General features: G+C 61.6%; 114 protein-coding genes, 2 tRNA genes and 2 pseudogenes. 61 read left to right on the plus strand and 57 right to left on the minus strand.

Going from position 1 to position 111,993, the window contains the following annotated elements:
• The 3 genes from JQ624_RS15550 to JQ624_RS15560 form a co-directional block, all read left to right on the plus strand.
• A partial coding sequence (locus tag JQ624_RS15550; RefSeq protein WP_212419779.1) for a hypothetical protein occupies window positions 1–581 on the plus strand: 581 nt, incomplete at its 5' end.
• A 133-nt stretch (window positions 582–714) separates the two neighbouring features.
• Entirely contained in the window at window positions 715–954 is a 240-nt protein-coding gene (locus JQ624_RS15555) for a hypothetical protein (protein ID WP_212419780.1), read from the plus strand.
• Window positions 955–987: 33 nt separating this feature from the next.
• On the plus strand, window positions 988–1,281 hold the full coding sequence (locus tag JQ624_RS15560; protein ID WP_212419781.1) for a hypothetical protein: 294 nt from the start codon (window positions 988–990) through the stop codon (window positions 1,279–1,281).
• A 235-nt stretch (window positions 1,282–1,516) separates the two neighbouring features.
• Here the strand turns inward: JQ624_RS15560 and JQ624_RS15565 are convergent, their stop codons facing one another.
• The 16 genes from JQ624_RS15565 to JQ624_RS39715 all read right to left on the minus strand — a co-directional run bounded on the left by JQ624_RS15565 (window position 1,517) and on the right by JQ624_RS39715 (window position 12,793).
• Entirely contained in the window at window positions 1,517–2,008 is a 492-nt protein-coding gene (locus tag JQ624_RS15565) for a hypothetical protein (protein WP_212419782.1), read from the minus strand.
• A 594-nt stretch (window positions 2,009–2,602) separates the two neighbouring features.
• Complete coding sequence (locus tag JQ624_RS15570; protein WP_212419783.1) at window positions 2,603–3,241, minus strand: hypothetical protein; 639 nt, start codon at window positions 3,239–3,241, stop codon at window positions 2,603–2,605.
• 143 nt (window positions 3,242–3,384) lie between these two features.
• On the minus strand, window positions 3,385–3,795 hold the full coding sequence (locus JQ624_RS15575) for a hypothetical protein (RefSeq protein WP_212419784.1): 411 nt from the start codon (window positions 3,793–3,795) through the stop codon (window positions 3,385–3,387).
• Window positions 3,796–4,779: 984 nt separating this feature from the next.
• Window positions 4,780–4,998 (minus strand): hypothetical protein, encoded by a 219-nt coding sequence (locus JQ624_RS15580; RefSeq protein ID WP_212419785.1) that lies wholly within the window; start codon window positions 4,996–4,998, stop codon window positions 4,780–4,782.
• Complete coding sequence (locus JQ624_RS15585; RefSeq protein ID WP_212419786.1) at window positions 4,988–5,353, minus strand: hypothetical protein; 366 nt, start codon at window positions 5,351–5,353, stop codon at window positions 4,988–4,990. Before JQ624_RS15585 ends, JQ624_RS15580 begins: the two co-directional genes overlap by 11 nt.
• Before the next feature lie 698 nt (window positions 5,354–6,051).
• Window positions 6,052–6,258: a hypothetical protein gene (locus JQ624_RS15590; RefSeq protein ID WP_212419787.1), complete on the minus strand. Its 207-nt coding sequence runs from the start codon at window positions 6,256–6,258 to the stop codon at window positions 6,052–6,054.
• A 5-nt stretch (window positions 6,259–6,263) separates the two neighbouring features.
• Window positions 6,264–6,572 carry a hypothetical protein gene (locus JQ624_RS15595; RefSeq protein ID WP_212419788.1) on the minus strand — a complete coding sequence of 103 codons (309 nt, stop codon included), beginning with the start codon at window positions 6,570–6,572 and terminating at the stop codon, window positions 6,264–6,266.
• On the minus strand, window positions 6,572–6,775 hold the full coding sequence (locus JQ624_RS15600) for a hypothetical protein (RefSeq protein ID WP_212419789.1): 204 nt from the start codon (window positions 6,773–6,775) through the stop codon (window positions 6,572–6,574). The genes JQ624_RS15595 and JQ624_RS15600 overlap by 1 nt, the downstream gene beginning before the upstream one ends.
• Before the next feature lies 1 nt (window position 6,776).
• Window positions 6,777–7,553 (minus strand): HK97 family phage prohead protease, encoded by a 777-nt coding sequence (locus JQ624_RS15605; protein WP_212419790.1) that lies wholly within the window; start codon window positions 7,551–7,553, stop codon window positions 6,777–6,779.
• A gap of 83 nt (window positions 7,554–7,636) precedes the next feature.
• Window positions 7,637–8,056 (minus strand): hypothetical protein, encoded by a 420-nt coding sequence (locus tag JQ624_RS15610; protein WP_212419791.1) that lies wholly within the window; start codon window positions 8,054–8,056, stop codon window positions 7,637–7,639.
• 117 nt (window positions 8,057–8,173) lie between these two features.
• Window positions 8,174–8,332, minus strand: a complete 159-nt coding sequence (locus JQ624_RS15615; RefSeq protein ID WP_212419792.1) for a hypothetical protein — start codon at window positions 8,330–8,332, stop codon at window positions 8,174–8,176.
• A 386-nt stretch (window positions 8,333–8,718) separates the two neighbouring features.
• Complete coding sequence (locus tag JQ624_RS15620) at window positions 8,719–10,047, minus strand: virulence-associated E family protein (protein ID WP_212419793.1); 1,329 nt, start codon at window positions 10,045–10,047, stop codon at window positions 8,719–8,721.
• A 407-nt stretch (window positions 10,048–10,454) separates the two neighbouring features.
• A complete protein-coding gene (locus tag JQ624_RS15625; protein WP_212419794.1) occupies window positions 10,455–10,733 on the minus strand; it encodes a hypothetical protein in 279 nt (92 codons plus the stop codon).
• Between the two features lie 598 nt (window positions 10,734–11,331).
• Window positions 11,332–11,826, minus strand: a complete 495-nt coding sequence (locus JQ624_RS15630) for a hypothetical protein (RefSeq protein WP_212419795.1) — start codon at window positions 11,824–11,826, stop codon at window positions 11,332–11,334.
• Window positions 11,823–12,506: a site-specific integrase gene (locus JQ624_RS15635; protein WP_212419796.1), complete on the minus strand. Its 684-nt coding sequence runs from the start codon at window positions 12,504–12,506 to the stop codon at window positions 11,823–11,825. The genes JQ624_RS15630 and JQ624_RS15635 overlap by 4 nt, the downstream gene beginning before the upstream one ends.
• On the minus strand, window positions 12,485–12,793 hold the full coding sequence (locus JQ624_RS39715) for an integrase arm-type DNA-binding domain-containing protein (protein WP_409334334.1): 309 nt from the start codon (window positions 12,791–12,793) through the stop codon (window positions 12,485–12,487). The genes JQ624_RS15635 and JQ624_RS39715 overlap by 22 nt, the downstream gene beginning before the upstream one ends.
• A 423-nt stretch (window positions 12,794–13,216) precedes the next feature.
• On the opposite strand from JQ624_RS39715, the gene JQ624_RS15645 reads away from it, so the two are divergent.
• The 3 genes from JQ624_RS15645 (at window position 13,217) to JQ624_RS15655 (ending at window position 14,887) form a co-directional block, all read left to right on the plus strand.
• Window positions 13,217–13,573, plus strand: coding sequence for a hypothetical protein (locus JQ624_RS15645; RefSeq protein ID WP_212419798.1), 357 nt, complete (start codon window positions 13,217–13,219; stop codon window positions 13,571–13,573).
• A gap of 125 nt (window positions 13,574–13,698) precedes the next feature.
• Complete coding sequence (locus tag JQ624_RS15650) at window positions 13,699–14,028, plus strand: hypothetical protein (RefSeq protein WP_212419799.1); 330 nt, start codon at window positions 13,699–13,701, stop codon at window positions 14,026–14,028.
• Window positions 14,029–14,206: 178 nt separating this feature from the next.
• Window positions 14,207–14,887, plus strand: coding sequence for a ParA family protein (locus JQ624_RS15655; protein ID WP_212419800.1), 681 nt, complete (start codon window positions 14,207–14,209; stop codon window positions 14,885–14,887).
• A 195-nt stretch (window positions 14,888–15,082) separates the two neighbouring features.
• Here the strand turns inward: JQ624_RS15655 and JQ624_RS39320 are convergent, their stop codons facing one another.
• Window positions 15,083–15,217 carry a hypothetical protein gene (locus JQ624_RS39320; protein ID WP_283816928.1) on the minus strand — a complete coding sequence of 45 codons (135 nt, stop codon included), beginning with the start codon at window positions 15,215–15,217 and terminating at the stop codon, window positions 15,083–15,085.
• A gap of 235 nt (window positions 15,218–15,452) precedes the next feature.
• Here JQ624_RS39320 and JQ624_RS15660 point away from each other — a divergent pair, with 235 nt between their 5' ends.
• The gene (locus JQ624_RS15660) at window positions 15,453–15,590 is read left to right on the plus strand and encodes a hypothetical protein (RefSeq protein ID WP_212419801.1); all 138 of its coding nucleotides are present in this window, start codon (window positions 15,453–15,455) and stop codon (window positions 15,588–15,590) included.
• Window positions 15,591–15,637: 47 nt separating this feature from the next.
• Here JQ624_RS15660 and dapA read toward each other — a convergent pair whose 3' ends face one another.
• The 3 genes from dapA to trxB form a co-directional block, all read right to left on the minus strand.
• Window positions 15,638–16,570 carry a 4-hydroxy-tetrahydrodipicolinate synthase gene (gene dapA, locus JQ624_RS15665; protein ID WP_212419802.1) on the minus strand — a complete coding sequence of 311 codons (933 nt, stop codon included), beginning with the start codon at window positions 16,568–16,570 and terminating at the stop codon, window positions 15,638–15,640.
• Window positions 16,571–17,244: 674 nt separating this feature from the next.
• On the minus strand, window positions 17,245–18,168 hold the full coding sequence (locus tag JQ624_RS15670) for a LysR family transcriptional regulator (RefSeq protein WP_212419803.1): 924 nt from the start codon (window positions 18,166–18,168) through the stop codon (window positions 17,245–17,247).
• 2 nt (window positions 18,169–18,170) lie between these two features.
• Complete coding sequence (trxB, locus tag JQ624_RS15675) at window positions 18,171–19,136, minus strand: thioredoxin-disulfide reductase (protein ID WP_212419804.1); 966 nt, start codon at window positions 19,134–19,136, stop codon at window positions 18,171–18,173.
• Window positions 19,137–19,417: 281 nt separating this feature from the next.
• Here trxB and JQ624_RS15680 point away from each other — a divergent pair, with 281 nt between their 5' ends.
• Window positions 19,418–19,897: an Lrp/AsnC family transcriptional regulator gene (locus JQ624_RS15680; RefSeq protein ID WP_212419805.1), complete on the plus strand. Its 480-nt coding sequence runs from the start codon at window positions 19,418–19,420 to the stop codon at window positions 19,895–19,897.
• A 126-nt stretch (window positions 19,898–20,023) separates the two neighbouring features.
• Here JQ624_RS15680 and JQ624_RS15685 read toward each other — a convergent pair whose 3' ends face one another.
• From JQ624_RS15685 to JQ624_RS15705, 5 genes are all read right to left on the minus strand, one after another.
• Window positions 20,024–20,434: a DoxX family protein gene (locus tag JQ624_RS15685; protein ID WP_212419806.1), complete on the minus strand. Its 411-nt coding sequence runs from the start codon at window positions 20,432–20,434 to the stop codon at window positions 20,024–20,026.
• Window positions 20,435–20,960: 526 nt separating this feature from the next.
• Window positions 20,961–21,434 carry a transcription elongation factor GreA gene (greA, locus tag JQ624_RS15690; RefSeq protein ID WP_212419807.1) on the minus strand — a complete coding sequence of 158 codons (474 nt, stop codon included), beginning with the start codon at window positions 21,432–21,434 and terminating at the stop codon, window positions 20,961–20,963.
• A gap of 228 nt (window positions 21,435–21,662) precedes the next feature.
• Window positions 21,663–25,127, minus strand: coding sequence for a carbamoyl-phosphate synthase large subunit (gene carB / locus JQ624_RS15695; protein ID WP_212419808.1), 3,465 nt, complete (start codon window positions 25,125–25,127; stop codon window positions 21,663–21,665).
• A 299-nt stretch (window positions 25,128–25,426) separates the two neighbouring features.
• A tRNA-OTHER gene (locus tag JQ624_RS15700) sits at window positions 25,427–25,502 on the minus strand.
• An 80-nt stretch (window positions 25,503–25,582) separates the two neighbouring features.
• Entirely contained in the window at window positions 25,583–26,284 is a 702-nt protein-coding gene (locus JQ624_RS15705; RefSeq protein WP_212419809.1) for a class I SAM-dependent methyltransferase, read from the minus strand.
• Window positions 26,285–26,407: 123 nt separating this feature from the next.
• Between JQ624_RS15705 and JQ624_RS15710 the strand changes: the two genes are divergently transcribed.
• Together JQ624_RS15710 and JQ624_RS15715 are read left to right on the plus strand one after the other, a co-directional pair.
• Complete coding sequence (locus tag JQ624_RS15710) at window positions 26,408–26,941, plus strand: DNA starvation/stationary phase protection protein (protein WP_312014429.1); 534 nt, start codon at window positions 26,408–26,410, stop codon at window positions 26,939–26,941.
• Between the two features lie 169 nt (window positions 26,942–27,110).
• A complete protein-coding gene (locus JQ624_RS15715) occupies window positions 27,111–27,419 on the plus strand; it encodes a hypothetical protein (protein ID WP_212419811.1) in 309 nt (102 codons plus the stop codon).
• 157 nt (window positions 27,420–27,576) lie between these two features.
• Here JQ624_RS15715 and JQ624_RS15720 read toward each other — a convergent pair whose 3' ends face one another.
• Complete coding sequence (locus tag JQ624_RS15720; RefSeq protein WP_212419812.1) at window positions 27,577–29,031, minus strand: DUF1254 domain-containing protein; 1,455 nt, start codon at window positions 29,029–29,031, stop codon at window positions 27,577–27,579.
• A 545-nt stretch (window positions 29,032–29,576) separates the two neighbouring features.
• Here JQ624_RS15720 and JQ624_RS38580 point away from each other — a divergent pair.
• The 3 genes from JQ624_RS38580 (at window position 29,577) to JQ624_RS15730 (ending at window position 31,187) form a co-directional block, all read left to right on the plus strand.
• Entirely contained in the window at window positions 29,577–30,071 is a 495-nt protein-coding gene (locus JQ624_RS38580) for a biotin/lipoyl-binding protein (RefSeq protein WP_249129833.1), read from the plus strand.
• A 15-nt stretch (window positions 30,072–30,086) separates the two neighbouring features.
• Window positions 30,087–30,686 carry a fusaric acid resistance protein FusE gene (locus JQ624_RS38585; RefSeq protein ID WP_249129834.1) on the plus strand — a complete coding sequence of 200 codons (600 nt, stop codon included), beginning with the start codon at window positions 30,087–30,089 and terminating at the stop codon, window positions 30,684–30,686.
• Between the two features lie 195 nt (window positions 30,687–30,881).
• Complete coding sequence (locus JQ624_RS15730; protein WP_212419813.1) at window positions 30,882–31,187, plus strand: hypothetical protein; 306 nt, start codon at window positions 30,882–30,884, stop codon at window positions 31,185–31,187.
• A gap of 14 nt (window positions 31,188–31,201) precedes the next feature.
• On the opposite strand, the gene JQ624_RS15735 is transcribed toward JQ624_RS15730, so the two are convergent.
• The 3 genes from JQ624_RS15735 to carA form a co-directional block, all read right to left on the minus strand.
• On the minus strand, window positions 31,202–31,735 hold the full coding sequence (locus JQ624_RS15735; protein WP_212419814.1) for a cupin domain-containing protein: 534 nt from the start codon (window positions 31,733–31,735) through the stop codon (window positions 31,202–31,204).
• A gap of 127 nt (window positions 31,736–31,862) precedes the next feature.
• On the minus strand, window positions 31,863–32,363 hold the full coding sequence (locus JQ624_RS15740; RefSeq protein WP_212419815.1) for a PaaI family thioesterase: 501 nt from the start codon (window positions 32,361–32,363) through the stop codon (window positions 31,863–31,865).
• Between the two features lie 244 nt (window positions 32,364–32,607).
• Window positions 32,608–33,798 carry a glutamine-hydrolyzing carbamoyl-phosphate synthase small subunit gene (gene carA, locus JQ624_RS15745; protein WP_212419816.1) on the minus strand — a complete coding sequence of 397 codons (1,191 nt, stop codon included), beginning with the start codon at window positions 33,796–33,798 and terminating at the stop codon, window positions 32,608–32,610.
• 152 nt (window positions 33,799–33,950) lie between these two features.
• Between carA and JQ624_RS15750 the strand changes: the two genes are divergently transcribed.
• The 8 genes and pseudogenes from JQ624_RS15750 to JQ624_RS15785 all read left to right on the plus strand — a co-directional run bounded on the left by JQ624_RS15750 (window position 33,951) and on the right by JQ624_RS15785 (window position 40,603).
• The gene (locus JQ624_RS15750; protein WP_212419817.1) at window positions 33,951–34,652 is read left to right on the plus strand and encodes an alpha/beta fold hydrolase; all 702 of its coding nucleotides are present in this window, start codon (window positions 33,951–33,953) and stop codon (window positions 34,650–34,652) included.
• Between the two features lie 57 nt (window positions 34,653–34,709).
• The gene (locus JQ624_RS15755) at window positions 34,710–35,165 is read left to right on the plus strand and encodes a GatB/YqeY domain-containing protein (protein WP_212419818.1); all 456 of its coding nucleotides are present in this window, start codon (window positions 34,710–34,712) and stop codon (window positions 35,163–35,165) included.
• A gap of 81 nt (window positions 35,166–35,246) precedes the next feature.
• Window positions 35,247–35,863: pseudogene (folE, locus tag JQ624_RS15760) on the plus strand (GTP cyclohydrolase I FolE).
• 16 nt (window positions 35,864–35,879) lie between these two features.
• Window positions 35,880–37,409 carry an FAD-dependent oxidoreductase gene (locus JQ624_RS15765; protein ID WP_212419819.1) on the plus strand — a complete coding sequence of 510 codons (1,530 nt, stop codon included), beginning with the start codon at window positions 35,880–35,882 and terminating at the stop codon, window positions 37,407–37,409.
• Between the two features lie 181 nt (window positions 37,410–37,590).
• The gene (locus JQ624_RS15770) at window positions 37,591–39,201 is read left to right on the plus strand and encodes an acyl-CoA synthetase (RefSeq protein ID WP_212419820.1); all 1,611 of its coding nucleotides are present in this window, start codon (window positions 37,591–37,593) and stop codon (window positions 39,199–39,201) included.
• A gap of 32 nt (window positions 39,202–39,233) precedes the next feature.
• Entirely contained in the window at window positions 39,234–39,704 is a 471-nt protein-coding gene (locus JQ624_RS15775) for a MarR family winged helix-turn-helix transcriptional regulator (RefSeq protein WP_212419821.1), read from the plus strand.
• A gap of 84 nt (window positions 39,705–39,788) precedes the next feature.
• The gene (locus JQ624_RS15780; protein ID WP_212419822.1) at window positions 39,789–40,157 is read left to right on the plus strand and encodes a nuclear transport factor 2 family protein; all 369 of its coding nucleotides are present in this window, start codon (window positions 39,789–39,791) and stop codon (window positions 40,155–40,157) included.
• Window positions 40,158–40,159: 2 nt separating this feature from the next.
• Complete coding sequence (locus tag JQ624_RS15785; RefSeq protein ID WP_212419823.1) at window positions 40,160–40,603, plus strand: hypothetical protein; 444 nt, start codon at window positions 40,160–40,162, stop codon at window positions 40,601–40,603.
• A gap of 210 nt (window positions 40,604–40,813) precedes the next feature.
• Here JQ624_RS15785 and JQ624_RS15790 read toward each other — a convergent pair whose 3' ends face one another.
• Window positions 40,814–43,039: an ATP-binding protein gene (locus tag JQ624_RS15790; RefSeq protein ID WP_212419824.1), complete on the minus strand. Its 2,226-nt coding sequence runs from the start codon at window positions 43,037–43,039 to the stop codon at window positions 40,814–40,816.
• Window positions 43,040–43,427: 388 nt separating this feature from the next.
• Here JQ624_RS15790 and JQ624_RS15795 point away from each other — a divergent pair, with 388 nt between their 5' ends.
• Window positions 43,428–44,204 (plus strand): DUF2189 domain-containing protein, encoded by a 777-nt coding sequence (locus tag JQ624_RS15795; RefSeq protein ID WP_212419825.1) that lies wholly within the window; start codon window positions 43,428–43,430, stop codon window positions 44,202–44,204.
• Between the two features lie 139 nt (window positions 44,205–44,343).
• Here the strand turns inward: JQ624_RS15795 and JQ624_RS15800 are convergent, their stop codons facing one another.
• Complete coding sequence (locus JQ624_RS15800) at window positions 44,344–44,856, minus strand: SRPBCC family protein (protein ID WP_212419984.1); 513 nt, start codon at window positions 44,854–44,856, stop codon at window positions 44,344–44,346.
• Window positions 44,857–44,866: 10 nt separating this feature from the next.
• Window positions 44,867–45,181: a helix-turn-helix transcriptional regulator gene (locus tag JQ624_RS15805; protein ID WP_212419826.1), complete on the minus strand. Its 315-nt coding sequence runs from the start codon at window positions 45,179–45,181 to the stop codon at window positions 44,867–44,869.
• Between the two features lie 119 nt (window positions 45,182–45,300).
• On the opposite strand from JQ624_RS15805, the gene JQ624_RS15810 reads away from it, so the two are divergent.
• The 4 genes from JQ624_RS15810 (at window position 45,301) to JQ624_RS15825 (ending at window position 49,089) form a co-directional block, all read left to right on the plus strand.
• A complete protein-coding gene (locus JQ624_RS15810) occupies window positions 45,301–46,746 on the plus strand; it encodes an LVIVD repeat-containing protein (RefSeq protein ID WP_249129836.1) in 1,446 nt (481 codons plus the stop codon).
• A gap of 11 nt (window positions 46,747–46,757) precedes the next feature.
• Window positions 46,758–47,312 carry a hypothetical protein gene (locus JQ624_RS15815; RefSeq protein WP_212419827.1) on the plus strand — a complete coding sequence of 185 codons (555 nt, stop codon included), beginning with the start codon at window positions 46,758–46,760 and terminating at the stop codon, window positions 47,310–47,312.
• Between the two features lie 114 nt (window positions 47,313–47,426).
• The gene (locus tag JQ624_RS15820) at window positions 47,427–48,044 is read left to right on the plus strand and encodes a LysE family translocator (RefSeq protein WP_212419828.1); all 618 of its coding nucleotides are present in this window, start codon (window positions 47,427–47,429) and stop codon (window positions 48,042–48,044) included.
• Window positions 48,045–48,114: 70 nt separating this feature from the next.
• Window positions 48,115–49,089 (plus strand): DUF3592 domain-containing protein, encoded by a 975-nt coding sequence (locus tag JQ624_RS15825; RefSeq protein ID WP_212419829.1) that lies wholly within the window; start codon window positions 48,115–48,117, stop codon window positions 49,087–49,089.
• Here the strand turns inward: JQ624_RS15825 and JQ624_RS15830 are convergent.
• A complete protein-coding gene (locus tag JQ624_RS15830) occupies window positions 49,086–49,889 on the minus strand; it encodes an N-formylglutamate amidohydrolase (RefSeq protein ID WP_212419830.1) in 804 nt (267 codons plus the stop codon). The two genes, JQ624_RS15825 and JQ624_RS15830, sit on opposite strands and share 4 nt — an antisense overlap.
• Before the next feature lie 102 nt (window positions 49,890–49,991).
• Between JQ624_RS15830 and JQ624_RS15835 the strand changes: the two genes are divergently transcribed.
• The 3 genes from JQ624_RS15835 to JQ624_RS15845 all read left to right on the plus strand — a co-directional run bounded on the left by JQ624_RS15835 (window position 49,992) and on the right by JQ624_RS15845 (window position 52,251).
• A complete protein-coding gene (locus JQ624_RS15835; RefSeq protein ID WP_212419986.1) occupies window positions 49,992–50,903 on the plus strand; it encodes a transglutaminase family protein in 912 nt (303 codons plus the stop codon).
• A gap of 2 nt (window positions 50,904–50,905) precedes the next feature.
• On the plus strand, window positions 50,906–51,718 hold the full coding sequence (locus tag JQ624_RS15840) for a transglutaminase family protein (RefSeq protein WP_212419831.1): 813 nt from the start codon (window positions 50,906–50,908) through the stop codon (window positions 51,716–51,718).
• A gap of 134 nt (window positions 51,719–51,852) precedes the next feature.
• Entirely contained in the window at window positions 51,853–52,251 is a 399-nt protein-coding gene (locus JQ624_RS15845) for a gamma-glutamylcyclotransferase (RefSeq protein ID WP_212419832.1), read from the plus strand.
• Window positions 52,252–52,311: 60 nt separating this feature from the next.
• Here JQ624_RS15845 and JQ624_RS15850 read toward each other — a convergent pair whose 3' ends face one another.
• Window positions 52,312–52,878, minus strand: a complete 567-nt coding sequence (locus tag JQ624_RS15850; protein ID WP_212419833.1) for a chlorite dismutase family protein — start codon at window positions 52,876–52,878, stop codon at window positions 52,312–52,314.
• A gap of 192 nt (window positions 52,879–53,070) precedes the next feature.
• Here JQ624_RS15850 and dnaG point away from each other — a divergent pair, with 192 nt between their 5' ends.
• Window positions 53,071–55,092 carry a DNA primase gene (gene dnaG / locus JQ624_RS15855; RefSeq protein ID WP_212419834.1) on the plus strand — a complete coding sequence of 674 codons (2,022 nt, stop codon included), beginning with the start codon at window positions 53,071–53,073 and terminating at the stop codon, window positions 55,090–55,092.
• A 399-nt stretch (window positions 55,093–55,491) separates the two neighbouring features.
• Entirely contained in the window at window positions 55,492–57,600 is a 2,109-nt protein-coding gene (gene rpoD, locus JQ624_RS15860; RefSeq protein ID WP_212419835.1) for an RNA polymerase sigma factor RpoD, read from the plus strand.
• Window positions 57,601–57,808: 208 nt separating this feature from the next.
• Here the strand turns inward: rpoD and JQ624_RS15865 are convergent, their stop codons facing one another.
• From JQ624_RS15865 to JQ624_RS15885, 6 genes and pseudogenes are all read right to left on the minus strand, one after another.
• Complete coding sequence (locus JQ624_RS15865) at window positions 57,809–58,045, minus strand: hypothetical protein (protein ID WP_212419836.1); 237 nt, start codon at window positions 58,043–58,045, stop codon at window positions 57,809–57,811.
• Window positions 58,046–58,121: 76 nt separating this feature from the next.
• Window positions 58,122–58,649, minus strand: a complete 528-nt coding sequence (locus JQ624_RS15870; RefSeq protein WP_212419837.1) for a hypothetical protein — start codon at window positions 58,647–58,649, stop codon at window positions 58,122–58,124.
• Window positions 58,650–58,752: 103 nt separating this feature from the next.
• Window positions 58,753–59,082 carry a hypothetical protein gene (locus JQ624_RS15875; RefSeq protein WP_212419838.1) on the minus strand — a complete coding sequence of 110 codons (330 nt, stop codon included), beginning with the start codon at window positions 59,080–59,082 and terminating at the stop codon, window positions 58,753–58,755.
• A gap of 121 nt (window positions 59,083–59,203) precedes the next feature.
• Window positions 59,204–59,305 (minus strand): annotated as a pseudogene (locus tag JQ624_RS38590) (OmpA family protein); the annotation flags it as partial.
• Between the two features lie 51 nt (window positions 59,306–59,356).
• Window positions 59,357–60,937 carry a hypothetical protein gene (locus JQ624_RS15880; protein ID WP_249129837.1) on the minus strand — a complete coding sequence of 527 codons (1,581 nt, stop codon included), beginning with the start codon at window positions 60,935–60,937 and terminating at the stop codon, window positions 59,357–59,359.
• Between the two features lie 48 nt (window positions 60,938–60,985).
• Complete coding sequence (locus JQ624_RS15885; protein WP_409334335.1) at window positions 60,986–61,867, minus strand: OmpA family protein; 882 nt, start codon at window positions 61,865–61,867, stop codon at window positions 60,986–60,988.
• A 323-nt stretch (window positions 61,868–62,190) separates the two neighbouring features.
• Here JQ624_RS15885 and JQ624_RS15890 point away from each other — a divergent pair, with 323 nt between their 5' ends.
• Window positions 62,191–62,943, plus strand: a complete 753-nt coding sequence (locus tag JQ624_RS15890; RefSeq protein ID WP_249129851.1) for a lytic transglycosylase domain-containing protein — start codon at window positions 62,191–62,193, stop codon at window positions 62,941–62,943.
• 229 nt (window positions 62,944–63,172) lie between these two features.
• Window positions 63,173–63,979 carry a lytic murein transglycosylase gene (locus tag JQ624_RS15895; protein WP_212419842.1) on the plus strand — a complete coding sequence of 269 codons (807 nt, stop codon included), beginning with the start codon at window positions 63,173–63,175 and terminating at the stop codon, window positions 63,977–63,979.
• 129 nt (window positions 63,980–64,108) lie between these two features.
• Here JQ624_RS15895 and JQ624_RS15900 read toward each other — a convergent pair whose 3' ends face one another.
• The gene (locus JQ624_RS15900; protein ID WP_212419843.1) at window positions 64,109–64,951 is read right to left on the minus strand and encodes an SDR family oxidoreductase; all 843 of its coding nucleotides are present in this window, start codon (window positions 64,949–64,951) and stop codon (window positions 64,109–64,111) included.
• 145 nt (window positions 64,952–65,096) lie between these two features.
• Here JQ624_RS15900 and JQ624_RS15905 point away from each other — a divergent pair, with 145 nt between their 5' ends.
• The 4 genes from JQ624_RS15905 to JQ624_RS15920 all read left to right on the plus strand — a co-directional run bounded on the left by JQ624_RS15905 (window position 65,097) and on the right by JQ624_RS15920 (window position 68,772).
• Window positions 65,097–65,504, plus strand: coding sequence for a response regulator (locus JQ624_RS15905; protein ID WP_212419844.1), 408 nt, complete (start codon window positions 65,097–65,099; stop codon window positions 65,502–65,504).
• Between the two features lie 53 nt (window positions 65,505–65,557).
• Window positions 65,558–66,175 (plus strand): LysE family translocator, encoded by a 618-nt coding sequence (locus tag JQ624_RS15910; RefSeq protein WP_212419845.1) that lies wholly within the window; start codon window positions 65,558–65,560, stop codon window positions 66,173–66,175.
• Window positions 66,176–66,881: 706 nt separating this feature from the next.
• Complete coding sequence (locus JQ624_RS15915; RefSeq protein ID WP_212419846.1) at window positions 66,882–68,111, plus strand: GGDEF domain-containing protein; 1,230 nt, start codon at window positions 66,882–66,884, stop codon at window positions 68,109–68,111.
• 37 nt (window positions 68,112–68,148) lie between these two features.
• Window positions 68,149–68,772 (plus strand): peptidoglycan recognition family protein, encoded by a 624-nt coding sequence (locus tag JQ624_RS15920; RefSeq protein WP_212419847.1) that lies wholly within the window; start codon window positions 68,149–68,151, stop codon window positions 68,770–68,772.
• Window positions 68,773–69,063: 291 nt separating this feature from the next.
• On the opposite strand, the gene rpoH is transcribed toward JQ624_RS15920, so the two are convergent.
• On the minus strand, window positions 69,064–69,963 hold the full coding sequence (rpoH, locus tag JQ624_RS15925; RefSeq protein ID WP_108520299.1) for an RNA polymerase sigma factor RpoH: 900 nt from the start codon (window positions 69,961–69,963) through the stop codon (window positions 69,064–69,066).
• 214 nt (window positions 69,964–70,177) lie between these two features.
• A complete protein-coding gene (locus tag JQ624_RS15930; RefSeq protein ID WP_409334336.1) occupies window positions 70,178–71,338 on the minus strand; it encodes an RluA family pseudouridine synthase in 1,161 nt (386 codons plus the stop codon).
• Between JQ624_RS15930 and JQ624_RS15935 the strand changes: the two genes are divergently transcribed.
• The 9 genes from JQ624_RS15935 (at window position 71,220) to JQ624_RS15975 (ending at window position 79,541) form a co-directional block, all read left to right on the plus strand.
• Window positions 71,220–71,558, plus strand: coding sequence for a hypothetical protein (locus JQ624_RS15935; protein ID WP_212419849.1), 339 nt, complete (start codon window positions 71,220–71,222; stop codon window positions 71,556–71,558). The genes JQ624_RS15930 and JQ624_RS15935 overlap by 119 nt on opposite strands.
• 132 nt (window positions 71,559–71,690) lie before the next feature.
• A tRNA-Glu gene (locus JQ624_RS15940) sits at window positions 71,691–71,765 on the plus strand.
• Window positions 71,766–72,110: 345 nt separating this feature from the next.
• Window positions 72,111–74,081 (plus strand): long-chain fatty acid--CoA ligase, encoded by a 1,971-nt coding sequence (locus JQ624_RS15945; RefSeq protein ID WP_212419850.1) that lies wholly within the window; start codon window positions 72,111–72,113, stop codon window positions 74,079–74,081.
• Complete coding sequence (locus tag JQ624_RS15950; RefSeq protein WP_212419851.1) at window positions 74,078–74,863, plus strand: ABC transporter ATP-binding protein; 786 nt, start codon at window positions 74,078–74,080, stop codon at window positions 74,861–74,863. Before JQ624_RS15945 ends, JQ624_RS15950 begins: the two co-directional genes overlap by 4 nt.
• 10 nt (window positions 74,864–74,873) lie before the next feature.
• Window positions 74,874–75,803, plus strand: coding sequence for a branched-chain amino acid ABC transporter permease (locus JQ624_RS15955; protein ID WP_312014430.1), 930 nt, complete (start codon window positions 74,874–74,876; stop codon window positions 75,801–75,803).
• A gap of 15 nt (window positions 75,804–75,818) precedes the next feature.
• Window positions 75,819–76,946, plus strand: coding sequence for a branched-chain amino acid ABC transporter permease (locus tag JQ624_RS15960; RefSeq protein WP_025589045.1), 1,128 nt, complete (start codon window positions 75,819–75,821; stop codon window positions 76,944–76,946).
• Between the two features lie 132 nt (window positions 76,947–77,078).
• Window positions 77,079–78,398 carry an ABC transporter substrate-binding protein gene (locus JQ624_RS15965; RefSeq protein ID WP_249129838.1) on the plus strand — a complete coding sequence of 440 codons (1,320 nt, stop codon included), beginning with the start codon at window positions 77,079–77,081 and terminating at the stop codon, window positions 78,396–78,398.
• 79 nt (window positions 78,399–78,477) lie between these two features.
• A complete protein-coding gene (locus JQ624_RS15970; protein ID WP_409334332.1) occupies window positions 78,478–79,317 on the plus strand; it encodes an ABC transporter ATP-binding protein in 840 nt (279 codons plus the stop codon).
• A gap of 80 nt (window positions 79,318–79,397) precedes the next feature.
• On the plus strand, window positions 79,398–79,541 hold the full coding sequence (locus JQ624_RS15975) for a hypothetical protein (RefSeq protein ID WP_212419852.1): 144 nt from the start codon (window positions 79,398–79,400) through the stop codon (window positions 79,539–79,541).
• A gap of 179 nt (window positions 79,542–79,720) precedes the next feature.
• Here JQ624_RS15975 and JQ624_RS15980 read toward each other — a convergent pair whose 3' ends face one another.
• The 5 genes from JQ624_RS15980 to dctP are packed head-to-tail and all read right to left on the minus strand — an operon-like array spanning window position 79,721 to window position 85,593.
• Entirely contained in the window at window positions 79,721–81,244 is a 1,524-nt protein-coding gene (locus JQ624_RS15980) for a malonyl-CoA synthase (protein ID WP_212419853.1), read from the minus strand.
• Window positions 81,241–82,650 carry a malonyl-CoA decarboxylase gene (locus tag JQ624_RS15985; protein WP_212419854.1) on the minus strand — a complete coding sequence of 470 codons (1,410 nt, stop codon included), beginning with the start codon at window positions 82,648–82,650 and terminating at the stop codon, window positions 81,241–81,243. The genes JQ624_RS15980 and JQ624_RS15985 overlap by 4 nt, the downstream gene beginning before the upstream one ends.
• A 17-nt stretch (window positions 82,651–82,667) precedes the next feature.
• On the minus strand, window positions 82,668–84,023 hold the full coding sequence (locus JQ624_RS15990) for a TRAP transporter large permease (RefSeq protein WP_212419855.1): 1,356 nt from the start codon (window positions 84,021–84,023) through the stop codon (window positions 82,668–82,670).
• Complete coding sequence (locus JQ624_RS15995) at window positions 84,020–84,577, minus strand: TRAP transporter small permease (protein WP_212419856.1); 558 nt, start codon at window positions 84,575–84,577, stop codon at window positions 84,020–84,022. Before JQ624_RS15995 ends, JQ624_RS15990 begins: the two co-directional genes overlap by 4 nt.
• A complete protein-coding gene (gene dctP, locus JQ624_RS16000) occupies window positions 84,574–85,593 on the minus strand; it encodes a TRAP transporter substrate-binding protein DctP (protein WP_212419857.1) in 1,020 nt (339 codons plus the stop codon). The genes JQ624_RS15995 and dctP overlap by 4 nt, the downstream gene beginning before the upstream one ends.
• A gap of 121 nt (window positions 85,594–85,714) precedes the next feature.
• On the opposite strand from dctP, the gene JQ624_RS16005 reads away from it, so the two are divergent.
• Complete coding sequence (locus JQ624_RS16005) at window positions 85,715–86,401, plus strand: GntR family transcriptional regulator (protein WP_212419858.1); 687 nt, start codon at window positions 85,715–85,717, stop codon at window positions 86,399–86,401.
• 211 nt (window positions 86,402–86,612) lie between these two features.
• On the opposite strand, the gene JQ624_RS16010 is transcribed toward JQ624_RS16005, so the two are convergent.
• The 4 genes from JQ624_RS16010 to JQ624_RS16025 all read right to left on the minus strand — a co-directional run bounded on the left by JQ624_RS16010 (window position 86,613) and on the right by JQ624_RS16025 (window position 91,164).
• Entirely contained in the window at window positions 86,613–87,824 is a 1,212-nt protein-coding gene (locus JQ624_RS16010; protein ID WP_212419859.1) for an ABC transporter substrate-binding protein, read from the minus strand.
• Window positions 87,825–87,880: 56 nt separating this feature from the next.
• Entirely contained in the window at window positions 87,881–88,738 is an 858-nt protein-coding gene (locus JQ624_RS16015) for a fumarylacetoacetate hydrolase family protein (protein ID WP_212419860.1), read from the minus strand.
• A 28-nt stretch (window positions 88,739–88,766) separates the two neighbouring features.
• On the minus strand, window positions 88,767–90,281 hold the full coding sequence (locus JQ624_RS16020) for a bifunctional 3-(3-hydroxy-phenyl)propionate/3-hydroxycinnamic acid hydroxylase (RefSeq protein WP_212419861.1): 1,515 nt from the start codon (window positions 90,279–90,281) through the stop codon (window positions 88,767–88,769).
• 91 nt (window positions 90,282–90,372) lie between these two features.
• A complete protein-coding gene (locus JQ624_RS16025) occupies window positions 90,373–91,164 on the minus strand; it encodes a DNA-binding transcriptional regulator (RefSeq protein WP_212419862.1) in 792 nt (263 codons plus the stop codon).
• 180 nt (window positions 91,165–91,344) lie between these two features.
• Between JQ624_RS16025 and JQ624_RS16030 the strand changes: the two genes are divergently transcribed.
• The gene (locus JQ624_RS16030) at window positions 91,345–92,328 is read left to right on the plus strand and encodes a VOC family protein (protein ID WP_212419863.1); all 984 of its coding nucleotides are present in this window, start codon (window positions 91,345–91,347) and stop codon (window positions 92,326–92,328) included.
• A 36-nt stretch (window positions 92,329–92,364) separates the two neighbouring features.
• On the opposite strand, the gene JQ624_RS16035 is transcribed toward JQ624_RS16030, so the two are convergent.
• The 3 genes from JQ624_RS16035 to JQ624_RS16045 all read right to left on the minus strand — a co-directional run bounded on the left by JQ624_RS16035 (window position 92,365) and on the right by JQ624_RS16045 (window position 94,371).
• Window positions 92,365–92,973, minus strand: coding sequence for a hypothetical protein (locus tag JQ624_RS16035; protein ID WP_212419864.1), 609 nt, complete (start codon window positions 92,971–92,973; stop codon window positions 92,365–92,367).
• Window positions 92,974–93,079: 106 nt separating this feature from the next.
• The gene (locus tag JQ624_RS16040; RefSeq protein ID WP_212419865.1) at window positions 93,080–93,682 is read right to left on the minus strand and encodes a PepSY domain-containing protein; all 603 of its coding nucleotides are present in this window, start codon (window positions 93,680–93,682) and stop codon (window positions 93,080–93,082) included.
• 23 nt (window positions 93,683–93,705) lie between these two features.
• Entirely contained in the window at window positions 93,706–94,371 is a 666-nt protein-coding gene (locus JQ624_RS16045; RefSeq protein WP_212419866.1) for a hypothetical protein, read from the minus strand.
• 870 nt (window positions 94,372–95,241) lie between these two features.
• On the opposite strand from JQ624_RS16045, the gene JQ624_RS16050 reads away from it, so the two are divergent.
• Together JQ624_RS16050 and JQ624_RS16055 are read left to right on the plus strand one after the other, a co-directional pair.
• Window positions 95,242–95,679 carry a hypothetical protein gene (locus tag JQ624_RS16050; RefSeq protein WP_212419867.1) on the plus strand — a complete coding sequence of 146 codons (438 nt, stop codon included), beginning with the start codon at window positions 95,242–95,244 and terminating at the stop codon, window positions 95,677–95,679.
• A gap of 11 nt (window positions 95,680–95,690) precedes the next feature.
• Window positions 95,691–96,341 (plus strand): TetR/AcrR family transcriptional regulator, encoded by a 651-nt coding sequence (locus JQ624_RS16055; RefSeq protein ID WP_212419868.1) that lies wholly within the window; start codon window positions 95,691–95,693, stop codon window positions 96,339–96,341.
• Window positions 96,342–96,362: 21 nt separating this feature from the next.
• Here JQ624_RS16055 and JQ624_RS16060 read toward each other — a convergent pair whose 3' ends face one another.
• Window positions 96,363–97,025 carry a TetR/AcrR family transcriptional regulator gene (locus JQ624_RS16060; protein WP_212419869.1) on the minus strand — a complete coding sequence of 221 codons (663 nt, stop codon included), beginning with the start codon at window positions 97,023–97,025 and terminating at the stop codon, window positions 96,363–96,365.
• A 237-nt stretch (window positions 97,026–97,262) separates the two neighbouring features.
• Between JQ624_RS16060 and JQ624_RS16065 the strand changes: the two genes are divergently transcribed.
• The 11 genes from JQ624_RS16065 to JQ624_RS16115 all read left to right on the plus strand — a co-directional run bounded on the left by JQ624_RS16065 (window position 97,263) and on the right by JQ624_RS16115 (window position 110,901).
• Window positions 97,263–98,111 carry a sensor histidine kinase gene (locus tag JQ624_RS16065; RefSeq protein WP_249129840.1) on the plus strand — a complete coding sequence of 283 codons (849 nt, stop codon included), beginning with the start codon at window positions 97,263–97,265 and terminating at the stop codon, window positions 98,109–98,111.
• Window positions 98,108–99,235, plus strand: a complete 1,128-nt coding sequence (locus JQ624_RS16070; protein ID WP_212419870.1) for an efflux RND transporter periplasmic adaptor subunit — start codon at window positions 98,108–98,110, stop codon at window positions 99,233–99,235. Before JQ624_RS16065 ends, JQ624_RS16070 begins: the two co-directional genes overlap by 4 nt.
• Window positions 99,232–100,308 (plus strand): efflux RND transporter periplasmic adaptor subunit, encoded by a 1,077-nt coding sequence (locus tag JQ624_RS16075; RefSeq protein WP_212419871.1) that lies wholly within the window; start codon window positions 99,232–99,234, stop codon window positions 100,306–100,308. The genes JQ624_RS16070 and JQ624_RS16075 overlap by 4 nt, the downstream gene beginning before the upstream one ends.
• Entirely contained in the window at window positions 100,305–103,454 is a 3,150-nt protein-coding gene (locus JQ624_RS16080) for an efflux RND transporter permease subunit (protein ID WP_212419872.1), read from the plus strand. Before JQ624_RS16075 ends, JQ624_RS16080 begins: the two co-directional genes overlap by 4 nt.
• Before the next feature lie 575 nt (window positions 103,455–104,029).
• Complete coding sequence (locus JQ624_RS16085) at window positions 104,030–104,953, plus strand: LysR family transcriptional regulator (RefSeq protein WP_212419873.1); 924 nt, start codon at window positions 104,030–104,032, stop codon at window positions 104,951–104,953.
• A gap of 178 nt (window positions 104,954–105,131) precedes the next feature.
• A complete protein-coding gene (locus JQ624_RS16090) occupies window positions 105,132–105,404 on the plus strand; it encodes a DUF3551 domain-containing protein (protein WP_249129841.1) in 273 nt (90 codons plus the stop codon).
• Window positions 105,405–105,520: 116 nt separating this feature from the next.
• Window positions 105,521–106,126, plus strand: a complete 606-nt coding sequence (locus tag JQ624_RS16095) for an NYN domain-containing protein (RefSeq protein ID WP_212419874.1) — start codon at window positions 105,521–105,523, stop codon at window positions 106,124–106,126.
• A gap of 168 nt (window positions 106,127–106,294) precedes the next feature.
• Window positions 106,295–107,467: a DUF3734 domain-containing protein gene (locus tag JQ624_RS16100; protein WP_212419875.1), complete on the plus strand. Its 1,173-nt coding sequence runs from the start codon at window positions 106,295–106,297 to the stop codon at window positions 107,465–107,467.
• Between the two features lie 34 nt (window positions 107,468–107,501).
• Window positions 107,502–108,293, plus strand: coding sequence for an acetoacetate decarboxylase (locus tag JQ624_RS16105; RefSeq protein WP_212419876.1), 792 nt, complete (start codon window positions 107,502–107,504; stop codon window positions 108,291–108,293).
• 85 nt (window positions 108,294–108,378) lie between these two features.
• The gene (locus JQ624_RS16110) at window positions 108,379–109,167 is read left to right on the plus strand and encodes a 3-hydroxybutyrate dehydrogenase (RefSeq protein ID WP_212419877.1); all 789 of its coding nucleotides are present in this window, start codon (window positions 108,379–108,381) and stop codon (window positions 109,165–109,167) included.
• Window positions 109,168–110,196: 1,029 nt separating this feature from the next.
• Entirely contained in the window at window positions 110,197–110,901 is a 705-nt protein-coding gene (locus JQ624_RS16115) for a TetR/AcrR family transcriptional regulator (RefSeq protein ID WP_212419878.1), read from the plus strand.
• A gap of 22 nt (window positions 110,902–110,923) precedes the next feature.
• Here the strand turns inward: JQ624_RS16115 and JQ624_RS16120 are convergent, their stop codons facing one another.
• Entirely contained in the window at window positions 110,924–111,877 is a 954-nt protein-coding gene (locus JQ624_RS16120; protein ID WP_212419879.1) for a fumarylacetoacetate hydrolase family protein, read from the minus strand.
• Between the last annotated feature and the right edge of the window lie 116 nt (window positions 111,878–111,993).

Below are 111,993 nucleotides of genomic sequence, written 5' to 3' on the forward strand. Positions count from 1 at the left end.
TGGAGGAACCGAATCTGATTTGCGCGCCCGAGGGAACCCCCTATAACCCTTCCGATTCAAATCAAGCGGAAAGCGCTCTAGCACCATGGGACTTACTATTTCCCGCTGGGACCCTCGAAGTTCTTAGAAGGGGAGATGATCCTCAACCTATTGACGTGTCCGCGCTCGATGGCCGAGTTGTTTCCATCGGTTTGTGGCCTGATGGGCCGATACCGGGTCTGGAGCGAATGACCATGCACGTCGATGCGTTCGCTAAAGGCGTCGTGAAAATTGTTCTGATCAACGAGCGGAAGACAATTCTGTTGGTGTTTTTTCTGGACTACAAAGGCGGACGCGTCCACACGAACCTTGAGGATGGTGGACTTCTATATGGTGAGAACAACCCTGACGAAAATGACGTGCGGGCTTACGCGACCTTCTTCTACAAGGTGTTCGGCAACGGCATTGCAGAACTGACGTGCGACGATATGGAGCCAATCGACTGCGAGGTAGTGATTCCTGTAAACATGAGGATGACGATGTCTCCCGACCAAGCCATTGCAAAAATGGTCGAACAGTTCAAAAAAGAGCAGGCCAAGTAATGATCAGCTTCCAGGCTGGCGACGTCCGTTTCTGGCCTGTGCGAATTCACAGCGCCTCTCGCAAATGGAACCCGAATTGCTCTTGTTCCGTTAGGTATAGGCCGGGCGGCCCCGAACCAGTCGAGCCAACCCTATGCCCAAGGTCCGCGTTTCAATGATGGATTTGCAGCGTCGAGCGTTGCAAGAAGTGAGAAAGCAGCCCGGTTGTCATGACGTCCGGGAAATAGCGATCAATCGTGTTGCGAAGCCTGCTGAAAATAACTGGTCGCTCTGTGTGCTTGCAGCGGGCTCGGCAGATGCCAATACCGCAGCGCGCGCGGCCGTTCACGTCCAAACTGTTTTGCGCCGGGACTATGATCTGCTGACGGATTGATCTGTAGGTCCATAAAAGGAAGGCGGAGATCAAATGGACCACCGCTTCTCATTCTCGGTATTCACAATTGAGATCAACGGCAGGCCAACGCTGGCGTTGCAGGCTAAGAGGCACAAGGACGCGGAACGTCTTTGCGAACATGATCAGTTACGCACTCGGTTGAGTACAATCACTTCTCACGGCACCCCGTTGTGCGATGCCAGCGCCACGATGAAGCTCAGGTTGGCTACCGCCGAAGAAACAGCTCTGTATCGGCGAGCAACGCAATCGACCGAGCCATCAAGTGACACTCACGTCGTGTATTTTGTGGATGATCTCGATGGATAAGACGCGAGTCCGCTTTTCTGCGCATTACGGACTCAACGCGGACATCGAGCTAGGTCCGAAAAGTGCCATGAACGGACTCATGCACCGCAGAAAACAACAGCTCTATTCGATCACCTCGTCGGCGCGGGCGAAGCATGTCGGTTCGGAAGGGCTTCGGCTGAGATTCGCATCTGGGGTAGCTCCACAGCAAAGAAAAGGGGCCGCTGACAGAGGATCAGCGTCCCCGGATGCCGTTTTAGTTCAGCTTATACGTGCCGGTCTGACGATTGCAGCCTTGAAACGTTCCGGCTTTGATAACTGGAAACGGCCCCAGTGGCTCTGATGTGATGCCGTTCGTAACCATGCCTTCAAATTTTCCCGTTCCTACAATGGTCTCTCTGATTTCCTTTCCGTCGCCTCCAATCGAATAATATGTAAGCCGCTTATCGCCGTCTGCGTCGGTAGCTTCGCAGACCCAACTGCCCCTACGCTTGCCATCGAAAGACGCATTCATCCCAACACACCGGAACGCTTCCTTGTCGAACATCCCGCCCGGGCTCGCACTTCGGTTAGTACCGATAGTTTCAAAACTTGAGCTGGTGTGGGTCTTGGAGAATGGCATGCTGTTGCTGGTGCCTGCAAAGCATGACGTATAGTCGTAGCTGCCCTCCTTCGGCAGTTCGGCCGCGAATGCAGAAGGCGCAAAAGTAAACATGACGAAGGCTATGATGTACCATCCATTTTTCATAATGCCCTCCTTTTTAAGTTGAGCAAGCTGACCTCAACGCGAACGCGAGTAGGTCGCCGCGAGTCAATGATGGCATGTTCAATCTTATGTTGGAATGACAAAATCCACCCACCCCGGCCGAGCAGGCGGACTAGGCCCTATGTCCGAGGTGGGTCAAACTCAGAAGTCCGGGCGCGCAACTGGGCAGTCCGCTTTACCCTCAAGAACAGACGTCGCCAGCCTGGCCTGTGAGGTCCGAAAAGTGCCATAAGCGGAAGTCGCGGTCGCGGCCTACTCGATCAAATCGCTGCTGCCCCCGCGACGGGATTGCGCGTCACTCTGGAAGTCCTGCTTCGCGGAGACCGTCGATATAGATTTTATGAAGGCTGATGGAACAGGTGGCAGGCGAACGATCTTTCGGAGGTATGGGTTCGCCCGACACCTTCAGTGCTGCGGCGCACGGTTCCACAACGCCCGAGTCTTCATGCCAGCATTCTCGCGCGGGCGGCTCGCAAGCGCCATCAGCTCCGCCACCCGCGCTGGCCCAAAGCCCACAATGCACCAACATTCCAATTGGACCCTTCCCCAAGGGCCGATGAGGATCGGGTTCTGGGATTAGCGGAATTGAAGCGAACTCCCCTCGTCCTGTAGAACGCCGAGCCAATTGATCTCCCAAAACCACGGGGAACTGGCACCTTGAAAGTCGCGATGCTCAAAAACTTTCATCTGGCAATTATTGCCGCCTCTGGCGGACTCGAAGTCGTCATTCCAATCGTCGCCGACGTACGCGACTCTCCAATCGATGTGTTCCTGGCCGGTGGCGGGGTCGGTCTGGTCGTCGCACGTTTGTTCCGACCACGAATGGGAGCTACCATCGAAGTCGCTTTGGTAGAATATAGTGCCAATAACACCGAATACTCTTGGCTGGATGTCTGCTTTTTTCTTATCGCCTGTCTGGATGTTCTTATCGCCTGTATTGTACACCCTCGCCATGAAGCGCTCATCTTTCATCGCCACCCGTGAATCGGCCGGAGCGTCGGTGACCCGGCCGCGAGTCGCCGCCGCTATGGCCGCTGTGAAGGTGTCGTAGCAGGTGGTGTCGGGCTTCGACAAATCCGTTACACAGTGGCGATTCTTGTTCGCATTTACCGCGTGCCGTCCGACCTTCTCCCTCGGGTGAGCCGGTGTTGCGACGGACGCGAGCCCGATGACGGCGATGGAAGCGAGCGCGAGTGTTCGAAGTTGATAATGCATTTCGTCCTCCTATCATTGAGTGTATGAAATAAATTCAAGGTAGAGAGCCCGCTCTTGAGACTCTTTCAAACCGCCCGCAGGCTACGCCTGTACGAAACTGCTTGCTGCGAAGCAGTTCACACGCCAAGCAATATCTGATCAAATTAAATTGACCTCAAGTTGCAACAAGTGGAAGCGCGCTGCTTCGGGTATTGTTCCCACGGCGTATCAAAGCGCTGTCGGGGCATCGCTGTTGAATCACCCATATGTGTGATCACATCGGGCTGCAACGCGACAAGTTCTCTTGCAAGCAAGTGCGCCTGAGTGCCGGCGGGTGCAAATCGATAGTCGATTCTCACATTGCGTCCTTCCGACCATCCAAGCTTCTCAAGCCCCTGTCGAAATCCCGCGAGGCGCTCCTTCATCTCTGGATCATTTTCGGAGAGGCCAACCAATACACCGATGCGCCGCATCGGTTCGGGCTGCTGCGCCCGCGCGACCATGGGCCACGCCATAGCCGTGCCACCAATAACACCGAGAAATTCCCGCCGCTTCATTGCCGACGCCGTCTCCATACGCCTATCCGAGCGGAGGCAATTTTCGACGCGGCTCCAAGCGGTCGCAATGTCCGCTCTGGGTGTGCGCCGTGCAAAGGCGGCGCTTTCCAGTGGGTGCAAGCCCCACCCGGCAACCGCTCCAGCCGGAAGCAATCGGAGCAGTCATGGAGGTAACGAAGTGGCTGAAGCCTTCGATTAGCGTGTCACGAATTGGTGACAGCGCGAGTGTGCAGGCCGCAACGCGAGTGAACGCCGAGCAATCCTCGAAAAGGACAATGCGCAGGTCGACCCGACAACCCTATCGGGGAAGACTGATACGTCTGGATGAAATGAGCGAAGCGATACGTTCAGACGCTGCGCCGGGGTAGTGGCGGCGGCATGTACACAAGGAAAGCGCACGAAACACGGGAAGCCCCAAGGCGTGGTCAGCGATGACCAACCGGAAGCCCGTGAGGGACAGGCTGGGCGCCCTGGGGTGGCGGAGAGGTTCGTAGTACCGCGGAAGCCGGGTAACTCCGGTGGAGGGAAGGGACCTCAGTTCAAGACAGACGCAATACGTGGTGAAGGACCTGGAGATTGGGAAACCTATCAACTCCAATAAATGTTCAGAAGCTGCAGATGGCGTTGCACGCGAAAGCGTGAAGTCTTGTCCGAGAGCCGGATGCGGGAAATCTGCCTGTCCGGTTCGATGAGCGGGATGTGGAAACGGAGCCATGGTGGAACCACTAAGGCACCGCCAGACGAAAGGGGCGGCAACAGATATGTTCTACCTAACGCCACCGCGCCACATCTCGACTCTACCATTTTCGGACTTGTGCGCGCGCAGTTGCGAGGTCCGCTTTACCCCGATGAGCTGACATCGCGAGTTTTACCGCTTGCGCTCGACTCAGCCTACTTAGGTCGGGATGAAAGGTCGTGTTTCAGAAGCCTCGTTTCGCTCGTCGCTCTAGCTCATGCCGTAGCGCGCGGACTTCATGAAAAGCGGTGATATGCCTCTCTTGGTCACTGGGCATCAGCCGTCTCCTTTAACTCCTCCAGCATGGCCTGCATGGCGCGGGTGTTGGCCATAATTTCAAACTCCACCAGCTCGATGGTGTCGAGCCTGGTGTTGAGCTGATCGGCAGTGAGGGGTTCGGAAAGATCCTTCGGCAGCAACGAGTGCAGGTACGCGTTGCGGAGGATCGCAGCTCCGAGTCGCTGTTCTAACTGCTCAGGGTTCATCACCAGGATTCCTCATCCCGACCCATGGCGGCTTGCGTCGCTGATCGGCTTGTCGGGCGGCCTGCCGGGCAACCTTCTGAGGGTCGGTCCGCGCCTGCGGCGCGAGCCGCAATCTGGTTGCCAGCATCGCCTGAATCTTGACTGCCATCTGCCAGCCCTCGATGTTCTTACCGGGACCTGAGCGCGCCACCAAGGTTGCCTGAATGAAGCTGTTGAGCAGTGGCACGTCTGACTCGACGAAGTGCCTCGGGTCACAAGAGCCGACTAAATCGGCAAAAAGTTCTCGCTCGGGTTTGGAAAGATATGACGGCGGGGTTAATCGTTTCGGGTCGCCAGTGACGTTCAGTGCGACCACATTGCTCGCCGCGGACCTTCGACCTCTTTGTCCCATGAAAGACTCCCTCGAGAAGAATGACTATTTATAGTTGTGACAGAAGGCGCCGGTCCGCGACGCGATCCGCATATTAATTCCCTACTCCCCCCGGCCCCGTGTTCGTGCTGCCCGCGTTCGCTGGATGCTTTGGATCAGTCGGCCAACCGTCTATTCCTATGTCCTTTTCAAAATCCTTCACAATTCCTCGCTCAAGCAATGCCTTGTCGCTGCTATGATGATGATGACAGAGCGATTGCAGTTCTCCGAACCAGAACAGTTGCTGATCGCCACGATGCGGAATGATGTGGTCTGCTACGTTCGCTGGAGTAACTATTCCCCTATCCAAACACATCTTGCACAACGGGAATTGTTTGAGCTGTAGCTTAGACCTTCTCTCCCATCGCTCGAGATGATACCATCGCTGCCATGGACGCTCTGTTGTTTGCATCGACATCATCTTTCCAATTTGCTGGCTTCCCGGCGGGGAGGCAGTGGGATGATCACCGTGAAGCCATCGCGAAGATCGGTAAAAGGAAGGCCAAAACCCGACCTCGCGTAACTCAAACTAACAGTAGCAGCGTCCCTAGCGATGACTTCGTTTCGGCGTGCTTGCCATTCATCAATCGCTAGGTCGCGCTCGAACGAGATGGGTGCACGACGTCCATACTCGCGACTAGAAATCACTGCTCCATCCTTTTGATTGTTGAGATCGCATCAAGATAAAACTCGTGCAGTTCTTCACGCTGAATTTCATACGATCTGTTTAGATCGGCGCGTAACATCTCCAACTCATGTCGGACGTATTGCATCTCTTCTGCGATCAGCATCTCGGCTATGCGCCTGATGCGATGATCTTCAGTCGAGATATGTAAGTCTTGAAGCGACATAGCTTTTATCTATTCCTCGATGCGACATCTCGCAGGGCGGTCTCGAAAACCTTCTGATCCGCTTTCGGCAGATAGGTTGTCGCCGATAACATTGACGAGGCCGCATGAACAAAATCCCTTACACGACGTTGATCTGTATCTGACAAAGACTGTGCTCGCCGGACGACCTGACCTAGAAGCGCAACAATCTGATCGACCTCGCTCATTGATGAACTGATCACATGAGAATCATTCCTTGCATTGACAGCACAGTGATCATCGTTGACTTGAGGATGCTGCCAAACGCCATCGATTATCAATGCAACGTTACGCATCAATAGCTCCACATTCCATGTGCTGCCCGTTCAATCTCAGTGCGCTTTTCTTTCGTCACAACGAGGTCTTTGCGAAAAATTGATCGCAATTGTTCGATCGCCAATCCGCGGTGACGTTGCAGTAACTGTTGCCACTCGTGCTCTGAGAGTCGAGGGCCAAGCTTAAAGCTATCGCCGAACTCTAGGGTGGTGTGTTTGAGCATCTTAACTCTCCGGGTCCCACCAATTTTTACGTAGCCCTGGATAATACCAACCATCTGGTATTTTCTGTCCGCGAAAGGTGATGCCAAGGCTAAACCGGTCACGCGGCTTCTTTAGTGTCTCCAATCGTTTGAGATGTGCTTTCGCGCGCCCGAGGACGCGATCACGTTTTTCGCGCGCCTCCGATTTTTTGAGGATTTCGTCGGCCCTCACCAATGCCCTTGCATGTGCAATCCGCTGGCTGATGGTTGCTTTATTATTTATGGTGACAGGACGCGAGCGCGTAGGGACGATGGCATTGTTATTGCGCTTGAAAACCATGTTCAGTGTTTCCTTGCTCACGCCCAACATTTTAGAAACCTGCAACGCGTTCGGATTTGCCGGTACGCTCACAAGCGAACATTCGACAAGTTCACTCTTGATGTATCGCGTGCCACCAGATTTAACGAGCGGCTCACTTTCGATCGGTCGGAAACCAACCGACACAGCTTTGAGAACTCCGGCTTCGATGAGTGCGCGAATTTCATCAATTCTATCGGACGTGCCTTTAGGCGCCATCACAAGACGACCACGCAACGCGCCGTCTTTCACTTGCAAATTTTTCCAAGTCCCAATAGGAAATGAACTTTGGTGCCCAAACTGCGCGATCGGATTGCGCAGAAAATTTCGGAGGTCCCATCCTGTAGGATCGATGCTGTCGCCGTATCGATCAACGGTCGCGTCGGACAAAATGAAATCGAGACCATCGGCTGAGCTCGTATGCGTTTTTCGTACCAACATGGCGAACTGTCCTCACCGACAAAAAATCCGGTGTTCGCCCCTTATACGCCAGTAAAGTCCGCGTTTTAGTTACGCGTAACCCTTTATTTTCCGGTCACCTTTTCTACGACGATACTCGCGATAACGTCGTCAATTAATTTGCGCCATTGCTTATCGGTGACTGGCGCGTCATGAGCCTTGTCGATATTTAGCTTAGCCTCCAGTTTGGAGATAACCGAACGAGGCAACGGCACCTGACGAAATTCTACAGGATCACGCTTGTCTTTTTTCGCGCGTCGGCGGGCGCGAAGCTCTCCCATCCGGTCGCGTGATCCGAGGCGGTTCTTGAAGATGATGGTCTTGATGGTTTCAACTTTTGGATAAACGATTGGAAAGAGTTGGTGTGAGGTGAAATGCTCATCGATTATGTGGAGGAAGTTTCGCCACGTGTTCTTCTTCGGCGATACATGAATTCCGAGATCAACGATTTTCGGTTTGTGCCAATGCAGCAGTTGAGCCGTCATGTGTTCCTCACGGCCTCTGCGAGTTGACGATACATTTCCGGTTTGGTCGGTTGCTGCCGTTGGCGATCTTCACGACCAACGTGCCGCATCATCGGCACTGACGATGGAGCGTGGTGCTCAGGTCGCGGCTTCAACTTCTTGGCTCTCGGCTTCACGCGGCTTCGGTGGTGGCCTCGGGTGGAAGAACCGCCAGATGATCATGGCCTTGGCTATCTTCGGGAAGCTGAGGCCGGTTTCGCGGAGCCGGGTGGCTTCGGCTATTTGCTCGGGGTCCATGGGGTCACCCACAGGGCTGTAGGAGGGGCTTCGGGAAGGGTACCCTGTGCCAACCCACCCTTCCACGACCCGGTGGACCACCGGGTTCCTGACGCAATGTGGCGGGGGTTCGACACCTCCGCCACCTTCCCGGCCCATTGGCAGGGAAGCTAACCTCTAGCTGGCCTAAAGCTGTCCTACTCATCGCAAGTTAAGCTGGAAAACAGCCTATAAAGCTAACCTAGCTAACCTAGATAACCTATTAGAGAGACTAGCTAGGAGATTAGGGGGAATGGTGCATATTCCTGCTATTCTCCAGGAAGTCTTGGAAAGTCAAAAAAAGCCAGCTAAGGCCAGCTTGGCCAGCTATTGCTGCTAAAAAAGCTAACCTAGCTAACCTAGCTAACCTAGCTGCCCTTGTTGTCAACTTTCTTCCCAATCTGGCGGTAATAGCCATAGACCTGCTCACCATCGATAGTGACCTTGCCGTTTGAGGTTCGCTCCCACCCGATATTCTTCATGACCGCTGACAGCCGCATGGCATGACGGGTCTCCTGCTGAGCAGGACGGAGGCCCAAGACGGTGTCTAGTAGGTCCTTGGTGGCAACACGCCACTGATCGTCGATCACGTGGACCACCACCACCTTCTTCTCGAAACCACCAGGCGTCCGATCGTTAACTGCGTAGACCGTCTCCTCCGGGCTCAAGTTTGCCAAGATAGGCTCCCACGTATCCTTGACGCGCCGGTGTTCCTGAGCCTCCACAGCATCGTCCCACAGGCTGCCAAGGAAGATACTTTCCCCTTGCGACTCTAACCTTGCAGCTTCACCCCATAGCTGGAGGCGATCCCGCCGCAATTTGTCGAGATCAATGCACTTGGTAATTTTCACCGGCCAAAATCTGCGGTTGCCGTCCATCGATTGCAAGTACTCGAATCTGTTCGTGGTGCCAACATCGATGGAGTGTCGCGGCTGCTTCTTGAGAATATGTCCGTACGCAGGTCTGGCAGAATCGACTTGCCTGCTGGCATATGCCTTGACGCTGTCCACGTCTGCCTTCTTCATCCCGGCGAGCTCGGCATTCTCGTGAATCCAGACGCTGGCAAGCTGCTCCTGAACCTCCCTGCTGTGTTTGCCGAGGATTGACTCGTCAGAGAAATTGTCGTCGCCAGCGAGGAGCCGCAGTGCTGAGCTCTTATTCCAGCCTTCCGCACTCTCGAACACCACAATGTTGTCGAACTTGCAGCCCGGATGGCGGGCCCTGCGAACCGCTGCGATCATCATCTTGCGGATGAAGGCCCGGTTCAGTGAAGTATCTTTGCAGTTGAAGTATTCAACTGCCATTGCATCGAGCCTCTGGACGCTATCCCAGCCGGCTTCAGCTTCGTCGAGCATGTCGCAGACGGGATCGAAGCAGTTCTCCAGCGCCAGCGAGATCACTGCTTCTCTGACGCACTGCTCCGTGAAGTCGAAACCGAACTGTTCCGACAATATCTTGCGGAGCCGGATGATGGCGTGATCAGACGCCTCTCCGATGATTGGCACAATCTCGTGCCTTACGGCGTCACCGTTGAACCCGACAAGCATACTGTTGTGGAACGTGTCGTAGCTGCAGTGGATGTCGAACGCAGTGATAGCGGCCACGGCGTTATAGAAGGTCGGCAGCGGCGTGCCATTTTTGCGGCGATCACGCCATATCGCCCGCACCGGGAGAACTCTCGTGACGTCATCCTTCATGATTGGCCTCCGCGATAGTCCGGCCTGCAGCAAGGATGCGAGTGGCACTCCAAAGAGCAGAGGTGCAGATAGGCATCTCCGAGATGGAGCGTGGTGCGAGGATCAAGACGCCTCCACGCACGCAAGAGTTCACCGGCGGTCCGGCAACCTAACTGCGTCGGACAACCGAAAATTGCCGATTTACTTTGGCGCACTTTTAGGGTAGAAGAGCGAGCGGTTTTTCTTGACCCTGCTACGACGACCTTCCGAGCCCTGGGGCAGCACCCGGGGCTCGGTTTTCTTTGCTTTCCTTGGTCCATCGAAAATTCCTTTCATGAAAAATCCTCCCGTTATGTTGTTATGATTTTTCGCGAAATTTCTGGCTATGTCGTCTCTTCCATAATGCAACTGACTTTTTGCAACATGGCTCACCTCGTCGCCTCTCGGTTCTTGCGAAGCCGATCTGCAGGACTCGGTTTCTTTGATTTTTCTTTAAGGTAATTGACGACACGAGAACGCATCCAGGAGTCCCAGGCATCGAGGTCGTTCCATTCAATGTCGTTGACCTCGTAGCTGGGCGGGCACTTCAATGCCGGGTCGCGCTTCCACCGCCAGAGACACATGGCGCTGACGTTGAAGTGCCGCGCCAGCTGGGAGTTGCGGACCCACTTCAGATTGCCGGTCTCAGGAAGTTTGGTAGCAGGCATTGGCTCGGTCCTCTTTTTTGAGAAAAACTTTAGAGGACCTCCCTAATAAAACCCTGTCTCGGGAGTTAATACCCCCGGAAACCTCGATTTGCGGGGGAAAAATCAAGTCCCTGTCGCACCAGCAAAAAGCCGCCCCTTTTGATTTACTCTATGAGGGGCGACTCTCCGTCGAAGGAAATCTCAGGCTGCTTTTTGGCGGCACCTCTGATCAGCGGCACGTCGGAACGCATCGATAATGATGCACAGCCTCTTCCTGACGCCGATGCTCTGCTCCTCAAAAGAAAATTTTCGCACTGTGAAGGCTCGCAAGAAATTCTCGACCTGCGACGGGGACAGACTCAAAAACCCGCCCGGGTCGGTGCGGTCCCAGTCGGTACGCCCTATAGTGAAGGCAAATCCGTTCAAGCGTTGGCGCATACTTTAATTCATCTATGGCTTCCAGGGCTGTGTCCCACCTCTTGTCCATCATGATCATCGCGTCGATCGCGTCGTTGGTTGGGGTCATCGTCGTTCTCCCTATTAATTAAGAGGGGGCACGATGACTCACGACTGAAAAAGTTCCCACCCATTCAAATACTGATTTGGTGCGGAAAAATTCTCAACGCTTCTTCGCGGCGTTCAGCACGTCGAGCAGACCGGCGGCCCTGAACTTGCCGTCGGTGAGTTCCTGCCAGCGCTGGGCGGCAAACCACTCGGCCGACTTCTCACTGTGTTGCTTGCGATTGGACTTGTCGAAATGTTTTCTCCAGAGCCGACGGATCGAGGTCGCATCCTTCAAGGCTCCATCGCGAACGAAGTTGTCGAACGATTTCTTCATCTTGAGGTTCGTGAAGCTTCTCCCCCGCGTCGATTTCGGAAGACGGAGAACCGGCTCGAGATGCGGGTACTTCGCGATCAGCGGGCCGAGGTCACCCTGATGGGCAGCTGCTAACTCCATCCTGTCGGAGCCAGCTAACATACGCTCCATCTCCTCTCTCGCAGCCAGATTGGAGTTTGCGGCGGCCATCGCGGCATACATCTCTTCATCGAGCTTTTCGTTGAGCCAACGCAGCATCGCGGCGTCGTCGCCGGTCCAAGGTGGGAGGCCATTCATTGACTCGCCCCTAAGAGGTTGGTGACGTGCTCGGCCCATCGCTCCAAGGCCGCCGTCTTCTCATCGGCATAAGTTGCAAGATTGTAGATGCCAGCGACGCCGGCCTTCGCGCCGCTGATGTGGTTGAGGCAGGCCTCGACGATGTGGGGCGCGACGCCGAGTCCCACAGGCGGGCTCTCGGCCATGCCGGTGGCGCACGTTCTTCTCAAGTCGTGGAGCCGCCACGGCTTGATCTTCATCGCCGCATCGAGCCGCCGCTTGGTCTTCGACCAGCCGGAGACTTTGGTCTTCCCGTTCGTCGTGAAGATCAGGTCGCCCTCAGTCTTCACGGAAGCCAAGATGTCCCGTGCCATCTGCGGCAGCGGCACGATGTGGGTCTTCTTGTTCTTGGTCCGCGTCCCGGGAATGGTCCACGTCTGGCCCTCATCACTCAGCTCAGAGCGACGCATTCCGGCAACTTCATTGAGCCTACAACCGGTCAGCAGCAATAACTTGAGCAACTGGCCGAACGGATGGCTCATCTTCTCCGTCGCCTTCCAGAACTTCTTAATCTCGTCGTTCGTGAGGACCCGCTCTCTGGCCTTGGGCTTCTCAGGTCTGTGGACGCCGACGCACGGGTTCTGCTTGAGCCGCCGCTTCTGGATCAGCCATGCGAACATCATCGAGAGGGCGGCATACATCGACCTGGCGCGGCTCTCTGACGGCTCCTTGCGGTGGCTGCGATGTGGATTGAGCCGGGGTCTCTGCCTAAGGCAATTTCATGTTTCAGCTCGGCTACGAGCAAGTGAGCAGCCCGGAGAGTTAGGTGACCGCCGATTGACGGCTTGACGTCGACTTCTCTTCCATCGGCAGAGTCGAACACCGAGCCGAGAGTCAGATTGGCAGGGCGACCATCTGACGGCCTGCGGTACCGCAAGGCCCAGCTCTTCTTGCCGCTCGGATAGAGACGAGATAGAGGCCCGTGCAGCCACCGTCCGGGATCTCTCGGACACCATCATCAGCAGCCTTGAGCCTCGCCACGCTCGCGGCGGTGAGTGCCTTTGTCATCGAACCCTGCTCCCTCGAAAAGTAACGTGAAAGTAACGGCGAGGGTAGGTTATACCGTGTTACTTCAAGTTAGTACACTTGAGGAACAACTGGATAAGAGTAAATGAAACAAGTGGATATGAGGGACGACCATCTCATCGCAGACTGGGCTTTTTAGGGGTGGCAGCTAACTGTGGAACAGGAGGTCGGTGGTTCGAGCCCACCCAACTGTACCAATCTTCACTTCGCTAAATCGCCACCCTTAACCGCCGCGACACTTGTGCTGTGGCGCGTGGTCCACCCGTGCTTGCGAATCCCCATCCGTTCACCCACAATTCCGCCTAACTTTGCGCTGGGGGGATGGATGGCGATTTTTCGGAAATTTTGGTTTGGGTGGCTGCTGGCCGTAGCGCTGTCGGTTTCGATCGGGCCCGCCGCCGGCCAGGCCTACACGCCCGAACAGGAGCAGGCCTGCACGAGCGATGCGTTCCGGCTCTGCAGCTCCGAGATCCCCGACGTCAGCCGCGTGACCGCCTGCATGGTCGCCAAGAAGTCCCGGCTCTCGCCGCCCTGCCGGGCGCAGTTCAGGCCGGATCCCGAGCCGAGCGATGTCTCGGCGAGGACGGTGGGCCGGCCGACCGTGATTCGGCCCGCAACCCCGCGCAAGGCCGTGAGCGCCAAGGCGCGCAAGACCAAAAAGCCGGCGAAACCGGCGACCTGACGGCGCGGACGACCTGACGGCGCGGGCGACCTACAGCATCAAGCCGTTTCAAGGTTCCTCCGCGCGGCACGCCTTGTCTGCGCCCTCTGCAATGAACATCTCCCTGGGCAAGAGGAGAGGGTTTATTGAGCAAACACCAGAAAGAACTCGACCGGCATTTTGCCTGGTTCGAGAAAAAGCTGCCGTCGGGGCCTTCGAAGTTCGTGGGCTGGCTGCGCAAGCCATCGTCGATCTACGCCAGGATTCCGATCGCGGTTCTCCTGATCGTCGGCGGTATTTTCAGCTTCCTGCCGGTGCTCGGACTCTGGATGCTGCCGCTCGGACTCCTTTTGTTCGCGCAGGACGTGCCGCCGCTGCAGAAGCCGATGGCGCAGGGGCTCGGATGGATCGAGCGCAAATGGATCGAGCGGCAACGGGCAAAGCTCGAGCGCGAGCGCATAAAAGGCATGCAGTGAGCCGATCGAGGCTTTCAACCAATACCGTTTCCGGTTGCCGGCCTGCACCCACGGTGTGACTCAAAAACCAGCCTTGTTGGCAATTACGTGGCTTCATCGCGGCATCCCATAAATTTTTCTTTCGCGAATCAGCCCGCTGATTCATTTTCAGCTTCTGGGGTCAACTGGAGGCCAAGGTATGAACGTCATTGTTTTCGCTTCGCGTAAGGGGGGCTCGGGAAAGAGTACCCTGGCTGCTCACCTCGCTGCCCATGTTCACAAGGCAACGAAGCCCATCCTTCTGGTCGATGCCGACCCGCAGGGGTCGCTTACGCTCTGGCACAAATTGCGCGGTACCAACGAGCCGCCGATCAAGTCCGCGGTGAATTCCGTCAGCGGCATCGTCGCTGCCGCCAAGCGCGACGGTATCGAATGGGTGTTCATCGACACGCCGCCGAATCTTTCGGCCGTCGTCGACGACGCGATCCGCAACGCCACGATGGTGATCATTCCGGCGCGGCCCGGCGTGTTCGACGTCAACGCGGTGCAGGAAACGATCCAGACCTGCCGCGCGGCGCGCAAGCCCTACGCGGTCGTGATCAACGGCGCGCCCGCCGAACGCGACGGCGCCGAGAGCCGCATCGTCACCATCGCGCGCGAAGCGCTGGCGAAATTCCGCGCGCCGGTGTGGAGCGGTCAGATCACCAACCGCGCCGATCTGATCATGGCGCTGAGCCAGGGTGAAGGCGCCCGCGAATATTACGCGGAAGGCCGCGCTGCGGCGGAGATCACCAGGCTGTGGGGCGCGATCGAACGTTCGATCAAGGCGATCCGCGGAACGGCGTCGGCATCGGGCGCCATGCACAAGCAGGCGGCGTAACAACGCCGCTTTCTTTTCTGGATTAATTTTTCTGGATTGATAAAGACGCGCGGCGCTCCGCGCGTTTTTCTTTTGGGTGGGAGCAAACAGTAGCGCCGTCATTGCGAGCGAAGCGAAGCAATCCATCTCCCCCCGCAAAGGAAAGATGGATTGCTTCGTCGCTTTGCTCCTCGCAATGACGGAGGAAGAAGTGCCTTACGCCACCATCAGCACGTAGAACAGGACGACCGGCGACAGCGTCAGGATCACCGACCAGATGCCGACGGCCCACAGAATGTCCTCGGTGGAAAAGCCCTGTTGAGGGATGGTGTTGTTGCTTTCGAAGTGCACGACGCGCCCCCGCGTTTTTGTTGCTCCGGATATCTCGATACGCGAGCGGTTTTAAAAACCCGGTTGCGATTTCGCTTGCATTTGACCGCAGGTGCTACCGCCGATTAACCACCGCAATATCCTGGTTAATGGCGGGTGAGTGTGAAGCCGCAACTTCGAGCGAAGGCCCGGCCGCGCCGTTAAAATTTTATCTGTAGGTATTCTTCCTCAAGGAACATCACCGGGGGGAATCACAATGTTCACGCATGACAAATATCCGATCGGCGAACTCGCCCAGCGCGCGCATGACGTTCTGCTGGTGTCGTCGTTCGCCATCTGGGCGATGGTGCTCGGCTTCGCGCCCGTAATGACCTATCGCCTGCTGGTCAGCTAATTCGTTTCTCCCTCTCGCCATCGAGGCGAGAGGGAGCCGATCGTATCCTACGCCCGGCGCAACAGCTGCGGCCTGCGCCGCTCGATTTCCTCGTCCAGCAACGCCGCGAGTTCCTCGCTCACCTCCACCATCGGCAGGCGCACTTGCGCGCTGTCGATCAGCCCGCCGCGCTTAAGCCAGTATTTTGCGGGCGCCGGGCTCGGCTCGGCGAACAGCAGCCGGGTCAGCGCGGAAATGGCCTTCCAGCACGCCAGCGCGCCGTTACGGTCACCCTGCTTCATGAGCGTCAGCACCGAGGCGAAGGCGTCGGTCTCCAGATGCGCCGACAGCAGGATCGCACCGTCGGCGCCGTCGGCCAGCGCTTCGTGATACAGCGCATCTTCGCCGGTCAGCACGCGGAAGCCGGATGGCCGTCTGGCCAGCAGGTCGATCGACTGCGCGCGGTCGGCGCCGCAATCCTTCATGCCGACGATGTTCGGGTGCTCGGCGAGCTTAAGCAGCGTCTCGTTGGTGAGGCTGACGCCGGTCCGGTAGGGGATATTGTAGAGCACGATCGGCCACGACGCGTGATCGGCGAGCGCGGTGAAATGCTGCACCAGGCCGCGCTGCGAGGGGCGGATGTAATAGGGGCTCGCGATCAGATAGCCGTCAATCAACCAGGCCGCCGTCTCATCCAGCGCCTCCACGAGCTTCGCGGTCGAGGTGCCGGACAGGCCCAGCAGGATCGGCAGGTGGCGACCGCTGGCGGACAACTCGCTGCGCGTTACCGTCACCAGCCGCTCGAGTTCGTCCGTGCGGAGCGACATGCCTTCGCCCGACGTCGCCGCGAGAATGAAGCCGTCGACCGGGCCGGTCGCATAGTGCCTGACGAGCCGGCGTAACGACGCCTCGTCGAGTTCGCCGTCGCGAAACGGCGTGATGAGCGGCAGCCACAGGCCCTGCAGGCGGCTCGTTAGATCGTCAGTCGAAGGGGCAGTCATTGTTCCATCTCCTCGTGGGGTGAGCCGGAGACGGGACCAATAAAAAAACCCCGTCCAAACGGCGGGGCTTTCGGGATCGCGGGTTGCGGCAGTCTAGCGCGCGCGTCGATCTCGGGTCCCCGGGTGGGGACCTTTTTTCGACGACAAAGCTGCGCACGAACGCGTGATCATGTGCCGATGATGCTGGCAGGGAACCTCAATGTCAATCCGCGCAGCACCATGACGTGTCGATGAGGGTGTGAAAGAAGACCTGGGCGTGAAAGAAGACCTGGGCACGAAAAAAAAGCCGGGCCCAAGAGAGCCCGGCTTGAGGTATTGGCCACGTGAGGCCGACACAATCACCTTCCAAGAGGGATTACTGAACCACCGCGTCACTGGAGGAGGGGGACATATGCGCGACGCGACCGCTCAGCGTTTGGGCACTATGATCCTCATCAGTGCTGTGCGGCAACCGCCCGAGCCGCATGTCAGTCATGCGGTGAGCGGGCCCTCTATAAAATAGGCTAATCCGCAAAGCGGGACGACGAAACGTCACCCGCTGCCATAGCGTTTCGAGCGAAGTGGGTACCGGTTCGCAATCAAGTTTACGCAGATTGCGTAGAGTTATCTGCGTTGGAAAACGCGTCAAAACAAGATTCCAGAGCTTCGGTTCTGATGCAATCAGAACCGATGCTCTAGGAGGGCCAGCGCTGCGCCTTGCTCACCACGAAATCGCGGAACACCTGCACGCGTGCGACGGTCTTCAACTCTTCGGGATAGACGAAGTAGGTGTCGATCGCGATCGAATCGGTTTCGCCGAACAGCTGCACCAGGCGGTTGTTTTCCTCGACCAGGTAGTCGGGCAGCGCGGCGATGCCGAGCCCCTGCTGGCAGGCGCGGACCAGCCCTAAGATATTGTTGACCTTAAAGTAGGCTTCGCGCGGCCCCGAGCCGTTGCGGCCGGCGTCGATCAGCCAGCTCCGGTTCTGCAGATGCGGTGGAACCTGCGCGTCGCCCAGCATGATGATGCGGTGCGAGTCGAGGTCGTCGAGGGTGCGCGGCGTGCCGAAACGCTTGATGTATTCGGGCGAGCAATAGGCATGGAAGCCGATCGAGAACAGTTTTCGCTGGATCAGGTCCGGCTGGGTCGGCTTGCGGGTGCGGATCGCCACGTCAGCCTCGCGCATCGACAGATCGAGATCCTCGTCGGTGACGATCAGCGAGATCCGGATGTCCGGATAGAGCGCGGTGAACTCGTCGAGCCGCGGGATCAGCCAGTTGATGCCGAGCGCCGGCGGCGTGGTGATCTTGAGATCGCCGCTTGGCCGCTCGCGGCTGTCGGTCAGCTTGGCGCGCGCCGCCTGCAGCTGCATGAACACGTCATGCGCGGTGCGGAACAGCAAGTCGCCCTGTTCGGTGAGGATCAGCCCGCGCGCATGGCGGTGGAACAGCGACACTGCGAGCTCCTGCTCCAGCGCGCTGACCTGCCGCGATACCGCCGATTGCGAAAGCCCGAGCTGTTCGCCGGCGTGGGTAAAGCTTCCCGCCTCCGCAGCCGCGTGAAAGACTTTCAGCTTGTCCCAATCCATGTCCTTTGATCCGTCCCGTGTTCTAGGCATGATTATTCCGCCGCCGCGCGATCGCTCGCGCGCAAAGCCAGGAAGCGTTCGGCCTCGAGGGCCGCCATGCAGCCGAGGCCGGCCGCCGTGACCGCCTGCCGGTAGGTTTCGTCGGCGACGTCGCCGGCGGCGAACAGGCCCGGAATCGAGGTGGCCGTCGAGTTCGGCGCCACCTCGACATAGCCGGATGGTTTCAGCTTGATCTGGCCTTTGACGAGGTCGGTTGCGGGCGCGTGGCCGATGGCGATGAAGACGCCGTCGGCCGGCACTTCGGTCAGCGTGCCGGACTTGACGTTCTTCAGGCGCACATGGGTGACCTTGCCGGGGTTTTCGGTGCCGCAGATCTCGTCGATCGCGCTATCCCAGACCACCTTGATCTTGGGGTGCTTGAACAGCCGATCCTGCAGGATGCGCTCGGCGCGGAAATGATCGCGGCGGTGCACGATCGTCACCTGCGAAGCAAAGTTGGTGAGGAACAACGCCTCCTCGACCGCGGTGTTGCCGCCGCCGACGACCATGACTTCCTTGCCGCGGTAGAAGAAGCCGTCGCAGGTCGCGCAGGCCGAGACGCCAAAACCCTTGAACGTTTCTTCCGAGGGAATGCCGAGCCAGCGCGCCTGTGCGCCGGTGGCCAGGATCACGGTTTCCGCCAGATAGACGTCGCCGCTGTCGCAGGTCAGCCGGAACGGCCGCTGCGCCAGTTCGAGCTTGTTGACGAAATCGGTGACGATCTTGGTGCCGACATGCGCCGCCTGCTTCTCCATCTGCTCCATCAGCCAGGGACCCTGGATGACGTCGGCGAAGCCCGGATAGTTTTCCACGTCGGTGGTGATGGTGAGTTGTCCGCCGGGCTGGATACCCTGGATCAGCACCGGCTCCAGCATCGCGCGCGCCGCGTAGATCGCCGCGGTGTAACCGGCGGGGCCGGAACCGATAATGACGACCTTGGCATGGATAGGCGCGGGCATCGGCGGATCCCTCTCTTATTCGGGGGTTTGTTCGTGACTTGAGCAGAAAGCGCCCGGAAGGACGTCGCGCGGCGCCGAAAGTGTCAAATCCAAGTCTAGGATATCTGGGTAGCTATGCAAGAATTGCAATTCATCCCAGCGAATTTTCCCCGGAACTGAAGTCACAATCGCGAAATGTGGCGCTGCACGCGCAATAAAATTGCGCAAGCCGCGCGCCGTGCGCTAAGAGAGTTGCCAGTAAGACCTGTCCAGCGCAGCCAGAACCAGGGAACCCGACGCGCGTGTCGAAGAATCTTGACGAAATCGACCTCAAAATCCTTGCCGAAATTCAGGCGGATGGCCGAATCACCAACGTGGAACTGGCCAAACGCGTCGGTATTTCGCCGCCACCCTGCCTGCGCCGGGTCCGCACGCTGGAGGAGGAAGGCTATATCCTGGGCTATCGGGGCCTCTTGGACCCGCGCCGGCTCGGCTTCGACGTCACCGTGTTTGCGTCCGTCCATCTGTCCAGCCAGGCGGATGCGGATTTGCGCGCGTTCGAGGATTTCGTCCGCGCCGAGCCCTTGGTGCGGGAATGCTGGATGCTGTCGGGCGAGGTGGACTTCATCCTCAAATGCGTCGCGCCCGACATGGCGACGTTTCAGGATTTCGTCACGCACCTGACCGCAGCCCCACACGTGCGCAATGTGCGGACGTCGCTGGTGCTGCACAATTCGAAATACGAAGCGGCGGTGCCGCTCGATGTGAAGGTGGCGGGCTGAGGCGCGAGCGAGCGTCGCTACGTGCTTCGGGTGGGCAAAGCGAAGCGTGCCCACCAGTTCTTTCGAGACTCGGAGTGGTGGGCACGGTGCGAAGGTGCGCCTTTGCCCACCCCACGAGTCTCGACTTTACTTCTTCCGCATCTCGTCGACACTGATCGGTCCGCCGCCCGCGGTCGCCAGATAGAGGCAGGCGAAGCAGAACAGGATCGCGGCCGTGCCGCCATTGAGCAGCGGCAGGAACACCGGCTTGGCGGGATCCTTGAACATGTGTCCGAGGAAATAGGCGAAGGCCATTTCACCGGACAGGATGAACGCGGAGATCCGCGTGAACAGGCCGATCATCAACAGCGCGCCAAGCACCAGTTCGAGCGCGCCGGCGGTGGTGATCAGCGGCGGGATGTTGGCGAAATAGGGCAATACCGGAAACTTGAAGATTTTGGCGATGCCGTACTGAAGCAGCAGAAGCCCGGTGATGAAGCGAAACAGGCTCAGCGCCGTCGGCTGCCATTTCGCGAGCATCTTGTCGAATTGGTCCATGTCATCGTCCCCCTTGTTTGGCACGCTAGAACTTAGCGCTACGACATTACACGGTGTTGGCCGATCGCGTGTGATGCCGGCACAACACCCCTGAAATTGAATCATTCCCTTCGCAAGTCATCGCTTCGCGGCATTGTCGCGATTGCAGCGCAACAAGATGCCGTTCCGGCAGACCGAAGCCTGCCGCTCATCGCAGTCGTCGTGCCGGAATGGCGAAGTCTCGCAGCGCCGGCGCCTCGTCCATTTAGTTATGATTTATAAGCATTGTCCCGGGAGTCGAATATGATGGAATCCGCCGCATCGCCACTCACAATCCTGTCAGCGCGGCGCCAACAAAAAAGCCGCGTCGAAACGCGGCTTTGTCGCAACAGTAACTTGCAGGTGACTACAGCATGATCCGGACCCGAAGGGCCGCGTGAGCGCAAAGTGGATGCCGGTTTTCCCTCGCGACAAACGCGGAACGCGTTCGCGCGGAGATCATGCTCAAATCAAAAGAGATTGAGCGGGATGACGACGTCATCGCGCTCTATCGCCACTCGACCTTGGTGATCTCGTAGGCCTTGGCGCCGCCCGGCGCCACGACTTCCACCGTCGAGCCTTTTTTCTTGCCGATCAGGGCGCGGGCCAGTGGCGAGGTGATCGAGATACGGCCCTTCTTGGCGTCGGCTTCCGGCTCACCGACGATCTGCCACACCGTCTTCTTTTCGGTGTCTTCGTCGACCAGCGTCACGGTGGCGCCGAATTTGACGGTGTCGCCCGAGAGCTTCGAGATGTCGATAATGTCGGCGCGCGCCAGCTTGTCTTCGAGCTCGGCGATGCGGCCTTCATTGTGCGACTGCTCTTCCTTGGCGGCATGATATTCCGCGTTTTCCGAAAGGTCTCCATGCGAGCGCGCCTCGGCGATATGCTCGATGATGCGCGGACGCTCCACCGACTGGCGCTGCTTCAACTCGACCTCCAGGGCGGCATAGCCGCTCGCGGTCATCGGTACCTTTTCCATCATTTCTTTCCGTTCTTCCATCGTGCGAACCGCCCAGGGCGTTGCGCGCACGAGGCATTTTTTAGATTTCGATTCGGGCTTTCATGGCCCAATGCGAGCCCGCCAGCCTGTTAATTTTCGCAATTTTCGGCCCGCTCAAGGGCCGATTCAACATCCAAACGGGCGGTGAGTTCCGGCCATACGGCTTTGTTGCCAATCGTTTAGCGGGCATTTCAGCCCGGCCAACGATCAGTTTTCGGAAAAGTAGCTCTGCAGCGTGCGGACCTCAAGATCCCCGCCCAGATAGGCGCGGATGCCCTGGGCGGCCGCCACAGCACCCGAAAGAGTGGTGTAATACGGCACTTTATGCAAGAGGGCAGCCCGCCGCAGCGAACGGCTGTCGGCCAGCGCCTGCGGCCCCTCGGTGGTGTTGAAAACGAGCTGGATGTCGCCATTGGTGATGGCGTCGACGATGTGCGGCCGTCCTTCCAGCACCTTGTTGACCTTCTCGGTCGGAATGCCCTTGTCGGCCAGGAAGCGCTGGGTGCCCGAAGTGCCCATCACCTTGAAGCCGAGCGAGTGCAGCAACCGGACCGCTTCGGCGATGCGGTTCTTGTCGATCTCGCGCACCGAGACGAACACCGTGCCCTTGCGGGGCACGCGGGTGCCGCCGCCGAGCTGGCTTTTAGCGAACGCCACCTCGAAGGAGCGGTCGATGCCCATGACCTCGCCGGTCGAGCGCATCTCCGGACCGAGCACGGTGTCGACGCCGGGGAAGCGTGCGAACGGGAAGACGGACTCTTTGACGCCGACATGGCCGAGCTGCTTCTTCTTCAGCTTGAAATCCGCAAGCTTCTCGCCGGCCATGATCCGGGCGGCGATCTTCGCCACCGGCGTGCCGACGACCTTGGCGACGAACGGCACGGTGCGCGACGCCCGTGGATTGACCTCGAGCACGTAGATGTCGCCGTCCTTGATGGCATATTGCACGTTCATCAGGCCGACGACGTCGAGGCCGAGCGCCAGCTCGCGGGTCTGCCGCTCGAGCTCCTCGATCATCTTCGCATCCAGCGAATGCGGCGGCAGCGAGCAGGCGGAATCGCCGGAATGAATGCCGGCTTCCTCGATATGCTCCATGATGCCGACGATGAAGGTGTCCTTGCCGTCGCACAGGCAGTCGACGTCGATTTCGGTGGCGTCGGACAAATAACGGTCGAACAGCAGCGGATTGGTGCCGAGCACGGTATTGATCTGGCCGGTCTTGTCGTTCGGGTAGCGCGCCTTGACGTCGCCGGGCACCAGTTCGGGCAAGGTGCCGAGCAGATAGTCGTTGAGCTGGTTCTCTTCGCGGATGATCTGCATCGCGCGGCCGCCCAGCACATAGGACGGGCGCACCACCAGCGGCAGGCCGAGATCGGCCGACACCAGCCGCGCCTGCTCGACCGAATAGGCGATGCCGTTCTTGGGCTGCTTTAATCTGAGCTTGTCGAGCACGCGCTTGAAGCGGTCGCGGTCCTCGGCGAGGTCGATGGCGTCGGGCGAGGTGCCGAGGATCGGCACGTCGGCCGCTTCCAGCGCACGCGCCAGCTTGAGCGGGGTCTGGCCGCCGAACTGCACGATCACGCCGTGCAGCGTGCCGTTCTGCCGTTCGGTGGCGATGATCTCCAGCACGTCCTCGGCGGTAAGCGGCTCGAAATAGAGCCGGTCGGCGGTGTCGTAGTCGGTCGACACCGTCTCCGGATTGCAGTTGACCATGATGGTCTCATAGCCGGCGTCGGCGAGTGCGAAGCAGGCGTGGCAGCAGCAATAGTCGAATTCGATGCCCTGGCCGATCCGGTTCGGGCCGCCGCCGAGGATGACGACCTTCTTCTTGTCCGACGGCGCGCTCTCATCCGCGAGCGCGCCCGCGAACGGTGCCTCATAGGTCGAATACATGTAGGCGGTGGGGGAGGCGAATTCCGCGGCACAGGTGTCGATGCGCTTGAACACGGGGCGGACGCCGAGCGCGTGACGTTTTGCCGTGATCTCGGCCTCGGTCGACTCGGACAGCACGGCCAGCCGTGCGTCCGAAAAACCCATCGCCTTCAGCATGCGCATGCCGTAGCCGTTCGGCGGCAGGCCGTTCGCCTTGATCTTTGCTTCCATGTCGACGATGCCGCGCATCTCGCTGAGGAACCACGGATCGATCTTGCAGGAATTGAAGATCTCCTCGTTCGACCAGCCGAGCCGCATCGCCTGCGCCACCTGCAGGATGCGGTTCGGCGTCGGCGTGCCCAAGGCGGCGCGGATCGCGTTCTTGTCGTCGCCGCGGCCGAGCCCCTCGATCTCGATCTCGTCGAGCCCGGTCAGGCCGGTCTCGAGCCCGCGTAGCGACTTCTGCAGGCTCTCCTGGAAGGTGCGGCCGATCGCCATCACTTCGCCGACCGACTTCATCGAGGTCGTCAGCGTGGTGGAGGCGCCGGGAAATTTCTCGAACGCAAACCGGGGAACCTTGGTAACGACGTAATCGATCGTCGGCTCGAACGAGGCGGGCGTCGCGCCGCCGGTGATGTCGTTGGCGATTTCATCGAGCGTGTAGCCGACCGCGAGCTTGGCGGCGACCTTGGCGATCGGAAAGCCGGTGGCCTTGGAAGCCAGCGCCGAGGAGCGCGACACGCGCGGGTTCATCTCGATCACCACCATGCGGCCGTCGTCGGGGTTGACGCCGAACTGCACGTTGGATCCGCCGGTCTCCACGCCGATCTCGCGCAGCACCGCGATCGAGGCGTCGCGCATGATCTGGTATTCCTTGTCGGTCAGCGTCAGCGCCGGCGCCACCGTGATGGAATCGCCGGTGTGCACGCCCATCGGATCGAGGTTCTCGATCGAGCAGACGATGATGCAATTGTCCTTCTTGTCGCGCACCACCTCCATTTCGAACTCTTTCCAGCCGAGCACGGATTCCTCGATCAGCACTTCGTTGGTCGGGGAGGCGTCGAGGCCGCGTTCGATGATGTCGAGGAACTCTTCCTTGTTGTAGGCGATGCCGCCGCCGGTGCCGCCCATGGTGAAGGAGGGGCGGATGATCGCGGGCAGCCCGATTTCGGACAGCGCCATCAGCGCCTCGCCGAGCGCGTGCTCCTGGTAGCGCTTGCGGCGCTCGTTCTCGCCGAGCGTCCATTGCCGCTCGAGCTCATCCAGCGCGGCGCCCGACAGCTTCTCGCGATCGGCCAGGTACTTGTCGCGGTAGGACTTCTTCAGCGCCGAGGCGTTGGCGAGCCGCGATTTCGGCGTCTGCAGGCCGATCTTCTCCATGGCGTTGCGGAAAAGCTGGCGGTCTTCGGCCTTGTCGATGGCGTCGGCGGTGGCGCCGATCATCTCGACGTCGAACTTGTCGAGCGTGCCCTGGCGGCGCAGCGACAGCGCGCAGTTCAGCGCGGTCTGGCCGCCCATGGTCGGCAGCAGCGCAAAGCCGCCCGGGATGACGTGGCGCTCCTTCTCGATGATCTTGGCGACGATTTCGGGGGTGATCGGTTCGATATAGGTCGCGTCAGCCAGTTCCGGGTCGGTCATGATGGTGGCCGGATTGGAATTGACGAGGACGATGCGGTAGCCCTCTTCCTTCAGCGTCTTCACCGCCTGGGTGCCGGAATAGTCGAATTCGCAGGCCTGGCCGATCACGATGGGACCGGCGCCGATGATCAGGATGGTGGAGATATCTGTTCTTTTGGGCATCAGCTCTCAGACTGGAAATTGGGCACAAAAAAAGGGCGCGCATGCTGCGCGTCCCCTAAGCCAAGAGCGCGGGTCACCCTCGCGCGCGGGTGGTCTTTAGACCAGATTCCGCACCCGCGAAACCCCCAAAACCCCCTCATCAACCGCGATTTTAGGGAAAATCAGGGGTATCTGCCGGAGGCTTCGCTCTAGGGGCGGCCCCAGTCCGTCTATGCTTTCGCTTTGCTCAAGCTACGCCGGACACCGCCCCGCCGGTCTCCGGCGTGGCTGCGCCACGCGTAGCCCGTCAGGGCGAAGCGTGGAGGCCCGGCCTGGATTTGAACCAGGATAAAGAGCATTGCACTGCTCCCGCGTCGTCGCTTCCGCCACCGGGCCATGGCAATCATCGCCGATCACGGCGCGGTGAACCATACCCTACCGCGCCTTAGGGTTAACAACCCTGGCGCGCGCCGAGTTCAATTGCGTTGGAAAGCGTGCCGCGCCACGAACGTCATCCGCCACGGGTTGTGGCCGATATTGAACGGGGCGCGTGATCCCAAAAAGCCGGCGGCGGCGAGCTTCTTGATCATCTGATCTTCACTGTAGCGCTGCAGCCCGACGCGGGTGCGCAGTTGCCGGTAGTCCGACAGGGCCGTGCTCGCGAGGCCGTACAGGGCGTCTTTCAGGAAGCCGTGGGAGGAAGCGAATTTCAACAGCGCCAGCACGTCTTTGGTCATGCCGACTTCGGGCCGCAAAATGTCGCCCAGCACCAGGCGGCCGCCCGGCTTCAACAGCCGGCGAATGACGGCGAACGCCGAATCCAGCTCATCCGGCGTCATGTATTGCGCGACCGAATTCATGACGACGAGATCGACCGACTCGTCCATCTTTCTAAGATCATCAAGTGAACGGACGCGGATCTTGGTATTCGGCGCAAAGCGCGCGATCAGCCGGCCGCGGACGCCGGGCGCCGGCTCGGCCAGATAGAGCTTGCCGCAGGCGTCGGCCACCTTGGCGGCGGACAGCGCCTCGCCGCAGGCATAGTCCAGCACGACGGAGTCGGGCGAGGAGATGTAGCCGATGATGTCGCGCGCGACGATCTGGAAATGCAGGTCGCGATGCAGCTTGCTCGCATAAATCGTATGCGTGGAATCGTAATAGTCGATCCATTCATCCATGCGCGCGCGTCCGGTAAATCAGCGGGTTCCGGCACCGGAACCAGCCTGAAAGTGATGCGTTAGGTCGTCCGACGGCCAATGTCCACCGCCGCCAGAGTCCGGTTCCTAACAGGAAGGTGCAACGTGAGCAAAACCAACAACAAATCCGACAAGGTATCCCCCGACCTCGACACGCCGACCGACCTGGCTCCGACTGCCGTCGAGAAGATTTCGACATCCCTCAACACGCTGCTGGCGGACGCCTTTGCGCTTTACCTGAAGACCAAGAACTTCCACTGGCATGTCAGCGGCCGGCATTTCAACGACTATCATCTGATGCTGGACCAGCAGTCGGAGGCGATCTTCGCCACCACCGACCAGCTCGCCGAACGGGTGCGCAAACTCGGCGGCACCACGATCCGCTCGATCGGGCAGATCGCCAGGCTGCAGACCATCCAGGACAACAACGACGCCTATGTGCCGCCGCGCGAAATGCTGCGCGAGCTGATGGAAGACAACAAGAAGATGGCCGCCGCGATGCGCAAGGCCCACAAGCTTTGCGACGATCATGAGGATTCCGGCAGCGCAAGCCTGCTCGAAGTCTTCATCGACGAGACCGAGCGCCGGACCTGGTTCCTGTTCGAAGCCAGCCGCCAGGAAGGCGCCAACGCGGCGTAAGCGCGGTTGCGCTTGAGCAGGCGCGAGGGCGGTCTTGCCGTCCCTGCGGCCTGCGGCGGCTGCCTGCAGGACATTCCCGTCGCGTCCAGGCCGGGTTTGCGGTAGGCTGCGCTGCGGCTTCGAAGAGCGGCTGCCCGAAGCTTTTGCTGCGATCCGAAGGAGGCGGGAGATGCCTATCTCTTTTCCGATGATCGTTATGAGCTCGCAGTTGGTCGTCGCAGTGGCCGACGGGGTGCCGAAATTCGACATTGCGCGGAGTTGCAAGCTCGACGTCGCCGCCACCGCCGGCCTCTCCGTTGACCAGTCGATAAAGAGCTGCGTGAACGATGAACAGAAAGCGAAGCGGCAGCTCGCAGGCCAATGGTCGAAATTCCCCGCGCCAAGCCGGGCAAGCTGCATCTCGCAGGAGAGCATCGGCGGCACGCCAAGCTACGTCAGTTTGCTGACATGCCTGCAGATGGGTCAGTGGACCAGGTGAATGCCCGGCGTGACGGGCAGCGTGGTCGTGACAATGAGTGCAGCAGGTGCAGCGGAACGAAGAAGATCGCGTTTCGTCAACATTTGAACGTCTCCTCGGGGTGATCGTGCTGGCGCGGTCAGACGCCGGCGCCGAAGCGCCGGCGTGCCGTCAACTTTTATTGGGCCGAAATGCCCACCGTTGTTTGCGACCTCACGACCGACGGCGGATTCCATTTGCCGGTCAGCGCTTCCGACTTCGGCGCGTACAGGCGCATCGTCAGATTGAACGGTGCCTTCGGCGCAGGAAGCCAGTTGGCTTCGAACTCCTTGCCGGGGCTCGCGTTCTGGAAATAGAGGTCGAGCGAACCATCCGCATTGTACTTGAACGGCATCCAGCTGCTGACGGCAAAACGGTTCAGCGTGTTACCCACCTGGAATCCGTCCTGATCGTACAGCGTGATCGACCAGAACGCATTGACAGGCGGCGTGGCGCCCTTCTCGAAGGTGATGGTGTATTTGTTCGCGCCATCGAGCGGCTTGCCGGTGTCGTCGGCGAGATTGAGCGGATAAATGGCATCCTCGACCACATTCGCGCCAAGTCCCTGCTGCGCGAGAATAGCCCGCTTCAGGTAATAGTTGCCATAGACGCCGACCGTGTCGGTGTTCATCGACCAGCCGTTGGCAACCCGCGCCAGCGTCGGCAGCTTCCAGGCCATCAGCTTCTGTGCATCCTGCGGTGCGGTTTCCAGCGCCCTTTGCACGGCCGGATCGAGTTTGCCGATGTCAAAGCTCTTGCCAGGCTCGATGCCGATTTTCTTCATCTGCGCAAGGATCGGCTCGTCGGTGACATGTGGCGGATGAAGCTTGAGCAGCTCGGCCGCGTTGGCGAAATATACGCCCGCCGACATGGTATCGACCTGGGTCTTCGGCGGCGTCTTCATGTCGATGCTTGGGTCGGGCTTGAAGTCGACCGGCCTGGGCGCTTTGCCATACTCGGAAAGCAGGGTGACCTTGTAGCCGGCCTGGATCTTGTGAACCGCATCATAATCCGGCGGGCCGTCGGTCTTGGTCCGGCCGATCAGCCAGACGTAGGGCGTTGGCGCGTCGATGCGCTGGGTGTCCTTCGGCAGCTTGAACTCCTCAGCGAACTTGTCGCGCAGATCCGGCCTCCAATTCGCCGGCGCCACCAGGAACGTCCCGGCCTTGGTGCCCGTCGTTCGCCAGCCGGGCGATGCGAAGACGTCCGTCCACATGTCGAGCATCGGCAGCAGGTAGTACCGTCCATTGGTATCCGGCGCCGAGATGACGACGGGCTCCTTGGTCATGTCCAGCCACGAGGCGGAATACAGCGTGTCGAAGTTGGAGCGCACCACACCTTTGAAATCCGCCGGAGGGTATTCGCCCACATTGACGAACGTGTTCATCGGGCCCTTGAAATCGCCCATGCCGTTGGTGAATTGCTTGCGGGAAACGTCCATCGACATGATGGAGTAGAAATAGACATAGGCGTCCACCGCGATGGCGTGCGCCTCCTGTTCGGTGATGGGTGCTGCCGATTGGGCCAGCGCCGCAGGTGCTGTCGCCGCACCAAGGCAGAGAGACAATGTCAGTGGCAGGATTCCTCGAAACATGTCGAACCTCCTCTTCTGATTTGTCGATTGGCAGTTGCTATTTGCTGCGTCGTTCAGTTCTCCTTGTCCACCTTCGGAATCTTCCCGCCTCCCATGAGCGGCGGCGCGACGTTTCTTTCGGTTAGCTGATCGGCATCATATCGCCAGAGCCTTCCGACCGACGTAGCGCGCATCCCTGTGTCTTCTCGTTTCAGCAACAGGGCGGATAAGGATAATTCTGGGCAAGCGCTGTTTCGGTCCCGCGCAACGTCGCGGTTACGGCGAGTATTCTAAAAATATGATTCAGTGTTGTGATACGCATGACATCATTCCTTGTACAAAAAAACCACGGAACGACTTGAAGCACTCGCGCTTGGGTGCGCGAGGGAGCGTGCAACTGAATTGCAACGCCGGCTGCATTTAACGCTGTATGGCGTCTGCAGAATCGAAGCAGGATTGCTGGAATTTCGAATGCTATAAAGCTTGTCGTTGTAGGGGCTTCGAAGTGTGACTTCGGCTATCTCCGCGGGCGTCACGATAGCACAACCTAACAACGAGGGCCAGCGATGATCATTATTCTGTGCCTCTATCTCGTCGCGCTGTGGGCCGTGTTCTCGAAATTCAAACTGGTGCGATGGAGCTGGTTGTCCGGAACTATCTCGCTGTTAATAGGCGGGTTTATCCTCGCGACATTTCTTGCGCTTTTTAACTACCTCACGCCGTCGGGGCGCGTGACGGTGACCGGCCGCGTGGTGGAAGTGACGCCGAATGTGACGGGACAAATTGTCGCGATCCCGGTCAAGTCGAACGTGCCGGTGAAGGCCAACCACGTGCTGTTTCAAATCGACCCGGCGCCGTTTCAATACAAGGTCGCGCAGTTGCAGGCCTCGCTTGCTGGCGCAAAGCAGCAGGTCGAGATCCTGAAATCGAATTACGAACAGGCAACAGCAAATGTCAGCGGGCTCACCACGCAGGTCGCCTATAACAAAGAACGTCTCGCCGACATCCAGATGCTTGCAGCGGATGATGCCAACACGCAATTTCAGGCGCAGGACAAGTAGGTCCAGTACGAAACCGTGTCAGCGCAGCTTGGCGCGGCCAAGGCCGCGCAGCAGAGTGCAAAACTTGCACTGGATTCCGAGATCGGCGGCGTCAACACGACCGTCGCGCAGCTTCGGGCGCAACTTGATAGCGCCAACTGGGAACTAGCGCAGACCACCATCCGCGCACCCGCCGACGGCTATGTCACCGTTGTTGCATTGACGGTCGGCGATCGGGCGTTGCAGTTGCACTCGGCGATGTCGTTCATCGTCGAGAGGGAGATCACGCTGGTCGGAATGTTCTCGCAGAATGGCTTCCAGACCATCAAGGAGGGCACGCTCGTCGATATTGTTTTCGATAACGCCCCGGGGCGTATCTATCACGCCAGGATCACTGGGATCCCGAAGGGCATCGGCCAGGGCCAGATCGCGGCGTCGGGGACGCTTGCGCGCACCAACGCGCTCGGCGGCGCGACGACGTTTCCGGCGGTGATCTCGATACCTGACGGGATGAGCCGTGACTCGCTTCGTTTGGGGATGTCCGGCAGCGCCACCGCTTTTGCCGGCAACGCCGGCGTGATCGGTCTTCTGGCGTCGATTCTGGTGTGGGTGGGTTCCTACACGGCATGTCGTTAGCCGGCCGGACGCAAACCGGTCGGAATGCACAAAAAAAGCGCGCGTCTTTAGATTGTGCTGCAAGATTCCGATAATCAATTTAAGCGAGCCTGCGCGAGGCTTCGCTATGATGGAAGCCGCCCGATCAGCCGTGCAGGATGATGCGGATGCAACCGGGCCGAGCGTTACTGGCTGTTCTGATTTGGAAATCGAGCGATGCAGAAAGTAATTGAATTTCGTGGCCCGAAGGCTGAAGCCGTGTCGGAGCCGCAGGCGGTGGCGCCGCCATCCATGGAACCGATATTGGCGGTGGTCGATTCATTGTCCCGCACCCTCGATTGCATCAAGACCATGTGCGCGACCGAACCGAGCGGCGCGATCCGCGACAGACTGGAGACCGAACGGGCAAATCTCGTCATCGGGCTTTTTGTCGCCCGGGTCGCCGCGATGCGGCTGTCTTCCGGCGAGCCGACACCGAATGTTTCAGCCAACTCGAACTTGCCGATCGCCAGCCGCGGCTGACGGTCTCGGCCGCATCATCGCGCGCTGCGCTTCCACAGCCTGACCAGCGGGCCGTCCGCGCCCCTGACCGGATCGGCCTTCGGCAGCTTCACTTCCGGGATCGTCTTCAGCGCCCTGGCATGGTTCTCCGGCGTCGGCCGCGTGATCTGCATCGGTGGTCCCGGCGGATAGGCGCCGACCACCCAGAAATCGGGGCTGGCCGAGAGACATTGATGCCCGGTGCCCGCGGGCAGGATGGCAACGTCGCCGGCCGATATCTCCAGTTCCTCGCCGCGGTCACCGCCAAAGCGAACGCGGGCGTGGCCGCGGGCAACGCCGAGCACCTCATGCACGGTGGCATGATAATGCGCATAGTCGTAGACGCCGTTGCGCCACATCGCGCCCCAGCCATTGGCGCCGAACAGGCCTTCGATGGTCTTCTCGGGGTGGTCGTTCGCGACATCGACCGCGCCCTTGTAGACCAGGAACGGCAGGGGATTGTTGGGAACGAGGCCGTCGTCCTCGAAGATGAAGGTGAGCGGCTCGATATCGGCGCTGACGACGGACATGGTTGTCTCCGAAATCGTAGGGTGGGCAAAGCGAAGCGTGCCCACCATTCCGAGCAATGCGTGAAATGGTGGGCACGGCGCAAATGCGCCTTTGCCCACCCTACAAGATCAAACCGTTGTCTGCCGCTCACGTTCCATTCGGAATCTCGAACACCAGACACGTCGTCGTCGCATGCGCGAGCAGCCGGCCTTTTGCATCGGTGATGCGCGCCTCTGCGGTGGCGGCGCGGCGGCCGACGCTGAGCGTCTTGCCCTCGCTGCGGACAGGCCCGGTATCCTCCGTCATGCCCTTGATGAAGGAGATCTTGAATTCGAGCGTGGTGTAGCCGGTGCCGGCGGGCAGCGCGGTGTGGACAGCGAGCCCCATCGCGGAATCCAGCAGGATCGCGGCGTAGCCGCCATGCACCGAGCCGATCGGATTGTAGTGCCGGAAGCCCGGCACGCTGTGGAACACGACGTGGCCGGCTTCGGCGGTCGAATCGAACGGCTCCACGTTCTGCATCATCGGCGGCGCCGGCAATCTGCCGTCAAAGATGGCGCGGACGAAATCGAGGCCCGACATCGACGCCATCACACGGGTTGGTGTGACGCCGTATTCGACCTTGGGAGCGGCGGTTCTGTCGTGCATGGGGTATTCCCGTCGTTATAATTACGATCATCATATTAATGGAATATCGCCAAACCGGTGCCTCGTCACATGATATCTCATCATGCCCCGGATTTGATCCGCTCATGCGTTGGTTTTCAAGGAACGTCATTGCGAGCGAAGCGAAGCAATCCATTGGGCCGCAAAGCAAGAATGGATTGCTTCGTCGCTTTGCTTCCTTGCGCAAACGCTTCGCGTTTGTCGCAGGCAATGACGGCGGAGCGGCTTACGCCCGCTTGTTCGCGCGCATCAGGTCGGCGAACCGCTTGAACAAATAGTGCGAGTCGCGCGGGCCCGGCGAGGCTTCCGGGTGATACTGCACGGAAAACACGGGCTTGCCCTTGAGCTCGATGCCGCAATTGGAGCCGTCGAACAGCGAGATGTGGGTCTGCGTCGCGCCCTCCGGCAGCGTCGCCTGATCCACGGCAAAGCCGTGGTTCATCGAGGTGATCTCCACCTTGCCGGTGGTCTCGTCCTTGACCGGATGATTGGCGCCGTGATGGCCCTGGTGCATCTTCATGGTCTTGGCGCCGACGGCAAGCCCCAGCATCTGGTGGCCCAGACAAATCCCAAAGGTCGGCGTGCCCGACGCAATCACCCGCTTGATCACCGGTACCGCGTATTTGCCGGTGGCGGCCGGGTCGCCCGGGCCGTTCGAGAGGAACACGCCGTCCGGCTTCATCGCCAGAATGTCTTCGGCCGAGGTCGTGGCGGGCACCACCGTGACCTTGCAGCCTTCACCGGCGAGCAGCCGCAGAATGTTGCGCTTGATGCCGTAGTCGATCGCGACCACGTTGAACTCCGGCTCGGTCTGCCGGCCAAAACCCTTTTCCCACACCCACGGCGTCTCTTCCCAGGTGAAGCGCTGGGCTGATGTGACCATCGGCACCAGGTCCATGCCCTCGAGGCCCGGCCACTCGCGCGCCTCTTCCTTCATGCCATGCAGGTCGAACTCGCCATTTTTGGCGTGGGCGATGACCGCGTTCGGCATGCCCTTGGTGCGGATCAGCGCGGTCAGCGCCCGGGTGTCGATGCCCGAGAGGCCGATGATGCCGCGCGCCTTCAGCCACCGGTCGAGATGTTTGGTGGCGCGGTAGTTCGAGGGATCTGATATGGCCGAGCGCAGGATGACGCCGCGCGCGCCCGGCGTGGCCGCCATGTTCACCGTCTCGATGTCTTCCTCGTTGGTGCCGACATTGCCGATATGCGGGAAGGTGAAGGTGATGAGCTGCCCGGCATAGGAGGGATCGGTGAGGATCTCCTCGTATCCGGTCATCGCGGTGTTGAAGCAGACCTCGCCGACGGCGTGGCCTTCCGCGCCGAGGCCAAAACCCTCCAGCACGGTACCATCGGCAAGCACGAGGAGCGCGGTCGGTTTGTGGTCCGGCCAGGCTGAAGCGTTTTCAGATGTTGTCATGAGCGCACTTCATAGTCGCAAGCGCCCCCGCGCGTCAAAGCCGGAAGACGTGGATTCACATGCGTTTGCCGCATATTTGACAGCCAGTTCCGCGGTCTTAAGGTGGCTTTTCCGCCTTTTTGCGAGATTTTGCCTCCAATCCGGAGCCAGGCATGGACAACTCGATGCCGATCCTGCTCGTCCCGGGCCTCGTCAGCTCGCCGCGGATCTACGCCCCCGTGGTGCCTGATCTGTGGCGGTTCGGCCCGGTGACGGTCGCCAACCACATCCGCGACGGCCATATGGCGCTGATCGCGCGGAGGATTCTGGCCGAGGCGCCGCCGCGCTTCGCACTCGCCGGGCATTCGATGGGCGGCTATATCGCCTTCGAGATCATGCGGCAGGCGCCCGAACGGGTGGCGAAACTGGCGCTGCTCAACACCCAGGCGCGGCCGGATACGCCGGAGGCGACCGCCCGCCGCCGAACCATGATGGCGCGTGCGAAAAGCGGCGAATACCGCGCCGTGCTGGACGAGCTCTTTGCGGGCTTCGTGCACCCGTCGCGCCGCGCGGATGCGAGCCTGCGCCAGCTCGTCCATGACATGGGCGGGGATGTCGGGGTGGAAGGCTTCGTGCGCCAGCAGGAGGCCATCATCAGCCGGCCGGACTCGCGGCCGATATTGGCGGCCATCAAATGCCCGACGCTGGTGCTTTCGGGCGACGAAGACAACACCATCCCGAACGCGCTGTCGGTCGAGATGGCCAACAACATTCACAACGCGAGGCTCGTGATCCTGCCCAATTGCGGACACCTGCCGCAGCCGGAACAGCCGGAGGCGACCGCGGACGCGCTGGTCGAATGGCTGAGGAGCTAGTTGTTTCAGCGCCGCGAACCGCCTAGATCAGAGCCTGAAAATTCGAAAGGTAAGACCATGCTGCGCGACGACATCAACAACGCGGTCAAGGAAGCCATGAAGGCAAAGGACGAGCGAAAGCTCTCCACGCTGCGCATGGTCAATTCGACCATCAAGAACGCCGACATCGCCGCGCGCGGGGAGGGCAAGCCGCCGCTGTCGGACGCCGATCTGCTCGGCGTGCTGCAGAAGATGATCAAGCAGCGCCAGGAATCGGTCGAGCTCTACGACAAGGGCGGCCGCGCCGAACTGGCCGCGCAGGAGCGCGAGGAGATCGCGATCATCTCGGCCTATCTGCCCAAGCAGATGTCGGAGGACGAGATGAAGGCCGCGATCACGGCCGCGATCGCCGAGACCGGCGCCGCCGGCATGAAGGACATGGGCAAGGTGATCGGCGTGCTGCGCGCGAAATTCGCCGGGCAGATGGATTTCGGCAAGGCGAGCGGGATGGTGAAGGCGGCGCTGACGGGATAATTTTTCTTCGGGAACCTTTCCGACGACGCAACATCCAACGGATTCAAGCTCCGTTGGCAAACGTCGTGGAAAGGCATCTCGATGACTCCGAACGTACATGCACTGGATCGCGCAAGCGCGTCCCTGTCCGGGACCAAAAGACCTGCTAGGGCCGAGGTCGAGGCCGCCGTGCGCACCATCATCCGATGGACGGGCGAAGATCCCGAACGGGACGGCCTGCGCGAGACGCCGGCGCGCGTGACGCGATCGTTCGAGGAATTCTTCGCGGGCTATGGTCAGGACCCGGTCGAGATCCTGAAAAAGACCTTCGAAGAGATCGAAGGCTATGACGAGATGATCGTGCTGCGCGGCATCCGTTTCGAGAGCCATTGCGAACATCACATGGCGCCGATCATCGGTCAGGCCTGGGTGGCCTACATTCCAAACGGCCGCGTGGTCGGCATCAGCAAGCTGGCGCGCGTCGTCGACGTCTATGCCAGGCGTCTGCAGATTCAGGAAAAGATGACCGCGCAGATCGCCAACACCATCAATGACGTCCTGGAACCGCAAGGCGTCGGCGTCATTATCAAGGCGTCGCATCACTGCATGACGACGCGCGGCGTGCACAAGCGGACACCGACCTCGTGACCAGCCGCATGCTGGGCTGCTTTCGCGACAACGCGCTGACCCGTCAGGAATTTTTGGGAATGGCGACGTAGCGCAGCGGAGGACGAGATGGCCGATCAGCAAGCACCGCCCGCCGGTCCCGATCTGTCAAACGGCGTACCCCTGTCCGAAATCGCGGGTGAGACCTTGCTTGGTCATGTCGGCGACGATGAAGTTCTGCTGGTGCGTTCGGGCTCCGAAATCTTTGCGATCGGCGCCCATTGCAGCCATTATCACGGGCCGCTCGCCGAAGGCCTCGTGACCGGCGGAGGCATCCGTTGTCCCTGGCACCACGCCTGTTTCGACTTGCGCACCGGCGAAGCCACCCGGGCGCCAGCGCTCAATCCGATCGCCGTCTGGAAGGTCGAGCAGGAAGACGGGCGCATCTTCGTCCGGGAAAAGCGTGAACAGCCCAAGCCGCAGGTGAAGGGCGCCATCGATGCGCCCGGCCAAATCGTGATTATCGGCGGTGGCGCGGCGGGCTTTGCCGCAGCCGAGATGCTGCGGCGGCAGGATTATCGCGGCGGCATCGTGATGTTCAGCAACGAGGCGGCGCCGCCAGTTGACCGGCCGAACCTGTCAAAAGACTATCTCGCCGGCAGCGCGCCGGAGGATTGGCTGCCGTTGCGGCCGGACGATTTCTACACCGCGGCGAAGATCGACCTGCGGCTCAACACCGAGGTCACGTCAATTGACGTCAACGCGCGCCAGGTGGTCACGGCCGGCGGCGACATCGTCCCCTACGACCGCTTGCTGCTGGCGACCGGCGCGGAGCCGGTGCGCCTGCCGATACCGGGCGCCGACCAGTCACATGTTCACGTGCTGCGCTCGCTGGCCGATTCCCGCGCAATTATCGCCTTGGCCGATGGCGCGCGGCGCGCGGTTGTGATCGGCGCGAGCTTTATCGGGTTAGAGGCCGCAGCGTCGTTGCGCGCCAGAAATGTCGAGGTCCACGTCGTTGGCCTCGAGCAGCGGCCGATGGAGCGCGTGCTCGGACCCGAGATGGGCGATTTCGTCCGCGCCCTGCATGAAGAGCACGGCGTCATCTTTCATCTCGGCGACACCGTCACCGCGATCGACGGCAAGCGCGCGACGCTGAAAAGCGGCGGCGCGATCGAGGCCGATATCGTCGTGGTCGGCGTCGGCGTACGCCCCCGCCTCGGATTGGCCGAAAAGGCCGGGCTCGCGATCGATCGCGGCGTTACCGTCGATGCCTATCTCGAAACCAGCGTACCCGGCATCTATGCCGCGGGCGATATCGCGCGCTGGCCCGATCCGCATTCCCGCGAAAACATCCGCGTCGAACATTGGGTGGTGGCGGAGCGTCAGGGCCAGACGGCGGCGCGAAACATGCTCGGGCAGCGCGAGCCGTTCGATGCGGTGCCGTTCTTCTGGAGCCAGCACTACGATGTGCCGATCAATTACGTCGGCCACGCCGAGAAATGGGACGAAATCGCGGTGGACGGCAACATCGCCGGCAGGGATTGTCTGCTCCTGTACAAGAGCCGTGGCCGCGTGCTCGCCGTCGCCTCGATCTATCGCGACCTCGCAAGCCTCGAGGCGGAGGTTGCGATGGAGAGAAGGCCGGTGTCTTCTTGAACGCGAGCTAGAAAAAGCCTCTCCACGTCAGGCCCGGGCTTGTCCCGGGCATCCACGTCTTTACAATTCGGCCTAACCAAAACGTGGATGGCCGGGAGCGCAGACAAGTGTACGTAGTCTGCGCAAAACAGACTACTATGCCCGGCCATGACGAATAGGGTCAGGGAACGAACCAAACGCCATGCTCACCGAAGCCTCAACCTACGACGAGCTCTATCGCAACTTCCGCTGGGACATTCCCGCCCGCTTCAACATGGCGACCGCGTGTTGCGACCGCCATGCCGACGGCTCCGGCCGGCTGGCGCTGATCTATGTCGATGAGGGCGGCGCGACCACGCGCACCTCGTTCGACGAGGTCGCCGAGATGTCGCGCCGTTTCGCCAATGTGCTGAAGGCCGACGGCCTCGCGCGCGGCGACCGTGTCGCTGTGTTCCTGTCGCAATCGCTTGAACTGCCGATCGCGCATCTCGCCGCCTTCCGTTCCGGAATGATTTCCATCCCGCTGTTCGCGCTGTTCGGCGAGGATGCGCTGGAATTTCGCCTGTCGAATTCCGAGGCCAGGGCGATCGTCACCGACGAAGCGGGCTGGGACAAGCTTACGAAAATCCGTCACCGGCTGCCCTACCTGCAGGACATCTACGTCACGAGCGGCGCCGTTCACGCCGGCGCCAAGCCGTTCTGGTCGTCGATCGAAACCGCGTCCGAGGAATTTGCGACCGTCGATACATCAGCCGACGATCCCGCCCTGATCATCTACACCTCGGGCACCACAGGAAATCCAAAGGGCGCGCTGCATGCCCATCGCGTGGTGCTCGGCCATCTGCCGAATGTCGAGATGTGCCACAATTTTCTACCCAAGCCGGGCGACCTGATGTGGACGCCGGCGGATTGGGCCTGGATCGGCGGGCTGATCAATGCGCTGTTGGCGTTCTGGTATCACGGCATCCCGCTGGTCGGCCACCGCGCGCGCAAATTCGAGCCCCAGGCGGCGATGGCGATGATGGCTGAACTTTCCATCCGCAACACGTTCCTGCCGCCGACCGCGCTGAAGCTGATGCGGCAGGCCGGCGTGAAAAATCCCGGCGTCAAGCTGCGCAGCATCTTTACCGGCGGTGAATCGCTCGGCGGCGAGCTGTTGGGGTGGGTGCGCGAAACGTTTGGCATCGATGCGCATGAAGTGTTCGGCCAGACCGAATGCAACCTCGTGATCGGCAGCAATTCGAACCTGTTTCCGATCCGCCCCGGCTCGATGGGCAAGGCGACGCCGGGCTTTGACGTCCGCATCGTCAGCGACAGGGGCGAGGAGTTGCCGAGAGGTGAGCGCGGCATCATCGGTGTGCGCCAGCCGTGCCCGTGTACCATGATCGAATATTGGAAGAACCCGGAGGCAACCGCCAAAAAATACGCCGGTGAATTTTTGCTGACCGGCGATCTCGGCGTGCAGGACGAGGACGGCTATTTCTGGTACGTCAGCCGCGAGGACGACGTCATCACTACCGCCGGCTATCGTGTCGGTCCCTCCGAGATCGAGCATACGCTGATGAAGCACCCGGCGGTGGCGATGTCGGCGGTGGTCGGCATTCCCGATCCGATCCGCACCGAATCCATCAAGGCGTGGATCGTGCTGCGCCCGGGCTTTGCCGCGAGCGATGAACTGGCGCGCGAGATTCAGGAGTTCGTGAAAGTGCAGCTCGCCGCCCATGAATACCCGCGCTTTGTGCAGTTCGCCGACACGCTGCCGATGACGGCGACGGGCAAGGTGCTGCGGCGGGAGTTGCGGGCGCTGGGCTAGATTCTCTTCGGTCAATTCGACGCGGTAGGTACATGCAAAAAAATGCTTCTCACGCCGCGGGTCTGCACCGCGCCTCGCTCAGGAAGCTCCACGATTTGGACGCGGCGCTGGAGCTCATGTATTACGGCTGGCGTGGCATGACGCTCTCGGCCGACCAGTATCTCGCCACGCTCGGCCTCTCACGTCCGCACCATCGCATTCTCTACGTGGTCGCGCGACAGCCCGACATCTCAATCGGCGCGCTGATCGAGATCCTCGGCATATCCAAGCAAGCCGTGAATCGGCCGCTGAACCTGTTGCTGCAGCGTAAACTCCTGACATCGAAGCGGTCGCCCGAGCAGCATCGCTCCAAATTGCTGCGGCTGACGGAAGCAGGAAAACGCATTGAGCAACGGGCATCGGACTCTGAGCGCAAGGTTCTGCGCGAGGCGTTCGATCGTGTCGGCCCACCCGGCGCTGCCGCCTGGATGGCCGTCATGGGGGTCATTGCCGACCACAACTGACAATTTTCTCAGGTCAATCTAGTTGACGTAAGGGCCGCCCTGTGCCATCTCTTCCCGGCAGTTGCACCGAGGGAGGGCGCAAGCATGAGCGGACAAACAATGGACCGCGTGGCGGCCGGGCGCTTTGTCGAGGCGTGGTGCGCGAACTGGCGCAAGGTCGATATCGACGCGGTCGTTTCGCACTTCGCCGAAAACGCCGAGATGCGCAGTCCGTTGGCGCTCAAATTGACGGAATCCCCGGTAGTCGCGGGCGCCGAGAACATCCGCGCCTACTGGCAGAGGGCTTACGGCGGCATTGAGAGCGCAGACCTGAAAATCCTGAACTGGAGCTGGGACGACACGATTGCGCGCCTGACGGTGTGGTGGCAACTGGGCGACAGTCGCGCCAGCGAGTTCATGGACTTCGACGGTGCCGGCCGTGTGGTGCGCAGCGAGGCCTTCTACGGAAAGTAGACATGCGATTTTCGGATTTTGTCCTGCTTCTCAATGCGCTCTGGTTCGGCGCCGCGTTCATGCAGTTCAGCATCGCGCAGGGCAATACGCTGAAGATACTGGTGCCTCGGGAGGAGCGCGGCAATCCAATCGCCCCGACCTTGTCGGCCAGCGTGGCATTTCTAGGCGCGATCAATCTGCCGATCGGCCTCCTGTCGTTGTATCTCCTGGTGTTCCGGCCGTCCTTCTTTCAGGTGTACGACGCGCAGCTTGCGTTATTCCTGTTCTTTGCCGCGTGTCACTTCAGCCAGTTCGCCTACAACCTTCCGGTCCTGATGCGTGGCGGACGGGTTGGGGTGGCGTATTGGCCCGTGTTGAAGGGCCCGATGCTTCGGATTTTTGCCATCGATGCGATGCTGTTCGTGGCGAATCTTGTTGTCGCCCTCCTGCTGGTGTCCCGGTCCTGACAAGCGCAATCCCGTGTGCCGGCCGCTGTAGAGCAGGGTGCTGGGCTAGAGCTTACCGTCGTCCCTGCGAACGCAGGGACCCATAACCACCGGCGGCAATTGTTTGCGCGCTAGTAGTTTATCCGCTTTCTTTCCAATAATGATGGCCGCGGAGTATGGGTCCCTGCGTTCGCAGGGACGACCTCCTGAGGGAGTGTGTGCCTGGCCCGATCAGCCCGCCTTCAGAACCGAGCGCAGCATCGACGCCAGGTCGTGCCGGCGGTAGGGCTTGTTCAGGATTCGCACCTCGCGGCCGCCACCGTCGATCGCGTCGACGGGATGCTCGGTATGGCCTGACGTCAGGAGGATCTTCAGGTGTGGCCGCAGGCGGGCTGCTTCGCCGGCAAGCTCGGTTCCGAACATGCCGCCGGGCATAACGACATCCGTGAACAGAAGGTGGATATTCTCGGGGCCGCGCAATATTGCCAGTGCCGCGGGCGCGTTGCGTGTCACGATGACGCGATAGCCGAGCGCCTTCAGTTCGTTCTCGACATAGCCGCGCACCATGTCGTCGTCCTCGACAACGAGAATGGTTTCGCTGCCGGCGGGCGCGGCCTGCTGACCGGCTGATGGCGCGGCGCTCGCCTGGGACGCTGCCACGCGGGGGAAGAACAGCTTGACGGCGGTGCCATGTCCCGGCTCGGAATGGATCTGCATCGACCCGCCGGATTGCTGGGCGAATCCGTAAACCATGCTCAGGCCGAGGCCGGTGCCCTTGCCCACCTCCTTGGTGGTGAAGAACGGCTCGAAGGCGCGGCTGGCGACCTCGGCCGTCATGCCGGTGCCGGTATCGGTCACGGCGACCATGACGTAATCGCCGGGCCGCGCCTGGCCGTTGACGTCGACATCGGATTCACCGAGCGAGGTATTTTTCACCTCGACCGTCAGCGTGCCGCCCGATGGCATGGCGTCGCGCGCGTTGAGCACCAGATTGAGCAGGGCCGAGGCCAGCTGGCCGGGATCGACGCTGGCCTGCCAGAGGTTTTGATCAAGCCGGAATTCGCACTCGATATGTTCGCCGAGCGTCCGGCGCAGCAATGGCTCCATGCCGACGATTTTCCGGCCGATGTCGATGTCTCGCGGCATCAATGGCTGCTTGCGCGCGAACGCGAGCAGGCTCCGCGTCAGGTCCGATCCGCGTTCGGCGGCGGTCGCGATGCTTTCGGCGATGTGGTGCAGTTCCTTGTGCGCCACCAGCTTCTCGGCGAGGTGCTCCGCATTGCCGAGGATAACGGTCAAGAGATTGTTGAAATCGTGCGCGACGCCGCCGGTGAGCTGGCCCATCGCCTCCATCTTCTGGGACTGGGTGAGTTTCTGGTTGAGCTCATCGATCGCGGCGCGCTGGCGCTCGAGCGACTCGGCGGTGCCGTTGAGCAGCGTCATCAGCCCGCCGAGTTCGCCCCGCGGATGCGGCGGCGCAATCCGCGCGCTCAGATCGCCCAGGCCCAGTTTCGTCGCCATCGCAGCCAGCCGCCCGACCTGGCGGCCGACGCTCATGGTGGCCAGAAGCCACACGCCCGCCAGCAGCAGCAGCGAGGCCACCGCGAGGATCGCCAGATCCTCGTAGAGGCGGCGGTTGGCGGCGGCGACCAGGCCGTCCTTGGATCGTCCGACCAGGATATAAAGTCCGGCATCGCGGACCGAAGGGGAGCGGGCGACGGCCCAGACCTGGGTTCGGCCATCCCGGTCGGTCACCTCGCGGAACGGTTCGCGGTTCGGTGAGGTCGCAAATCGGAACAGTTCCGAATTCGCAATCGATGCGCCCGGTTCGGCCCAGCCTTTTCCCTGGGGCGCCACGAGGACCATGCCTTTGCGGTCGGCAAGCAGAATCTCGTTGCCGTTCACGGAGCGCTTTTCGTGATACTCGGCGAATTTCTTCAGATTGAACGATGCGAGCAGGATGAATTTCAGCTCCCCTGATTCCGGGCGCACCGGGTAGGCGATCTGCAACACCGAGGTCCCCGTCAGCCGGCCGAACACGGGTTCGAGCGTGACAATGCCGTGCGCAACCAGGGCCTGCTTGAAATATTCGCGATCCCTGAGATCAAGGGTCCGGTTGGTTCGCAGCGAGTCGCAGAACAGGCTGCCGTCCGGATTGATGGTCAATATGCCGGTGAACTGCGGATATTCTTCGCGCACGGCGGAAAGGAAGGCCGAACAGGCCGCCTTGTCGCGTGTGTCGAGATCGCGGGCGCGGGCGAGGCCATAGTGGAGCTGGGCCGTGCCCTGAATTTTCTCATCGAGATCGCTTGAGATATCGTTGGCGGTCGCCGACAGGTTGGCCAGTGCGGCGTCGATCTCGCTCGTGCGATTCTGGACGAAGCGCAGGCCTATCAGGATGGCCGGCACCAGCATCGCGGCGATAACCAGTATCAATAGCCGGGTGCGCAGGCTCATCGGTGCGTCGTTCCGCGCTCAAATCAGCAATTTCGCTGTTATTTCAGTGACGTTCGGAATCTGCCTGCGAGGCAGCCGTTCTGGAAATACCGTGCTGGAATATCCCCTGGGCAGGCTCGAGTCCACTCGCGAAGAGCTGCAGGCGAGCTGCGGCCCCAGTGCGCAATTGCGCACCAGGCAGCGACGACATGCGCTGACGTCGCGCTGCCTACGGCGTCCCGATCCCCATGCTGCAGCGCCGGTTGTGGGCGCTGGGATCGGGCCTCCAGCTTTGCCCCGCTTGCGGGTGGGAACGGGGAAAAGGAGTTCCTTGCGTTCCCTTTGACCGAGATCAACACACCTGCCGCGCCGCCCTGCCTCAATACCCCAAAACTGAATGGAGGAATCGATGACATCGGTTTCCGGGAAGGTCGACCCGGTGGTGCGGCGTATTGCGCCGGCTGACATCGCCGAGGCGTTGGGCCAAGGCTTGCGGGATTTTCAGGCCGTGCCGCTCTACGGGCTGGCCTTTGGCGCGCTCTATGCCGCCGGCGGGATCGCGATCCTGCTCTGCCTGACGGCATTCGGCATGGTCTATCTGGCTTATCCGCTCGCCGCTGGCTTTGCGATGATCGGCCCATTCGTCGCGGTCGGGCTCTATGAGGTGAGCCGCCGGCGCGAGGCGGGGCAGCCGATCTCGATTGGCGCGATCTGGGCCACCGTGAGGACGCGAAGCGAGATCGGCTGGATGGCCTTCGTCACGCTGTTTGTGTTCGTGATCTGGATGTACCAGGTGAGGCTGTTGATCGCGCTGCTGCTCGGGCTCAACGCCTCGTTCGCCAGCCTGCGCGAGTTCATCACGGTGGTGCTCACCACCAATGAGGGCCTCTTATTCCTCGCCATCGGCAACGCCGTCGGCGCCGCGCTGTCGCTGATTCTGTTTTCTCTGACCGTGGTGTCGTTTCCGCTGCTGCTCGACCGCGACGTCGATTTCGTCACCGCGATGATCACCAGCGTGCGTGCCGTGGCGACGAGCCCGCTGCCGATGATCGGCTGGGCGGCGCTCATCGTGGTCCTGCTCGCGATTTCGGCTGTGCCGTACTTCCTGGGCCTCGTCGTGACGCTGCCGGTGCTCGGCCACACCACCTGGCATCTTTATCGCCGGATCATTGCGCCGGTGGGGTGAGGGGAGAAATAGATCGCAGCATCCTCTGGACGCCATTGCCGGGCTTGACCCGAAAATCCGTCCCTCCTGCATGACTCTTTGCGAAGATTGATGGATACGCGGGTCAAGCCCGCGTATGACGACCTTGTTTGCCGCCAGCCTACGGTGTCCCGATCCCCATTTCCTTCAGCGCGGCCAGCATCCGTTCCGGCGGCTGCATCTTGATCGCCAGCGCCTCGCCGGTTTCCAGCAGGCTCTTCAGGCTCGACAGGATCGCCGGCCAGCCGGTGCGGCCACCGGACAGGATGTCGTCGCTGATGTCGCGGTCGTGCGACTGCAGCATCGTCAGCTTCACCGCATCGCCCGCCTGTTCGATCTCGTAGGTGACGAGCGTCGGCCCGAGCTTTTCCACCAGCGCCGGCCAGTTGACGTTGAAGGTGACCGTGAGCTTCCTTGCGGGTTCGCATTCGATCACCTCGCCCGAAATATGCAGGGCGCCGTCAGGCGTGCGCATGATGAAGGCGCCGCCCACCCGGAGATCGACCTCGACGGCATGGCCGGAGAAATATTTTCTGGAAAATTCCGCGCGTGTCAGCGCCTCCCAAACCTGCTCGGGCGTGGCAGCGATGTAGATCGTGTAGACGATCGCCGGCTTGAAATTCCCAACGTTCACACCTTCAGGCTTACTCATCACGCTTCTCCAACTGTCGTTTCAACTCGCTGAGGGCTGCAAGTTTCCCGCGTTCGAATTTCTTGATCCAGCGTTCGCCAATTTGATGGATCGGAACTGGATTGATGTAGTGCAGCTTCTCGCGGCCATGCCGGAGCGTGGTGACGAGGTTGGCCGCTTCGAGAATCCCAAGGTGTTTGGTGACCGCCTGCCGCGTCATGGCGAGGCCGTCGCAGAGTTCGTTCAGCGTCTGTCCGTTTTTGGCGTGAAGCCTGTCGAGCAGCGAGCGCCGCGACGCATCGGCAAGCGCTTTGAAGACCTCATTCATCGGTAAGATAATAGGCAACCAAAAGGTTGCATGTCAAGGGCGTGTGTTGGGCGCAGCCGGGCGCTGTGTTATCGTGCGCCTCAGCCAGCGCAGATTGGCCTTGAACAGTGGGGTGGAACATGAGCGGTCGCCTTAAACTCGCAGCCTCGTTCTCGATCTTTTTTCTCGCAGGCTCAGGCATCGCTTGCGCGCAGCAACAAGTGATCGGCGCGCCGCCCGAAGCCCTCAACATGAAGCTGGTCGGAACCAGCGATCTGCAGGCGCGCAGCGCCTATCAGCCGACCATCCATCATCAAGGCGACCGATGGATCGCCTATATCGGCCATCACGGCGGCAGTGACGATATCCCGGCGCCGGTCAATCCGCAGACCGGCAAGGCCGAGCCGAACGGCACGTCGATCGTCGATGTCACCGATCCCTCGCAGCCCAGATATTTGCGCCACCTCCCGGGCCAGGAAGGCAAGTATGAAGCGGGCGGCGCGCAGATGGTGCGGATTTGCGACGGCAAAGTCTTGCCGAAGGGCGATCGCAACGCCGTCTATATGCTGCGGACCTTCGGCGGCGCGGCGCATGAGATCTGGAACGTCGCCGATCCCGCCAATCCCGTGTTGATCACGCGAATTGCCGGGGTAAAGGACACGCACAAGAACTGGTGGGAGTGCGACACCGGCATTGCCTTCCTGGTGTCGGGAGCGCCGGACTGGCGCACGCGCCGCATGACGCAAATCTACGATCTCTCCGATCCTGCCCATCCGCAGAAGATCCGTGATTTCGGATTGCCTGGCCAGGAGCCCGGCTCGACCGGCGCGGTGCCGACCGAACTGCACGGGCCGATCTCGACGGGCCCTTCCGGCAACCGGGTCTATTTCGGTTACGGCACCAACAAGGGCGGCTTCCTGCAGATCGTCGATCGCGAGAAACTGCTCAACGGACCCAGGGAGCCGACCGCGGACAATCTGCGTTCGCCGGAAATCGCACGGCTGGCGATGTCGGCCTTCAACGGCGCCCACACCACGTTTCCGATGCCGGGCATGCCGATTGCGGAATTCGCGCGCGACAAGGACGGCAAGACCCGCGACATCGTGATGATCGTCGATGAGGCGATCTTGAACGAGTGCAACGAGCCGCGGCAGATGGTGTGGTTCGCCGATATCACGGTCGAGAACCGGCCGATGATGATCTCGAGCTATACCGTGCCGGAGGCGAGCGGGTCGTTCTGCGAGCGGGGAGGGCGGTTCGGGGCGCATTCCTCCAATGAAAGCATGGCGCCGGTCTACTACAAGAAAATGGCTTTCATCGCGTTCTTCAATGCGGGCGTGCGCGCCCTCGACATTCGCGATCCCTATCATCCCACTGAGGTCGGCTATTTCATTCCAGCGATCACGGCAGCGACCGACAAGCGCTGCGTCAAGATCGACGGCAAGGATCGCTGCAGGGTCGCGATCCAGACCAACAATGTCGAGACCGACGAGCGCGGTTACATCTACATCGTCGACCGCGCCAATACCGGCCTGCACATCCTGGAACTCACCGGCCCGGCGCGTGCCGTCGCCGGCATTCAGTGAGGACGCGAGCGATGCGCCGCTGGCCGGTCATTGCCTCAGTCATGGTGGCGCTCGGTGCGCTGTCGGGCGCCGCGGCCTATCAGCAGGCGGGGCCGCGCCAGCCCGAACGGAATGGCGAGTGGCAGGAGATCGCCTGGCCGTTCCCCCGCGATGGCTGGCCTGCAGGCAAGGCGTTCCGCTGCGGCGCGGCTGCGTGCGGCGGCGAGGTGGAGCTTTACGTCCGGCCGAAGATGGGTTTTTGCAATTGCGACCGTGGCGTGGCCGACGATGATGAGGTCGATCGCGTCGCCGATCTCGATCTGTTGAGCGAGCATTTTGCACCGCTGGCGCCGGGCGATCTTGTCCGGGTCGCCGATATGCCTGGACGGATCAGGGCCTATGACCTCAAAATGTCCGACGGTTTGCGGCACATCGCGGTCGGCGTAGCGGTCTCGCGCCGCTGCGATCTTCTCGTGGCGGTCGCGCACGGCAGGGGCGACGCGCCCGAGATGCGGCGTGCGGCGCTGGACTTTCTGGCGCGCAGCGAAATGACGCGCTGGGTGACGGCTGCGATGGAAGGGCGGTAGTTCTTCTTTTAACCTCACTCCGCTTGCGGGGAGAGGGAGCAACGAGCACGCGCACCTTCCATCTTCATCGCTCACATGCATAATGACCAGATCGCTCTCCAGCGGGGTTCCCCCATGTCTCTTCAAGCCTATCTCGCCTTTGTCGCCGCCTGCATCGCGCTGGCGCTGTTGCCGGGTCCGGTGGTGACGCTATTGATCGCCAACGGCCTGCGGCACGGCACCCGCGCGGCGCTGATCAATTGCGCTGGGGTACAAACCGCTATGGCGATCGTGATCGGCATCGTCGCAATCGGCCTGACCTCGCTGATGGCGACCATGGGCTACTGGTTCGACTGGGTGCGCTTTGCCGGCGCGGCCTACCTGGTCTGGCTCGGCATCAAGCTAATCCGCTCCCCGGTCGAAGGCGTCAATGCCGACGAGCCGCCGCCGCCGCCGCGGGGCGGCTTCTTCCTGCAGGGCTTTCTGGTGCTGCTCTCCAACCCGAAGGTGCTGGTGTTTTTCGGCGCGTTCATTCCGCAATTCATGGACATGGAGAAACCCCATTTGCCGCAGGTGGCGCTGCTCGGCGTCACCTTCATGGTGATCGCCGCCTCGACCGACGCGGTCTACGCGCTGTTGGCCGGCCGGGCGCGATTGTTCTTCTCCAAGCAGCGGACGCGGCTGCTGTCGCGCGTCTCCGGCGGCTTCATGATTGGCGGCGGCATCTGGCTGGCGCTGACGCGGGCGCGCTGATTTCACGGTCGTTGAACCCGCAGAGGCGGAGGCGCGTCTAATCCAGGCGCCGTCTCTGGGGAAAACCTTCATGCCCGATCTGCCGTGGTTCGTCTACGCGATGCTGCTTGCCCCGCTCGGGCTGATCCTCGTTGCTGCCGCCTACAAGTCGTTGCAGGTGCGCGCCGCGCGCGAGTGGCCTTCCACCGCGGGCAAGGTGATGGTTTCGAAGGCCGAGACACGCCAGGTCAAAGTGATCGACAGCGACCGGGCAGAGGGGCATCGCTTCGAGGAACGCAACTTCGCCGATATCGTCTACGAATATTCCGTCGCGGGCCGCAAGCTGCGCAACAACCGTGTCAGCATCGGCGAGGATCGCGGAAATTTCCAGGTCGCCGAGACCATCGCGAAATATCCGGTCGGCGCCGCCGTCACCGTCTATTACGACCCGCTGCATCCGGACCAGGCGGTGCTGGAGCGCGACCTGCCGAAAGGCATGTGGGGCTGCCTCGGCATCGGCACGGCAATCGTGCTGGCGATCGTGTTCGGTTCGGCGATCGGCCTGCATCAGCTGACCGAATTCGCATCGAAGCATCTCGCGAATCCCAAGGTGTCGCCGTTTGTCGTCGCCATGAGCGCGTTCGGATTTCTGATTGCACTGTTCGGGTTGGCGCTGCACCGCCAGGCTTCGCTGGCGAGGAAATGGCCGGTCGTGCCCGGCACCATCAAGTCATCGGGCCTTGAACAATTCATGTCAGCGCCGTCGGAGCCCGCCGAACGCAGCCAGCTCACGTTCCAGTCCAGGGTTGCCTTCGCGTATCGCTTCAACGGCATCGATTATGTCAGCCAGCACGCCAGCCTCGGCGGCAAGGTCTCGTCGACATCGAGGGGCCTGGTGGAGCGCTTTGCCCGAAAATATCCTAACGGCGCCAAAGTCAAAGTTTACGTCAATCCGCTTAATCCGTCGGAAGCCGTGCTGGAGCCTCGCGCGAGCCATATCTGGATACTCTGGGCGTCTGTCACGTTTATCTGGGGCGTCGCGTATTATGCGGCGGTGCACGGCTAGGCGGAGAGCAGTTGCTGCGCGCGCAGCACGGGCTCGATTTCACCAAAAATCCGCGCCAGCCGATCGGCCCACGCTTTCTCGCCCGCGGGATCCGAGATGAGATCCTGGCGGATTTCGATTCCCGTGTTCATCAGCCCGCGCGCCTCGCCGTGCACAGGAATCGTGTAGTCGGTCTCGTCGCTGACCGCATAGGGCTCGTTGTCGCCGACCACCAGATCGCCCTCGGCGCGCAGCAGTTTCAAGAGCAGCGGCGGCAGATGGGTGTCGCGGTGATAGAGCGTGCCGATGTGCCAGGGCCGCGCGATCCCCGCATAGACAGGCGTAAAACTATGCAGCGACACCAGCACCGTCGGCAGGCCTGCGCTGCCGCGCTGGTCGATGATCTCGCCGATACGCCGGTGGTAGGGATCGAAGATCTGCGCGCGCCGCGTCAGGGCCGCCTCGCGCGAAATGCCCTCGTTGCCTGATATCGTCGTGGCCTCGCTGATGCGCGGGATCGAGCTTGCGGCATCGGGCGGGCGGTTGCAGTCGATGACGAGCCGCGAGTAGCGCTGCACGATCAGATGGGCGTCGAGATGTTTTGCGAGCGCTTCCGCGACACCGGCAATGCCGATGTCCCAGGCGATGTGCCGCGCCAGTTCGCTCTCGGGCAGGCCGAGATCGCCGAGCATGCGCGGGATCAGCCTTCCATAATGGTCGCCGGTCAACAGGAACGGCGAGCGTCCCCCGGCGTTGAATTCACGGACCGGAGGAACATCTTCGGAGCTGAGGAGTAAGGTTGTGTCGGCGGCGTCGTCCAAAGCGTTTTCCTTGAAGTAGTGCCTATCGAAGCGGCATCCCGATCTACAATTGAGCAGGATTCGGCCTAGATTAGATGTACCAGAATCGATGATTGTTTGACGATGCCGCTCCTGACCATCAACCACAAGACCGTTTATCGCTACACGCGCCCGGTCGCGTTCGGCGAACATCGCATCATGCTGCGCCCGCGCGACGGCCATGATCTGCGGGTGCTGTCCGGCAGCCTCGAGATCGAGCCGCAGCCGATGCGGCTGCGCTGGATCCACGACGTGTTCGGCAACAGCGTCGCGATCGCAACCTTCGACGAGCGCGCCGATACCTTGTCGTTCACCTCGACGGTGACGGTCGAGCACAATCCGGAGGACGAATTCGCGCTGACCGCGGACGATCCCGCCTATTTCTATCCGTTCCTGTACGACGACGAGGAATTTCCGGACCTGCTGCAGTTCATCACGCCGCAATATGGCGATCCCAATGGTGAGCTGTCGGCATGGGCGCGAAGATTTCTCGATGCCGAGGGGCCGACGCCGACCTTCAATATTCTCAGCGGCATGACGCATGGCATCCGCGAGGCCTTTACCTATCGCAAACGTCATGAGCAGGGCACCCAGCACCCGCTCGATACGCTGCAGACCGGCTCCGGCACCTGCCGCGACTATGCGCTGTTCATGATCGAGGCGCTGCGTCGGCTCGGCATCGCCGCGCGTTTCGTCTCCGGTTATGTCTTTATCCCCGGCGATCGCGCGCATGGCTATGTCGGCGGCGGCTCGACGCATGCCTGGGTGCAGGTCTATCTGCCGAGCGCGGGATGGATCGAGTTCGATCCGACCAACGGTATCGTCGGCAGCCGCGATCTCATTCGGGTGGCGGTGGCGCGCGATCCGCGCCAGGCGATCCCGCTGCACGGAACCTATCTCGGCTCTCCCGATGCCTTTGCGGGCATGGAGATCCAGATCAACGTCGTTTCGGTCGGTGACGAGCCGCACGAAACGCCGCAGGCGGAGAAGGTCTGAGCATGGAGATCAAGGTCGGCTTCGAGATTGCCTATGCAGCCATGCAGCCGACCCCGATGGTGATCATGCTGAGCATCCACCCGTCGCGCTTCGCCGACATCGTCGGCACGGAACGGATCGTCGCCGAGCCTGACGTGCCGATCGGCTTCTACCGCGACAGCTTTGGCAATGTTTGCGGACGGCTGGTGGCGCCCGCCGGCGGCGTGACGCTGCGGGGCGAGGCGCTGGTGCGCGATTCCGGCCTGCCGGATGCGGTGGTGCCGACCGCGCAGCAATTGCCGATCGATCAACTGCCCGACGACGTGCTGCAGTATCTGATGCCGAGCCGGTATTGCGAGACCGACAAGCTCATCGATGTCGCCTGGTCGCTGTTCGGCAACTCACCGCAGGGGTGGGCGCGGGTGCAGGCGATCGTCGACTTCGTGCACAACCACGTCACCTTCGGCTACGAGCATGCGCATCACATGAAGTCGGCGCATGACGTCTACGCAGAGCGCGCCGGCGTCTGCCGCGACTTCGCGCATCTGGCGCTGACCTTCTGCCGCTGCATGAATATCCCGGCGCGCTACTGCACCGGCTATCTCGGCGACATCGGCGTGCCCCGCGATCCCGCGCCGATGGACTTCTCCGGCTGGTTCCAGGTCTATCTCTCCGGCCGGTGGTACACGTTCGATGCGCGCCACAACGTTCCCCGCATCGGCCGCATCCTGATGGGCACCGGCCGCGACGCCGCCGACGTCGCGCTCACCACGAGTTTCGGGCGGATGGATCTGGTGAAGTTTTTCGTCATCAGCGACGAGGTCGTGCCGGCTTGACGTTTCTCTCCGTCATTGCGAGCTAACGGGTCGCGCGAATGCGCGCCCGATGACAGGCTCCGTGAAGCAATCCATGCCTCTGTCTGCCGCGCTATGGATTGCTTCGCTGCGCTCGCAATGACATAGAAAGCGCCATGATTTCAGATCGTCTCTTCGTCTACGGCACGCTGATGCGCGGCTTCGACCATCCGATGGCGCAGCTTCTGTCGCGCAGCGCGGATTTTCTCGGGACCGCCACCTGCCGCGGCCGGCTCTATCTCATCAAGCATTATCCGGGGCTCGTGCTCTCGGACGATCCCACAGACATCGTGTTCGGCGAACTGTACCGCCTGCGCGACCGCGATGCGCTGCTCGGCGAACTCGACATGTATGAAGCCTGCGGTGCCGGCTTTCCGGAACCGACCGAATATCTCCGCCGCATGCTGTCCGTGACGCACGCGGACGGCGCGGCCGGCGAGGCGTGGACCTATGTCTACAACTGGCCCGTCACCGGCCTGCCACAGATCGCCTCGGGGAAGTTTCTGGAGAACTAAAGCGTTTTCAAGCGAAGTGGGTACCGGTTCGCGTCAAGAAAACGCGTCAAAACAAAAGCTCTACCCCGCGTCCAGCCGTTCGCGCTCCATCCTAATATCCACCTCGCGCTCGACATAGCGCCATTCTTCGGTGGCGCGCAGCGTGCGGACCAGTTCCTCGAACGCATCAGCATCGGCGGGCGCGTATTCGAACCAGGTCAGGAAGTCGAAGGGCTCGCCGAGATCGCGGCAGTGATAGAGCTGCCGGGCGATCGCCGGCAGATATTTCAGGCTCGCCGCGATGTGGTGCGATCGGTCCTCAAAAATCTGCCGCCGCTCTTCCTGCGCCAGCTCCCACCACGTCGCCGATTTCTTGATCGGGATCAGCGCGGCATGGGTTGCCTCGGGGCGGCCGATCTCGGCGCGAACGACATCAAGCCGTTTCTTTTCGTCGCGCTCGGTATAGCGCAGATGGCTGGCGACGCCGGCCAGCCGCCAGGAGGTCGGCGAAGGCAGCATCGGCAGCGCGATCGACAGCGAATGCACGACCGACAGGGCCGGCGTCGGCGAAAGCGCAGCACCCCTGACCGGCGCGAACCGCGTCACCCGCCATGCCCCGCTACGGCCGCCCCGGAAGATCGTGAACATGCGGATATGGAAGCGCGGAACCGGGATGGGTTCAAGCGCTCTCCGTCATTCTCCGGTGCGCAACGGCACCGGGGGAAAGAGGAGTGGGCTGTGAATAGCGGCGAGAAGCCGAATAAGCTTAGTATTTTACCGGCCGGTCCCTATATCCATGATCGGTTGGCAACCGCCTCACGACTCAGGCCCAAATCACCCATGCGCTTCACGCCCCAATTCCTCGACGAACTGCGCGCCCGGCTTCCGGTTTCGGAAGTCGTGGGCCGGCGCGTCAAGCTGAAGAAGGCGGGGAGGGAGTTCAAGGGGCTGTCGCCGTTCCAGCAGGAGAAGTCGCCCTCGTTCACGGTCAACGACCAGAAGGGCTTTTACCACGACTTCTCCTCCGGCAAGCACGGCGACATCATCTCGTTTCTGATGGAGACCGAAGGCGTAGGCTTCGCGGAAGCCGTCGAGCGCTTGGCTTCCATGGCCGGCATGGCGCTGCCGGCGGCGACCCCCGATGCCGCGCGGCACGAGCAGCGCCGCAAGACGCTGCATGACGTGATGGAGCTCGCGGCAAAATTCTTTGCCGACACGCTGGCCTCGCGCAATGGCGCGAAGGCGCGCGGCTATCTCGGCGACCGCGGCATTTCGCCGGCGACGCAGCTGCAGTTTCGCCTCGGCTATGCGCCACCGGATCGTTTCGCGCTGAAGGAGCATCTCGGCGCGCAGGGCATTTCGACCGAGGACATGGTGGAAGCAGGCCTGCTGGTTTCGGGCGAGGACAAGCCCGTTCCCTTCGATCGTTTTCGGGATCGCGTGATGTTTCCGATCACGGATGCAAGAGGCCGCGTCATCGCCTTCGGCGGCCGCGCGCTGGAAAAGGACGTTCCCGCAAAGTATTTGAACTCGCCGGAAACACCGCTGTTTCACAAGGGCGACAATCTCTACAATCTCTCCACCGCGCGGCAGGCCACGCATAACGGCTCGCCGCTGATCGTGGTCGAAGGCTATGTCGACGTCATCGCCATGGTCACCGCGGGGTTCGGTGGCGCCGTCGCGCCGCTCGGCACGGCGCTGACCGAAAACCAGCTCGCGCTGCTCTGGAAGATGGCGGACGAGCCGATCCTCTGTTTCGACGGCGACCGCGCCGGGCAAAAGGCGGCGTATCGCGCCGCCGACCTGGCGCTGCCTGCTCTCCTGCCGGGAAAGAGCCTGCGCTTTGCGCTGCTGCCGGAAGGGCAGGACCCCGACGACCTCGCGCGCTCCGGCGGCCGCGTTGCGATCGAGGAAGTGATTTCAGCCGCGCGGCCGCTCGTCGACATGCTCTGGTCGCGCGAGGTCGAGGGCGGCAGCTTTGCCACCCCGGAACGGCGCGCGGCGCTGGAGGCACGCATCAACGAACTTGCCAACGGCATCCGCGACGAGGTGCTGCGCCGTTACTATCGCCAGGATCTGGCTGATCGCCTGCAGCGCATGTTTGCGCCGGAAGGCGGTCGCGGCAGCTACGCCCGGGGCAATTTCCGCGGGGCCGGGGGAAGCGAATCACCCCGCCGTTTTGCCCCCCGCAGCGGCTTCAGCCAGGGCCCGGCCGGCCGATTCGCCCCCCGGGGCGGTCGCGGGCCGGGGGCGGGCGCAAGCCCCGTAATCTCGCCCGGCCCTTACCAGGCGGCCAGCCCCCAGCTCGCGACCAGCCCGATCATGCGCGGCCAGCGCAGCGCGATGTCCCGCCGCGAGGCGCTGATTCTGCAATCCCTGATCAATCACCCCTGGCTCCTGCACGACCATCTGGAGGAGGTGGCCGCCCTGGAACTGGCCCATCCCGAGGCCAACAAGCTGCGCGCCGGTATTATCGCGGCCTTCGCCAACGATCATCACCATTCCCCTGATGTCGAGGAGCAGGCCGAGAAGATGCGGGCCGATCTCGAAGCGCGCGGATTAAGCGAGGTTCTTCAAAGGGTTGAGCGGGCGATCACGACCTCGGCGGTGTGGGGCACCAAGCCCGGCGCGGCGAGGGAAGATGTTTTGGCCACCTGGCAGCAACTCGTTGTCTTGCATCAGAAAACGCACGCCCTACTTAGGGAGAAGAAGGATGCCGAGCTGGCGTTGGGCGAGGAGCCCACTGACGCCAACATGGCGTGGCTGAAGGACGTGAGCGCCCGGTTGGAGTCGCTCGACGGCACGGAGGCCCTGATCGAGGGTTTTGGCGAACTTTCGGGCCGGTTCCGGAAGAGCGTGTGAGACAAAAAATGATGCGGACGGCGGCGGCCGTGCCCGCAAAAAGACTCGCCAAATCCATGGTTTGGCGGCAAAAACAGGGTTAAGCGAAGCTTAATAGTCCGAAGGTTACTTAAGTAGCGAGGCGCCAAGGGCTGTTGGCATAACACCGGCGATGGCGGGTTAAAGGGGTGGCGACAGTCTGCGCCGCCCTTTGCGCGTCCTACGCATGCGAATACTCAGGGGCACGAGCGTGATCCGGAAAAGTGGCTATCCGGTTTTCCGAAAAGGATCGCGCGCAAAGAACAAGGATCTGGCGGGTTGGCTTTTCGAACAAAAGACATCCTGCTGACGACTTCAGTAATTCAGAGGCGGGTGGCGTTGCGCGCCATCCCGCACGAGCGCGTTTCGGGAGCTTGATGAATGGCCACCAAGGCAAAGACGCTGCAGGTTAAGGACAAGGAAAAAGACGACAAGGCAGCGGACGCCCCTGAGAAGGACAGCCCCGACGCGCCGTCGCCGTTGCTTGACCTGTCGGATGCCGCGGTCAAGAAGATGATCAAGCAGGCCAAGAAGCGCGGCTTCGTGACCTTCGATCAGCTCAACGAAGTGCTGCCTTCCGACACCACCTCGCCCGAACAGATCGAGGACATCATGTCGATGCTCTCGGACATGGGCATCAACGTGTCGGAAGCCGAAGAGGCCGACGCCGACGAGGAAAAGGAAGAGGCCGACGACGACACCGACAACGAGCTTGTCGAGGTCACGCAGAAGGCCGTCACCGAAGTCAAGAAGTCCGAGCCCGGCGAGCGCACCGACGATCCCGTCCGCATGTATCTGCGCGAGATGGGCACGGTGGAATTGCTGTCGCGCGAAGGCGAAATCGCCATCGCCAAGCGCATCGAGGCCGGCCGCGAGGCGATGATCGCGGGGCTGTGCGAAAGCCCGCTGACCTTCCAGGCCATCATCATCTGGCGCGATGAACTCAACGAAGGAAAGATCTTCCTTCGCGACATCATCGATCTCGAAGCCACCTATGCCGGCCCCGACGCCAAGAACAACATGAACCCGGCGTTGATCACAGCCCCCGCCGACGGCGCGGCCGCCAATGGCGAGGCTGCGCCCGCGCATGTCGCGCCGCCTGCTGCGCCTCCCGCGCCGACCCCGTTCCGCGCCGCGCCCGCGCCCGGCGCCGACACTGAAGAGAAGGATCCGGCCGAAGCCGCCGCCGAAGGCGACATGGACGACGACGAGTTCGAAAACCAGATGTCGCTCGCCGCCATCGAGGCCGAGCTGAAGCCGAAGGTGGTCGAAACTTTCGACAAGATCGCCTCCGAGTACAAGAAGCTGCGCCGTCTGCAGGAACAGGATATCGCCAACCAGCTGCAGAGCGAGTCGCTGTCGCCGTCGCAGGAGCGCAAGTACAAGAAGCTGAAGGACGAAATCATCGTCGAGGTGAAGTCGCTGCGCCTGAACCAGGCCCGTATCGATTCGCTGGTCGAGCAGCTCTACGACATCAACAAGAAGCTGGTCTCGTTCGAGGGCCGCCTGCTGCGCCTCGGCGACAGCCACGGCGTCGCGCGCGAGGACTTTTTGCGCAACTACCAGGGCTCGGAGCTCGATCCGCGCTGGCTCAACCGGGTCTCGAAACTCTCCGCCAAGGGCTGGAAGAATTTCGTCCATCACGAGAAGGACCGCATCAAGGAGCTGCGCCACGAGATCCAGTCGCTGGCGGCGCTCACCGGGCTCGAGATCGGCGAATTCCGCAAGATCGTGCACGGCGTGCAGAAGGGCGAACGCGAGGCGCGCCAGGCCAAGAAGGAAATGGTCGAGGCCAATTTGCGTCTCGTGATTTCGATCGCCAAGAAATACACCAACCGCGGCCTGCAGTTCCTCGACCTGATCCAGGAAGGCAACATCGGCCTGATGAAGGCGGTCGACAAGTTCGAGTATCGCCGCGGCTACAAGTTCTCGACCTACGCGACGTGGTGGATCCGGCAGGCGATCACGCGCTCGATCGCCGACCAGGCGCGCACCATCCGCATTCCCGTGCACATGATCGAAACCATTAACAAGATCGTGCGCACCAGCCGCCAGATGCTCAACGAGATCGGCCGCGAGCCGACGCCCGAGGAGCTCGCCGAAAAGCTTGGCATGCCGCTGGAGAAGGTCCGCAAGGTCCTCAAGATCGCGAAAGAGCCGCTCTCGCTGGAAACGCCCGTCGGTGACGAGGAAGATTCACACCTCGGCGATTTCATCGAGGACAAGAACGCGATCCTGCCCATTGATGCGGCGATCCAGTCCAACCTGCGCGAAACCACCACGCGCGTGCTGGCCTCGCTCACCCCCCGCGAAGAACGCGTGCTGCGCATGCGCTTCGGCATCGGCATGAACACCGACCACACGCTGGAAGAAGTCGGCCAGCAGTTCTCGGTGACGAGAGAGCGTATTCGTCAGATCGAGGCGAAAGCGCTGCGCAAGCTGAAGCATCCGTCACGGTCGCGGAAGCTGCGGAGCTTTTTGGATAACTAATTCCACGGACATCCATCCAAATGAAAACGGCGGGCAAAAGCCCGCCGTTCTTGTTTCTGATCCGACTCTAGCCCCGTCATTGCGAGCGAAGCGAAGCAATCCACCGCGCCGCAAGCGAAGGCATGGATTGCTTCGTCGCTATAGCTCCCTTGCGCAAACGCTTCGCGTTTGTCGCAGGCAATGACGCGGAGAGAGCCGAATGCAATGTCTATTTCTTCTTCGCCCCGACCCGGCTGATGCTCTTGATCGCCAGCGGCGTGCGGCCGGATTTTGCGGCGATTTCGCGGTCCTGTTCCATGATGTAGCCGCGCGCAGGCTCGTCGCCGTCGAGCCCGCCGAGCAGCTCGGAAGGCACGCGCCGGTTGGAGCGCTGGGAGTCGTCTTCATAGACGACGTTGAAAAAGGCGAATTCGCCTTTGGGATTGGTCCCGGGTTTCTTGGCCATGGGCGGCTTTTCTTCGATCAGGGCGACGTTGTCAAAGAAAAATAGCCGGTATTCTGCAGCCGGATTGAGCTTAAGCCTACGCCGCCGAAGCCGAGCCCATGCCGGCCTCACTACGCCCCTTCTGCTGGCTCGCCAGAATGCTTTGCCACAGTGCGGCAACGCTGCGCTGCGTCTCCGGCGCGATCAGGCAGTGGCCCTGATTGTCGAAGCCGCAGAATTTGGCTGATGCGTCCTGGCGCACGCGCGCGAAGGCCTCGTTGATCGCTTCGAGGCATTCGATGACCTGCTCGATGTCCTGCAGCCGCGTGTGATAGAGGATGTCGATCAGGCGGAACGCCATCACGGGCGGCTGTCCGAACGAAATGCCCGGCCGTGCGAATTCGAAGAACACGTTGAACGCCGGCATCATGCCCTTGATCTGCGCCAGCACCGCGGCGGCGTCCTCGGTCGTGCAGGCGACCAGGTGCGCCGCTTGCGGATGTTCCGCAGCCGCCGGCGCGTCGGCCGCCAGCCCGAGCGAAGCAAGGACTTCATGTTCGATCCACTGCCGGACCTGGGCAGGGGCATTGCGGATCTGGTCCGTGGTTAGGGTAATTCCGATCATCGAGGCTCTCCTTTGGCCTCGATCCTAGGAAAGCCGGCGCGCGGGAATATTGACGCGGATCAAGCGTATCCGTGGAAGCGGGGGGCCGGGCGTGGTCAGGCCCTCAGCGGGAATGCCTCGCCTGGGCCAGCGCGCGTGCCGGCCGCGCCACCGGCGCCGGCGGGCCGCGCCGCTCTTCGTCATCGGCGGCCCGGCCCATGGCCATGATGGCGGTGCCCATCGCGGCTGAGCCGAAAGTGACGACGAAGCCGAACAGCAGCAGCCCGAGCGCGGTGCCGGGCGAGGAGTCGGCGAAAATCAGATGCCGCAAGCCGCCGGGATTGAGCGCCAGCAGCCCGCCGACCACCAGCGTCGCCAGCGTCACGCCCGCGGCGAGGTTGATGGCGAGCAGCCGGAACAGCGGCACGCGGAGGAAATTAAACCTCCGGGGCATCCGTCTTTCGCTTTGTCGCTCGTCGGCCACTGCAGTTCGCCTTTTGCTGGCACGACCCATTCTATCAGAACTCCGTGGCAGGCTGAAAGTTCGTCGCTGGTCGCGCGCCTTCCCGCTTGCCTTACGGCGCCACCAGCTCCGCCCGCCGGTTCAGCGCGCGGCCGGCCTCATTGGCATTGGAGCCCACTGGCGCGAGGAAGCCGACGCCCGCGGTGCGCAGCCGCCTTCCCCTCGCCGGCGGTGCGGCCAAGGGCCGAACGGAATTCGGAAAAATTCAATCGCATGCCGGATTGTTGGCATCTTCGACCGTGAGGAACGTCATCGTGGCCGGTCCGATCTCGATCGGACCTGGTGGCGACGTCACCGCGGCAAACCGCGGAAGATCGTCATTCGGTCCGAGTTCCAAAGCCGTTCCATTCAGCTTCACGCCGGCGCCCTGCAGATCATCCGCCGACAGCGTGTAACGCTCGCTTGACCCGGGCAATCGCAAGGTCACGGCGGTTGTCCTGTCCGTATTGATGGCCAGCAGTGTGACGGCCCCACGCGCGCCCCGTCGGCAATGCGCATAGAGGTGCGTCCCATCGTGCACGCCGGCGTCGAGAGCAATTGTGCCCATCAGCCTGCGCCACAGCAGCGCCGCCCAATAGTTTGGCCGCGGCCGCAACGTTTTCTCGTCGAGCAGGCCGTAATCGCTTGCGGCAAGCGTGTTGTGCGCAACCACCTGAACGCCGGCCCTGGCAAGCCGGCCAAGTTGATCGAGATATCGGAACGTATCGAGGAAAGTGGAAGCCCAGGGATTGCCGCCGCAAGCTGCCTCGGCGGTTTCGGTCAGCCACATCGGCTTATCAGGCGCGAACTCGTCCCTGAGCGATTGGTAAAACGCGAGCGTTTGGCCCGTGCTCGCCAGCCGCGTTTCCGAAAGCGCGGCCTCGGGCGTGGTTTGACCCGGAGCGCATCGTTGCGACAGCGCGCCGTAGTGATGATAGGAAAAAGCGTCGATGCCGGGGCCGGATGCTGCAAGCAGGTCGCGCGTAGCGATGAAATCGGCGCTGGATTGCGGGGGTGATTGCGACGCTGTTGTCTCGCCGATCGAACCGGGGCCCAGAACCATCACATCCGGTTCGCTCGCTTTGATGAACGCAACAAAGGTTTTGAAGTCCCGCCCGTAAGCTGCCGCGTCATATCCTTTCGGTGCGCCACCCATCGCGGCCAGCGTCGGCTCGTTCATGAACTCGGCGGCGGCAATTCTGCCACCGACCGATCTGGTATAGGCGAACAAACGCCGCGCCTGATCGCTCTGCCATCGGCCTGCCGCGTCCCGGACACCGGGGCTAATCGCCATCGAGGTCACGATCTCTGCGCTGGCGGCGTGGGCAAAGTCGATGACAGCTTTCCAGCGCTCGCGGCTCAGCACCGCGCGGAAGCCGCTGGGCGGCGTTGCGGGCGCATCATCGCTTTCAGCAAAGTATGTGGTGTTGGCCCAGGTGCCGCTGACGCGCATATAGGCCGGCGCCAGCGCCGCAGCCAATGCACGCAGTCGCGGGTTCGACAGGTCGATCGGCTCCCGATACGCGTAGAGATCGCTATTGCTGCCTGCCGGAACATTTTCGGCATTCACCGCGTCGCGCGCCGACGGCGCTGCGGCACTCGCCCTGTACGGCTTCCAGAACCGTCCGCCGGTGACCTCGACCATTTCGACGTTATACGATTGAAAGCGCGCGTCGATGGTACCGAGGCGGGGTAATCGTGAAGGGTCTACGGAGATCGTTGGCGCCTGCGCGGTGGCCTTCTGGCTTCCCGTCAGCGCGGCGACCACAATTCCCATTCCGACTTTGAAACCACTGGACCTGGTCATGGCCATTGTCCTCGGCAGCCAAAGCGGGCCTAGGCCCACGCGTTGAAGCTACGGCGCCACCAGCTCCACCCGCCGGTTCAGCGCGCGGCCGGCATCATTGCCGTTCGAGCCGATGGGGGAGAGGAAGCCGACGCCCGCTGTGCGCAGCCGTCCCTGCGCGATCCGAAAGTTCTTTACCAACTCGGCGGCGACCGCCTCGGCCCGCCGCCGCGACAGATCAAGATTGTAGTCGTAGGCGCCCTGGTTGTCGGTGTGGCCGACGATGAAGACGTTGAGCTGCGGCTGGCCCGCTAACAGCTTTGCGATCTGTTCGAGTGTCGGGCGGCTTTCGGGTTTGACCGCCGCCTTGTCGGTGTCGAAATAGATGCCATAGAGCGCGATGTGGCCGGCCTCGCCGAGGCCCTTGGCCATGACAACCGCATCCACCATCTTGTTCTCGATCGCGCCGAGTTCGGCTATGACGAGCTGCGCATAGATCTCGCGGTTGTTCTCGCTGACGATGAGGCCGGCATAGGTCTCGTGGCCGCCGTCCACCTTGCGCCCCGCAAAATAGCGATAGTTGAAACCGTCCACCCACATCTGCGGGATCGGCAGCGCGTCGATGCTTTCCGAAAACGGAATGCCGCCGCAGGCATCAACGTCGCAGGCAAGCAGCGTTTCGAATCCGGCCTTCGCCAGTTGCGTCTCGAAATTGCGCGACACCTCCAGGATCGAGGGGCCGGGATTGGTGCGATAGGCGATACGGGTGATGCGGCCTTCCAGCCGCCGCGCATCGGTGGGCTGGCCGTCCTTGAAGGCCGCCCCTTGCATTCGCGCCGCATCAAAATCCTTCACCTGATATCCCGTGATCACGCTGCCGCCGAACCGCCCGATGCCGGGATAATCTTTTGAGCCGGCCACGTCGCGCGTCTGCGCGGAGGCGTTCATCATCGCGCTAAGCGACAGAGCGAGCAGCAGGAGGATCGGCCTGAACAGTGTAAGCGGCAAGCTCATGGGAAATCCATTTGTTCGAGAAACGATCGAGGGGACGGGCGAGACGAAGTATGATTTGTAAAGGTCGCGCTGGCAGATCACCCGGTTCAAATGAGCCGCAATCATGGCCGTTTTCGGGGAGATTCAGTCCGTTGCGTTTTGCCGCAACCCTCGAAGCGCGGCCAGGGACGTGCTAGAAGCCGATGCTTATTTGCAGTGCTCTCTTAAGGAATGGCTTTTCCATGCTCCGCATCGCATTTGCTTTCAGCGCCACCCTGGCCATGTTCGCATGCTTCAACTCGCAGGCCGACGCCGCCCAATGCGGCAGCTCGTCCGCCGGCTTTGCCGCCTGGAAGCAGGAATTCGCGGGCGAAGCGCGGGCCAAGGGCATCAGCGCCGCGACCATCCAGGCCCTGATGGCGACGAACTACGCGCAAGCGACCATCAATGCCGACCGCGGCCAGCGCAGTTTCAATCTCTCGCTCGACCAGTTTCTCGCCAAGCGCGGGGCCACGACCATCGTCGCGAAGGGACGGCAACTGAAGGCGTCGCAGGGCGCGCTGTTCGCTTCCATTCAGAGCCGTTACGGTGTGCCGCCCGGGCCGCTGCTCGCCATCTGGGGAATGGAGACCGGCTTCGGCAGCCAGCGCGGCAACCAGAACATGCTCGCCTCGATCGCGACGCTGGCCTATGACTGCCGGCGCTCGGAATATTTCACCGAGCATCTTTACGCGGCGCTGCAATTGATCGATCGCGGCGCGCTCTCGCCGGCGCAGCGCGGCTCCATGCATGGCGAAGTCGGACAGACGCAGTTCATGCCCAAGGCCATTTTGGCCTATGGCACCGGCAATCTCGAAAACGCCGCCAATGCGCTGACCTCGACCGCAAACTTTTTGAAGGCGCATGGCTGGCGCACCGGCGCGGGCTACCAACCGGGCGAGCCGAATTTTGCCGCCATCCAGGCCTGGAATGCCGCCGGCGTCTATCAGAAAGCGATCGCGCTGATGGGCCGCCAGATCGACGGCGGCGAGTAGGAGGTTCACAACCGAAGCCAATCGCGTCGTCGTCCCTGCCTAGAGCGCAATTGCGCACGGGAGCAGGGACCCATAACCACAGGCGGCAATTGTTGAAGCGAAGGCGTCAACCAGCCCGCCTTAACAATGTCGGCCGCGGCGTATGGGTCCCCGCGTGCGCGGGGACGACGAGGTTTCGTGCGTCGCTTTCCCATGGCATGATCGCCCCCAGAGCTAACAAGGGATTCGCATGCGCATACTTCGTTGGGCCATTTTCCTCGGCGCCGTCATCTGCTCCACCCCCACTTACGCCGCCCGCTGCGGTGGCGATTTCAACACCTTCGTGGCGGCGATGTCGCAGGAGGCGGCGGCTGCCGGGATTTCGCAAGCCGTGATCAGCCAGGCGCTTTCGGGCGTGACGCAGGACCCGGCGGTGCTGTCCTTCGACCGCCGCCAGCGCGGTACCTTCAACAAGTCGTTCGAGCAGTATGTCTCCACCCGCGTCGGCCCCGGGCGCATCAACATCGGCCGGCAGATGCTGCAGCGGCACGGATCATTGCTGGCGCGCATCGAGCAGAAGTTTGGGGTGCCGCCGGAAATCGTGGTCGCGATCTGGGGGCTGGAGTCGGATTTCGGCAAGGGCGACATCGGCAAGATGCCTGTCATCCGCACGCTGGCCACCATGGCGCATGATTGCCGCCGCACCGAACTGTTCCAGGGCGAACTGCTCGCGGCGCTGAAGATCGTGCAACGCGGCGATCTGCCCTTGCGCGATCTGATCGGCGCCTTCGCCGGCGAAATCGGCCAGACGCAATTTCTGCCGTCGTCCTACATCAAGTACGGCGTTGACTTCGACGGCAACGGCCATGTCGACCTCCGCCACAGCGTGCCCGATGTGCTCGCCTCCACCGCGAACCTGCTGCACACCAGCGGCTTCAAGGGCGGCGCGCCGTATGGCGAAGGCACCGCGAATTTCGAAGCGATGCGCGAGTGGAACAGGGCCACGATCTACCGAAAGACGATCGGGTACTTTGCGGACAGGCTGGTCGGGCGGTAAGAGCTTCGTGGCTTCGTAGGGTGGGCAAAGGCGCGCCAGCGCCGTGCCCACCATCCGTCACAGCATGCGCGTCTTGATGGTGGGCTCGCTTCGCTCAGCCCACCCTACCGACTCCCGCAACACCGCGCCTCACTTCCCCTTCTCCGCCGTCCTCCCGATCCGCTTCGCCAGCACCGCCCAATACGTCGCCGGGCGAAAGCGCTGCAGGAGATCCATGAACCACGCGTCGTTGCCGATCAGAATGCGCGGCTGGTTTTTCTCGATGCCGGTGATGATGCGCTGCGCCGCGATCGGCGGCGTGGTCTTGGCGATGGCGTCAAAGCGGTCGATCGATTCGGCGCGGCGCGCATTGTCGGTGATGCCGGCGCCGGTGCGGGAGTTGCGCACGATGTTGGTCAGGACGCCACCGGGATGCACCACCGACAATTTCACCGGGCTGTTCGCGACAGCCAGTTCATGCCGCAGGCTTTCCGAAAAGCCGCGCACCGCGAATTTCGCCGCGCAATACGCGGTCTGGCCGGGCGGGGCGATGATGCCGAAGATCGAGGAGAGGTTGACGATATGGGCCTCGCGCTGTTTCGAAAGCTGCGGCAGGAAGGCGCGGATGCCGTGCACCACGCCCCAGAAATTGATGTTGATCAGCCATTCCATCTGCGCCTGGTCGACCTCGTTGAACGCGCCAAGGAGTGCGACGCCGGCATTGTTGATGACGATGTTCAGCGAGGGATGGGCGGCAATGGCCGCGTTCGCGAATTGCTGGATCTGGGCGGGCTCGCCGACATCGACGCGGTGGGTCGTGACCTCGCGCGTGCCGGCTTTGCCGATCTCGGCGGCCACCTGTTGCAGCCCGGCCTCGTCGCGGTCGGCGAGCGCCAGGTCGCAGCCGCGCGCGGCCAGCTCCAGCGCGAGCGCGCGGCCGATGCCGCTGGCGGCGCCGGTCACGGCGGCCGCACTTCCAGATATCGCAGTCATTTCGGGGGAGCTCCTTGCAGGTCGGGAACGGGTTCCCCCAAACTTTCGCAAATTGGAACCGAACCATAAAGCGGTTTCCGCGCTTAACGTCGATTGCCGGACAGAAGGGCATCGCCAGACCGGCGCGAATGCCGAGGAGGCTCATATGGGACAATCAAAACCGTTTCGCGCGACCGCCCTCATCGTCGAAGACGACCCGATGCAGCGGGACATGATTTGCCTGCTGCTGGAGGAAAGCGAGGTCGATGTCATCGAATGCGAGAGCGCCGAGGCCGCGGAGCTGGTGCTGGAGCGCGCCGGCGGCAGCCTGGTTTTGATGATGACCGACGTGCAACTCGCCGGCAACATGGACGGCGTCGAGCTCGCGCATATCGCCAGGAAATACAATCCCGAGATCGGAGTGATCGTCACCTCGGGCAAACCGCTGCATCAGGAATTGCCCGACGGCGTCCAGTTCTGGGCCAAGCCGTGGGCGCCGCTCGACGTGATCCGCGAGGCGGAACGGATGGTGCATGAAAGGCGCCGCGCCGACGAGGCGCGGTCGCGTTCCTAAGCGGTCGCGCTCGCCTGCTTCCCCGCCGGATGCCGCCATGTTAATGGCAGGGCATGACGCTGTCGTTTCTGTTGACCTCGCTGATCGTGGTCGCTTCCCCCGGCACCGGCGTGCTCTATACGCTCGCGGTGGCGCTGACATCGGGTGCGCGGCCGAGCATCGCGGCGGCCTTCGGCTGCACGCTCGGCATCCTGCCGCACATGCTGGCCGCCATGCTGGGATTGGCCGCGGTGCTGCACACCAGTGCTCTGGCGTTCGCCGCGCTGAAATGGTGCGGCGTGGTGTATCTGCTCTACATGGCCTGGCAGGCGTTGCGCGAGACGGGCGCGCTGTCGATCGATACGCGCCCCGCGGCTTCGGCGCGCTCCAGCCGCCGCGTCATCGTGACCGCGATCCTGATCAACATCCTCAATCCAAAACTGTCGATCTTCTTCCTGGCCTTCCTGCCGCAGTTCGTGGCGGTCGACGAGCCGCACCCGCTGGCGCGGATGCTGGAGTTGAGCGCAGCCTTCATGGCGATGACGTTTGCGGTGTTCGCGGTCTACGGCCTGTTTGCAGCCTCGCTGCGCGACCGCGTCATTACCCGCCCGAAGGCGATGGCCTGGCTGCGCCGGAGCTTTGCGGCGGGATTTGCCGCGCTCGGCGCCAAGCTCGCGTTATCGGAGCGCTGAAATTTTCCGTAGCCCGGATGAGCGCAGCGATATCCGGGGCCGGTGCTTATGTCATCCCGGATATCGCTGCGCTCATCCGGACTACATTTTCGCGTCATCCCCGGAATCAAAAGGCGGACCCAAAGGCCCGCCATTCTCCAAAATGCACCCGGAGTTGGGAGCCCGGGCGGAGCTGAGCACTCCACCCGGGCCAAAATTCACTTCTTCTTCGACTTCTTGGCCTTCTTCGCCTTGGCCTTCTTCGCCTTCTTCGCTTTCTTAGCCATAGTATCCTCTCAAGGTTTTCATGGATTGAAACGCGACACCGAGGCATGCTTGGCGGAGGGCCAGCCTCGCAACATCCTCGATGACAATCCCAGCAGATTCGCAGGCCGCTGCCGCGTGCTGTCATGGCGTTGTCATCACGTTATCCACAGTTGTTATGCGTTTTGATGCGATTTTTCGCCGAAACGAGCCGCGTCACCTCCGTTCGCATCGCGCGTATCATGCTTAACGATGTCCTGACGTCTGCGATCTTCATCAATTCAAAACCACGGTTTGGATTGGCCCGCGGCGGTCAGGGTCCGTTAAGCGTCGCGGATGCACCTTGTCCTGCAAGACGACGGGGCAAGACAACAAGAATCGTCGTGGGAGAAGGCTCAAGGCGGAAGTCTCGAGCGGTTGTTAGACAACAGGGGAGACGGGACGTGCGCGTCCCGGGGTCGCGATGCTGAGCGTTCCGACGCTTTGGACGGTGTTCGTCATCAATTTTCTCGCGCTGGGCCTGATCTGGGCCTACGTCATGCGCAGCTATCCGTCGTTCGAAGCCGCGCGGTTCTGGACCGGTTCGGCATTCGTTGCGGCGGCTGGTGCTACAATGGCGATGCTGCGCGTGGTTTTTCCGGATTCGCTGGTGCCTTTGCTGTTTGCCGGCACCGCATTGATCCTGGCGATCTGCCTGGCTGCGATGGGCATCCGCAAGTTCTTCCATCAACCCGTTTCCTGGCGCGACACCCTGCTGATCACCGGGCTTGGCGCGGCCGGCCTGTGCTTCTTCACGTTCGTCCATGACAGCGTGCCGGCGCGGATGACCGTCTTTACGATCACCCAGGCGCTGCCGATGCTGCGCAGCCTGAAACTGCTGCTGTCGCGCCATGAGGGGCGCGCCAATCCAGGCGCCCGGCTGGCCGGCATCGTCACCATTGTCATCCTCGTCATTTTCGCAAGCCGACTGCTCGGCGCGCTGACCAGCACGGGCGGCGGGTTTTCCTACATGCATTTCAGCCCGGTGCAATCGGTCGTCGTCCTGGTGCTGGTGTTCCTGTCGATGTCGCTGAATTTCGGCTTCCTGCTGATGGCGATGGACCGCCTGCGCAACGAGGTCGCGGATCTCGCGCTGCTCGACGACCTCACCGGCGTCGGCAACCGCCGCTATCTGCTGCAGCGTCTGACGGAAGAATGCGCGCGCTCCGAACGCAGCGGTCAGCCCTTCGCGCTGCTGGTGATCGATCTCGACGGCTTCAAGGCCATCAACGACACCCACGGCCATGCCGCCGGCGACGCCTGCCTGCAGCATTTCACCCTGATGGCGCAGACCCGGCTGCGGCCCGGCGACATGCTGGCGCGGACCGGCGGTGACGAGTTCTGCATCGTGCTGCCGTCCTCGACGCTGCGCGAAGGCGCCATGATCGCGCGCCGCGTGCTGGAGGTTTGCCGTGCGGACGCCGAACAATGCACCGGCAACGACATTCCGGTCGCGGTCTCGATCGGCGTCGCGCAATGGGCCCGTGAGATGGGCGCCTATCCCGACCGCCTGATTGCGGCGGCCGACCATGCGCTCTACGACGTCAAGAAGGCCGGCCGCAACGGCTTCGCGACCTACGACCCGGCGCCGCCGCTGGCGCCCGAGCCCGCAAGCCCGCCAATGTCCGATATGACCCTGCGCAAGCGCGCGTGAGCGTGTTATTTTAAGGCCCGTCACCGGGTCTTGAGACATGAATCCTCGTTTGCTTGCGCTGGTGCTTGGCGTCCTCGCATTTCCTGTTTCCATTTCCGCACAAACGCCTGACCTTGCGACAATCGCGCGCGCGTCGGGCACGCCAGATATTCCCGGCCTGAAGATGGTGTGGCTGGCGCCGTGGGGCGAGCTTTCAAAAGCCCATCCCTGGCGCAACATCATCGTGCACCAGACCGAAGGGCCGGCGGGCTCCGCGCGTGGCGGCGCGCAGGCGCAGTCGAAGAACCCGACGCGGCGCGGCGTCATGGTCTGGGTGGAGACCGACGGCACGGTGTACTGGGCGGTCGCCGAACATCTGGTTCCGACCCATGGCGACGGCGCCAACCGCAACGACAACAAGTATGTCGACAACGGCCCGACCTATCGGCAGGTCGTCGGCAACAATTCGGTCGGCGTGGAATTCGCCGGCAATTTTCCTGACGTGACGCGCGGGCCTACTGATGAGCAAATCGCGGCGTGGCGGATTCTGGTGAAGGTGCTGTGCGCGCGTTATGGCATTCCGCACGATCGCGTCTATGCGCATAACTGGATCGATTTCAAGGATGCGCGCTATTGCGAGGGCTGTCAGTTGGCGAAAATGGCGCGGGAGTGGGGCGAGTAAAGCGGGCGGTCGTGATGCTTCGCTTGGAGCACGCTCGACCCCACACAAACTAGCTCGTCGTCGCCCGGCTTCAATCAATCTCTCGTCGTCCCCGCGAACGCGGGGACCCATACGCCGCGGCCCTCGTTGTTGGAGATGGACGATGACTTCCGGCGTGTGAAATCACCACCGCCGCGGAGTATGGGTCCCTGCGTTCGCAGGGACGACGACGGGCTTATTGAAACAACATCCCCAAAAACAAAAAGCCGGCGTTGCCGCCGGCTTTCGTCAACTGTTAGCTCGATCGCGCGATCAGTGCGCGGCTTCGAGCGCTTCCGCTTCCTGCCGGGCAATCGTGCCCTTGACGGCCGACTGCACCTTTTCGAAAGCGCGGACCTCGATCTGCCGCACGCGCTCGCGCGACACGCCGAATTCGGCGGCGAGGTCTTCCAGCGTCATCGGCTCTTCCGCCAGACGCCGCGCCTCGAAGATGCGGCGTTCGCGCGGGTTGAGCACACCGATGGCGCCGTTCAGCGCCTGCCGGCGGTGATCGAACTCCTCGTGCTCGGCCATCACGGCTTCCTGGTTGGGCGAGTTGTCGACCAGCCAGTCCTGCCATTCGCCGGCTTCACCGTCGTCGCGGATCGGCGCGTTGAGCGACGCATCGCCGCCGAGGCGGCGGTTCATGTCGACCACGTCCTGATCCGTCACGCCGAGGCGCTTGGCAATCAGCTTCACCTGGTCGGGGCGGAGATCGCCCTCGTCCAGCGCGGAGATCTTGCTCTTCGCCTTGCGCAGGTTGAAGAACAGCTTCTTCTGGTTCGCGGTGGTTCCCATTTTCACGAGTGACCAGGAACGCAGGATGTACTCTTGTATTGACGCCTTGATCCACCACATGGCGTAGGTAGCGAGACGAAAACCCTTCTCGGGCTCGAACCGCTTGACCGCCTGCATCAGGCCGACATTGCCTTCCGAGACGACCTCGGAAATCGGCAAGCCGTAGCCGCGATAGCCCATGGCGATCTTGGCCACGAGCCGGAGATGGCTGGTGACAAGGTGATGTGCCGCGTCGCGATCGTCATGTTCGCGCCAACGCTTGGCGAACATGTATTCCTGCTGGGGTTCCAGCATCGGAAATTTGCGGATCTCGGCGAGGTATCTAGACAGGCCGGATTCTCCATTGAGAACCGGCAACGTAGCTGTACGGGCCATTGAGCGCCCTCCAGTGGTTCAGGCCCCCGATAGCGGCGGGCCCGGCAGGTGATCGCTGTGTTAAAGCCGATCAGGCTGCGATGTTCCGCGCTGGATATTCAGCGCAGGTGCAACATAGCCGAAAACGAACAAATAGGGAAGGAATACTGACGTCACGTCACCGTGTGGCTGCCATAACCTGTTGGCATAACAAGCATTTTCCGGAGAGGCTGCGTCATTGCGCCGCTTCCAGCGCCCGTTGCAGGAGGAGCAAATCCTCCGGCAAGGCCGCCTCCCAGTGCAAAAGTTCCCCGGTTCGGGGGTGTTCCAGGGCAAGCAGATAGGCGTGCAGCGCCTGCCGGCCGAGGGCGGTGAGCGCCTCCTTACCTTGGGGTCCGAGCTGTCCGGCCTTGGTCTTGAAATGCGGGCCATAGACGGCATCGCCCATCAGGGGGTGGCCGATATGGGCGAGGTGCACCCGGATCTGATGGGTCCGCCCGGTCTCGAGTTGGCAGGCCAAAAGCGAGGCGACCGGCTTGCCGTCGCGCCCCTGATACGCCGCCTGCAATTCCCAATGGGTGATCGCTTCGCGGCCGCTCTGGCGCACCGCCATTTTTTCACGGGCATAAGGATGCCGGTCGATCGGCGCGTCGACCGTGCCGCGCTGGCGGCCGGGCACGCCCCAGACGAAGGCCATATAGCCGCGCTGCATCGGCCCGGTGCGGCCGTGATCGGCGAATTGAGCGGTCAGCGATTGATGCGCCTGGTCGTTCTTGGCGACCACCATCAGCCCGGTGGTGTCCTTGTCGAGCCGGTGCACGATGCCCGGCCGGCGCACGCCGCCGATGCCGGAAAGGCTCGCGCCGCAATGGGCAATCAGCGCGTTGACCAGCGTGCCGCTCTCATGGCCTGCGGCCGGATGCACGACCAGCCCTTTCGGCTTGTCGATGACGATGATGTCGTCGTCCTCATAGATAATGTCGAGCGCGATGTCCTCGCCCTGCGGCTCCGGCGCCACCGCTTCGGGCACGTCGATTGTGATCGTATCGCCGGCGGCGACATGATAAGCGGGGTCGCGGATGGGGGCGCCCCGGGCGGTGACGGAACCGGCCAGAATCAGCGCTTTCAGCCGCGAGCGCGACAGTTCAGGGCAGAGCACCGCGAGCACGCGGTCGAGACGGGGCGACCCCTCGTCGCCGCCCACGGTGACCTCCAGCCTTTGACCGCTATTCGAAGAAGGGCCTTGTTCCAATGATGAGCCTTGTTGAGAGCCTTGCATGACCGATACCGTTGCGCCCGAACCGACCCCCGAGCAGGCCGCGCTGATCGCGCGGGTACGGCGGATGATGCTGATCGCGGGCCTGACCTCGGCGCTGGCGGTGGCCGTAGTCCTGATGGCCGTCGGGTACCGTCTTTACCGCGGCGAGGGAAGCCCCGCGGCAGCCAGCGCGGACATTATCGCAACGCTGCCCAAGGGCGCCCGCATCGTCTCGACGGCGGTGGCCGGCGAGCGGCTGGTGCTGACACTGGACATCAGCGGGGTCACCGAAATCCGCACTTTTGATGCCAAGACGCTGAAACCAGCCGGAAAGCTCAAATTCGTCAGCGAACCCTGAGGCCTGCGCGATCGGCCCAAATGCCCCGGGGCCGGCGCGAGGATGCCAGGCAACAGGTTTACCCAACCGTGCGAGGGCCTTCAGACTTGCCTTGCCCACCGCACATTTCGCGGCTATTCCCTGAGGCCGTACGCTCCCTTCGTCTAGCGGTTAGGACGCGGCCCTCTCAAGGCTGAAACAGGGGTTCGATTCCCCTAGGGAGCGCCATTTTGCCACCACTCCGAACAAAACTGCGAACCCGACCACCGCACGGATGCCGAGAATGCTGGTCATCTCGGACATAAGGTGATTGCGTCGCGACATGCGCCGATACTCCATCCATCCCCCACTAGCTAACGGCCAATTCGTAACGAATACGTCGCGAACCTAGGTTCTCTTTAATACTTAATACCTAATCAGCCGCGTCGGGGGCTACCAAGCTCGAGCTTGTAGGGCCTACGATCCCTTGTATTGTAAGGTGAACCATACGGAGCTCGCATGGCTGCTGCCTGAAGGGCGCAGGTCACCATAAGCAGGCGCGAACCAACGCGCCGGTTTTGGGATGGAGACGACATGGCCATTGGCGGACCGTTTGACACGTTCCCCAAGTTGCTCCTGCGAAATGCTGCGCAGTTTGGCAGCCGCCCGGCGTTTCGGCATAAGGATCTCGGCATCTGGCAGACTTGGACCTGGGCTCAGGTAGCCGAGATCGTGCGCGCCTATGCCGCGGGCTTGCAGCGGCTTGGATTGCAGCCAGGGGACACGATCGCCATCGTCGGTTCAAACCGGCCGAAGCTCTACTGGACCATGATGGCAGCGCAAACGCTGCGCGCGATTCCGGTTCCGGTTTATTCGGATGCCGTGGCTGACGAACTTGCTTATGTCCTCGCCCATGCCGACGTGAAGTTTGTCGCAGCGCAAGATCAGGAGCAGGTCGATAAGATTTTGTCTGTATCCGACCGGGTGCCGCATCTCCACAAGATTGTTTATGACGAGCCGCGTGGCCTCGATGACTACGATCACAGCCGACTGACTGCAATCCACGATGTCATCGAAGACGGTCGCTCCGCGCTTGCGGCCGACGCTGCGCTTGGCGGGCAGATCGATGAATTCATCTGGCAGGGTGACGGTTCTGACATCTCGATCATCCTGTACACCTCGGGGACAACCGGCACGTCGAAGGGTGTCATGCTGTCGGCGCGACGCTGTATCGACGCTGCGACCGATACCACAAGGTTTGACAGATTGACTGAAGACGACGTGGTGTTTGCCTACCTGCCGCTGGCTTGGGTCGGCGATCACTACCTCAACTATGCGCAGGGACTTGTGGCTGGATTCTGCATGGCGTGTCCCGAGAGTGGTGAGACGATCGAGCAGGATCGGCGCGAGATCGGACCAACCTTCTATTTCGCCCCGCCGCGCGGTTTCGAGGCCATGCTGACGCGGGTAATGATCCGCATGGAGGACGCTGCTGCCATCAAGCGGAGCATGTTCAACTACTTCCTTGGCATTGCGCGGCGGCATGGCGAGTCGATTTTGACCGGAAAGCCGGTGCCACTGTCTGGCCGGCTGCTCTATGCGCTCGGGCGCTTGATGGTCTACGAGCCCGTTAAAAACGTTCTTGGACTGTCTCGCGTGCGTGTTGCCTATACTGCAGGTGAGGCCATCGGTCCGGATCTTTTCGCGTTTTACCGCTCGATCGGATTGAACCTGAAGCAACTCTACGGTCAGACTGAAGCGTTCCTCTATGTTACTTGTCAGCCTGACGGCGAGATCTATTCCGATACGGTTGGCCCGGCGGCGCCGAACGTCGATATCCGGATTGCGGAATCAGGCGAAGTGCAGTTCCGCTCACCCGGCATGTTTGTCGGATACTTCAAGGATCAGGCGAAGACCGCGGAGGCCATGACATCCGACGGTTACGTCAAGACCGGCGATGCGGGTTTCTTCGACGAGAAGACGGGACATCTGAAGATCATCGATCGCGCAAAGGATGTCGGCCGGCTGGCCGACGGCACGATATTTGCGCCGAAGTATCTCGAGAACAAATTGAAGTTCTTTCCCAACATCAAGGAAGTGGTCGTTTACGGCGACTCCAGGGAGTTCGTTTGCGCCATTCTCAATATCGACCCGGCCGCTGTGGCGAACTGGGCCGAACGTAACAACATCGCCTACGGTTCCTACCAGGAGCTGGCGGGGCATCCGCTGGTCTATGACATGGTGGCGAAAGATGTTGCCGCGGTGAACCGCTCCCTCGCGGAGGAAAAGGTGATGGCGAGCGCGCAGATTCGCCGCTTTCTCATTTTGCATAAGCAACTCGACGCAGACGATGGCGAATTGACCCGCACGCTAAAAGTTCGCCGCGGGTTCGTCGCCGAGCGCTATGCTCCACTGATTACGGCGCTCTACGACGGTTCGCATGAAGCCGACATTTCCACCGAAGTCACTTTTGAGGATGGCCGCAAGGGCGTGATCGCGGCGCGGGTCAAGATCCGCGACTTGCAACCAGTTGGTACGACGGAACCTCTGGGGAAAGCCGCATGAGGGCGCCGGATACCAGCGAAATCTTGCTTCAGGTCGAAGGAGTTTCGCTGGCGTTTGGCGGCGTAAGGGCGCTGAGGGACGTTTCGTTTGACATCAGGAGAGGCGAAATTCGCGCCATCATCGGACCGAACGGCGCCGGTAAGACCTCGATGCTCAACGTCATCAACGGCTTCTATCATCCGAACCATGGCGCCATCACCTTCAAGGGTCGGACCCGCGCCCAGATGCAGCCGTACGAGGCATCCCGTGGCGGCATCGCGCGCACCTTTCAAAATGTCGCACTGTTCAAGGGAATGAGCGCACTCGACAATATTATGGCTGGCCGCACATTGAAGATGCGCCGGGGTCTTCTGTGGCAGATGCTGCGTTACGGCCCTGCGCTGGCAGAGGAGATCGAGCATCGGCACCGGGTCGAGGAGATCATCGATTTTCTGGAGATTGAGGCGATCCGCAAGGTGCCGGTTGCGCGTTTACCATATGGCTTGCAGAAACGTGTCGAACTTGGCCGCGCCCTTGCGATGGAGCCCGATCTTCTTCTCCTCGACGAGCCGATGGCAGGCATGAACCTCGAAGAGAAGGAGGACATGTCGCGGTTCATCATCGACGTCAACAATTATTACGGCACGACCATTGCGCTGATCGAGCACGACATGGCTGTGGTGATGGATCTTTCCCATCGCGTGGCGGTGCTCGATCATGGCGTGAAGATCGCCGACGGCACGCCGGATGAGGTCAAGAAGAACCAGGCCGTCATCGACGCCTATCTCGGCGTCGCGCATTAGGGAGTATTGTGTGATTGCATTGGGTCAGTTTCTCGAAGTCCTGATTGGAGGATTGATGTCCGGCGTGCTGTACTCGCTGGTCGCGCTCGGCTTCGTGTTGATCTTCAAGGCTTCCGGTGTCTTTAATTTTGCCCAAGGCGCAATGGTGTTGCTCGCCGGGCTTGCGCTGGTTCGCTCGCTCGACCTGCTGGTGACCCGCGGTTTCCCGCTTTGGGCTGCGATCATCCTCGGCATTGGCTTCGCTGCCGTGATCATGGCGATAGCCGCCTGGCTGATCGAGCGGTTCGTGATCGGACCGCTCGTCAATCAGGACGGCCTCACGCTGTTCATGTCCACCATCGGCGTGACATTCATCCTCGAGGGTGCGGCGCAGATGATCTTCGGTTCCGATGCTTATCCCTTGCGGCTGTTTCCGACGGACGCTTGGTTCCTGTTTGAAAATGTCTTTCCCGGTGGAATTCTGGTCAACAAGCTGGATGTCTGGGGCGGCTTTATCGCCGGCATTCTGGTTGCGGGCCTCGCGATTTTCTTCGAGCGTACCAAGACCGGTCGCGCACTCAGGGCGGTTGCCGACGACCACTTGGCCGCGCAGTCGGTCGGGATTCCAATCGGCTGGATCTGGTTCGTGGTCTGGCTTGCCGCCGGTCTCGTTGCGCTGGTTGCGGCGACCGTATGGGGTACCAAGCTGGGCGTACAGTTCTCCATCACGTTTCTCGCGCTGAAGGCCCTGCCGGTTCTGATCATTGGAGGCCTTACCTCGATTCCAGGGGCCATCGTCGGTGGGCTCATTGTGGGTGCGGGCGAGAAGATCGCGGAGGTATTCCTGGGGTCGTATATTGGTGGCGGTATCGAATATTGGTTCGCCTATGTGCTGGCGTTGGCGGTGCTGCTCGTGCGGCCGCAGGGGCTGTTCGGCGAGCGGATCATCGAACGTATCTGAGACGAGGAGTTCGTTGTGCTTTATCGTGAGGCTGGCCAATTCAAGACGACTTACGCCGAGGATATGGCGATCTTCCCGATCCGCCAGGACCGTATAGCGCTCGCCATCCTGCTCGGTATCGCCTTCATTGGCGTGCCGCTGCTGGCCGACTTCGACATTTGGCCGTTCGGCAGCGACTATCTGCTTCGCGCCATTCTGCTGCCCTTCCTGATCCTCGCGCTCGCCGCTATCGGCGTAAACATCCTTGTCGGCTATTGCGGCCAGATATCGCTCGGCAGCGGGGCGTTCATGGCCATCGGAGCCTACTCCGCCTACAAGTTGGGGACCGGCGTTCATATCCCGCTCGCCTGGTTTGACTTCGCGATTTCGATCCCGCCGCTGCCTGTACTGCTAGCCATTTTGCTCGGCGGGCTCACGGCGGCGGTTGCTGGAATCCTCTTCGGTGTTCCCAGTCTGCGGATCAAGGGCCTCTATCTGGCGGTCGCAACACTCGCAGCGCAGTTCTTTTTCGACTGGGTGTTCCTGCGGGTGGCGTGGTTCACCAATTATGCGCCGTCAGGGTCGGTCAATGCACCGACACTGGATTTCTTCGGTCTGCACGTAGGCACGCCGATTGAGCGCTATCTGCTGTGCCTGATCTTCGTAACGGTGTTCGCGGTTCTGGCGAAGAACCTCGTTCGCGGCAATCTCGGCAGACAATGGATGGCGATACGCGACATGGACATCGCCGCCGAGCTGATCGGTATCCGGCCGCTCTATGCAAAGCTCACGGCTTTCGCGGTCTCTTCATTTATCATCGGCGTGGCGGGCGCACTCTGGGCGTTCGTCTATCTGGGCTCGTGGGAGCCGCTCGCGTTCTCGATCGACCGTTCGCTGCAGCTTCTGTTCATGGTGATCATCGGCGGGCTGGGATCGATCATGGGTGCGTTCGTAGGTGCGGCCTTTATCCTCATTCTGCCGATCCTGCTGAACCGGATTCCGAGCGAGCTCGGCGTTCCGCTGTCGACAGAAACGATCACGCACCTGGAATTCATCATCTTTGGATCGTTGATCTGCTATCTTCTCATCAAAGAGCCACACGGATTTGCCCGGCTCATATCGCTTGGCAAGGAGAAGCTCAGGCTTTGGCCGTTCCCCTACTGAAGCGGCGGTCAGCGCGAAAGATGCCGGAGATCGCAACGCGGAGCGGCGGTCGTTGGCAGAAGGAGCAAGGAAGCCCCGCGATAACAAGACCCGGTACGGCAAAAACCGGGCTGAACGAGGAGGACAACCAATATGGTACGCAACAAACTGATGCTGGCGGCAGCCGTACTATCGGGCGTGGTACTTGCCACTCCGGCTGCGGCACAGAACGAGCAATTCATCCCGATACTGTCCTACCGGACCGGTGCGTACGCCGTGAATGGCGTGCCGTTCGCAAACGGCATGGCCGACTATTACAACCTAGTCAACGAGCGCGACGGCGGTATCAACGGCGTCAAGCTTCTGGTCGAGGAATGCGAGACCGGCTACGCCACCGACAAGGGCGTTGAGTGTTACGAGCGTCTCAAGGGCAAGGGCCCGACCGGCGCGGCCTTCGTCAATCCGCTGTCGACCGGCATTACATTCGCCCTCACCGAAAAGACCGCGACTGACAAGATTCCGATTATTACGATGGGCTATGGCCGCGCCGATTCCAAGAACGGAGCCGTGTTCGCGTACAACTTCCCGCTGCTCGGCACATACTGGTCGGCGGCCGATATCGCGATCCAGCACATCGCCAAGGAGGTCGGCGGCTTCGACAAGCTGAAAGGCAAGAAGATTTCGCTGCTCTTTCACGACAGCCCGTACGGCAAGGAGCCGATCCCGATGCTGCAGGTGCTGGCAAAGAAGCACGGCTTTGAGTTTACGCCGATCCCGGTGACACACCCCGGTGTCGAACAGAAGTCGCAATGGCTGGCGATCCGCCAGAACCGGCCGGATTATGTCTTGGTCTGGGGCTGGGGCGTCATGAACGGCACGGCAGTCAAGGAAGCCGCGGCTGTTGCCTATCCGCGCGAGAAGATGATCGGGGTTTGGTGGTCGGGCGCGGAGCCGGATGTAACGCCTGCAGGCGATCAAGCCGCCGGCTACAAGGCGCTGATGCTTCAGCATGGTGCAGGCAAGTTCCCCGTGCATGCCGACATCGAGAAGCACGTCTATGCAAAGGGCAAAGGGTTGTCGGAGCCTGGCAAGGTCGGCGAAGTTCTCTATAACCGCGGCATGGTGAACGCCATGCTCGGCGTGGAGGCGATCCGCAAGGCGCAGGAAAAGTTCGGCAAGAAGCCGCTGACGGGCGAGCAGGTCCGTTGGGGTCTGGAGAACCTCAACCTCTCCGAGGCACGTCTCAAGGAACTCGGCTTCGAAGGCATGTTGAAGCCGGTCAAGATTTCCTGCTCCGACCACGAGGGTGCGCGGGACGGGCGCGTACAGCAGTGGGACGGCAAGGGCTGGAAAATCATCTCCGACTGGTACACGGCCAACCAATCCGGCACCGAACCGCTCGTCGATGAAGTTTCCGCGAAGTATGCCGCGGAGAAGAACATCAAGTCGCGCGACTGCTCGAAAGAAAGCTGAACGCTTCGCTAGCGATCCGGGTGGAGGATTCGCCTCCTCCCGGATCTCTCGACAGCTGCAACCGTTTGGAGAGGACCGCGTGTCGATCCCCAAGGCTTCTACGGCGACAGAAGCGGCAGCGCCGTTTCTGTCGGTCAATAATATCGAGGTTGTCTACAGTCACGTCATCCTCGTGTTGAAGGGTGTATCGCTGGATGTGCCGCGGGGCGGAATTGTCGCGCTTCTCGGCGCCAACGGCGCGGGCAAGACAACGACGCTGAAGGCGGTCTCCAATCTGCTGCATGCGGAGCGCGGCGAGGTCACCAAAGGCTCGATCCTGTTCGACGGCGTCGAAGTGCAGTCCCTGTCGCCAAGCGAGCTGGTGCGGCGCGGCTGCATTCAGGTGATGGAGGGGCGGCGTTGCTTCGCCCACCTCACTGTAGAAGAGAATCTCCTGACCGGCGCCTTCACGCGCAGGGACGGCAAATCCGCGATCGCGCGGGATCTGGAGCGGGTCTATGCCTATTTCCCCCGTCTCAGGGAGCGGCGTGGTTCGACCGCCGGCTATACGTCGGGCGGCGAACAGCAGATGTGCGCGATCGGCCGCGCGCTGATGTCGCGCCCGAAGATGATCCTGCTCGACGAGCCTTCGATGGGCCTCGCGCCGCAGATCGTCGAAGAGATCTTCGAGATCGTGAAGGATCTCAACGTCAAGGAAGGTGTCTCGTTTCTTCTCGCCGAGCAGAACACCAATATGGCGCTCAAATACGCCAGCCACGGATACATCCTCGAAAATGGCCGCGTGGTGATGGACGCCGAGGCGCGGGCGCTCGCCGCAAATGAGGACGTCAAGGAGTTCTATCTTGGCGTCGCCGGGGACAAGCGCAAATCATTCCGCGATGGGAAGCACTACAAGCGGCGCAAACGCTGGCTCGCTTAGGCGACGACGCTAAGTGGTCGGTCCCCCATTGAAATTATATCGCTATTTCAATGATATATGAGTTCGCAGTTTTGTTCTGAATGGCGCGCCAGCACATCGGCTTTTACTTTGATTTTCTTTTACTTTTTGGTGCTTTTTCCAAGCCAGCAGAAGTGGTTTGGGTAAACCTGTTCGCCTTGTGTCCTTCAAGCCTGATGAACGCATCCTCTGCGAGCCCCGCCTGATCGGCGTCCTCGGGTGTAACGCTCCGCTTCGGCGAGTCTGGTGTGAGACCGAGAACTGACATGATCATCTTGGCCGTGGCGCCGGCCTCGGCGAGACGATGGCCGGTCGCCTTGCGCAGACCATGCGGCTGACGCGGAGACCGTTCATGCGCCTTCTGCGTGAACGGCCTCCCAACAATCTAGTCAACCTTAGCTGAATAGAGATCGCCGAAGCGCTCCCGCAGCAGCGCCTTCTGTACCTTGCCCATGGCGTTGCGCGGCAACGTATCCACGAAGATGATGCGCTTTGGCTGCTTGAATTTCGCGAGGCGTCCCGACAGCGCATTGAGAATGGCGCGTTCATCTACCGAAGAGCCGGGCGTGCGTACAACGGCGGCTGTGACGCCTTCGCCAAAATCGGCGTGCGGAACGCCGACAACGGCGCTTTCGGATACACCAGGGATCGCGTCGATCTCGGTCTCGAGCTCCTTCGGATAGACGTTGAAGCCGCCGGTGATGATGAGATCCTTGCCGCGGCCAACTATATGCAGATAGCCGCGCCCGTCGAGCTTGCCGAGGTCGCCGGTAATGAAGAAACCGTCGGCGCGAAATTCGGCCGCAGTCTTTTCCGGCATGTTCCAGTAGCCGGCGAACACGTTAGGCCCCTTCACTTCGATCATGCCGACCTCATCCGTGGGCAGTGTGGCACCGCTCTCCGGATCGGTGATGCGAACCTCGACTGCGGGCAGGGGGCGGCCCACGGAGCCGGGAATACGCGGACCCTCGTACGGATTGGAGGCGATCATGCCAGTCTCGGTCATGCCATAGCGTTCGAGGATCTCGTGCCCCGTCTTCTCTTTCCAGGCGCGGTGAGTCTCGGCCAAGAGCGGCGCCGAGCCGGCGACGAACAGTCTCATGTTGGCGGTCGTGCGCTCGCTCAAATTCGTGCTCTGGAGCAAGCGAACGTAGAAAGTCGGCACGCCCATCAGCACGGTCGCCCGTTCCATTGCGGCCAGGATGCGATCGGCGTCGAATTTCTGCATGAACAGAATGCGCGAACGCGCGGCAAACGTCACATTGCCAGCCACGAACAGCCCGTGGATGTGATAGATCGGCAGGGCATGGATCAGGACATCCTGGTGCGAGAAGCGCCATTGCTCGACAAGTGTCAGGGCGTTCGAGACCAGATTACCGTGCGTCAGCATGGCTCCTTTCGATCGGCCGGTCGTGCCCGACGTGTAGAGAATGGCTGCGAGATCGTCCTTCGCACGGGGCACGGTGTCGAATCCTGCGGGAAGGCTCGCTGCGGCGTCGACGAGCGAGCCCTTGCCTTGCTCACTGAGTGTCTCGACACGTCCGCCAGCCTTTGCGGTAATGACGCGCAGATCGGCTTCTTCCCTCGGATCGCACACGATCAATGTCGGCTGCGCGTCACGGATGAAATATTCGGTCTCGGTCGGTGTATAGGCGGTGTTGAGCGGCAGATAGACTGCACCGGAGCGGAGCGTTGCAAGATAGAGTGCGACAGCTTCGACGGACTTTTCGACCTTTGCCGCGACGCGATGGCCGGGGCCGACGCCGATCTTGGCCAGGAAACCGGCGAATCTGGCGCTCGTTGCAGCCAGGTCGGCGTAGGTTAGCGTGGCGCCGCCGTCCTTCTCGATGCAGATGGACTGATCGGCTTCTGCCGACGCAAGAAGTCGATCGTACAAATTCCAGTTCATGGCTTGATCTTCCGTTGAGAATTGCCCTGGTGGCTTGGAACGAGTTCGTGGGACGCCAGCTTTGCACGCAGCGCCTTCTTTACCTTGTCGGAGGCGACGACGGTACCGTGCTCGGCAAAGGCTTCATGGTTCGCTTCGATATGATCGAGCGCGTAGAGATAGTTGACCATCAGGCCATACGATTGCTTCATGCCCTTGGCAGAAGCATCGCCAAGGAAATTCAACCGTTCCAGGCGCGCGCCGTTGCCGAGATGGAAGCGGGCGACCGGATCGATCGGCTTGCCCGATGGAAGCTTTGCCTTCAGGAAATAATAGGCGGCAAGCGAGGTGATCGCTTCTCGCGCCTGTGCGATGTCGCCGCCCTCATCGAGCGCAATCAGCGCGCGCCGTGTATCTTCATCGAGTGCGGCCGAGGCTTCGGCCTTAAGCTCACGCTTCACCCATCCGGCGAAGCCGGGAACGGGCGACAACGTGACAAAGGTCTTCAGGTTGGGCAGCTCGCGGGCGAGGTCCTGAACCACCTGCTTGATCAGAAAATTCCCGAACGTGACGCCCGCAAGGCCTCTTTGCGTGTTGGAGATCGAATAGAACACGGCCGTCGTGCCTTCTCGTGCGTCGATCGCCCGTCGCGATTTGTCCAGCAACGGCCCGATCGCCGAAGGAATCTCCCTTGTGAGCGCAACCTCGACGAAGATGAGCGGTTCGTCGATCAGCTGCGGATGAAAGAACGCATAGCAGCGACGGTCCGCCGGCTCGAGCCGGTTGCGCAGATCGTCCCAGTCCTGGATGGCGTGAACCGCCTCATACTTGATGATCTTCTCCAGGATGCTGGCGGATGTGTTCCAGTCGATCGGTCGCAGCACGAGAAAACCCCGGTTGAACCAGGATGAGAAAAGATGGACGAAATCGTCATCGACCGGCTGCAGCTCTGGATGCCTGGACAGGAGCGAGAGCAGGACTTCCCGCATGCGCACCAGGGACGCCGTCCCTCCCGGCGACAGATTGAGACGCCGAACGAGTTCCTGCCGGCGCGGCTCCGCCGCCGCGTGCAGGGCCTCGAGCTTGGTACCGTCGCCGCCTTCCTTGCGCTGATAGTCGGCAATCGCAAGTTCGATGGAACGACGGTCAGGTCCGAACCGGTCGGCGAGCGAGGCGAGGAATTTTAGCCGTTGCGGCTCGCCGGCCCTCTCGAAAGCCGCAAGCAGCGATTGCGCGATCGCTACGCCCGAGGCTTCCCCGCGTCGGGAGAGCAGCGCCTCGCCCAGCAGTTCGAGATCGCGGTCCTCGTCTGCACCACGTTCCGGCTTCATGCCAAGGACCGCCCGGCCACGCTGTGTCAGCGTCTCGATCAGGCCCTGGAGGAATTCGGGCGCCGTGATGCGTCCGGATGTTGTATCGCTCAGCATGGTTTATGCCTCCTCGGCTATCGGGAAGGGGGACCCATCACCAGGTTGGGCAACCAGGTGGAGATCGAGGGCATCAGGCAAAGCAGGACGACAGCGAACGCCATCAAGAGAACGAACGGCAGCGTTCCCCAGATCACGTCCCGCAGCGGGATGTCGGGCGCAATATTCCGGATGACGAAGATGTTGAGACCAACCGGCGGATGGATGAGACCCATTTCCATCACGATGGTCATCACCACGCCGAACCAGATCAGGTCGAAGCCCACATCCTTGAGCGGCGGCAGGATGATCGGTGCTGTCATCAGGATGATGGAAACCGGCGGCAGGAAGAAGCCGAGGACAACGACCATGACCAGGATCGCGCCCAGCAGCACCCATCGCGAGAGCTGCATCGCGACGATCGCCTGAGCCGCCGCCTGGCTGATGTGGAGATAGCTCATCACGTAGGAGTAGAGCAGAGACATGCCGATAATCAGCATCAGCATGGTCGACTCCTTCAGCGTCGATTCCAGGATCGGGCTGAGATCCTTTGGATGCCACACGCCGTAGATCGAGGCGATCAGAGCCAGGGCCAGGATGCCGCCAAGGCCGGCAGTTTCCGACGGCGTGGCATAGCCGCCGTAGAGCGCAATCATGACGCCGCTGAGCAGCACGATGAAGGGCAGCACGCGCGGCAGCGCGCCGAACCGCGCCGCCATCGTGAAGCGCTCGTGCGACAGGATCGCGTGGCTGCCGGGGGTTGCCTCGTAGGCTTGTCGCGCCGCTGCGTATTCGGCCTTGAACCTCAGGACCGCGTAAGTTGCAAACAGCACGACAAGGAGCAGCCCGGGTCCGATGCCGGCGAGGAACAGGCGCCCAAGCGACTGCTCGGCTGCGACCGCATACAGGATCATGGTGATCGAGGGCGGCAGCAGGATGCCCAGCGTTCCGCCGGCTGCGATGATCCCCGCGGCAAAACCGCCGGAGTATCCCCGCTTGCGCATCTCGGGAATGCCGGCCGAACCGATCGCGGAGCAGGTTGCAGGAGATGATCCTGCCATGGCCGCGAACAGCGCGCAGGCAAAAACATTGGCTATGCCGAGCCCGCCCGGAATCCGTCCCATCCACACGTGCAGCGCGCTATAGAGGTCTTGTCCCGCCTTCGACTTGCCGATCGCGGCGCCCTTGAGGATGAAGAGCGGGATGGCAAGCAACGTGATCGACGCCATTTCCTCATAGACGTTTTGCGTCACCGTATCGAGCGATGCGGCTGGCATGAAGAAATACATGAAGATGACGGCGACGGTGCCGAGCGCCAGCGCAATCGGCATGCCCGATGCCATGATTGCAAGCGTGGCACCGCCATACATCATTCCAATGGCCAACGTGCTCATTTGCTCCTCCATCCGTCGATCGCCGAGACGAACTGAAGCGCGATCTGCAGCGTCATCAGCGACATGCCGAGTGCCATCATGCTGTAGGGAATCCATAGGGGCGGTGCCCAGGTCGATCCGGACACCTGTCCGTCGACCCACGCCTCATGCAGCAGTGTCCAGGATTTCCAGGAGAAGAAGCAGCAGAATAGCAGGCTGACCGCGTCCACTAAGAGTGTGCGCACTGCATTGCCGCGGGGCGATAAATAGCCGGTGAGGGCCTCGATGCCGATGTGACCTCGGCCCGCCTGCACGAAGGCGGTGGAAAGGAACGTGCCGCCGACCAGCAGGAAGACGGCCGCCTCATCCTGCCAATAGGTTGCGGCGTTGAAGAAGTAACGCGCAGCGACGCTGTAGCTCAAGATCGCGCTCGCGACGATGAGGGCGATTGAGCAGAGCACGACGATCGCCTTGTTGAGCACGGCCATGGCACGGTTGATTCGCGCCACGGGCGAGCCGGGTCGTGCCGCCGTCGCTACGACGGAGTGGCCGAGGTCGATGCCATGCACGCTCATGAACCGGCCTCCATCGCGAGCTTGATAAGGCGGGCGCAGTTCTCGCTCTTGTTGGCGTAGTCCTTCCAGGCCGTTTCACGTGCCAGGCTTCTCCACTCTCCGATCACACGGCCATCGAGATCGTGGATCGTGGCGCCGGCGGCCTCGTAGACCTTGGCCACACGAATGTCGTCCTGCACCGCCGCGGCGCGGCCGTATTCTTCGAGTTCGGCTCCGACCGACATGATGATGTCGCGTTCCTCGTTGGAAAGCCGATCGAACACGGCCTTCGACATCAGGAGCGGCTCCAGCATGAACCAGTAGCTCTTGGCTCGTCCGGTCGTCAGATGCTTGGCGAGTTCTTCCAGTCGGAACGAGGTCAGGCTAGTCGACGAGGTGAGGGCGGCATCGCAGGCACCGGTCTGCATGGCTGCATAGAGCTCGTTGGAGGGCAGCGACAGAACCGAGGCTCCGGCGGCCTGCAGCACCAGATCCATCTCGCGAGAGCCGCCCCGGATCTTCATGCCCTTGGCATCAGCAACTTCGACCAATGGACGCGCGCGGCTGGCGGCGCCGCCGGCCTGCCAGATCCAGGTGACGATGACGACGCCTTTGGCTGCGAGAAATTTGGTGAGTTCCTGGCCGACCGGCTTGTTCTTCCAGCCAAGGCCTTCTTCGTAGCCGGTGACGAGGCCCGGCATCAAACCAAGGTTGAGTTCGGGAAGATCGCCGCCGGCGTAGGAGATCGGAATGAGGCTCATGTCGAGCGCGCCCTTCCGCATCGCCGAGAACTGCGCGTTGGTCTTCATCAGCGATGAGCCAGGATAGATATCGGCGGTCATCGCCCCTTTGCTGCGCTCCTGGATCAGCGCTGCAAACCGGCGGCAAAGCCGGTCCCGGAAATCGCCCTCGGTGGCGGTACCGCCCGGAAACTGGTGCGAGATTTTCAGTGCTGTTCCGGCGCGCGCACTTCCGAACCGCAGCAACGCGGGCGCGGCGATTCCGAGGGCAAGGGCCTGTCGTCTCGATATTCTCATTCCATACCTCCCGTATTAGATTGCATTTTTATAAGATAGCTTTGTATACAATTAGCACGAAACTGCATGCTGTATGGTTTGTCAAGCCTGTGGTATAGAAAAATAGGAGGTCGTGTATGCAATGAGCCAAGCCTTTAGACTCAAGCAGGCGATCGAAGACGCTGTGATCGCAGGAGAATTTCGCCCGGGCGACCGGCTGGACGAAGCTTCGTTGGCGGAGCGATTCGGAGTCTCGCGGACCCCCATTCGGGAAGCGCTGCTTCAGCTCGGCGCGGAAGGCTTCATCGATGTTCGACCACGCCGTGGCGCGATCGTCAGCGTCCCTTCACCGACCGACCTGTTCGAGATGTTCGAAACCATGGCCGAGATCGAAAGCGCCTGCGGGCGACTTGCTGCGCGCCGGCTCACGCCAGAGAGCGACGCGGCAATGGAAGCCGCGCATCGTGCGTGCGAGGCGGCCGCGCACCGAGGGGACAGTGAGCAATACTACGCCGACAACCGCAATTTTCACGAAGCGATCTACCGCGCGAGCCGCAACTCATTTTTAGCCGATCAGGCCTTCGCCCTGCACAAGCGGCTGAGCGCCTATCGCCGCATCCAGCTTCGGGCCCGCAACCGTCTGCTGCAATCGCTGCAGGAGCACGCCGGTATTCTCGAGGCGATCCGCGCCGGCGACGAGCAACTCGCGGCAACTCGTCTTCACAATCACGTGCTGGTGCAGGGCGAACGGTTCTCGGACATGGTGCTCGGTCTTGCGGGAGACCGCCGCTCTGCGAGAGCTAGCAGCACGAGTGGGACGGCGAAGTAGAAGCGGCGTGTCGCTGAATGGAGTTGTCTCACCAAGTCTAACACGTGGTCCGGCACGAGGGCGGCTTCGAAAATGTGACGCCCTTCGATTTTCCGCTGCATAGGAGCCTTTCTTCTCCGAACATCTCAATCCGAGGGGGTGGAGAGCCCCCACAACCATATTCCTGCGATGAAATGAGTGAACGTGCTGATACAGCTTTGATCTCGATCGACTATTTTCTCACCAGACCGCACTTGCTGCGATCGAGCGGGCGGAACGCCTGGTCTGGTGGGATGGTGGCGACGAGCTGGACGAAATCCCAGGGCCCCTTGGATTCCTGGGGCGTCTTGACCTGGACCAGATAGAGATCGTGCACCATGCGCTGATCCTCGCGGATCCGGCCATTCGAGGTATAAGCGTCCGAGACCGGCGTGGCCTTCATCTTCGCCATGACGGTTGCGCCGTCGTCCGATTCGATGTCCTTCACCGCCTGCAAATAGTGACGCACGGCTGAGTAGACACCGGCCTGGATTTGCGAGGGCATCGCGTTGCGGCGGGCATAGAAGGCATCGGAGAAGCGGCGCGCCGCAGGGGAGATGTCCTCGAAGAAGCTGGTGAGGATCAGATCGCCGCGTGTCGCCTTCAGCCCAACGGCGTGGATGTCGACATTCTGGAAGGACATCGGCACGATCTTCATGCCTTGGGCAACAAGCCCGAATTCCTCCGCCTGCTTGATAGCCGTGGCGTTGTCGCCGGCGACATTGATCGCCAAAATCTTTGCGCCTGACGACTGCGCCTGCAGCAGGAAGGAGCTGTAGTCTGGCGTCCCCAACTGTGCCTTGACGCTGCCGGCGACAGTGCCGCCCAGCTCCGCGATCCGCGCCCGCGCGGTCGCCTCGATCGAATGTCCGAAGGCGTAGTCGCCGGTGATGAAGAACCAGGGCTCCCTGCCGGACTGCATAATGCCGGACACCACGGCGGTCGCGGTCGAGTAGGCGTCGTGCGTCCATTGCACGCTGGTCGGCGCGCAGGCCTCGTCGGTGAGCTGGTTGGCGCCGGCGCCGGAGATCAGAAAGATCCTGCCATTGGCGCGCACGAGCTCCTGCACAGCGAGTGATGCACCCGAGCTGCCGCCATCCGCTATCGCCTGCACGCCGTCGTTGAACCATTTGCGGGCGAGTGATGCTGCAACGTCCGGCTTGTTCTGATGGTCGGCCTGCAAAATCTCGATCGGCTTGCCGCCGATCTTGCCGCCGAACTCTTCGGCCGCCATTCGCGCAGCTTCGACCGAGCCCGCTCCCATGGCGGTCGCGAAGATACCGTTCATGTCGGTCAGCACGCCGATACGGATGGCGTCACCCTTGATCTCGGCGTGCGCGGCCGGGGCCGTGAGAATGAGAGTGATTAGCAATATGGCGGCGAGTTTGGTGCGGTAGCTGACCATGTCGTTTCCTCGGAGCGTTATGTTGTTGCTGTGCCGTTGGACGTGGGGCCCGCGCCTTACGCGGGCTCCGCGATCACCGTGTTGCCGAGCATGCCGATGCCGGAAATTTCCACTTCAACCCTGTCGCCGGGACGCATCCACAGCGGCGGCGTGCGCTTCAGGCCGACGCCTCCCGGCGTGCCGGTGACGATGACGTCGCCGGGCGCGAGCGGGCAGATGGTCGAGATGTAGGCGATCAGCTCCGGCACCGGCGTGATCATGAGATCAGTGGTCGTATTCTGCACGACTGTGCCGTTGAGCCGCGTCTGCAGCGTAAGCTTTGAAGGATCGGGGATTTCGTCCGTCGTCACCAGCCAGGGACCAAAACTGCCGCTGTCGGCAAACGTCTTGCCCGCGAGGAACTGGCTGGTGTGGCGCTGCCAGTCCCGGACGCTGCCCTCGTTGTAGCAGGCGTAACCTGCGACATGCTCGAGCGCGCGGCTTGCCGGAATGTGGCGCCCTGGCTTGCCGATGACGGCGGCGAGTTCCCCCTCATAGTCAAAGTCGTCGCTGACCTTCGGCTTCACCAACGGCTGCTCATGTCCGACCTGGCTGCAGGCAAAGCGCGCAAACAGCGCCGGCTTTTCGGTGACGGTCCGGCCGACCTCGGCAACGTGATCGCGGTAGTTGAGTCCGACGCAGATGATCTTGCCGGGATCGGGAATGACCGGAGCGAACGAAATCTTGTCGAGGGGATGGTCGGGACGCGTGGCTGCCACGAGCCTCGCCGCGTCGGCCAGCCGGTTCGCTTCCAGCAGCTGACGCAGCGTCGTGCAGCCTTCGATCGTAAAGCGCGCGCCGAGATCGACGACGCCATGGTCCTTGAGGGCACCGTAGCTGGGGCGGCCGTCGACCACGAAAGAGAGCAGTTTCATGAGATATCCTTGGATGTCTGAATGTTGATCAGGCCGCAGTCGGTACGGTTGCAGGTGAGCAGACGGCTTCGACCAGTTGCTCGAGTTCCTGTTCGCTCCGCGCAGCACCCCGCACATAGCGATCGGGACGAACCAGCGCGGCGTGGAGTTCATGTGCGCGCAGCCAGGACGCAAGATCGCCCGCATCCTCGCCGGTCAGCAGCTCTGTTCCCGCGTGCGCAAGCGCGGCGCGGATATGCGCGGAAAGTGCAGCGGCCTTATCGACCAGGAGGACATTTGCGTAGCCGGTCCGATCGTCGCTTCGGCGGCCATCGGCGAGCGTAAATTGCGGCGCGAGATGGCCGGCGAGGGGAAATGAGCCGATCGCAAGACCGGGGCCGAGCGGGGGTTTGCGTACCTCGAGCTTTACCGGCGCGTTCTCGCGCGCCTCACCGGCGGCAAGACCAGCCTCCATGGCCTTGGTGTTGATCACGCCGCCCAAGCGGATCGCGAGCTCGATGAATTCACGAACATGCGGTGAGCGTTCGCTCTGATACGTGTCGAGCAGCCTCATATCGGCTTGTCCGGCAATGATGTCGCGAAGCTTCCAGGCGAGATTGGCAACGTCGCGAATGCCGGCGCACATCCCTTGGCCGAGGAAGGGCGGGGTCTGATGCGCTGAATCGCCGGCGAGCAGCAGGCGTCCGTTGCGCCATTGCCTGGCGATCGCCGAATGAAAGGTGTAGACAGCGGCGCGCTCGATCTCGGCCTCATCAGGTGTGATCCAGCGCGACAAAAGCTCCCAGATCCTGGCGTTCTGCGTCACGGCCTGGGCCCCCTCGTCCGGGTGCACCGTAATCTCCCAGCGCCGGCGGTTGCCCGTGCCGCGAATATAGGTTGCCGGCCGCCGCGGATCACAATGCTGGACGCTGTAGTCGCCGAGATCGGACCGGTCGCGCTGCAGCAGGGCGTCGATCACGAGCCAGCGCTCGTGAAAGCCGAGGTCGTCCATGCCTGAGCCGATGAAGCGCCGCACCAGCGATCGAGCCCCGTCGCAACCGACGACGTATGCGGCGCGCACTTCGGCGAGCTGCCCGTTGGACAGATCCTCATATCGCACGCGAACGCCGCCTTCGTCCTCATCCAGTGCGAACACGTCACAGCGGTTGCGCAGCTCGACCTGCGGCCAGCGCCGCAAGCCGTTGATCAGAATGTCTTCGAGATCGGGCTGGTGGAAGCGATAGCTGAGATGCCAGCCCATTGGGGTGAGTTCTTGCGAGCGCGGCCAGTCGAGGATCAGGTGGCCGTTAGCATCGAGGAACCGCATCCCCGGGCTCAGGATGACATGCGGGAGGATGTCTTCGGCCAGCCCGATCGTCTGGAACACGCGCATGCATTCGTCGTCGTAGTGCACAGCGCGGGGCAGGTGATAGGCCCGTGCCTCGCGCTCCAGGACCAGGGTCCGCACGCCGCACAGACCGAGCAGGTTGGCAAGCGTCGCCCCGACCGGACCGCGCCCGACGATCACCACGTCGAATTCCGAAGAAGCGGATTTATGTTGCATGGGGTATCTCTTCCCCAGGCATGCCCGGTCTTCAACGGCGCCGCGCCAAGTGTCCGCCAAGCGGACGGACAGGCAAAGGCCCCTCGTGCGACTAGGCTTCGACCGGGATGGCGGCCGCGGCTTTGCGCAACGGCGCGACGAACTCGGCGATCGCTTCATCTAGCGAGAGCGCCGAGCGGATCCAGATGATCGAAATGCAGCCGAACACCACCTCGTCGCGGACGATCGGGACGGCGATCGAAGCCGTCTTGGGATTGTATTCGCCTTCGTTCCGGATCGCGTAGCCCCGTTGCGCGGTCTCCGCGATCATGCGCGACAGGCGGTCGGCTTCGAGAAAGGGGCGATCATCGGCCTCATCGATGCGGCGCAGATGGTTGATGATCACGTCGCGCTCGCGCGGCGCGCAGGCCGCGAGATAGGCGCGTCCGGCTGAGGTCCTCAGCACGGGTAACCGCCTGCCGATCATGCCGCGGTCGATCGAGAGCGGACTTCGCGAATGAGTCGTCTCCTGGATCACCATCGACGCGTTCTCGTAAGTGGAGAGATCGACCGGCCAGACCAGGATCTTGCTCAGCTCGGCCAAATAGGGTGCCGCCGCCTGGCAGATCACCACGCCGGGATCGTAACCGTCCCCCAGGCTGGAGGCGCGTCGTGTCACCCGGAAGCGATCGTCGCTTGCGCTACGCGCGACGTAGCCGAGCTCCTCCAGCGTCTCGAGCAGGCGATAGACGGTGGGGCGGGGGAGTTCGAGCTGCCGGGCGACGTCGCCGGCGCGGATGCCGCCGGAGCGATTGATCTCATGCAGAACGTCGAGGCCGCGCTTGATGGCGCGGACGCCCTCTGGCTGCCGTGGTCTTCCGGACCGCGTCCGCTCCTTGGACACTTAAAGATTCCTCCCTTGTCCGGCCTCGAGCCGCCGATATCGTCGTTGATAACGCGAGGCGTCTGCACAAACAAAAGTGTACCGTAGGATGGCGCGGCGTTGGTACCAAATTCGAAGAGGTTGCGATGGCGCACCGCAACGGAGGCGGTTCTCAAAGTGTGATCCCTAGGAGGACGTGGCATGGAAATCACTGCGCTGGGCTATATCGGGGTCAACTCCTCGCAACTGGACCAATGGAGCCAGATGGCGACGGACCTGCTCGGGATGCAGCAGGTCGATCGCGGCGGCGGCATACGCGCTTTCCGCATGGACGACCGCAAGCAGCGGCTGATCGTCGACGGCAGCAGCGATGCCGGCCTGGGCGTGATGGGCTGGGAAGTGCCAACGAGCGCCGAGCTCGATCGTCTTGCCGGCCGGCTTGACGATCACGGCGTCAAGGTCACCCGCGGATCGCGCGCGCTGGCGGACGAGCGACACGTGGCTGAGCTGATCTTGTTCAGGGATCCCGCGGGCAATCCGCTCGAAGCGTTCTGCCAGCCGGAGCTTGCTTCCGATCCCTTCAAGCCCGGACGGCCGATCTCGGGCTTCCGGACCGGCGCGCTCGGGATGGGGCATGCAGTCCTGAACGTAGAGGAAGTCGAGCCGCTGCTACCATTTTATCGCGATCTGCTGGGCTTCAAGGTGTCTGACTTCGGACTGAAGCCTTACAAGCTCTATTTCTTTCACGTCAACGGCCGCCATCACAGCTTTGCCATGGTGGGCTCGGGGCGCCGCGCAATGCATCATTTCATGGTCGAGGTCGGCAGCCTCGACGATGTCGGGCAGGGCTATGACCTCGCGCAGATGGATGAGGGCCGCATTGCATATTCGCTCGGACGCCATACCAACGATCACATGACCTCGTTCTACGTCAACACACCCTCGGGCTTCTTCATCGAATATGGTTGGGGCGGGCGCGTCATCGATCCCGCGACCTGGCAGCCGCATGAGACCTTCGACGGACCCTCGCTATGGGGGCACGAGCGCCTGCACATGCCAGAGGAGCAGCGCAAGCGCTTGCGTGAGATGCGGCTGTCGGCCGCAGCGCGCGGCGTTCGCGTGCCCGATCCGAGCGTGCCGCCATTGAACTGCCCGTGGCTCGACGGGGTGATTGCGCGGGAATGAGCAGAACCTTGCGCCTCGAGGAAGGCCTCGGCGCCTTCAGCCCTTCGAGCCAGAGCCCCTCAGTGCGTCCCACACGGCCTGGTTAGCGTGATCGAAGGCCTTGCGCGACTCTGCGAGTGCAGTGCTCAGCACCGACCATGAATCGCTTCCCGCCTGGTTGAGCTTTTGCAGGCGTGCTTCGGCTTCGGAAGCATCGGCCTTCATTTGCTGAAGCGCGGCCTCGAGATCGGCGCGACGGGCCTCAGCCACTTTGCCCGCCGCTACCTTGAATTTGTCCGCCGCCTCGCGCCAGGCTTTTGCTTGCGCGGCAGCGATGTCCTTGAACGTGGCCTGCTGCTGCTCGATCTGCTTGCCGGCGCTTTCGAAATAGGTTTGCACCTGGGCTTCGAATCCGTTCCACTGCTTGTCCAGTTCCGTCTTGGCACGCGCCCAGGCAGCTTCGCCCGATTCGGCTTGTGTCTTAAGCAGCGCCTGAAACTCGTCGCGGCGCTTCTTCAGATCTGCGATGATCTCATCCGCCTTCTCCTTGGAGTCGGCCTTGGCCTGACTGGCTTTGATCTCGAGCGAAGCCAACGCAGCGTCCATCTCGTCGATCCGCTCCTTGGTCCAATTCAGATATAAATGCATGCTGCTCTGCTCTGTCATGACCATCTCCGTTGATTAGCCAATGTATCATTTCTGAGCTTGGCCTTGCTCACGTTGACCTGAGTCAAGTTCCGATGCGATTTTGTGGTGCGACTTGGCTGGACGGTTAGTGGCGATTTGCCCCTTGCCTACCGACTCTGGGCGGTTCGAGCATAACCTCCTTCAAGTGATCGCCATTGGCGATGACGACAACGAAGTTGAGTTTGCCGTCCTGCTTCGTCAGGCCCCCGGCGAGAGCGCTTCCCTCGGCAGCTTTCTCGGCGATGCGCACGGCATCCGACAGCTCCTGCTTAACTGACTTCATGGCAACGATGTTGCCCAGATCCTCTCGGTCGAGCTCCCTCAGCGATGACGAAATTTCTTTTTCAGTAATGCTTCCGGTGTTCGCATCTATGACATTTTCCCAAATTCGCTCATTTTTTACCGTCCGCACCCGATAAACGGACGGACCGGATATCTCAAAGCTGACGTCCGCAGTCCTTGAACCGTCATGTAAATGCTCGGCGATCGCTACGGCCTCACTGAGGGGTATTTTTATGGTGCGAAATTGCTCGAGCAGGCGATGAATTGCTGCCTCCTCTGCATCGCGCTGCGCGGCTACGCCTCGATTTGCGGCATCCAAAGGTGCATGGGTGACATCGGCTATCGCGCCCGTAGCAGCAAGCGTGGCGGACCAAACGATAATCGCTAACAGTTGCTTCTTCGACATGAGGTACATCCTGTAGCTCAAGGTCAAAACTGACCGGTGGCCTTATTGGTGTGTGTGCGAGGGTGCGTGACGGCGTATCGACAAGAACCTTGGCCATGGCTCAGTAAACCGCACCATTCGGGAGCAGTGTCGAAATCGAGAGGGGTACCGAAACTGGGCTGCCGAGCAGATCGCCGTCGCTTCTCGGACCTGGCCTGAGCGAGATTGCGTCGGGGCTTCGATGCGAACCTGCCCCGCCTCCTGCTTGAGACGGCCTGATCGGGAACTCCCGAAGCTAACTGCGCCAACGTTTCACGGACATGGGTCGAGATCGCGGGGCTCTCGTCACTCGCATCGGTTTGCTCGGACAATGACGCGGGCGGCTGTTGTACAGCATCGGCGACATCAGAGCTGAGTGGCGGCGAGGGGGCTGCGGCAATCTCCTTGTCCGGGAGAATAGGCAGGAAGCCGGGCTGGCTGGTATCGATGACAACTGCTTCCGGTCCCTTCAGCTCGGAGGTGATCCGAATCGGCGGAAGCGTAGAATGCGAAACGATGAGCTTGCTTGGCAGGGGCGTGGGCAGCAGCGAATCGGCAGCAAAGAGCAGCACGAGCAACGCTCCGCCGACCCAAAGAAAGTAATCGCGTACCGGAGTTTGAGCATCGACTGAGTCACGCGCACGCATTGACAAGACGGATTTTCTGCTCACAGCGCCCGGCTCCCGCGCTGAAGCCCCTTGGGCGCGATCCAGGACCGCTCGCCGGCTGTTCGGCCTGATGCGGACGACATGCATTGCTTCCGTTTCGATTTCAGATGGCCAACGGCCGCGGATGCAGGTGCGTGAGCTTGGTGTGGCGCAAGCCAGACGTTGACCGAATGGATGATGCAATCGCGAGCGAGGAGAAGGGCTGACGTCATGGAGTGGCCCTCCGCCGCGGGGCACGCCGCCCGATCGGTGCCGCCTCTCGATCGATGAGCGCGTGCAGCCAGGCAAGCAAGGAAATCGTAACGCCCAGCAGCAAGCTCAGGCCCACGAGAGACAGAGCCACGACCAGGTTCAGGGACGCGAGCGCAAGCCCCGGCCACGGATTTTCCTTTGCGAGCGACCACAAAAGCGTTGACATTTTCAGCCTCCGAAATAAACTATACCGTATAGTTCATATACACTCTGGACTGCGGGGGGTGTCAATAGCGAAGACTCACAAGCGCGTGTTCAGACTGTTTTTGAAGGGCGGGTGAATCGGAGCGTGACGCTGCGTTTCCCTCAGCAGAAGAAAGGATTCTGTATGTTCAAGTTCACATCGGTCGTGATGCTGGCAGTGTTGTTCGGCAATGGGGCTGCCTTTGCGCAGGAGAACCGCGGCACTCCCGAGCAGAGGGCCGCATGCGCGCCCGACGCTTTCCGGCTGTGCGTTAGCTACATCCCTGACGCCACGAATGTGGAGGCCTGTCTCAGGCAAAGAAAGTCAGACCTGAGCGATGCTTGCAGAGCTGTCTTCGAGCACGCTGCCGCCGCTACTTCGGGCAGGACCGTAGGGTCGCTCCGCTCCCGCGGCGCGAGAGATGAGGAATGATCCGCATGAACACATTTTATGTTCCCGCTTTCGCCGCGTTCGGGGGCTCGGCCTTCGGAGCGATCTCCACGATCGTGACTGGCTGGGTGACTCGGCGCCGCAGGCTTCGCGAGCGCCACTACGCCCGGTCAATTTCCAAGCGCGAGCGGCTCTATCGAAGCTTCATCGAGGAAGCCTCCCGACTCTACGCCGACGCGCTCGTCAACGACAAATCCGAGATTCCGCAACTGGTCAATCTGTATGCGCTCATAGGGCGGATGAGGATTCTGTCCAGCGATCAAGTAGTTCAAGCCGCGGAGCGGGCAGGTCGCCTGATCATCGAAACCTACCTGTCACCAAACCGCGAATTTGTCGATCTGCCTGAGTTCATGGAGGAAATGGATCCCTTGCGTGGCTTCGGGGAAGCCTGCCGACGCGAATTGCATTCGATCCCATCTCGCTGAGGTCCCAAGCGATGCAGGAGCGGATACGCCAAGCCAGATCGTCGTGCATTCGTCGGCGGATCATACAAGCAGCGATCCGATTGCACCGCGAGATCGGTTTCAAGAAGACGACCGTCGCCGATATCGCTCGCGCAGCGTCGATGTCGCCCGCTAACGTCTACCGCTTCTTCCCTTCAAAGCAGGCGATCGACGAGGCAGCCGTGGCGGACCTGTTCGAACAAGTCTCCGCGGCTGCAACGCTGGCGGTTCGCGGCGGCTCCGCTCTGGAGCGTCTAACGGCAGCGTTGAGGGCAATCTCGCAGCTGCACGAACATCGGCTGGAGAACGACAGCAATCGACATGAATTGGTCGTTGCGGCGGTACGCGAGAACTGGCCGGTCGCCCTGTCGCACACAGACCGGATCCGAGGGCTTGTACGCGCGATCATTGCTGCCGGACAGGCGAGCGGCGAGCTGCGACCGGGAAATCCAATGGCCATGACCTGGTGCCTGCTTGAAGCCATGGACGGATATCTCAGCCCGTCGCGGATCAACGCAGCTACCGCTCGGCCCACTTTTGACGAGATGATGGGTTTCTGCGCAGGCGCCCTGCGTCATGCTCCGTGGGGTCAGTCGATTGACCTGGCCGCCGACTTGCGTCCCAAAGCCGTGGCGCAAAGATAGCGAGCGGGCTCTGCAGCTGATTCACGGCCTCCAGTCTGCCTCGCAAGCCGCAAGAAAGAAATTGACCCGTTCGTGCAGGAACGTCGGCAGCTCTTTTCTGAGATCCTTCAGTTCCTCACCCATCAGAGATCTCATGAGCATCGGAAGCAGGATGAGATCCATGAACATCTGCGCGGTTGCAACGCTCCGCTTTGCGCTGAAAGGTCCTTTTGATGAGCGTGCAACCCTCTGCGTTGCCTCGTTCAAGAGCTGCGAAACTGCCCCAGCCGCGCGGTCGCGCGCCGCGTCGTGAACATTTCGGCTCAACTCGGGAAATCGCCGCGCCTCGGCGATCGTTGCGCGCGTGAGGTCCAACGTGTCCTCGACGAATCTCTCGACGATCTCGATGCCGAGATTGGCGAGCTTTTCCTGGATGGTGCGGCCTGCCGGCGTGAACCCCTCGAAATCTGTCAATCCGTTGATGGTCCTGGCCACCACAGCCACGAACAGCGCCTCCTTCCCGGGGAAGTGGGCATAGATGGTCGGCTTGCTGGCAGGAGCCAACTCGGAGATATCGTCGATACTGGCGCTCCGAAAGCCTTTCTCGAGAAAGAGCTGCTGGGCTGCATCGAGAATCCGCGCCTGGACGTCGCCAGCAAGGTCCTTGGGCGGTCTGCCGCGTTTCGGACTTTTGTTCTTTGCCATCGTCATCTCCCAATCACGTGTCTGTGCGCGCCCATTTCCCACTTGACACGCTCGGGCGAGAAATGCAAGAAAACAAAAATATACGGTATAGTTTATTTCTGGCCGCGGGCGGCTCTGATTACCAAGCCTGCGACAGCTTCTCCGGATGACTGGCCTGCGGCCGTGTGCGGGCTCGTTCCCAATCGTCCGGCACAACCTGAGGAGATCGTCGTGACTGTGTGCGGCTCGAATTCGCCAATGATGGAGCAGGGCATTCTGCTCCGCGAATTGAATCACCGGATCAATAGTGGGCTCGCCTCGGCAATCGACCTGGTCTCGGCCGCGGCCGTCCGAGTGGAGGGGGCGGAGGCCAAGCGCGCCTTAAGCGATGTGGTCGAACTGTTGAATGGTCATGCCGACGTGCAGCAGGCGCTCGCAATGCCCAAGGGCAAGGCGCTGATCGACGCCGCGACATACATCCGCATGATGGGTTGCGCCATGCGTCGCGCCTGCCTGGATCGAATGAATATTCGGTTGGCATTCACGACTCAATCTCTCCCGCTTCGGCCGGAGCGCTGCCGGCGGCTTGGACTGATCGTTCATGAGCTCGTCACCAATGCTGCGAGGAATGCCTGCTTTGACGCACGAGACGGACAAATCAAGATCAAGCTGACGCGCACCGGGGCGCTGGTGAATTGCGTCGTCGCGGACAACGGTTCGCGGCGCGGACGGAGCGCTTCGGACCGCGGACTTCGAATCAGCAATGACCTTGCCAAGGATCTAAGCGGTCGGATCGAACGCGGCTTTGGTACGGAGTTCACGTCTGTCATTTTGTCGTTCCCGCTAACGGAGCGTGAGCAACAGGCGAACTGGACGATGGCAATGCGTCAGATGAGACCGCCACGTCCACCGGGAGCTGTCGGTTTTGATGCCTCGGCCACTGGTGCGGGAGCGGACGCTTCAAATCACAGCAGCCGCCCTGTTGCAACTCGATCGAATCCGGAACTGCCTCGCGAGAACCGCTGCGAATTGGGGTCAGTCCGCCAAGCGCCGCCCGATGTGTTGGGCGAGTTGTTGTCACCCTGCCACCGTACGGACTCTCTATGAAACCCCACCGTTCGAACCACACCGACGCCGTTCAAACCAACGGCAGGTTGAAGAGCCTGGTCGGGCTCGCGGCTGCGCTTGTTGCGATCTCCATCAGCGGCTGCACAGATCACGCAGCTGCTCCGGCGGCGCGCGCTGCGATCGTGCGCACGGAAATCGTGCAGCCGCGCGACCGCCAAGTCTCCATCACCCTGACCGGTGAAGTCCAGGCCCGTTTCCGCGCCGACCTCTCGTTCCGCGTCAGCGGACGTGTGCTCGCGCGCTATGTCGATGTCGGCGCCCGCGTTCACGCTGGCGAAGTCCTGGCTCTGCTCGATCCGGCGGAGCAGCAGGCCGACGTCGATGCCGCGACCGCGGCAGTGCTGGCCGCAGAATCTCAGCTACGCGTGGCCAAGGCAACCTTCGAACGGCAGAAGGCGCTGATCGCAAGCGGTTTCACCACGAGGACGGTCTACGATCAGGCGCAGGAAGGATTGCGAACTACGGAAGGTGTGCTTGAAGCGGCAAAAGCGCAGCTCGGAACGTCAAAGGACGCCCTTGGCCATACTGCGTTGCGCGCCGAAGCGGCGGGCGTCATCACCGCGCGAAATCTGGAAGTCGGTCAGGTGGTGCAGGCCGCGCAACCCGTTTTCTCCCTGGCGCAGGACGGGGAACGGGACGCCGTCTTTGACGTCTACGAATCCATCTTCTTTGGCGATCTCGACGGCGGCCGCGTATCGCTGGCGCTTGTCTCCGACGCAGGTGTGACGGCGAACGGGTATGTCAGGGAAGTCTCGCCGGCGATTGATGCGAGGAGCTCGACGATCCGCGTCAAGGTGGCGATCCAGGATCCGCCGGTAGCGATGACGCTTGGAAGCGCCGTCGCAGGAACCGTCAAGGCGAAAGCCCAGCAGCAGATCGCATTGCCCTGGAGTGCATTGATGGCGGCGGGGTCGAAGCCCGCGGTCTGGACCGTCGATCCGGCGACCAAAGCGGCTGCTCTCAAGCCGGTGACAATCGGCGGTTATGAAGCCCGCGAGGTGCTGATCAAGGCGGGTCTCAAGCCCGGCGAGCGCGTCGTGATTGATGGCGGCAAGCTGCTGAGCGTTGGCCAGGCCGTGACGTATGAGGGAGACCGGTCATGAAGAGGCGCGCCATGATGGCAGCCGGCACGTTTGCGTCGGCATTGGCATTGGCTGGATGTCAGCAGGAGGCGAAAGCGCCCGAGCCCGTGCGGCCCGTGCTGTCGATGGTGCTTGAGCCGAGCGGCTCGGACGGCACCGTCGCGGTGGGCGTTGTTGAGCCGCGGTACAAGACCAATCTTGCCTTCCGCGTGCTGGGACGTCTGACTGCACGTCCCGCATACGTTGGGGACTTCGTTAGCGAAGGGCAAACCATCGGCACCATCGATGCGACGGCTCTTGAACTCGCCGTGCGCTTGGCGAAGGCTGAGCTTGCAAAGGCCGAGGCGCAGCTGGCGACCGCAAGGGCGAGGGAGGAACGGCAGCGGACTCTCATCACGAGCGACGCGACGACAAAGCAGACGCTGGACAATGCGGAGCAGGCGCGCGCAGGTGCCGACGCATCGGTGGCGCATGCACAGGCAAACCTCACCAAGGCCATCGAGCAACTTGGCTATGCGCAGCTGAAGGCCGATTTCGCTGGTGTCGTCACTGCGGTGGGGGCGGAGGTCGGACAGGTGGTCTCGCCGGGCCAAAGCGTCGTAACGGTCGCGAGGCCCGACATTAGAGAGGCGGTCGTCGATATCGGGGAAGATTTCCCGGTGCCGCTAGAAGTTGGTCTGCCATTTACGGTCGGCTTACAGCTGCTCCCTGCGGTTGAGGTCGAAGGCAGGATTCGCGAGATCGCGCCGCAAGCCGATCCGGTGACGCGCCTGCGGCGGGTCCGCATCGCAATGAACAATCCACCTGAAAGCTTTCGCCTCGGCGCAACCGTCACGGCGAAGCTCGGCAAAGAGCAAAGCGTGATCTTGCGCCTGCCCGCATCGGCGGTGCTCGCCAGGGACAGCGCCTATTTCGCCTGGGTTGTCGATCAGCCGGCGAACACGGTGTCGCTGCACAAGATCGATCTTGCCACGGACCAGGCGGGAAACCGCGTGATTGGTGGGCTCGCTCCCGGCGCGCGCGTCGTGACTGCCGGAATCCACAGCCTCAAGCAAGGACAGCAAGTCCGTATCGAACAGGATCAGAAGCCATGAAGTCGTTCAACCTTTCCGACTGGGCGCTCGGCCATCGTTCGCTCGTCTGGTATTTCATGATCGCCTTCATGGCGGCAGGTCTTTGGGCGTACCTTCAGCTCGGGCGTCAGGAGGATCCTGATTTCACCATCAAGACCATGGTGATCCAGGCCCAGTGGCCGGGCGCTTCTCCCGAAGAAATGACGCGCCAGGTCACTGACAGGATCGAAAAGAAGCTCGAGGAGCTGGAATCGCTTGACTACACCAAGAGCGTGACGGTTGCCGGCCAGACCACCGTATTCGTCTATCTGCGTGACACGACAAAGGCGGCTGACGTCAAGCCGACCTGGCTCCGGGTTCGCAACATGATCGCGGATATCAAAGGCGAGTTCCCGCAAGGGGTGATCGGGCCGGGCTTCAATGATCGCTTCGGCGACGTCTTCGGCAATGTCTACGCCTTCACCAGCGACGGCCTGACCCAGCGTCAGCTGCGCGACCAGGTCGAGGATATCCGCGCCAAGGTATTGACCGTGCCGGATGTGGGTAAGGTCGACATTCTCGGCGCGCAGGACGAAGTGATCTATCTCGAATTCTCAACCCGGAAGATCGCGGCCCTTGGCCTCGATGTCCGCGCGATCATGGCCTCCCTGCAGGGACAAAACGCGGTCGCGCCGTCCGGGGTATTTCAGGAGGGTCCCGAGCGCATCAGCGTGCGGGTGAACGGCCAATTCACGTCTGAGGCAAGCCTGAAGGCGGTCAATCTGCGCATCAGCGACCGCTTCTTTCCGCTGACCGACGTCGCATCCATCACGCGCGGCTATGCCGATCCGCCCAAGACGTTGTTCAGGTACAACGGCCAACCCGCGATCGGGCTTGCCATCGGCATGAAGTCCAGCGCAAACCTCCTTCACTTCGGCGAGGCGCTGAAGGAGGAGATGTCAAAGGTCATCGCCGACCTGCCGATTGGTGTCGGAGTGCATCTTGTCGCGGATCAGCCGGTGGTGGTCGAACATGCGGTGTCGGGCTTCACGGAAGCGCTATTTGAGGCGGTGATCATCGTTCTCGGCATCAGCTTCCTCAGCCTTGGGATGCGGGCAGGACTTGTCGTTGCGATTGCGATTCCGCTGGTGCTCGCCATCACCTTTGTCGTGATGGCATATGCCGATATTTCCCTGCAGAGAATTTCGCTTGGCGCGTTGATTATCGCGCTAGGCCTACTGGTCGATGACGCCATGATTGCGGTCGAAATGATGGTGGCCAGGCTGGAGGTCGGCGATCCCCTGGAGAAGGCGGCAACCCACGTCTATACGTCGACTGCCTTTCCCATGCTGACGGGAACGCTGGTCACCGTCGCCGGCTTCATCCCGATCGGGCTGAACAGCAGCAATGCCGGCGAGTTCACCTTCACCCTGTTCGTGGTGATTGCGGTGTCTTTAATCGTGTCGTGGATCGTCGCGGTCCTGTTCACGCCCTTGCTCGGCGTCACCATCCTGCCGGCCAAAATGAAAGGCCATCATGAGCAGAAGGGCCGGCTGGCGCAGATGTTCTCGCGCCTGCTACTCGTCTGCATGCACCATCGCTGGATTACTGTCGGCGTGACTGTTGTGGCCTTCTTCCTCGCCCTGTTCGGTATGAAGTTTGTGCCGCAGCAGTTCTTTCCCTCGTCGGACCGCAGCGAACTGGTGATCGACTGGAATTTGCCGCAGAACGCCTCGATTGCGGACACCAATGCGCAGATGGCGCGCTTCGAGCGCGAGCAATTGCAGGGCAATGGTTCGGTCGAACATTGGTCGACCTATGTCGGCATCGGCGCACCGCGTTTCGTGCTGTCATTCGACGTGCAGACGGCGAATACATGGCTCGGCCAAATGGTGGTCGTGACCAAGGGTGGTATCAAGGCCCGCGACCGCGTCAAGGCACAGTTCGAAACCTATTTGAGGAGCACGTTTCCCGGGACCGACACCTACGTCAAGCTGCTCGAGGTCGGCCCGCCCGTGGGACGTCCCGTGCAATACCGCGTGAGCGGACCCGACATCGCAAAGGTGAGGGATCTCGCGCAGAAGCTCGCCGGCATTGTGCGGAGCAGCCCCGATCTCGGCAACGTTGTTTTCGATTGGATGGAGCCTGCGCGTGTCGTCAAAGTCGACGTTCTCCAGGACAAGGCGCGTCAGCTCGGCGTGACGTCGGAAGACATCGCCACAACCTTGAACTCCGTGCTTGAGGGCACGCCCGTCACCCAGATTCGCGACAGCATCTACCTCGTGAATGTCACGGGACGGGCTACCGCGCCAGAGCGCGCCTCGATCGATACGCTGCGGGACCTGCAATTGACCGGGCTCGGCGGTCAATCGGTGCCGCTCGGGGCGGTGGCCAATCTGCGCTACGAGATCGAGCAACCGACGATCTGGCGGCGCGCGCGGATTCCCACGGTCACGCTGAAGGTGGGCATCGTCGACGACGTCCAGCCGAAGACGATCGTAGACCAGCTCGCGCCAAAGGTGGCGGAGTTCGAGAAAGAGTTGCCGGCCGGATATTCGGTGGCAATCGGAGGCTCGGTCGAGGAGAGCGCCAAGAGCCAGGCGCCGATCGTGGCCGTCGTTCCGCTCATGCTCTTCGTCATGGCCACCGTCCTGATGATCCAGCTGCAGAGCTTCCACCGCTTGTTTCTGGTGTTTGCGGTCGCGCCGCTCGCCGTGATCGGTGTCGTCATGGCCATGCTGCCGAGCGGCTCACCTCTCGGCTTCGTTGCCATTCTCGGCGTGCTGGCGCTGATCGGCATCCTGGTCCGAAACTCGGTGATCCTGATTGTGCAGATCGAGGATCTGAGGAAGGAGGGGCGCCGAGCGTGGGACGCCGTGGTGGAAGCGACCGAGCATCGCATGAGGCCGATCCTCCTGACCGCGGCCGCAGCCAGTCTCGCGCTGATTCCGATCGCGCGCGAGATTTTCTGGGGTCCGATGGCTTACGCGATGATGGGCGGCATTATCGTCGGCACGCTGCTGACGCTCTTGTTCCTGCCGGCGCTCTATGTGGCGTGGTTCCGAATCCACCCTGATCACTGCGATGGGCCAACGGCCGAGAGCGTTGTCCCGGCGCACGATACCCATTCGTCGAACTCGACTTTCACGCAGAACGCGCCGGCGCCGGTCCTCGAGACGCAAATCTAGAACGGAGACTATGATGTCCTGGAAAACAATCCTGACGCTGTCCGTCAGCGTGATACTCGCGGCGATTTCGTCGGCGCCAACTGCGGTATTTGCGCAATTCCCTCCGCCTCCTCCAATTCCGGCCGGCGGGCCTCCTCCGATCCCAGCCGGCGGTCCTCCGGCGTTCGCAGGTTCGCCTCCCATGGGATCTGCCGGCGCGCCCCATGTCGGCTTCGGAGGTCCGGCGCCTCGGCTGGGCGCCGGCGCTGTTCCTCGCGGCGATCTCGGGGCGCTTGGCAGCGTCCGTGCCGGCGGTCGTGGCGCACCGGCAGTTGCGAGTTCGGCTCGCTCCGCATCGGTGATTCACAGCCGCTCCGGAGGCTACGGTTACCGCTACGGCGGGTCGCGATACGGTTACCGCGCAGCCTATGCCGCCGGAGCCTACGCGGCTGGAGCCTATACTGGCTATACCTATGGCCGCGGGGATAACTCCGATAGCGGCTGCTACTCCGTCTACAGGCGCCAGAGGCGCTTTCTGGTTTGCGATTAGCCAACACGAACTCGGGCCGGACTGACCTCATCCTGCGAACACTGCGATGGATATTGTAAGCGCTTTGTCTTCGTTGGTGCGCGTGACGGAGACCGGTTCGTTTTCCGCTGTTGCCCGCGAACGGGACGTCAGTAAGGCATCCGTTGCGCGCCAGATTTCCTTCCTCGAGCAGCACTTCGGCGTGCGTCTCCTGCATCGGACGACGCGCAAGCTCAGCCTGACCGATGATGGGCAGATGCTGCTCGGCCTTGCCAGGCCCGTCCTGGACGGCGTCGAGAACATGGAGGCTGCCCTGGGAAAGCAGAGCGCCTCACCGGTCGGGCTGGTGCGGGTGGGCATCATGGTGGCCGCGGGTCATTTCCTGGCGCCGCGGCTGCCGGCTCTGCTTGCCACCCGGTCCGGGCTCAAGGTCGAGCTGGTGGTGAGCGACACCTTTGGCGACATGATCGAGGACCGCCTCGATCTCGCCATGCGGGTGGGCGAGATCACGGATGCATCGGTCATCGCTCGGCGCATCGGAGTTGCCGCGCGGGTGGTCGTCGCGGCGCCGGGCTACATTGAACGGCACGGGCGACCGTCGAATCCGGCCGAGCTCGCAAACCACAGCTGCATTGTGCACGATGTTGGATCCGACTCCGATGTGTGGAAGTTTGCCGGGCCGGAGGGCGCTCAAGACGTCCGGGTCTCCGGCGGGATCCTCGCTAACGACGGCAGCGCAGTGCATCTGGCTGCGCGCGCCGGCTACGGCATCGCCTTTCTTCCGCTCGTTCAGGTGGTCGACGACCTCCGCAAAGGCGATCTGGTTCGCGTCTTGAGCGACTATCCCTCGCCGGGACTGCCATTCAGCCTCGTCTATTCCTCGCGACGACACCTGGCGCCGCGCACGCGCGTGGTCATGGAGTTCATTGTCGAGGAAGTGCGCCGGATGCGCGCCACGCTCTCTGCGTCCTCCGAAGAGACGATCCTGTGACAGACTCACGCAAAGCTCGCGAGAGCATTGTTGCGGACCGAGTTCTCGCTCGTGAAGCATTCGGTCGATTGGCTCGAATTGCGCGACAGTCCTTTTCGCGCCGTCCGCTTTTTCAGAATCTGCCGACGCGATAGCTTTCCGTCGGTCTCAGCACCAAACGCAAAGTACGGAGAACAAAATGAAGAAGATTTTCGCTTTCGGCGCCATCGCCGTTGCCACAATGGCCGGCTCAGCCCTCCTGATCACCGCCGAGCCGGCCGCGGCAAAGGACTACGAATTCTGCCGATATGATCATTCGTCGGGCATGAATTCTTGCGGCTTCGACACCATGGAGCAGTGTGTCGCCATGATGTCCGGTCGCGGCGGGAGCTGCAACCGCAATCCCCTTCTGGCCGACGCGAACGCCTCCTACGCTCACGCTCCGAAGCGCCGCGGCCCTGCGCATCGTTAACGCTCGGATTACGGGAACCGGTTCTGGCGCGATTTTCGCGCCAGAATTGCCCGATGCGGCCCTTGCGATTCGAAGCACGTTTTCATTCAAGCAGATTTGCCCGTCATTGAGCTCAAATGTCATCTCGTCGCAACAGGATCGCCATTTTTATTGACGGACCAAATCTCCATGCGACGAGCAAAACGATCGGTTTCGATGTTGATTTCAGGCGGCTTCTCACCGAATTCGGGAGCCGCGGCTCGCTGCTGCGCGCGTTCTACTACTCGGCCATCATCGAGGATCAGGAGTATTCGTCGGTTCGACCTCTGATCGATTGGCTCGACTACAACGGATACACGGTAGTCACAAAGCCGACCAAGGAGTTCATCGATGCCAGCGGCCGACGCAAGGCCAAAGCCAATATGCATATCGAGCTCACGGTCAACGCTATGGAGTTGGCGGCTTGCGTTGACGAGATGATCCTGTTTTCCGGTGACGGTGACTTTCGATCGCTTGTCGAAGCCATCCAGCGCCGCGGCGTTCGCGTGACAGTCGTGTCGTCAATTGCCTGTCAACCGGCCATGGCCGCAGACGAGTTGCGCCGGCAGGCCGACGACTTCATCGACATCAAGCTACTACAACAGAGAATCGGCCGCACTCCTGTCGAGCGTGCGTGGTCGGAATCCGGCGACGATAGACGAACGAGCGACGCTCTTGAGCGCTCCGGCCCAGGCGGTGCTTGAATGCATGCTGGACAAGCACGAGGTTGTGAACGTGCTTTCTTGACACGTCGGGCTACCTGTGTTTTATCAAACTATACGGTATAGTTTATTAAAGCGAACCCGGCTTGTTACTTCCTGGATCGGACAGAACACAGGCTTAGGGAGTCGCCAATCGAGAGCACACGAGCCATGAACTTTCAGTTTCGACCGCACCTCGCAACCGCCGACCGGCGTCTGCCATTCGACTGCATAGCGTTGCTCTTACAAGGCGGCGGCGCTCTGGGGGCATACCAGGGAGGCGTCTACGAGGCCTTGGCCGAAGCCAACATCCATCCGGATTGGATTGCGGGCATTTCGATTGGAGCGATCAACGCCGCGATTATTGCGGGCAATCCGCCCGAATCCCGGGTTGACCGGCTTCGCGAGTTTTGGACGCAGGTGACGTCGGACGCGGCTTGGCATTGGTCAGGCAAGCCGTTCGCCGATTTGATGAACAGCGATCATACGCGCAATTTTCTCAATCAGATGAATGCGAGCTTCGCGGCGGTGTTTGGCGCAAGCGGATTTTTTTCTGCGCGGCCACTGGCGCCATGGCTACAAGCGGGTGGAACGCTTGCCGCCACGAGCATCTACGACACGAGCGCGCTAAAGACGACACTGGAGCGGCTCGTCGATTTCGATCGTCTCAACGCCGGTATGACGCGGTTCAGCGCAGGTGCCGTCAATGTAAGGACCGGCAATATGGTCTATTTTGACAGTGCCACCCATAAGATTCGACCCGAGCATATCCTGGCGAGTGGCGCGCTGCCGCCGGGCTTTCCGGCGGTCGAAATCGATGGCGAACATTACTGGGATGGCGGCCTCGTATCCAACACGCCGTTGCAGTGGGTGATCGAGTGTGGCGCCCGGCAGGACACGCTTGTGTTTCAGGTCGATCTCTGGAGCGCGCGCGGCCAGATTCCGCGCAATATGGCCGACGTCGTTACGCGTCAAAAGGAGATTCAATACTCGAGCCGCACCCGAGCAAGCACAGACCAGTTCAAGAGCTTGCACCGACTGCAGCGAGAGCTGGCGGCTCTCTTGAGCAGGCTGCCTGAAAATCTGCTCGAGCATGAGGACGTCAGGCCGCTCAAGACGGCTGCCTCTCACAACGTGCACAACCTCGTCCATCTAATCTATCGCGCGCGGGGCTACGAAGGCCACTCCAAGGACTACGAGTTTTCCCGCCTCTCGATGCAGGATCATTGGCGCGCCGGTTATCACGACGCGTTGCGCACCCTTCGTCATCCCGAGGTGCTGGCCCGCCCGACCAGTCCGGACGGCGTCTCCACGTTCGATCTTGAGCAGGATGGTCGCGAGTAGGTCAAGCCGGTCATTCCAGTCACAGGAGAATAGAATGCGCGAGAGTGAAGTCGTGAGGCGGGCGTTCGCGATGCCGCTCACCAATCCGGCCTATCCCCCGGGGCCGTATCGCTTCGTGAACCGTGAATACCTGATCATTACCTATCGCACTGATCCGGCGAAGCTGCGATCGGTTATTCCGGCACCGCTGGAATTTGATGAACGCGAGGCGCTGGTCAAGTACGAATTCATCCGCATGCCGGATTCCAGTGGTTTTGGCGACTACACCGAGAGCGGCCAAGTCATCCCGGTATCGTTCCGTGGTCGCAGGGGCGGCTACACTCACTCCATGTTCCTGAACGATGAGGGACCGATCGCCGGCGGCCGGGAGCTCTGGGGCTTTCCGAAAAAGCTAGGTCAGCCGAGATTGCAAACCGAGGTCGACACCCTCATCGGCACTCTGGATTACGGTCCGTTGCGGGTCGCAACCGGCACGATGGGATACAAGCACCGCGAAGCCGACCTGGCGCAAGTCAAGGCCGCACTCGAAGAGCCGAACTTCCTTCTCAAGATCATTCCGCACGTCGACGGCAATCCGCGCATCTGTGAGCTCGTCGAATATCACCTTGAGCAAGTTGTCTTGAAAGGGGCCTGGAGCGGGCCCGCGGCTCTCTCGCTGACGCCTCACGCCCTGGCTCCCGTGGCCGATTTACCGGTTCTCGAGATCGTATCCGCAGCTCACATCCGCGCAGACCTTACCCTAGGGCTCGGCAAGGTCGTTCACGACTATCTGCAACAGCCGATCCGACGCCCGCTCCGGAGCTATGAGAGAGCCCTGGTCACATGATGGACGACCGCGATCCACTGCGCGAGCCAGCAACACCTGCGGTGACGAGCCGTAAGACCGTCACAGATCAACAAGGAAAAGCGAAATGGGTATTCTGAAAGGCAAGGTCGCGGTTGTGACCGGCTCGACGAGCGGCATCGGCCTCGCGTATGCGCGGGCTTTCGCAGGCGCAGGCGCCAACATCGTGCTCAATGGAATGGATGCACCGGCCGATATAGAGAAGGAGCGATCTGCCATCGAGAGCGATTTCGGGGTGAAAGCCGTCTATTCGCCTGCGGACATGGCCAAGCCGAACGAAATCGCCGAGCTTATCACGCTCGGGGAGGAGACCTTCGGCAGCGTGGATGTCCTCGTGAACAATGCCGGCGTCCAGCACGTCGCCCCTATCGAGGAGTTTCCGGTCGACAAGTGGAATGCGATCATTGCGATCAACCTGTCCTCCGCCTTCCACACCATCCGTGCCGCCGTGCCCGGCATGAAGAGGCGCGGCTGGGGCCGGATCATCACCACGGCCTCGGCGCATTCGCTGGTCGCTTCTCCCTTCAAATCGGCTTACGTCGCGGCCAAGCATGGCATCGTGGGTCTCACCAAAACGGTGGCGCTGGAACTAGCCAGGTCGAAGATCACCTGTAACTGCATCAGCCCCGGCTACGTCTGGACGCCGCTGGTGGAGAGGCAAATTCCGAACACGATGAAGGCACGTAACATGAGAAGAGACCAGGTAATCAGCGACGTCCTGCTCGCGGCGCAGCCGACGAAGGAATTCGTCACGGTCGAGCAGGTGGCTTCGCTGGCGCTGTTCCTGTGCAGCCAAGACGCCGCGCAGATCACCGGCGCCAACCTCTCTATCGACGGCGGCTGGACGGCCGCGTAGGGCCCGCCGAAATGCGCACTGGCTCTTGAAACGTACGGTGAAAGAAGGTGGTCGACGAACAGCTACGATAGGCCAAGCGAAGACCCAACACCGACGACTGCTGCCTTACTGAACATCAACCAATTCCTCTGGAGAGAATCATGAACAAGCGACTGATCGCGAATGTCATTGGCTGTGCCTGCCTTACCCTGGCGACGGTTGCCGAAGCCCGAACCTCTTACGACGGTCCCTGGGATCTCGTCTTCGTTACACAACGCGGAAGCTGCGATCCGACCTACAGTTTCTCAGTGAACATAAACGACGGCGTTGTGACGCATCCCAATCTGGTGAAGTTCAGAGGGCATGTCGGAAGATCGGGCGCGGTTCGCGCGTCGGTGACGGTCCACGACAAATACGCATCAGGGTCGGGAAGGCTGACGCGAGACGCCGGCCGCGGGATCTGGAGCGGCCACGCAGGAGGTGGGCGCTGCTCGGGATATTGGACCGCGCAACGAAACAATTAGGACGCAATCGCCGGGATTAGCCCCTTGAAAACGCGACGGTTCTACTGCTGCTCGCTACGAGGCGCCTCAGCAATCTTGAGCATCGCATGCGGCGTGGGGCCGAATGGTTCATCGGCGACATGATGCTGTTTCCTTGTGCCCGCGGGCCTTGCTGTGCCGGATCACCTCGAACTCCTCGGCTTGAAGTACGCTCGCGGTGATGGGCGTGACCGGGCAGACTACACCTCGGTTGTCGAAGGAGAAGAACCAGCGCCGGCTCGCCTCATTCCAGAATGATCAGCATCAAGAGCTTAGCCAAATGCACGTGAAGGTCTGAATCTCCCGCACTCGCGCGTCGGCGTGATCAGGTGCACGCGACAAGTCCGCGATTTTCGTGGGGTGAAGGTCGAAGTCCTCGACCTGTTTGTCGCGGTGGGGGGCTCGGCGGTCCGTTTCGGCGCTTCTCCGCCCTCTGCGGCGCGTCTTCGCTCTGGACGTTCTGGTCAATTTGACTTAATGAGCAGTTGAACCCTCGAGTCGCAAGCGCATGGCCAACATCGATCCGATCCGCCGCGCGGAAATCGGCCGCGAGAAGCGGGCGAGGACCCGCGCCCAGCTCGTTGCTGCCGCGAATGCGCTGTTCGCGCGCCAAGCGGTGGAATCGGTCACGGTCGACGACGTGGTACGGGAAGCGGGGGTCGCCAAGGGGACGTTCTACGTTCACTTCAAGGACCTGCCTGAATTGACGGCTGCCGTGGCTGACGAGTTGGTCAAGGCGATCGACAATCTGCTGCAGCCGATCCGGCTCTCAATCGATGACCCGGCGCTCCGCATTGCCTACGGCTGTAGCTGCTTCATCGATCGGGCGCTCGCCGATCCTGGTTGGGCCGGAGTGGCGGCGCGGATGGCGGCAGGTACGGCGACTGTCGGCGAGGTCGCGCGTCGGCGTCTGCTGGAAGACATCAAGCGGTACGTGAAGAGTTCGCCCCACGGTGGCGCCATGAGCGCCGGGCTCGCTCTGGAGGTTGTGGTCGGCATCATGCTCCAGGTGCTCGCTGCCATTGCAGAGCGTCGTTTGTCGTCTCGCGATCGCGAGGGTGCGATTGCGGCGATTCTCCGGGCGATCGGTCTCGACGCGCAGCAGGTAAAGTCCGTGCTGACGCGCCTGCCAGTGCAAGCGGACGCCGCACGATCCGGCTTGCCCGCGAGGGCCGCGAAGCCGCGGCGGCGGATTGTCGGCGGTACCGCGTAAACTTAGATCCCTCATCCAACACTCATGGCCCGACGATCTCAGTCGCCTGTTCGCCGAGATCGACCGCCCCGTCGCGGCTGCGGATCCGTGCCGTGATCCGGTCACCCGGTTTGAGATATTGCGGCCGACGCGCCTGTCCGTTGAGGAACAGCTTCCACAGCACGCGCTCCGGCAGGACCTGCAGCAGCCGGCGCAGCGGCGGCGGCGGCACCCGCAGCGCGCAACCGTTCGGCGTGCCGGTCAAGAGCACGTCGCCGGGAAGGATGTTGGCGAAGGTCGACAGCTCGGAGATCGTCTCGGCGGGCTTGAACACGAGGTTGGCGGTGGTGTCGCGCTGCCGCGGCGCGCCGTCGACATCGAGCTCGAGCGCGAGGTCGTCGATGCGGGGAAACTCGTCGCGTTCCAGCACCGTGAGCCACGGGCCGATCGGGCAGAAGCCGCGGTAGCTCTTGCCCTTGAAGAACTGGGTCTGTGGCAGCTGCACGTCACGGGCGCTGAGATCGTTGGCGATGGCGATTGCGAACACGTAGTCGGGCAGCGTTTCGCGGGTCACCGTGACGGGCGACGAGATCGGCCGGCGGAATACCAGCGCGAGCTCGATCTCGTAGTCCAGCAATTTCACGTGCGCGGGACGCGTGACCTTCTCGCGGCCCGAGCAGACCGAGGCGTCGGCCTTGGTGAAGAACATGTTGAACAGCTTGGCATCGGGATCCATTCCTGATTCGACCATGTGCTGGCGGTAATTGGCGCCCTGGCAATACAGCCGACATGGCGTCGTCACGGGCGCCAAGATCTCCACCGAAGCGATGGCGATGCGCGCGCCGCGGCTGCAGGCCGCACGCCAATCGGCCTCGCCCTGTTCGATCAGGGCTGCCGTGGTCGGATAGTCGTCTGAGAGAGGAGCGATCTCCGCACCCGTTACCACGCCCCAACGCGGGCCGTTACCTGCTTCGAAACGCACCAGATTGGTCGCCACTCGATCCTCCATTGCCTTGTGTTGCCGGATCCCGTTCGCGATTCTGCTGTTCTTACAGCAGCTTGGCGCGCATTCCGGGTATGACCGAAATCTCGTATTGACGATTTAGTCGTTTT

The organism is Bradyrhizobium sp. AUGA SZCCT0283, assembly GCF_018130385.1.
Lineage (GTDB): Bacteria > Pseudomonadota > Alphaproteobacteria > Rhizobiales > Xanthobacteraceae > Bradyrhizobium.

Bases quoted from the DNA above. Each gene is read 5' to 3' on its own strand.
- JQ624_RS15825 (WP_212419829.1), top strand. From the start codon at position 48,115: ATGCCCGATCTGCCGTGGTTCGTCTACGCGATGCTGCTTGCCCCGCTC.
- JQ624_RS15645 (WP_212419798.1), top strand. From the start codon at position 13,217: ATGGCGATTTTTCGGAAATTTTGGTTTGGGTGGCTGCTGGCCGTAGCG.
- JQ624_RS16065 (WP_249129840.1), top strand. From the start codon at position 97,263: ATGATGGAGCAGGGCATTCTGCTCCGCGAATTGAATCACCGGATCAAT.
- JQ624_RS15835 (WP_212419986.1), top strand. From the start codon at position 49,992: ATGCCGCTCCTGACCATCAACCACAAGACCGTTTATCGCTACACGCGC.
- JQ624_RS15785 (WP_212419823.1), top strand. From the start codon at position 40,160: ATGCGATTTTCGGATTTTGTCCTGCTTCTCAATGCGCTCTGGTTCGGC.
- JQ624_RS15635 (WP_212419796.1), bottom strand. From the start codon at position 12,506: ATGTATGCCGCCCTCTCGATGATGTTCGCATGGCTGATCCAGAAGCGG.
- JQ624_RS15910 (WP_212419845.1), top strand. From the start codon at position 65,558: ATGACGCTGTCGTTTCTGTTGACCTCGCTGATCGTGGTCGCTTCCCCC.
- JQ624_RS16115 (WP_212419878.1), top strand. From the start codon at position 110,197: ATGGCCAACATCGATCCGATCCGCCGCGCGGAAATCGGCCGCGAGAAG.
- JQ624_RS15980 (WP_212419853.1), bottom strand. From the start codon at position 81,244: ATGAACTGGAATTTGTACGATCGACTTCTTGCGTCGGCAGAAGCCGAT.
- JQ624_RS16015 (WP_212419860.1), bottom strand. From the start codon at position 88,738: ATGAAACTGCTCTCTTTCGTGGTCGACGGCCGCCCCAGCTACGGTGCC.
- JQ624_RS15885 (WP_409334335.1), bottom strand. From the start codon at position 61,867: ATGATGAACGCCTCCGCGCAGACGCGCGACGTGGCCGGCTCAAAAGAT.
- JQ624_RS15795 (WP_212419825.1), top strand. From the start codon at position 43,428: ATGACATCGGTTTCCGGGAAGGTCGACCCGGTGGTGCGGCGTATTGCG.
- JQ624_RS16005 (WP_212419858.1), top strand. From the start codon at position 85,715: ATGAGCCAAGCCTTTAGACTCAAGCAGGCGATCGAAGACGCTGTGATC.
- dctP (WP_212419857.1), bottom strand. From the start codon at position 85,593: ATGAGAATATCGAGACGACAGGCCCTTGCCCTCGGAATCGCCGCGCCC.
- carA (WP_212419816.1), bottom strand. From the start codon at position 33,798: ATGACAACATCTGAAAACGCTTCAGCCTGGCCGGACCACAAACCGACC.
- JQ624_RS15560 (WP_212419781.1), top strand. From the start codon at position 988: ATGGACCACCGCTTCTCATTCTCGGTATTCACAATTGAGATCAACGGC.
- JQ624_RS16070 (WP_212419870.1), top strand. From the start codon at position 98,108: ATGAAACCCCACCGTTCGAACCACACCGACGCCGTTCAAACCAACGGC.
- JQ624_RS15820 (WP_212419828.1), top strand. From the start codon at position 47,427: ATGTCTCTTCAAGCCTATCTCGCCTTTGTCGCCGCCTGCATCGCGCTG.
- JQ624_RS15870 (WP_212419837.1), bottom strand. From the start codon at position 58,649: ATGATCGGAATTACCCTAACCACGGACCAGATCCGCAATGCCCCTGCC.
- carB (WP_212419808.1), bottom strand. From the start codon at position 25,127: ATGCCCAAAAGAACAGATATCTCCACCATCCTGATCATCGGCGCCGGT.
- JQ624_RS15625 (WP_212419794.1), bottom strand. From the start codon at position 10,733: ATGCCTGCTACCAAACTTCCTGAGACCGGCAATCTGAAGTGGGTCCGC.
- JQ624_RS15945 (WP_212419850.1), top strand. From the start codon at position 72,111: ATGGCCATTGGCGGACCGTTTGACACGTTCCCCAAGTTGCTCCTGCGA.
- JQ624_RS15605 (WP_212419790.1), bottom strand. From the start codon at position 7,553: ATGTTGGTACGAAAAACGCATACGAGCTCAGCCGATGGTCTCGATTTC.
- JQ624_RS16085 (WP_212419873.1), top strand. From the start codon at position 104,030: ATGGATATTGTAAGCGCTTTGTCTTCGTTGGTGCGCGTGACGGAGACC.
- JQ624_RS15575 (WP_212419784.1), bottom strand. From the start codon at position 3,795: ATGGAGACGGCGTCGGCAATGAAGCGGCGGGAATTTCTCGGTGTTATT.
- JQ624_RS15735 (WP_212419814.1), bottom strand. From the start codon at position 31,735: ATGTCCGTCGTCAGCGCCGATATCGAGCCGCTCACCTTCATCTTCGAG.
- JQ624_RS16110 (WP_212419877.1), top strand. From the start codon at position 108,379: ATGGGTATTCTGAAAGGCAAGGTCGCGGTTGTGACCGGCTCGACGAGC.
- JQ624_RS15705 (WP_212419809.1), bottom strand. From the start codon at position 26,284: ATGGATGAATGGATCGACTATTACGATTCCACGCATACGATTTATGCG.
- JQ624_RS15715 (WP_212419811.1), top strand. From the start codon at position 27,111: ATGCCTATCTCTTTTCCGATGATCGTTATGAGCTCGCAGTTGGTCGTC.
- JQ624_RS15565 (WP_212419782.1), bottom strand. From the start codon at position 2,008: ATGAAAAATGGATGGTACATCATAGCCTTCGTCATGTTTACTTTTGCG.
- JQ624_RS15775 (WP_212419821.1), top strand. From the start codon at position 39,234: ATGCAAAAAAATGCTTCTCACGCCGCGGGTCTGCACCGCGCCTCGCTC.
- JQ624_RS15900 (WP_212419843.1), bottom strand. From the start codon at position 64,951: ATGACTGCGATATCTGGAAGTGCGGCCGCCGTGACCGGCGCCGCCAGC.
- greA (WP_212419807.1), bottom strand. From the start codon at position 21,434: ATGGAAAAGGTACCGATGACCGCGAGCGGCTATGCCGCCCTGGAGGTC.
- JQ624_RS16095 (WP_212419874.1), top strand. From the start codon at position 105,521: ATGTCATCTCGTCGCAACAGGATCGCCATTTTTATTGACGGACCAAAT.
- JQ624_RS15935 (WP_212419849.1), top strand. From the start codon at position 71,220: ATGACCGATACCGTTGCGCCCGAACCGACCCCCGAGCAGGCCGCGCTG.
- JQ624_RS15555 (WP_212419780.1), top strand. From the start codon at position 715: ATGCCCAAGGTCCGCGTTTCAATGATGGATTTGCAGCGTCGAGCGTTG.
- JQ624_RS15890 (WP_249129851.1), top strand. From the start codon at position 62,191: ATGTTCGCATGCTTCAACTCGCAGGCCGACGCCGCCCAATGCGGCAGC.
- JQ624_RS15590 (WP_212419787.1), bottom strand. From the start codon at position 6,258: ATGTCGCTTCAAGACTTACATATCTCGACTGAAGATCATCGCATCAGG.
- JQ624_RS15990 (WP_212419855.1), bottom strand. From the start codon at position 84,023: ATGAGCACGTTGGCCATTGGAATGATGTATGGCGGTGCCACGCTTGCA.
- JQ624_RS15660 (WP_212419801.1), top strand. From the start codon at position 15,453: ATGTTCACGCATGACAAATATCCGATCGGCGAACTCGCCCAGCGCGCG.
- JQ624_RS15780 (WP_212419822.1), top strand. From the start codon at position 39,789: ATGAGCGGACAAACAATGGACCGCGTGGCGGCCGGGCGCTTTGTCGAG.
- JQ624_RS15880 (WP_249129837.1), bottom strand. From the start codon at position 60,937: ATGACCAGGTCCAGTGGTTTCAAAGTCGGAATGGGAATTGTGGTCGCC.
- dnaG (WP_212419834.1), top strand. From the start codon at position 53,071: ATGCGCTTCACGCCCCAATTCCTCGACGAACTGCGCGCCCGGCTTCCG.
- JQ624_RS15965 (WP_249129838.1), top strand. From the start codon at position 77,079: ATGGTACGCAACAAACTGATGCTGGCGGCAGCCGTACTATCGGGCGTG.
- JQ624_RS16010 (WP_212419859.1), bottom strand. From the start codon at position 87,824: ATGGTCAGCTACCGCACCAAACTCGCCGCCATATTGCTAATCACTCTC.
- JQ624_RS16075 (WP_212419871.1), top strand. From the start codon at position 99,232: ATGAAGAGGCGCGCCATGATGGCAGCCGGCACGTTTGCGTCGGCATTG.
- JQ624_RS16050 (WP_212419867.1), top strand. From the start codon at position 95,242: ATGAACACATTTTATGTTCCCGCTTTCGCCGCGTTCGGGGGCTCGGCC.
- JQ624_RS15615 (WP_212419792.1), bottom strand. From the start codon at position 8,332: ATGGACCCCGAGCAAATAGCCGAAGCCACCCGGCTCCGCGAAACCGGC.
- JQ624_RS16055 (WP_212419868.1), top strand. From the start codon at position 95,691: ATGCAGGAGCGGATACGCCAAGCCAGATCGTCGTGCATTCGTCGGCGG.
- JQ624_RS15895 (WP_212419842.1), top strand. From the start codon at position 63,173: ATGCGCATACTTCGTTGGGCCATTTTCCTCGGCGCCGTCATCTGCTCC.
- JQ624_RS15740 (WP_212419815.1), bottom strand. From the start codon at position 32,363: ATGCACGACAGAACCGCCGCTCCCAAGGTCGAATACGGCGTCACACCA.
- JQ624_RS16060 (WP_212419869.1), bottom strand. From the start codon at position 97,025: ATGGCAAAGAACAAAAGTCCGAAACGCGGCAGACCGCCCAAGGACCTT.
- JQ624_RS15790 (WP_212419824.1), bottom strand. From the start codon at position 43,039: ATGAGCCTGCGCACCCGGCTATTGATACTGGTTATCGCCGCGATGCTG.
- JQ624_RS15840 (WP_212419831.1), top strand. From the start codon at position 50,906: ATGGAGATCAAGGTCGGCTTCGAGATTGCCTATGCAGCCATGCAGCCG.
- JQ624_RS15630 (WP_212419795.1), bottom strand. From the start codon at position 11,826: ATGAATGGCCTCCCACCTTGGACCGGCGACGACGCCGCGATGCTGCGT.
- rpoD (WP_212419835.1), top strand. From the start codon at position 55,492: ATGGCCACCAAGGCAAAGACGCTGCAGGTTAAGGACAAGGAAAAAGAC.
- JQ624_RS15685 (WP_212419806.1), bottom strand. From the start codon at position 20,434: ATGGACCAATTCGACAAGATGCTCGCGAAATGGCAGCCGACGGCGCTG.
- JQ624_RS15915 (WP_212419846.1), top strand. From the start codon at position 66,882: ATGCTGAGCGTTCCGACGCTTTGGACGGTGTTCGTCATCAATTTTCTC.
- JQ624_RS15770 (WP_212419820.1), top strand. From the start codon at position 37,591: ATGCTCACCGAAGCCTCAACCTACGACGAGCTCTATCGCAACTTCCGC.
- JQ624_RS15765 (WP_212419819.1), top strand. From the start codon at position 35,880: ATGGCCGATCAGCAAGCACCGCCCGCCGGTCCCGATCTGTCAAACGGC.
- JQ624_RS15670 (WP_212419803.1), bottom strand. From the start codon at position 18,168: ATGCCTAGAACACGGGACGGATCAAAGGACATGGATTGGGACAAGCTG.
- JQ624_RS38580 (WP_249129833.1), top strand. From the start codon at position 29,577: ATGATCATTATTCTGTGCCTCTATCTCGTCGCGCTGTGGGCCGTGTTC.
- JQ624_RS16040 (WP_212419865.1), bottom strand. From the start codon at position 93,682: ATGTCGAAGAAGCAACTGTTAGCGATTATCGTTTGGTCCGCCACGCTT.
- JQ624_RS16020 (WP_212419861.1), bottom strand. From the start codon at position 90,281: ATGCAACATAAATCCGCTTCTTCGGAATTCGACGTGGTGATCGTCGGG.
- JQ624_RS15975 (WP_212419852.1), top strand. From the start codon at position 79,398: ATGGCGCGCCAGCACATCGGCTTTTACTTTGATTTTCTTTTACTTTTT.
- JQ624_RS15600 (WP_212419789.1), bottom strand. From the start codon at position 6,775: ATGCTCAAACACACCACCCTAGAGTTCGGCGATAGCTTTAAGCTTGGC.
- JQ624_RS15985 (WP_212419854.1), bottom strand. From the start codon at position 82,650: ATGCTGAGCGATACAACATCCGGACGCATCACGGCGCCCGAATTCCTC.
- JQ624_RS15905 (WP_212419844.1), top strand. From the start codon at position 65,097: ATGGGACAATCAAAACCGTTTCGCGCGACCGCCCTCATCGTCGAAGAC.
- JQ624_RS15995 (WP_212419856.1), bottom strand. From the start codon at position 84,577: ATGAGCGTGCATGGCATCGACCTCGGCCACTCCGTCGTAGCGACGGCG.
- JQ624_RS15750 (WP_212419817.1), top strand. From the start codon at position 33,951: ATGGACAACTCGATGCCGATCCTGCTCGTCCCGGGCCTCGTCAGCTCG.
- JQ624_RS16105 (WP_212419876.1), top strand. From the start codon at position 107,502: ATGCGCGAGAGTGAAGTCGTGAGGCGGGCGTTCGCGATGCCGCTCACC.
- JQ624_RS15810 (WP_249129836.1), top strand. From the start codon at position 45,301: ATGAGCGGTCGCCTTAAACTCGCAGCCTCGTTCTCGATCTTTTTTCTC.
- JQ624_RS15865 (WP_212419836.1), bottom strand. From the start codon at position 58,045: ATGGCCAAGAAACCCGGGACCAATCCCAAAGGCGAATTCGCCTTTTTC.
- JQ624_RS15720 (WP_212419812.1), bottom strand. From the start codon at position 29,031: ATGTTTCGAGGAATCCTGCCACTGACATTGTCTCTCTGCCTTGGTGCG.
- JQ624_RS15755 (WP_212419818.1), top strand. From the start codon at position 34,710: ATGCTGCGCGACGACATCAACAACGCGGTCAAGGAAGCCATGAAGGCA.
- JQ624_RS15950 (WP_212419851.1), top strand. From the start codon at position 74,078: ATGAGGGCGCCGGATACCAGCGAAATCTTGCTTCAGGTCGAAGGAGTT.
- JQ624_RS16035 (WP_212419864.1), bottom strand. From the start codon at position 92,973: ATGACAGAGCAGAGCAGCATGCATTTATATCTGAATTGGACCAAGGAG.
- JQ624_RS15580 (WP_212419785.1), bottom strand. From the start codon at position 4,998: ATGAACCCTGAGCAGTTAGAACAGCGACTCGGAGCTGCGATCCTCCGC.
- JQ624_RS15805 (WP_212419826.1), bottom strand. From the start codon at position 45,181: ATGAATGAGGTCTTCAAAGCGCTTGCCGATGCGTCGCGGCGCTCGCTG.
- JQ624_RS16090 (WP_249129841.1), top strand. From the start codon at position 105,132: ATGAAGAAGATTTTCGCTTTCGGCGCCATCGCCGTTGCCACAATGGCC.
- JQ624_RS15595 (WP_212419788.1), bottom strand. From the start codon at position 6,572: ATGCGTAACGTTGCATTGATAATCGATGGCGTTTGGCAGCATCCTCAA.
- JQ624_RS16030 (WP_212419863.1), top strand. From the start codon at position 91,345: ATGGAAATCACTGCGCTGGGCTATATCGGGGTCAACTCCTCGCAACTG.
- JQ624_RS15815 (WP_212419827.1), top strand. From the start codon at position 46,758: ATGCGCCGCTGGCCGGTCATTGCCTCAGTCATGGTGGCGCTCGGTGCG.
- JQ624_RS16080 (WP_212419872.1), top strand. From the start codon at position 100,305: ATGAAGTCGTTCAACCTTTCCGACTGGGCGCTCGGCCATCGTTCGCTC.
- JQ624_RS16100 (WP_212419875.1), top strand. From the start codon at position 106,295: ATGAACTTTCAGTTTCGACCGCACCTCGCAACCGCCGACCGGCGTCTG.
- JQ624_RS15655 (WP_212419800.1), top strand. From the start codon at position 14,207: ATGAACGTCATTGTTTTCGCTTCGCGTAAGGGGGGCTCGGGAAAGAGT.
- JQ624_RS15610 (WP_212419791.1), bottom strand. From the start codon at position 8,056: ATGACGGCTCAACTGCTGCATTGGCACAAACCGAAAATCGTTGATCTC.
- JQ624_RS15845 (WP_212419832.1), top strand. From the start codon at position 51,853: ATGATTTCAGATCGTCTCTTCGTCTACGGCACGCTGATGCGCGGCTTC.
- JQ624_RS15875 (WP_212419838.1), bottom strand. From the start codon at position 59,082: ATGCCCCGGAGGTTTAATTTCCTCCGCGTGCCGCTGTTCCGGCTGCTC.
- JQ624_RS15620 (WP_212419793.1), bottom strand. From the start codon at position 10,047: ATGAAGGATGACGTCACGAGAGTTCTCCCGGTGCGGGCGATATGGCGT.
- JQ624_RS15730 (WP_212419813.1), top strand. From the start codon at position 30,882: ATGCAGAAAGTAATTGAATTTCGTGGCCCGAAGGCTGAAGCCGTGTCG.
- rpoH (WP_108520299.1), bottom strand. From the start codon at position 69,963: ATGGCCCGTACAGCTACGTTGCCGGTTCTCAATGGAGAATCCGGCCTG.
- trxB (WP_212419804.1), bottom strand. From the start codon at position 19,136: ATGCCCGCGCCTATCCATGCCAAGGTCGTCATTATCGGTTCCGGCCCC.
- JQ624_RS15850 (WP_212419833.1), bottom strand. From the start codon at position 52,878: ATGTTCACGATCTTCCGGGGCGGCCGTAGCGGGGCATGGCGGGTGACG.
- JQ624_RS15570 (WP_212419783.1), bottom strand. From the start codon at position 3,241: ATGCATTATCAACTTCGAACACTCGCGCTCGCTTCCATCGCCGTCATC.
- JQ624_RS15920 (WP_212419847.1), top strand. From the start codon at position 68,149: ATGAATCCTCGTTTGCTTGCGCTGGTGCTTGGCGTCCTCGCATTTCCT.
- dapA (WP_212419802.1), bottom strand. From the start codon at position 16,570: ATGACTGCCCCTTCGACTGACGATCTAACGAGCCGCCTGCAGGGCCTG.